97 protein-coding genes and 2 tRNA genes (1 of these 99 only partly in view) are annotated in these 89,748 nt (G+C 58.0%); 63 read left to right on the forward strand and 36 right to left on the reverse strand.

Features of this window, described 5'->3' with window-relative positions; all coding sequences use genetic code 11:
- The 9 genes from ftsH to QSK43_RS18605 form a co-directional block, all read left to right on the forward strand.
- A protein-coding gene (gene ftsH / locus QSK43_RS18565) for an ATP-dependent zinc metalloprotease FtsH (RefSeq protein WP_332304670.1) crosses the window boundary here: on the forward strand, positions 1-1,043 show its 3' portion. It extends 922 nt beyond the left edge of the window; the window shows 1,043 of its 1,965 coding nt (coding positions 923-1,965); the start codon falls outside the window, past its left edge; the stop codon is at positions 1,041-1,043.
- A 190-nt stretch (positions 1,044-1,233) separates the two neighbouring features.
- On the forward strand, positions 1,234-2,586 hold the full coding sequence (glmM, locus tag QSK43_RS18570) for a phosphoglucosamine mutase (RefSeq protein WP_332304671.1): 1,353 nt from the start codon (positions 1,234-1,236) through the stop codon (positions 2,584-2,586).
- Positions 2,587-2,777: 191 nt separating this feature from the next.
- Positions 2,778-3,623: an outer membrane protein gene (locus QSK43_RS18575; protein WP_332304672.1), complete on the forward strand. Its 846-nt coding sequence runs from the start codon at positions 2,778-2,780 to the stop codon at positions 3,621-3,623.
- Between the two features lie 216 nt (positions 3,624-3,839).
- Positions 3,840-5,018, forward strand: a complete 1,179-nt coding sequence (locus QSK43_RS18580) for a phosphoserine transaminase (protein WP_332304673.1) — start codon at positions 3,840-3,842, stop codon at positions 5,016-5,018.
- 83 nt (positions 5,019-5,101) lie between these two features.
- Positions 5,102-6,697, forward strand: coding sequence for a phosphoglycerate dehydrogenase (gene serA, locus QSK43_RS18585; RefSeq protein WP_045023265.1), 1,596 nt, complete (start codon positions 5,102-5,104; stop codon positions 6,695-6,697).
- A 225-nt stretch (positions 6,698-6,922) separates the two neighbouring features.
- Complete coding sequence (locus QSK43_RS18590) at positions 6,923-8,005, forward strand: Tim44 domain-containing protein (RefSeq protein WP_332304674.1); 1,083 nt, start codon at positions 6,923-6,925, stop codon at positions 8,003-8,005.
- Positions 8,006-8,517: 512 nt separating this feature from the next.
- A complete protein-coding gene (locus tag QSK43_RS18595; RefSeq protein ID WP_332304675.1) occupies positions 8,518-9,708 on the forward strand; it encodes an OpgC family protein in 1,191 nt (396 codons plus the stop codon).
- Positions 9,709-9,914: 206 nt separating this feature from the next.
- Positions 9,915-11,111 (forward strand): tRNA 2-thiouridine(34) synthase MnmA, encoded by a 1,197-nt coding sequence (gene mnmA / locus QSK43_RS18600; RefSeq protein WP_332304676.1) that lies wholly within the window; start codon positions 9,915-9,917, stop codon positions 11,109-11,111.
- Positions 11,112-11,246: 135 nt separating this feature from the next.
- Positions 11,247-11,323 (forward strand) — tRNA-Met (locus QSK43_RS18605).
- On the opposite strand, the gene QSK43_RS18610 is transcribed toward QSK43_RS18605, so the two are convergent.
- From QSK43_RS18610 to QSK43_RS18635, 6 genes are all read right to left on the reverse strand, one after another.
- Positions 11,280-12,881 (reverse strand): recombinase family protein, encoded by a 1,602-nt coding sequence (locus QSK43_RS18610; RefSeq protein WP_332304755.1) that lies wholly within the window; start codon positions 12,879-12,881, stop codon positions 11,280-11,282. The genes QSK43_RS18605 and QSK43_RS18610 overlap by 44 nt on opposite strands.
- A gap of 131 nt (positions 12,882-13,012) precedes the next feature.
- Entirely contained in the window at positions 13,013-13,567 is a 555-nt protein-coding gene (locus QSK43_RS18615; protein WP_332304677.1) for a hypothetical protein, read from the reverse strand.
- Entirely contained in the window at positions 13,564-13,791 is a 228-nt protein-coding gene (locus QSK43_RS18620) for a hypothetical protein (protein ID WP_332304678.1), read from the reverse strand. Before QSK43_RS18620 ends, QSK43_RS18615 begins: the two co-directional genes overlap by 4 nt.
- Entirely contained in the window at positions 13,788-14,291 is a 504-nt protein-coding gene (locus QSK43_RS18625; protein WP_332304679.1) for a hypothetical protein, read from the reverse strand. The genes QSK43_RS18620 and QSK43_RS18625 overlap by 4 nt, the downstream gene beginning before the upstream one ends.
- A gap of 55 nt (positions 14,292-14,346) precedes the next feature.
- On the reverse strand, positions 14,347-15,150 hold the full coding sequence (locus QSK43_RS18630) for an ORF6N domain-containing protein (RefSeq protein ID WP_332304680.1): 804 nt from the start codon (positions 15,148-15,150) through the stop codon (positions 14,347-14,349).
- A gap of 76 nt (positions 15,151-15,226) precedes the next feature.
- Positions 15,227-15,868: a helix-turn-helix domain-containing protein gene (locus QSK43_RS18635; RefSeq protein WP_332304681.1), complete on the reverse strand. Its 642-nt coding sequence runs from the start codon at positions 15,866-15,868 to the stop codon at positions 15,227-15,229.
- 92 nt (positions 15,869-15,960) lie between these two features.
- On the opposite strand from QSK43_RS18635, the gene QSK43_RS18640 reads away from it, so the two are divergent.
- From QSK43_RS18640 to QSK43_RS18665, 6 genes are read left to right on the forward strand one after another with little or no spacing between them, the layout of a single operon-like run.
- Positions 15,961-16,221, forward strand: a complete 261-nt coding sequence (locus QSK43_RS18640) for a helix-turn-helix domain-containing protein (RefSeq protein WP_332304682.1) — start codon at positions 15,961-15,963, stop codon at positions 16,219-16,221.
- On the forward strand, positions 16,218-16,391 hold the full coding sequence (locus QSK43_RS18645) for a hypothetical protein (RefSeq protein WP_332304683.1): 174 nt from the start codon (positions 16,218-16,220) through the stop codon (positions 16,389-16,391). The genes QSK43_RS18640 and QSK43_RS18645 overlap by 4 nt, the downstream gene beginning before the upstream one ends.
- The gene (locus QSK43_RS18650) at positions 16,388-16,942 is read left to right on the forward strand and encodes a hypothetical protein (RefSeq protein ID WP_332304684.1); all 555 of its coding nucleotides are present in this window, start codon (positions 16,388-16,390) and stop codon (positions 16,940-16,942) included. The genes QSK43_RS18645 and QSK43_RS18650 overlap by 4 nt, the downstream gene beginning before the upstream one ends.
- A complete protein-coding gene (locus tag QSK43_RS18655; protein ID WP_332304685.1) occupies positions 16,939-17,241 on the forward strand; it encodes a DUF6074 family protein in 303 nt (100 codons plus the stop codon). Before QSK43_RS18650 ends, QSK43_RS18655 begins: the two co-directional genes overlap by 4 nt.
- Positions 17,238-17,738, forward strand: coding sequence for a hypothetical protein (locus tag QSK43_RS18660; RefSeq protein ID WP_332304686.1), 501 nt, complete (start codon positions 17,238-17,240; stop codon positions 17,736-17,738). Before QSK43_RS18655 ends, QSK43_RS18660 begins: the two co-directional genes overlap by 4 nt.
- A 15-nt stretch (positions 17,739-17,753) precedes the next feature.
- Positions 17,754-18,215, forward strand: a complete 462-nt coding sequence (locus tag QSK43_RS18665) for a hypothetical protein (RefSeq protein WP_332304687.1) — start codon at positions 17,754-17,756, stop codon at positions 18,213-18,215.
- Positions 18,216-18,298: 83 nt separating this feature from the next.
- On the opposite strand, the gene QSK43_RS18670 is transcribed toward QSK43_RS18665, so the two are convergent.
- Entirely contained in the window at positions 18,299-19,276 is a 978-nt protein-coding gene (locus QSK43_RS18670) for a hypothetical protein (RefSeq protein ID WP_332304688.1), read from the reverse strand.
- Between the two features lie 74 nt (positions 19,277-19,350).
- On the opposite strand from QSK43_RS18670, the gene QSK43_RS18675 reads away from it, so the two are divergent.
- From QSK43_RS18675 to QSK43_RS18685, 3 genes are all read left to right on the forward strand, one after another.
- Positions 19,351-19,788 carry a hypothetical protein gene (locus QSK43_RS18675; RefSeq protein ID WP_332304689.1) on the forward strand — a complete coding sequence of 146 codons (438 nt, stop codon included), beginning with the start codon at positions 19,351-19,353 and terminating at the stop codon, positions 19,786-19,788.
- Entirely contained in the window at positions 19,785-20,399 is a 615-nt protein-coding gene (locus QSK43_RS18680) for a DUF6362 family protein (RefSeq protein WP_332304690.1), read from the forward strand. The genes QSK43_RS18675 and QSK43_RS18680 overlap by 4 nt, the downstream gene beginning before the upstream one ends.
- A gap of 215 nt (positions 20,400-20,614) precedes the next feature.
- Positions 20,615-21,235 (forward strand): hypothetical protein, encoded by a 621-nt coding sequence (locus tag QSK43_RS18685; RefSeq protein WP_332304691.1) that lies wholly within the window; start codon positions 20,615-20,617, stop codon positions 21,233-21,235.
- 458 nt (positions 21,236-21,693) lie between these two features.
- On the opposite strand, the gene QSK43_RS18690 is transcribed toward QSK43_RS18685, so the two are convergent.
- Both QSK43_RS18690 and QSK43_RS18695 read right to left on the reverse strand, forming a co-directional pair.
- Complete coding sequence (locus QSK43_RS18690) at positions 21,694-22,212, reverse strand: YfbU family protein (protein ID WP_332304692.1); 519 nt, start codon at positions 22,210-22,212, stop codon at positions 21,694-21,696.
- The gene (locus tag QSK43_RS18695) at positions 22,209-22,388 is read right to left on the reverse strand and encodes a hypothetical protein (protein ID WP_332304693.1); all 180 of its coding nucleotides are present in this window, start codon (positions 22,386-22,388) and stop codon (positions 22,209-22,211) included. The genes QSK43_RS18690 and QSK43_RS18695 overlap by 4 nt, the downstream gene beginning before the upstream one ends.
- Positions 22,389-22,649: 261 nt before the next feature.
- Here QSK43_RS18695 and QSK43_RS18700 point away from each other — a divergent pair, with 261 nt between their 5' ends.
- From QSK43_RS18700 to QSK43_RS18770, 15 genes are all read left to right on the forward strand, one after another.
- Positions 22,650-22,907 (forward strand): spike base protein, RCAP_Rcc01079 family, encoded by a 258-nt coding sequence (locus tag QSK43_RS18700; RefSeq protein WP_332304694.1) that lies wholly within the window; start codon positions 22,650-22,652, stop codon positions 22,905-22,907.
- Between the two features lie 5 nt (positions 22,908-22,912).
- Positions 22,913-23,158, forward strand: a complete 246-nt coding sequence (locus QSK43_RS18705) for a hypothetical protein (RefSeq protein ID WP_332304695.1) — start codon at positions 22,913-22,915, stop codon at positions 23,156-23,158.
- 3 nt (positions 23,159-23,161) lie between these two features.
- Entirely contained in the window at positions 23,162-23,620 is a 459-nt protein-coding gene (locus tag QSK43_RS18710) for a terminase small subunit protein (protein WP_332304696.1), read from the forward strand.
- Positions 23,598-25,121, forward strand: coding sequence for a terminase (locus QSK43_RS18715; protein ID WP_332304697.1), 1,524 nt, complete (start codon positions 23,598-23,600; stop codon positions 25,119-25,121). Before QSK43_RS18710 ends, QSK43_RS18715 begins: the two co-directional genes overlap by 23 nt.
- Positions 25,121-27,190, forward strand: a complete 2,070-nt coding sequence (locus QSK43_RS18720; protein ID WP_332304698.1) for a portal protein — start codon at positions 25,121-25,123, stop codon at positions 27,188-27,190. The genes QSK43_RS18715 and QSK43_RS18720 overlap by 1 nt, the downstream gene beginning before the upstream one ends.
- A 36-nt stretch (positions 27,191-27,226) precedes the next feature.
- Positions 27,227-28,171 (forward strand): hypothetical protein, encoded by a 945-nt coding sequence (locus tag QSK43_RS18725; protein ID WP_332304699.1) that lies wholly within the window; start codon positions 27,227-27,229, stop codon positions 28,169-28,171.
- Between the two features lie 43 nt (positions 28,172-28,214).
- Entirely contained in the window at positions 28,215-29,456 is a 1,242-nt protein-coding gene (locus tag QSK43_RS18730) for a P22 phage major capsid protein family protein (RefSeq protein WP_183229772.1), read from the forward strand.
- A 63-nt stretch (positions 29,457-29,519) separates the two neighbouring features.
- Positions 29,520-29,699 (forward strand): hypothetical protein, encoded by a 180-nt coding sequence (locus QSK43_RS18735; RefSeq protein ID WP_183229773.1) that lies wholly within the window; start codon positions 29,520-29,522, stop codon positions 29,697-29,699.
- Between the two features lie 3 nt (positions 29,700-29,702).
- Positions 29,703-30,368 (forward strand): phage adaptor protein, encoded by a 666-nt coding sequence (locus tag QSK43_RS18740; protein WP_332304700.1) that lies wholly within the window; start codon positions 29,703-29,705, stop codon positions 30,366-30,368.
- Positions 30,365-31,816: a hypothetical protein gene (locus QSK43_RS18745; protein ID WP_332304701.1), complete on the forward strand. Its 1,452-nt coding sequence runs from the start codon at positions 30,365-30,367 to the stop codon at positions 31,814-31,816. Before QSK43_RS18740 ends, QSK43_RS18745 begins: the two co-directional genes overlap by 4 nt.
- Positions 31,813-32,154, forward strand: coding sequence for a hypothetical protein (locus tag QSK43_RS18750; protein WP_332304702.1), 342 nt, complete (start codon positions 31,813-31,815; stop codon positions 32,152-32,154). Before QSK43_RS18745 ends, QSK43_RS18750 begins: the two co-directional genes overlap by 4 nt.
- Positions 32,151-32,555 carry a hypothetical protein gene (locus QSK43_RS18755; RefSeq protein ID WP_332304703.1) on the forward strand — a complete coding sequence of 135 codons (405 nt, stop codon included), beginning with the start codon at positions 32,151-32,153 and terminating at the stop codon, positions 32,553-32,555. The genes QSK43_RS18750 and QSK43_RS18755 overlap by 4 nt, the downstream gene beginning before the upstream one ends.
- Position 32,556: 1 nt before the next feature.
- Positions 32,557-33,399 carry a hypothetical protein gene (locus tag QSK43_RS18760; RefSeq protein ID WP_332304704.1) on the forward strand — a complete coding sequence of 281 codons (843 nt, stop codon included), beginning with the start codon at positions 32,557-32,559 and terminating at the stop codon, positions 33,397-33,399.
- Between the two features lie 12 nt (positions 33,400-33,411).
- A complete protein-coding gene (locus tag QSK43_RS18765) occupies positions 33,412-34,497 on the forward strand; it encodes a hypothetical protein (protein ID WP_332304705.1) in 1,086 nt (361 codons plus the stop codon).
- The gene (locus QSK43_RS18770) at positions 34,497-36,623 is read left to right on the forward strand and encodes a hypothetical protein (RefSeq protein ID WP_332304706.1); all 2,127 of its coding nucleotides are present in this window, start codon (positions 34,497-34,499) and stop codon (positions 36,621-36,623) included. Before QSK43_RS18765 ends, QSK43_RS18770 begins: the two co-directional genes overlap by 1 nt.
- On the opposite strand, the gene QSK43_RS18775 is transcribed toward QSK43_RS18770, so the two are convergent.
- Entirely contained in the window at positions 36,594-36,872 is a 279-nt protein-coding gene (locus QSK43_RS18775; RefSeq protein ID WP_332304707.1) for a hypothetical protein, read from the reverse strand. The genes QSK43_RS18770 and QSK43_RS18775 overlap by 30 nt on opposite strands.
- Positions 36,873-36,927: 55 nt before the next feature.
- Entirely contained in the window at positions 36,928-37,131 is a 204-nt protein-coding gene (locus QSK43_RS18780; protein ID WP_332304708.1) for a hypothetical protein, read from the reverse strand.
- A gap of 91 nt (positions 37,132-37,222) precedes the next feature.
- Here QSK43_RS18780 and QSK43_RS18785 point away from each other — a divergent pair, with 91 nt between their 5' ends.
- Genes QSK43_RS18785 through QSK43_RS18795 form a run of 3 tightly spaced genes read left to right on the forward strand, consistent with a single transcriptional unit; the run spans position 37,223 to position 39,936 of the window.
- A complete protein-coding gene (locus tag QSK43_RS18785; RefSeq protein ID WP_332304709.1) occupies positions 37,223-38,413 on the forward strand; it encodes a glycoside hydrolase family 24 protein in 1,191 nt (396 codons plus the stop codon).
- Positions 38,414-38,425: 12 nt separating this feature from the next.
- Entirely contained in the window at positions 38,426-39,571 is a 1,146-nt protein-coding gene (locus tag QSK43_RS18790) for a hypothetical protein (protein WP_332304710.1), read from the forward strand.
- Positions 39,572-39,573: 2 nt separating this feature from the next.
- Positions 39,574-39,936, forward strand: a complete 363-nt coding sequence (locus tag QSK43_RS18795; RefSeq protein ID WP_332304711.1) for a hypothetical protein — start codon at positions 39,574-39,576, stop codon at positions 39,934-39,936.
- A gap of 10 nt (positions 39,937-39,946) precedes the next feature.
- Here QSK43_RS18795 and QSK43_RS18800 read toward each other — a convergent pair whose 3' ends face one another.
- Positions 39,947-40,744: a hypothetical protein gene (locus QSK43_RS18800; protein ID WP_332304712.1), complete on the reverse strand. Its 798-nt coding sequence runs from the start codon at positions 40,742-40,744 to the stop codon at positions 39,947-39,949.
- A 304-nt stretch (positions 40,745-41,048) separates the two neighbouring features.
- Here QSK43_RS18800 and QSK43_RS18805 point away from each other — a divergent pair, with 304 nt between their 5' ends.
- From QSK43_RS18805 to QSK43_RS18820, 4 genes are all read left to right on the forward strand, one after another.
- On the forward strand, positions 41,049-41,732 hold the full coding sequence (locus tag QSK43_RS18805; protein WP_332304713.1) for a lysozyme: 684 nt from the start codon (positions 41,049-41,051) through the stop codon (positions 41,730-41,732).
- The gene (locus tag QSK43_RS18810) at positions 41,732-42,043 is read left to right on the forward strand and encodes a hypothetical protein (protein ID WP_332304714.1); all 312 of its coding nucleotides are present in this window, start codon (positions 41,732-41,734) and stop codon (positions 42,041-42,043) included. The genes QSK43_RS18805 and QSK43_RS18810 overlap by 1 nt, the downstream gene beginning before the upstream one ends.
- A gap of 123 nt (positions 42,044-42,166) precedes the next feature.
- Positions 42,167-42,580 (forward strand): hypothetical protein, encoded by a 414-nt coding sequence (locus QSK43_RS18815; RefSeq protein WP_332304715.1) that lies wholly within the window; start codon positions 42,167-42,169, stop codon positions 42,578-42,580.
- Between the two features lie 1,005 nt (positions 42,581-43,585).
- Positions 43,586-44,095 carry a hypothetical protein gene (locus QSK43_RS18820; protein ID WP_332304716.1) on the forward strand — a complete coding sequence of 170 codons (510 nt, stop codon included), beginning with the start codon at positions 43,586-43,588 and terminating at the stop codon, positions 44,093-44,095.
- 189 nt (positions 44,096-44,284) lie between these two features.
- On the opposite strand, the gene QSK43_RS18825 is transcribed toward QSK43_RS18820, so the two are convergent.
- The 5 genes from QSK43_RS18825 to QSK43_RS18845 all read right to left on the reverse strand — a co-directional run bounded on the left by QSK43_RS18825 (position 44,285) and on the right by QSK43_RS18845 (position 46,649).
- Complete coding sequence (locus QSK43_RS18825; protein WP_332304717.1) at positions 44,285-45,142, reverse strand: DUF3800 domain-containing protein; 858 nt, start codon at positions 45,140-45,142, stop codon at positions 44,285-44,287.
- 44 nt (positions 45,143-45,186) lie between these two features.
- Complete coding sequence (locus tag QSK43_RS18830) at positions 45,187-45,609, reverse strand: hypothetical protein (protein ID WP_332304718.1); 423 nt, start codon at positions 45,607-45,609, stop codon at positions 45,187-45,189.
- A gap of 83 nt (positions 45,610-45,692) precedes the next feature.
- On the reverse strand, positions 45,693-45,920 hold the full coding sequence (locus QSK43_RS18835) for a hypothetical protein (RefSeq protein ID WP_332304719.1): 228 nt from the start codon (positions 45,918-45,920) through the stop codon (positions 45,693-45,695).
- Positions 45,921-45,951: 31 nt separating this feature from the next.
- Positions 45,952-46,278, reverse strand: coding sequence for a hypothetical protein (locus QSK43_RS18840; protein WP_332304720.1), 327 nt, complete (start codon positions 46,276-46,278; stop codon positions 45,952-45,954).
- On the reverse strand, positions 46,275-46,649 hold the full coding sequence (locus QSK43_RS18845; protein ID WP_332304721.1) for a hypothetical protein: 375 nt from the start codon (positions 46,647-46,649) through the stop codon (positions 46,275-46,277). Before QSK43_RS18845 ends, QSK43_RS18840 begins: the two co-directional genes overlap by 4 nt.
- 458 nt (positions 46,650-47,107) lie before the next feature.
- On the opposite strand from QSK43_RS18845, the gene QSK43_RS18850 reads away from it, so the two are divergent.
- A complete protein-coding gene (locus QSK43_RS18850) occupies positions 47,108-47,362 on the forward strand; it encodes a hypothetical protein (RefSeq protein WP_332304722.1) in 255 nt (84 codons plus the stop codon).
- 395 nt (positions 47,363-47,757) lie between these two features.
- Here the strand turns inward: QSK43_RS18850 and QSK43_RS18855 are convergent, their stop codons facing one another.
- The 3 genes from QSK43_RS18855 to QSK43_RS18865 form a co-directional block, all read right to left on the reverse strand.
- Entirely contained in the window at positions 47,758-48,999 is a 1,242-nt protein-coding gene (locus QSK43_RS18855; RefSeq protein ID WP_332304723.1) for a hypothetical protein, read from the reverse strand.
- A 195-nt stretch (positions 49,000-49,194) separates the two neighbouring features.
- Positions 49,195-49,374, reverse strand: a complete 180-nt coding sequence (locus QSK43_RS18860; protein ID WP_332304724.1) for a hypothetical protein — start codon at positions 49,372-49,374, stop codon at positions 49,195-49,197.
- A 619-nt stretch (positions 49,375-49,993) separates the two neighbouring features.
- A tRNA-Gly gene (locus QSK43_RS18865) sits at positions 49,994-50,068 on the reverse strand.
- 256 nt (positions 50,069-50,324) lie between these two features.
- On the opposite strand from QSK43_RS18865, the gene QSK43_RS18870 reads away from it, so the two are divergent.
- From QSK43_RS18870 to pbpC, 6 genes are all read left to right on the forward strand, one after another.
- Entirely contained in the window at positions 50,325-50,834 is a 510-nt protein-coding gene (locus QSK43_RS18870) for a prolyl-tRNA synthetase associated domain-containing protein (RefSeq protein ID WP_332304725.1), read from the forward strand.
- Between the two features lie 53 nt (positions 50,835-50,887).
- A complete protein-coding gene (gene trxA / locus QSK43_RS18875) occupies positions 50,888-51,856 on the forward strand; it encodes a thioredoxin (protein ID WP_045023272.1) in 969 nt (322 codons plus the stop codon).
- A 68-nt stretch (positions 51,857-51,924) separates the two neighbouring features.
- Entirely contained in the window at positions 51,925-52,596 is a 672-nt protein-coding gene (locus tag QSK43_RS18880) for an LON peptidase substrate-binding domain-containing protein (RefSeq protein WP_045023274.1), read from the forward strand.
- 9 nt (positions 52,597-52,605) lie between these two features.
- Entirely contained in the window at positions 52,606-52,794 is a 189-nt protein-coding gene (locus tag QSK43_RS18885; protein WP_045023275.1) for a Trm112 family protein, read from the forward strand.
- A gap of 121 nt (positions 52,795-52,915) precedes the next feature.
- Positions 52,916-58,372: an alpha-2-macroglobulin family protein gene (locus QSK43_RS18890; protein ID WP_332304726.1), complete on the forward strand. Its 5,457-nt coding sequence runs from the start codon at positions 52,916-52,918 to the stop codon at positions 58,370-58,372.
- Positions 58,369-60,447: a penicillin-binding protein 1C gene (gene pbpC, locus QSK43_RS18895; RefSeq protein WP_332304727.1), complete on the forward strand. Its 2,079-nt coding sequence runs from the start codon at positions 58,369-58,371 to the stop codon at positions 60,445-60,447. The genes QSK43_RS18890 and pbpC overlap by 4 nt, the downstream gene beginning before the upstream one ends.
- 422 nt (positions 60,448-60,869) lie before the next feature.
- Here the strand turns inward: pbpC and QSK43_RS18900 are convergent, their stop codons facing one another.
- Entirely contained in the window at positions 60,870-62,033 is a 1,164-nt protein-coding gene (locus tag QSK43_RS18900; RefSeq protein ID WP_332304728.1) for a M20 aminoacylase family protein, read from the reverse strand.
- A gap of 224 nt (positions 62,034-62,257) precedes the next feature.
- Between QSK43_RS18900 and QSK43_RS18905 the strand changes: the two genes are divergently transcribed.
- Positions 62,258-63,316: a D-alanyl-D-alanine carboxypeptidase family protein gene (locus tag QSK43_RS18905; protein ID WP_045023281.1), complete on the forward strand. Its 1,059-nt coding sequence runs from the start codon at positions 62,258-62,260 to the stop codon at positions 63,314-63,316.
- 210 nt (positions 63,317-63,526) lie between these two features.
- The gene (locus QSK43_RS18910) at positions 63,527-64,669 is read left to right on the forward strand and encodes a CobW family GTP-binding protein (RefSeq protein WP_332304729.1); all 1,143 of its coding nucleotides are present in this window, start codon (positions 63,527-63,529) and stop codon (positions 64,667-64,669) included.
- Positions 64,670-64,893: 224 nt separating this feature from the next.
- Here QSK43_RS18910 and QSK43_RS18915 read toward each other — a convergent pair whose 3' ends face one another.
- The 5 genes from QSK43_RS18915 to QSK43_RS18935 form a co-directional block, all read right to left on the reverse strand.
- On the reverse strand, positions 64,894-65,130 hold the full coding sequence (locus tag QSK43_RS18915) for a sulfurtransferase TusA family protein (protein ID WP_332304730.1): 237 nt from the start codon (positions 65,128-65,130) through the stop codon (positions 64,894-64,896).
- Positions 65,127-66,428 (reverse strand): L,D-transpeptidase family protein, encoded by a 1,302-nt coding sequence (locus QSK43_RS18920; RefSeq protein ID WP_332304731.1) that lies wholly within the window; start codon positions 66,426-66,428, stop codon positions 65,127-65,129. The genes QSK43_RS18915 and QSK43_RS18920 overlap by 4 nt, the downstream gene beginning before the upstream one ends.
- A gap of 267 nt (positions 66,429-66,695) precedes the next feature.
- On the reverse strand, positions 66,696-67,649 hold the full coding sequence (locus tag QSK43_RS18925) for an acetyl-CoA carboxylase carboxyltransferase subunit alpha (RefSeq protein ID WP_332304732.1): 954 nt from the start codon (positions 67,647-67,649) through the stop codon (positions 66,696-66,698).
- A 63-nt stretch (positions 67,650-67,712) separates the two neighbouring features.
- Positions 67,713-68,708, reverse strand: a complete 996-nt coding sequence (gene xerD / locus QSK43_RS18930) for a site-specific tyrosine recombinase XerD (protein ID WP_332304733.1) — start codon at positions 68,706-68,708, stop codon at positions 67,713-67,715.
- Positions 68,705-68,878 (reverse strand): hypothetical protein, encoded by a 174-nt coding sequence (locus tag QSK43_RS18935; RefSeq protein WP_045024746.1) that lies wholly within the window; start codon positions 68,876-68,878, stop codon positions 68,705-68,707. The genes xerD and QSK43_RS18935 overlap by 4 nt, the downstream gene beginning before the upstream one ends.
- A gap of 189 nt (positions 68,879-69,067) precedes the next feature.
- Here QSK43_RS18935 and QSK43_RS18940 point away from each other — a divergent pair, with 189 nt between their 5' ends.
- Both QSK43_RS18940 and aroB read left to right on the forward strand, forming a co-directional pair.
- Positions 69,068-69,658, forward strand: coding sequence for a shikimate kinase (locus QSK43_RS18940; protein ID WP_332304734.1), 591 nt, complete (start codon positions 69,068-69,070; stop codon positions 69,656-69,658).
- Positions 69,655-70,788: a 3-dehydroquinate synthase gene (gene aroB, locus QSK43_RS18945; RefSeq protein WP_045024742.1), complete on the forward strand. Its 1,134-nt coding sequence runs from the start codon at positions 69,655-69,657 to the stop codon at positions 70,786-70,788. The genes QSK43_RS18940 and aroB overlap by 4 nt, the downstream gene beginning before the upstream one ends.
- Before the next feature lie 19 nt (positions 70,789-70,807).
- Here aroB and QSK43_RS18950 read toward each other — a convergent pair whose 3' ends face one another.
- Positions 70,808-71,089: a BolA family protein gene (locus tag QSK43_RS18950; protein WP_045024740.1), complete on the reverse strand. Its 282-nt coding sequence runs from the start codon at positions 71,087-71,089 to the stop codon at positions 70,808-70,810.
- Positions 71,090-71,195: 106 nt separating this feature from the next.
- Between QSK43_RS18950 and QSK43_RS18955 the strand changes: the two genes are divergently transcribed.
- From QSK43_RS18955 to QSK43_RS18970, 4 genes are all read left to right on the forward strand, one after another.
- Positions 71,196-71,831 (forward strand): J domain-containing protein, encoded by a 636-nt coding sequence (locus tag QSK43_RS18955; RefSeq protein WP_045024758.1) that lies wholly within the window; start codon positions 71,196-71,198, stop codon positions 71,829-71,831.
- A 68-nt stretch (positions 71,832-71,899) separates the two neighbouring features.
- The gene (gene cobS, locus QSK43_RS18960) at positions 71,900-72,889 is read left to right on the forward strand and encodes a cobaltochelatase subunit CobS (protein WP_045024738.1); all 990 of its coding nucleotides are present in this window, start codon (positions 71,900-71,902) and stop codon (positions 72,887-72,889) included.
- Positions 72,890-72,996: 107 nt separating this feature from the next.
- Positions 72,997-74,901: a cobaltochelatase subunit CobT gene (cobT, locus tag QSK43_RS18965; protein WP_332304735.1), complete on the forward strand. Its 1,905-nt coding sequence runs from the start codon at positions 72,997-72,999 to the stop codon at positions 74,899-74,901.
- A gap of 34 nt (positions 74,902-74,935) precedes the next feature.
- Positions 74,936-75,916: an esterase-like activity of phytase family protein gene (locus tag QSK43_RS18970; RefSeq protein ID WP_442967856.1), complete on the forward strand. Its 981-nt coding sequence runs from the start codon at positions 74,936-74,938 to the stop codon at positions 75,914-75,916.
- A 36-nt stretch (positions 75,917-75,952) separates the two neighbouring features.
- On the opposite strand, the gene QSK43_RS18975 is transcribed toward QSK43_RS18970, so the two are convergent.
- Together QSK43_RS18975 and rpmB are read right to left on the reverse strand one after the other, a co-directional pair.
- A complete protein-coding gene (locus tag QSK43_RS18975; protein ID WP_045024734.1) occupies positions 75,953-76,588 on the reverse strand; it encodes a queuosine precursor transporter in 636 nt (211 codons plus the stop codon).
- A 112-nt stretch (positions 76,589-76,700) separates the two neighbouring features.
- Entirely contained in the window at positions 76,701-76,991 is a 291-nt protein-coding gene (rpmB, locus tag QSK43_RS18980; RefSeq protein WP_003509888.1) for a 50S ribosomal protein L28, read from the reverse strand.
- A 253-nt stretch (positions 76,992-77,244) separates the two neighbouring features.
- Between rpmB and QSK43_RS18985 the strand changes: the two genes are divergently transcribed.
- A complete protein-coding gene (locus tag QSK43_RS18985) occupies positions 77,245-78,018 on the forward strand; it encodes a DUF3108 domain-containing protein (protein ID WP_332304737.1) in 774 nt (257 codons plus the stop codon).
- 5 nt (positions 78,019-78,023) lie between these two features.
- Here QSK43_RS18985 and QSK43_RS18990 read toward each other — a convergent pair whose 3' ends face one another.
- On the reverse strand, positions 78,024-78,464 hold the full coding sequence (locus tag QSK43_RS18990) for a cupin domain-containing protein (RefSeq protein ID WP_045024732.1): 441 nt from the start codon (positions 78,462-78,464) through the stop codon (positions 78,024-78,026).
- Positions 78,464-79,234, reverse strand: coding sequence for a hydroxyacylglutathione hydrolase (gloB, locus tag QSK43_RS18995; RefSeq protein ID WP_332304738.1), 771 nt, complete (start codon positions 79,232-79,234; stop codon positions 78,464-78,466). The genes QSK43_RS18990 and gloB overlap by 1 nt, the downstream gene beginning before the upstream one ends.
- Positions 79,235-79,340: 106 nt before the next feature.
- Between gloB and QSK43_RS19000 the strand changes: the two genes are divergently transcribed.
- From QSK43_RS19000 to QSK43_RS19010, 3 genes are all read left to right on the forward strand, one after another.
- A complete protein-coding gene (locus QSK43_RS19000; RefSeq protein WP_045024728.1) occupies positions 79,341-80,102 on the forward strand; it encodes a class I SAM-dependent methyltransferase in 762 nt (253 codons plus the stop codon).
- Positions 80,103-80,186: 84 nt separating this feature from the next.
- Complete coding sequence (gene hisC / locus QSK43_RS19005; protein ID WP_332304739.1) at positions 80,187-81,293, forward strand: histidinol-phosphate transaminase; 1,107 nt, start codon at positions 80,187-80,189, stop codon at positions 81,291-81,293.
- Positions 81,293-82,222, forward strand: coding sequence for a prephenate/arogenate dehydrogenase family protein (locus QSK43_RS19010; protein ID WP_332304740.1), 930 nt, complete (start codon positions 81,293-81,295; stop codon positions 82,220-82,222). Before hisC ends, QSK43_RS19010 begins: the two co-directional genes overlap by 1 nt.
- Positions 82,223-82,386: 164 nt before the next feature.
- On the opposite strand, the gene QSK43_RS19015 is transcribed toward QSK43_RS19010, so the two are convergent.
- Positions 82,387-83,388, reverse strand: a complete 1,002-nt coding sequence (locus QSK43_RS19015) for a DUF2125 domain-containing protein (RefSeq protein WP_332304741.1) — start codon at positions 83,386-83,388, stop codon at positions 82,387-82,389.
- A gap of 49 nt (positions 83,389-83,437) precedes the next feature.
- Here QSK43_RS19015 and QSK43_RS19020 point away from each other — a divergent pair, with 49 nt between their 5' ends.
- Positions 83,438-83,989 carry a gamma-glutamylcyclotransferase gene (locus QSK43_RS19020; RefSeq protein ID WP_332304742.1) on the forward strand — a complete coding sequence of 184 codons (552 nt, stop codon included), beginning with the start codon at positions 83,438-83,440 and terminating at the stop codon, positions 83,987-83,989.
- Here QSK43_RS19020 and QSK43_RS19025 read toward each other — a convergent pair.
- From QSK43_RS19025 to ftsE, 4 genes are all read right to left on the reverse strand, one after another.
- The gene (locus tag QSK43_RS19025) at positions 83,962-84,759 is read right to left on the reverse strand and encodes a lysophospholipid acyltransferase family protein (protein WP_332304743.1); all 798 of its coding nucleotides are present in this window, start codon (positions 84,757-84,759) and stop codon (positions 83,962-83,964) included. The genes QSK43_RS19020 and QSK43_RS19025 overlap by 28 nt on opposite strands.
- 115 nt (positions 84,760-84,874) lie before the next feature.
- Complete coding sequence (locus QSK43_RS19030) at positions 84,875-85,612, reverse strand: YdcF family protein (protein WP_332304744.1); 738 nt, start codon at positions 85,610-85,612, stop codon at positions 84,875-84,877.
- A 110-nt stretch (positions 85,613-85,722) separates the two neighbouring features.
- Positions 85,723-86,730 (reverse strand): cell division protein FtsX, encoded by a 1,008-nt coding sequence (locus QSK43_RS19035; protein WP_332304745.1) that lies wholly within the window; start codon positions 86,728-86,730, stop codon positions 85,723-85,725.
- Entirely contained in the window at positions 86,723-87,382 is a 660-nt protein-coding gene (ftsE, locus tag QSK43_RS19040) for a cell division ATP-binding protein FtsE (RefSeq protein WP_045024714.1), read from the reverse strand. The genes QSK43_RS19035 and ftsE overlap by 8 nt, the downstream gene beginning before the upstream one ends.
- A 200-nt stretch (positions 87,383-87,582) precedes the next feature.
- On the opposite strand from ftsE, the gene QSK43_RS19045 reads away from it, so the two are divergent.
- The 3 genes from QSK43_RS19045 (at position 87,583) to QSK43_RS19055 (ending at position 89,484) form a co-directional block, all read left to right on the forward strand.
- Positions 87,583-88,254, forward strand: coding sequence for a hypothetical protein (locus tag QSK43_RS19045; RefSeq protein WP_332304746.1), 672 nt, complete (start codon positions 87,583-87,585; stop codon positions 88,252-88,254).
- A gap of 69 nt (positions 88,255-88,323) precedes the next feature.
- Positions 88,324-88,866 (forward strand): hypoxanthine phosphoribosyltransferase, encoded by a 543-nt coding sequence (hpt, locus tag QSK43_RS19050; protein ID WP_045018973.1) that lies wholly within the window; start codon positions 88,324-88,326, stop codon positions 88,864-88,866.
- A 258-nt stretch (positions 88,867-89,124) separates the two neighbouring features.
- On the forward strand, positions 89,125-89,484 hold the full coding sequence (locus QSK43_RS19055) for a response regulator (protein WP_045024711.1): 360 nt from the start codon (positions 89,125-89,127) through the stop codon (positions 89,482-89,484).
- The last annotated feature ends 264 nt before the right edge of the window (positions 89,485-89,748 follow it).

Genomic DNA, 89,748 nt, shown 5'->3' on the forward strand with positions numbered 1-89,748 from the left:
TTCTCGACCCGGCGCTTCTGCGTCCCGGCCGTTTCGACCGTCAAGTGGTCGTGCCGAACCCGGATATCGTCGGCCGCGAGCGCATCCTCAAGGTTCACGTTCGCAACGTGCCGCTGGCGCCTAATGTCGATCTCAAGATTCTGGCCCGTGGCACGCCCGGTTTTTCGGGTGCAGACCTGATGAACCTCGTCAACGAAGCCGCTCTGATGGCCGCCCGCCGCAACAAGCGCGTGGTGACCATGCAGGAATTCGAGGACGCCAAGGACAAGATCATGATGGGTGCGGAACGCCGCTCCTCCGCCATGACCGAGGCTGAAAAGAAGTTGACAGCTTACCATGAGGCGGGACACGCGATTACCGCGCTGAAGGTCGCCATGGCCGATCCGTTGCACAAAGCGACGATCATACCGCGCGGCCGTGCCTTGGGCATGGTCATGCAGTTGCCGGAAGGCGACCGCTACTCCATGAGCTACAAATGGATGGTGTCGCGTCTGGTGATCATGATGGGTGGTCGCGTTGCCGAGGAATTGACCTTCGGCAAGGAAAACATCACCTCCGGTGCGTCTTCGGATATCGAGCAGGCCACCAAGCTTGCCCGCGCCATGGTGACGCAATGGGGCTTCTCCGATGCTCTAGGACAGGTATCCTATGGTGAGAACCAGCAGGAAGTGTTCCTTGGCCATTCCGTTTCGCAGTCCAAGAATGTCTCCGAGGCAACGGCCCAGACGATCGATACCGAAGTCCGCCGCCTGATCGACGAGGCCTATACTGAGGCACGGCGTATTCTGACGGACAACCACGACGGGTTTGTTGCGATTGCCGAGGGTCTTCTCGAATACGAGACCCTTACGGGTGACGAGATCAGGGCATTGCTGAGGGGCGAGAAGCCCGCGCGCGACCTGGGCGATGATTCTCCAGGCAGCCGTGGTTCGGCAGTGCCGAAAGCCGGCACCAAGAAGGACGGCCCGAGTGAAGCCAAGGGTGACGGCGAAGCCAAGGGCGACGGTGAGGCCGAAGGTGGCATGGAGCCGCAGCCGCACTGATCGCTTGAACAAAGCGACCTATTGTAAAATGGCCACCCGGTTTCCGGGTGGCCATTTCAGTTTGGTAACAAGATATAAGCCATTTTCGCGGTAATTTACGTGCTGTTTATCGTTGTTTGTGGCATCTAGCCAAAAACGCTTCCGGCTGTTTTCACCTTTTGCCGGAATGCCCGAAAGATTTGGAGTTCAAATGGCACGCCGTTATTTCGGAACCGATGGTATCCGCGGACAGTCGAACGTATTTCCCATGACGCCGGATCTGGCGATGCGTGTGGGCATTGCTGTCGGAACGATCTTCCGCCGGGGTCATCATCGCCACCGTGTCGTGATCGGCAAGGATACGCGGCTTTCGGGGTACATGCTGGAAAATGCACTGGTTGCCGGTTTTACCGCAGCCGGCCTCGATGTCTTTCTGCTCGGGCCTATTCCCACGCCCGCCGTCGCGATGCTGACCCGTTCGCTGCGTGCCGATATCGGCGTGATGATCTCGGCGTCGCACAACCCCTTTTCCGACAACGGCATCAAGCTTTTCGGACCGGATGGCTACAAACTCTCCGACGAACTGGAAATGGAAATTGAGGATATTCTCGACAAGGATATCTATGCCCAGCTTGCCAAGCCGAGTGAGATCGGTCGCGCCAAGCGCGTGGATGGCGATATTTACCGCTATATCGAATTCGTCAAACGCACCCTGCCGCGTGACGTGACGCTCAGCGGCCTCCGGATCGCCATCGACTGCGCCAACGGCGCTGCCTACAAGGTGGCCCCCGCAGCACTCTGGGAACTGGGGGCGGAAGTCGTCACCATCGGCAACGAGCCGAACGGTATCAATATCAACCTCGAATGCGGCTCCACCCATCCCGAAGCCCTGCAGAAGAAGGTGCATGAGGTGCGGGCTGATATCGGCATCGCGCTCGATGGCGATGCGGACCGTGTCATCATCGTCGACGAACGTGGTGAGATCGTCGACGGCGACCAGCTGATGGCGGTGATTGCCGATAGCTGGGCCGCCGACAACACGCTGCGCGGCGGCGGCATTGTCGCCACCGTGATGTCCAACCTCGGCCTGGAGCGCTTCCTTGGCGACAAGGGCCTCACCCTTGCCCGCACCAAGGTGGGCGACCGTTATGTCGTCGAGCATATGCGCAACCACAATTTCAACGTTGGCGGTGAGCAGTCCGGCCATATCGTGCTGTCGGATTACGGCACCACCGGTGATGGTCTCGTGGCGGCATTGCAGGTTCTCGCCAAGGTTAAACGCTCCGGCCTTACCGTCAGCGAGGTTTGCCGCAAGTTCGAGCCGGTGCCGCAACTCCTGAAAAACGTGCGTATTTCCGGCGGCAAGCCTTTGGAAAACCCGGTCGTGCTGCAGGCGATCGCTGATGCGGAAAGCGCGTTGGCCAATAATGGCCGCCTCGTCATCCGCCCTTCCGGCACGGAGCCGCTGATCCGTGTCATGGCGGAGGGCGACGACAGTGCGAAAGTGGAACAGATCGTCAACGACCTTGTCGGCGTGATATCCAACGCCCGTTCCGCCGCGTAAGCTGAGCCGGCGAAAGCAACGAAAAAGAAGCCGGCCTTCCAGCCGGCTTTTTCTTTTAGTGTTTCCTAATAAAAATAGTGAATCATCGTGGTTAATCGGGACTTAACCATTTTACGTCAATCTCCATGACTGAACAGTTCACTGGCATCTGCTGTCGCAACCGCGCACGTGCCTCTTCAGGAGTGGAAGTCATGAAAAACGCCCTGGCCGGATTTCTGGCCGTTCTGCTGACCGGCACGAGCGCCGTCGGCGCAGATCTTTACCAGGCCGAACCCGCCCCGGCTTACGTCGAGGCCCCCGAAGTCCAGATCACGCAGGCGAGCGGCTGGTATCTGCGCGGCGACGTCGGTTATTCCTTCAACAAGCTGCGCGGCGCCAATTATTATCAGGGCGGACCGGGCGGTTATCTCGCCAATTTCGACTCGGCGGAGATCAAGGACAGCTATGTCGTCGGTGCCGGTGTCGGTTATCAGTTCAACAACTATTTCCGCAGTGATGTGACCTTCGACTATATGGGTAAATCTGATTTCCGAGGTTCGACCAGCGGTTTTTGCGGATCGGTGCCGGGACGATGTGTTTCGGCCGACCTCAGCTCGCTTAGAGCCTATACGCTGATGGCGAACGCCTATGTCGATCTCGGCACCTATGGCCGTGTCACGCCTTATGTCGGTGGCGGTATCGGCGGCTCCTATGTCAAGTGGGATAAGTTGCGCAATACATCGTGCAGCGTCAGTGGCCTCGGCTGTGACCCGACCACCGAGCACGGCGGCGAGGGCAAGTGGCGTTTCGCTTATGCCCTGATGGCCGGCGCGTCCATTGATGTCACCTGTAACCTCAAGGCCGATATCGGCTACCGTTTCCGCCACATCAACAAGGGCGATATGTTCGCCTACGAGAATGGCGGCGGCCCGGGCCGCGACAAGGGTCTCTATTCGCATGAAGTGCGCGTCGGCGGCCGTTATGTCTTCAATGGCTGCGATACCGCGCAATATATGCCGCCTGCCGATATTCCGCTGCAGCCTGCCGTTTATAAATAAACGTCACGCCGGACTGGTAGCTTGAAACCGCCCGCATCCTCCTCGGATGCGGGCGGTTTTTTGTTTAGGGGTGTCTGACGCGGCGCATGACGCATATGGACTAAAATTTCCATGCGTAGCGACATATTCCGCTTGACGGAGGCCGGTGAGAGGAATAGCAACGGCGTCAGGACACTCCACCCTAACGTGGAGCGCCTATCTGGAAGGATAGTCAAAATGACAGATATCGTGAAGCCGGACATGCGTCCGGGCAATACGCATTTTTCCTCTGGTCCCTGCTCGAAGCGTCCCGGTTGGTCGCTAGACGCTCTTTCCGATGCGCCGCTCGGTCGCTCGCATCGCGCCAAGGTTGGCAAAGCCAAGCTGAAGCAGGCCATCGATCTCACCCGTGAAATTTTGAACGTTCCCGCCGATTATCGTATCGGTATCGTTCCTGCATCCGATACCGGTGCCGTTGAAATGGCGCTCTGGTCTCTGCTCGGCGAACGTGGCGTCGATATGGTCGCCTGGGAAAGCTTCGGTGCCGGCTGGGTCACCGACGTCGTCAAGCAGCTGAAGCTTAAGGACGTCCGCAAGTTCGAGGCCGATTACGGCCTGCTGCCGAACCTTGCCGAGGTCAATTTCGACCGTGACGTGGTTTTCACCTGGAACGGCACCACGTCAGGCGTTCGCGTTCCCAATGCCGATTTTATTCCTGATGACCGCAAGGGTCTGACGATCTGTGACGCCACCTCGGCGGCTTTTGCGCAGGACATGGACTTTACAAAGCTCGACGTCGTGACCTTCTCCTGGCAGAAGGTTCTGGGCGGCGAGGGTGGCCATGGCGTCATCATTCTTTCGCCCCGCGCTGTCGAGCGCCTCTTGAGCTACGCACCGGCATGGCCTCTGCCGAAAATCTTCCGCATGGTCTCCGGCGGCAAGCTCATCGAAGGCATTTTCACCGGTGAAACCATCAACACGCCGTCGATGCTTTGCGTTGAGGACTATATCGACGCGCTGCTGTGGGCGAAGAACCTCGGTGGCCTGAAGGCGCTGATCGGCCGTGCCGATGCCAATGCCAAGGTGATTTACGACTTCATCGAGAAGAATAACTGGATTGCCAATCTGGCCGTCAAGCCGGAAACCCGCTCCAATACCTCCGTCTGCCTGAAGATCGTCGATCCCGACGTGGCTGCGCTGGACGCCGCCGCGCAGGCGGATTTCGCCAAGGGCATCGTCGCCCTGCTCGAAAAGGAAAATGTCGCCCTCGATATCGGCGCTTACCGCGACGCACCGTCCGGTCTGCGCATCTGGGCCGGCGCGACCATCGAGACGGCCGATATGGAAGCCGTCATGCCTTGGCTCGCCTGGGCGTACCAGACGCAGAAGGCAACGCTCTCCAAGGCTGCCGCCTGATTTTGATACCGGCCCTGCGCTGATGCAGGGCCGTCGATTTCCCGCTTTTAAAACTGCACCGCTTTTCAAGGAGCCCGTAAACCATGGCACCTCGCGTACTCGTATCTGACGAACTGTCGGAAACCGCCGTCCAGATCTTCCGTGATCGTGGCGTCGAAGTCGATTTCCAGCCGAAGCTCGGCAAGGACAAGGACAAGCTGGCTGAAATCATCGGCAATTACGATGGTCTTGCCATTCGTTCCGCCACCAAGGCGACCGAAAAGCTGATCGAGGCGGCGACCAACCTCAAGGTCATCGGCCGCGCCGGCATCGGCGTTGACAATGTCGATATTCCGGCCGCATCGCGCCGTGGTATCATTGTCATGAACACGCCGTTCGGCAACTCCATCACCACCGCCGAACATGCGATTGCGCTGATGTTCGCCGTCGCGCGCCAGCTTCCGGCCGCCGATAGCTCCACGCAGGCGGGCAAGTGGGAAAAGTCGAAATTCATGGGTGTCGAAATCACCGGCAAGACGCTCGGCGTCATCGGTGCCGGCAATATCGGCTCCATCGTCTGCTCGCGCGCACTTGGTCTCAAGATGCATGTTCTGGCCTACGACCCCTTCCTGTCGCCGGAGCGCGCGCAGGAAATGGGCGTGACCAAGGTTGAACTGGACGAGCTTCTGGCGCAGGCTGATTTCATCACCCTGCATGTGCCGATGACCGACAAGACACGCGGCATTCTGGGTGCTGAAAACCTTGCCAAGACCAAGAAGGGCGTGCGCATCGTCAACTGCGCCCGTGGTGGTCTGGTGGATGAAGCAGCCCTTGCCGAAGCCATCAAGTCCGGCCATGTCGCAGGCGCCGGTTTCGACGTGTTCGAAGTCGAACCCGCCACCGAAAGCCCGCTGTTCGGCCTGCCGAACGTCGTCTGCACGCCGCATCTCGGCGCATCGACCACGGAAGCGCAGGAAAACGTTGCCCTTCAGGTTGCCGAGCAGATGTCGGATTATCTGGTCAAGGGTGCAGTCTCCAACGCCATCAACATGCCGTCGATCACGGCGGAGGAAGCCCCGCGCCTGAAGCCCTTCATCCGTCTGGCGGATGTTCTCGGTTCTTTCGTCGGCCAGGTGCAGGAAAGCGCAACGAAGGAAATCGAAATCCTTTATGACGGTGCAACCGCCAATATGAACACCAAGGCGCTGACCAGCGCGTTGCTGGCCGGCCTCATCCGCACTCAGGTTGCGGATGTGAACATGGTTTCCGCACCCGTCATGATCAAGGAAAAGGGTATCATCCTGTCCGAGGTCAAGCGCGACAAGACCGGCGTTTACGACGGTTACATCAAGCTGACGGTCAAGACGGAAAACCAGATCCGCTCTGTCGCCGGCACGGTGTTTTCGGATGGCAAACCGCGCTTCATCCAGATCAAGAACATCAACATGGATGCCGATGTCGGATCGCACATGATCTACATCACCAACACCGACGTTCCCGGCATGATCGGCTTCATGGGCACCACGCTCGGCGAGGCTGGCGTCAACATCGCCAACTTCCAGCTCGGCCGTGAAAAGGAAGCCGGCGACGCCATCGCGCTTCTTTATGTCGATGGTCCTGTCTCCGAAGATGTGCTGGACAAGCTGCGTGCCAACCCGGCAATCCGCCAGGTCCGGCCGCTGACCTTCAACATCGACTGATACCTATCGTTCCTCCCAAGGGGACAATAAGGCCCGGTGCAGGGGAAACCCTGTGCCGGGTTTTTTATCTCTGGAACCGCCGGTTTCAACGAAATACGCGCGCGTTTCCTCCACTGGTTGCATATCACGAAAAATTTAAGCCGCGCATACTAAAAATGATGATCATGAGTTGCTATATCGCCTGCTGACAGCTGCTCATGGGAGGGCGGCCAACAGGAGATAACGATGTTTGCTGCCTTTCGGCGCTTCAAGGGTTTGTTCGCAGTCGCCGCGCTTGGTATCGCGGTATCTTTCGTCGCCGTCGACATGGCGGAAGCACGCCGCGCCAGCGGCGGTTTTGGTAGCCGCGGCACAAGGACGTTTTCCGCGCCGCCATCGACCAGCACGGCACCCGGCCAGACAGCGCCGATCAACCGGAGCATGACGCCGAATACCCAGCAGAACCAGGCAACGCCCGGCGCGGCCCAGCCGGCCCGTCCCGGCGCACAGGCGCCGCAGCAGAGCCGTGGCCTGTTTGGCGGCATGATGGGTGGCCTTATGGGCGGCCTGTTGATGGGTGGCCTGTTCGGCATGCTGATGGGCGGCGGCTTCGGTGGCATGGCCGGTTTCTTCGGCATGTTGCTGCAGGCAGCGCTGATCGGCCTTCTGGTCATGTTCGCCATGCGCTTCTTCGCATCGCGCCGTCAGGGGCAGCCCGCTTTTGGCGCGGCAAACGGCTCGGCGCGCACGGATAATTCCGGCTCCTCCTTTAAGGGCGGTTCGCAGGCAGCACCTTCGACGTCCTCGTTCAAAATCCCGAAGATCGGCGCGCTTGCCGGTGCTGCGGGCGGCGCGGCCGTGGCTTCTGCCGCAACGGCGAAGCCGGTGGCGCATGCAAACGCCATTTCTGAAGGTGACGAGATCGGTGTTACGCAGGGCGACCTCGAAACTTTCCAGAAAATGCTGGAAGACGTTCAGTCTGCCTATTCGGCCGAGGATTACGGCACGTTGCGCAAGCTGACGACACCGGAAGCCATGTCTTATCTTGCCGAGGAACTGAGCGACAATGCCACGAGCGGCGTGAAAAACGACGTGCGCGACGTGAAGCTACTGCAGGGCGACGTTGCCGAAGCCTGGCACGAAGAGGGCCAGGATTATGCGACGGTGGCCATGCGCTACTCCGCCATCGACATCATGCGCGATCGCACCTCGGGCAAGGTAATCGAGGGTGATGAGCAGCATCCGTCCGAAGCGGTGGAAATGTGGACCTTCGTACGCCGTGGCGGCAACGACAACTGGCAGGTCGCCGCTATTCAGGCCGCTGCCTGAGGCGACACATATTCCCTAGCTGAATGAAATGGCCCGGAGGTTTTACGAACCTCCGGGCTTTCGTTTGTCATGATTGGCGATGTCCGGATATCATTCCCCTTCGCGGCTTCTCCAGTGATTCTGCCGGTCGCTTGGCAAAACCGATGGGAGGTCAAAACACTCCCGAAAAACGATGATAAATCTAACGGGTGATATCTGCAGGCCCGTAAGCCGGGTTGTTCGCTTTTGTCCCTGCCATGCAAGGGTTTACGCGCTCGTTGTCGAGGCATCTCGCCGGCGCATGGCTTGGAGGCTCCACGGAATCGCCATTTTTTATTCATCCGGTGTTCAGTCCCTGCATCCTAACCAGAATGCACACACGTCAATGTTACTTTTCGCACCGTTTCTAAACCGCTTTGGAAAGGAACCACAGGCGCAAAACAGCGTTGACAATCCAAACCCCGGCTCGCCCTCAGCAAGCCGGGCCGGGTGGCCGGGCGATGCACGGCCCGCGAGAATGGAGAGCTATCGAAATGAAACGCTTTGACCTGATCGACGGGATGCGCGGTTACTTCCTCGTCTTCATGCTGATCAACCATCTGGTGTTCGCCGGCGGTTTCTGGCTGGTGGAAATCAACCATCGGCAGTTTGCATTCGTTGAGGATGCACAGGGTTTCGTGTTTCTCTCCGGCCTGCTGATCGGCATGGTCTATGCCCGCAAGATGATGAAATACGGTTATGACGCCGGTAAACAGATGATCTGGAACCGTGCCCTGGAGCTTTACCGGTATGCGATGGGTCTCGTCATCGCCGTGCTGTTCTTCCGCATGGTCATTCCGCATGCGCCCTATATCTGGTACAACTGGCTCGGCATGACGACGTTCGACGATCCGCTGCGCCTTGCGGCCATCGCGACGTTCCTCTTCCAGCCGACCTTCATGGATATCCTGCCGCAATACATCGTCTACATGCTGTTTGCGCCGATCCTTGTTAAGCTCTGCCTTGATGGCAAGTGGGCCTATGTCATGGCCGGCTCGCTGCTCGTCTGGATGGCCGGTCAGCTCGGTCTCCAGCAGATTGTGACGACGCCGCTCAACGAACTCGTCAAGGGCACCGACGAACAGGGCATCCGTGTCAGCTTCAATCTGCTCGGCTGGCAGCTGGTGTTCTATTCGGCCCTGGTGATGGGCGCGATGACAGCGCAGAACCGCATCCCGTGGAAGGCGATCTTCTCGCCGCAGCACACCTGGTTGCCGAAGGCCGCCCTTGTCATCTGCCTGTTCTTCATGCCGCTTCGCATCGCCACCGCTTGGGGCCTGATGCCGGAATTCATGATGGGCAAGTTTTCGACCATGGAGATCCGCGCCGATTTCGGTCCGGTCTACCTCATCAACTTCCTTGCTGTCGGTGTCGGCCTGACCTGGCTGGTGATCGCGGGGCCCAATCACCACCGTCCGCTGGTCCGTTCCATCGCCGAGGGCGTCATCTGGGTGCTTTCGCTGAAGTTCCTGCAATTGCTCGGCCGCCATTCGCTTCAGGTCTATGTCTGGCATGTGGCGATCGTCTACGGCATCTATTATCTGGATGGCCGCACGGCGGAACTGTCGCAGGTCAGCAAGACGCTGATCGCCCTCACTGCAATCGGTTTGTTGGCCTTGCCGGCCCTGTGGAGGGAGCGCGACAAGTGGATTGGCAGCAGCGGCCAGAAAACGGCGGGCGCTTAACAGCCTGTGACGACCTGGATCTAATGCCTTTACGGGGCGGGTTTTCGCCCCGTACTTGCGTGCGCGGCCATTCCTTTCTATATGCAGCCCTTAAATCCGCATGACGGCGAGGCAGGACGGTCGGTTTTTCGACTGAAGCTCCCGCGGCGGATGACCGACAGGCGGCGGGGCCTTTACCCCCGTTATGACTGACGATGGGAAAAAACGTGAATACGCTCGATTTTGACAAGAGGCCGGAAGATACCCGGATCGTTGTCGCCATGTCCGGTGGCGTCGATTCTTCTGTTGTGGCCGGTATCCTCAAGCGCGAGGGTTATGATGTCCTCGGCATTACCCTCCAGCTTTATGATCACGGCGCTGCTGTACACCGGGCCGGCTCCTGCTGCGCCGGACAGGACATTGACGATGCGCGCAGGGTTTGCGAAACGCTCGGCATTCCCCACTATGTGCTGGATTACGAAGCGCGGTTCCGCGAAACCGTCATCAATCCCTTCGCCGAAGCCTATGCGATGGGGGAAACGCCGATCCCCTGCGTTGCCTGCAACCAGACAGTAAAATTCGCCGATCTCCTGGCCACGGCGCGGGAACTCGGTGCCGATGCGCTGGCGACCGGCCATTATATCCGCTCGCGCCCCAATCCCGGTGCCAGTCAGCCTGGGCGCCGCGCGCTCTATCGCCCGATCGATAGCGACCGTGACCAGAGCTGGTTCCTGTTTGCGACCACGCAGGAGCAGATCGATTATCTGCGGTTTCCGCTCGGCGGCCTTTCCAAGGCGGAAACGCGGGCGCTGGCGGAAGATATGGGGCTTGTGGTCGCCAAAAAGGCGGACAGCCAGGACATCTGTTTCGTGCCGCAGGGCAAATATACCGATATTATCAACAAGCTGAAGCCGAATGCGGCCTTGGTCGGCGATATCGTTCATCTGGATGGGCGCGTGCTCGGCCGTCATGATGGTATCGTGCATTATACGATTGGCCAGCGCCGGGGCATCGGTGTCGCGACGGGAGAGCCGCTCTATGTCGTGCATCTCGATGCGCGGGGACGCCGGGTCATCGTCGGCCCGCGCGAGGCGCTGGAAACGCGCCGTGTCTATCTGCGCGACATGAACTGGCTTGGCGATGGCGCGCTCGCAGACGAGGCGGGGCAGGGGTTTACCTGCTTCGCAAAGGTGCGCTCCACCCGCCCCCCAATGGAAGCGGTGCTCCACACCGATGAAAACGGCATTTATGTGGATCTGACGACCGGCGAGGCCGGTGTCGCTCCCGGTCAAGCCTGCGTGCTCTATTCCGCACCGGGAGCCGACGCCCGCGTTTACGGCGGCGGCTTCATCGAACGTTCGGAACGCTCAGTGGAAGCCGAGGCTTCGCTGAAGGCGCTTTTGGAAAAGCCAGTTGCCGCCTGAAACAATTCGCTTTTTGCGGTTACGCGGAAAGCGAATTTTTTGCGCATCTTGCGCTTGACACTTTGGGGAGCGGCACCTTATAAGCCGCTCATCCTGATGGAGCGGGCGGTCATATGACTGTCATGTTTCCACTGTGGCGGGGTAGCTCAGGTGGTTAGAGCAGCGGAATCATAATCCGCGTGTCGGGGGTTCAAGTCCCTCTCCCGCTACCAACTTTATCACCGACAGGTCGGAACTCATAAGGCTTGAGAGATAAGCCTTCAGGCTGACTGAGTAAGCCTCTCCGGCTGGCGTCGGCTCCACAACGACCGCGGCCACCAGTTGTCGGAACGTTTCCCCAAGCTCTATCGGCACGTTGCCATCGCTCGATCTCAAGATTTTAGCCAAGCTTTCGATGCTCGCTCGGAAACTGCGCAACGCTTTCGGCTGAAGCTCGATGACATTTACCGGCTCATCGACCGTCTCGAGAATTGCCTGGTACCTACTTCGCTCCTCGCGAAGGCCCGTCAGTAAAACCGCTGCTTCGTCGTCCTCGATCAAGCCCTTCACTATTTTCTCAATTATTTTCGTGATGCCATCTTTCGCATCATTCAAGCCGCGTTGCGCTGCCGCTCTGCTTTTGAAGGCATTTCCGCGCCGCCGCTTCAACTCCTCCTCGTATGTCTTCACGTAGGCCTCGATGACGCTCGTATCGGCAAATGCCATGCGCAAGCTGTCGATAACCTGTTCTTCGATCCGGTCGATATAAAACCGTCGGCGGTTGTCGCACGTTCCGGATTCGCGATAGGTGCTGCACTGGATGCGGTTGCCGCCCCGATCCGGGCCGACTATTACCATTCCCCCGCCGCACGCTCCACAGCGCAGCAGGCCCGAAAGCAGGCGCTTCGATCTTGGCTGCATCATCTTGTGCTCGCCACCGGTCGCGGCCTTTCTCTCCTGCACCTTCTGGAATAGCCATTCATCCACGATGCGCAGATGCGGAACGTCGATCGTCTCGTGTTCGCTGGCGTCGTTCGTGCGCGACACACGGCGGCCGGTGCTGGGATCTTTCACCATGCGAACCCGATTCCAAATCATACGGCCGTCGTAGATGGGATTGCGCAGGATGCCATATCCGCGCGTCCCGCTGCCGTTGATCGTTGAGGCATTCCACTTTCCGCCGCGGGGAGGGGCGATACCCTCTTCGTTCAATGCGCCGGCAATGGTCCGCGGCGATGTCCCGGCCGAATATTGCTTGAAAATTCGAACGATGATTTGGGCTTCATCTGGAACGATCCGAAGCTCTCCCGGCTGGCCCGGTACCGGCTCATAACCGTAAGCCCTACCGCCAGCGCTGCGGCCAGAGCGCACCACGCCCGCCATGCCACGCTTGACCTTCTTGGCGCCTTCCTCGCGCTGCATCTGCCCTACGACGCCATACATGCCAATCTGCATGGTATCCATCACGCCGCCGTTGACGCAGTTCATTTCGACGCCACGGAACTTGAGGGTTTTATGGATGTGCGCAAGGTCAGCAATGTCACGGGAAACTCGGTCGGGCGATTCCGATATCAGAACCTCGAAGGTTCCGGTTTCGGCGTCCTGCATAAGTTGAGACAGGCCAGCGCGCCCAAACATGGACGCGCCGGATTTTGCTCTATCGTGAAACGTCTTGACGATCTGCGCCCCGATGCGCTGCGCGTGGGCTTCGCAAAGCCTGATTTGATCTTCGACGGACTTGTCGTTTTGTAGGTCGGTCGAATACCGGGCGTAGATTGCTGCGCGTTTCATTTCGATCTCTTGGCGGGTGTGGCGGGTTTCGCGTCGTCATTGGACGGTCGCAAGCCTTCAGCGTCAGCCTTCGCCTGCCACCTTGCCAATGCCTTCACGAACTCGATCAAAGGATTTTCTTTCTCCATCGATCAGTTCTCCCCGTTATTCCCGTTATCCACAGGCCGGAAAGAAGCACTCAGAGCGTTTGTCTTTTCGCGAAGCTCTTCGATGTCAGCCATCAACTGGACTTCCGAGACCGCCTGCGACACAAGTTCATTCAGATATTCAGCCATCGGCTTGACGGAATCTGGTCCGTCGGTTTTGGCGAATGACTTGACGAAGGACGCCAACTCGCTTGCCTTCATGTCTTCGCATTCCGCCTCGTACTGCACGAGGATGCACATGCGGATATGTGCCTCGTCATCGTCTTTGGGCTTCTTGTGGTTCAGCGTCTCGATCAGCCTCGTCCGCTCGGAGTGCATGAACTCGAACATCGTGCTGAGGTACTTGCCTGCGGGGTTGAGACCTCTGTCAGATTTGCTTCTGGGCTGGTTCATGACGCCGGAAATTCCGGTTATCGCAAGCGACAGAGCATCGTAAACCGCGTTGAACTGACGGCCTTCGAACGCCGTCATATCCAGTTCGTTGAGCCAGTCCTGTTCCGGCCGAAGAAACTGAGCGGGGATTCCGTTGATGGTCTTCATACAACGCCCCCTTTCTTCGGTTCTACCGGGTCATTATCGCGGGCGCGGTTAAAGATGATGACGAAGTGATGTTCGTGGGCAATGTCTATTTTCCACTTTCCGCCGTGAATGCGGGCCATTGCATCCGCGAGATATTCCGCGGCTGCCTGGACTTCCATTTCCGCCGCCTTGGCTGCAAGGCTGGCCTTAACGATCGAGGGGTGAAGGGTTGGCGCGGTCTTCATGCTTTGGCCCTCAGATCGAACACGCCAATCTTGGTGAGCATGACCGTATGGCCAGCGGATGCGGACGGAAGAACCACGGCCTGAAACTGGCCGTGCTGGTAGCCATTTAGAGCCTCGGAAAGTTCCCATGACAGGCGCTCGATATGATCAATCGGCAGCTCATCCGGCTTCTGCCCCATGGGATAGGCACCGAAGGCGTTGAATACTGGCGGTCGCGGGGGCATGACGTGGGCAAACCACGTTGCATCGTCGCAATCGTCCAGCGTGGCCGAAAGCTCCTTCATCAACCGGCGCGCTTTGGTCCACGGATGTTCCTCGGTACCGGGAATCGTCAAACTGGTGTAAACGCCGTGCTTGTTAGCGGTTACGTGGTCTATCATCAGATCGGGAGTATCCCGGATGATTTTCGCTGCTTCTTCGAGAAGGGCATCGATCCGCATTTTCGGGGATTGCACTTCAACGGGCATAGCTTCGCCGGCGGCCGGAATCGAGTTCGGCATGATGGTATCTCCAAATTGTCAGGTAAATTGGGGTTGCTGAAAAGTCAGCAGGGCATCATTCGCGTTTTGGCAGGACCAGCTTGAACCGGCCGTCGATGTAGGGGTGAGTATGGAGCGCGCCAGCCGAGTGCCGGCATTCGCTTACGAAGCGCTTGAAGATTGCCGAGACTTCCTTGATCGCGAAGCCGGAGTTGTGTGCGCCTTCGGCATGTTGGTTGCGGACAAGAACGCGAACCGTCGGAGCGAAAGGGCTGTCGCGCATGACCTTGTCGACCACCGGGACAGACAGGCTGTATTCCTTGTTCATCCGCTTCCGGATGCGTTCGATGCCTTCGCAGTCGGTCGGCATGCGCTCAAGAACCGTGTGGGCCTGCTTGATTTCGGCAATGTCTGAAACGACCGCATCAAGCTTGGCGTCTTGTTCAGCCTGACGGCGTTCCATGTCGACAAGCGCCTGTGCGTTCTGCAGGGCCATTTCGGCCATCGTCATCGGGCGACGATCGGCACGGTTCGCGAAGTAAGCTTCTTCAAGCTCGCCGTAAACGTCCCATGCCATATCGGTGTCGAGGATCTTAGCGTGGCGGGATGCGCCGCGATCAGTCCAGAGCATAAGGCTGCGAGCGTTTTTACCAACAGACCCGATGAAATCTAGTCTGTTCTTCAAGGCCCGCAGCTCATTGCCTTCAACCTTGAAGAAGTGTTTCCCCAGTTCGAAGCGGTCGGCGTTGTTCAGGTAGTTTTGAGATATCGCGGTTTCGGGTGCGCCGAACACCTTTGCCAGACGTTCGGTCGTCAGCACGCGCACGCCGTTGAAGGCGGTTACCGGAAGTGCATTCCCATGGATTTCTACGGTATGCATGTTCGCTCCATCGAGTTGATGGAGTTAATAAGCCATAACGGCTAATATCATGTCAATCGAAAATAAGCCTATACGGCTAAGTTTTCTTTCCGAGGTCGGAGGTGTCGAAATGTGCGACGATCCCCCATGTCGACAGATACCCGCTTAGAAACCAGAAATATTCGAGCTCGACATTCTTCATGGTTCTTCCGTTCATTGTCTTGATGTCAAACACCTTTTTGGAATGGACTTTGTGTATAGTGCCTACAAATAAATCGGGTTCACCAGGCAAGTTGTACATGCAAAGTCGGCCTTGAAACTTGTGTATGACAGTCAATTCCCGGTCTGAAATTAATGTGAACTGAAGCAAATCACCTTCGCCAAAGAACGGCAACATCGCGTCGTCTTGGACATGTATCCACTTCGCATCAAAATCTCCTAACGGGTTGCGGAAGGCGCTGAAGCGGTTTTCTTGTGGGTCCACAACCTCTATTTTTTCTCCATCGTGGAGACGCGCGCTGGCGTCCATACTGAATAGTTGGAATCCGCCCCAGATATCCATTTGCGGAGCTTCCAGCGCTTCCGAGAGGCGCTCCAGCCAACTGCCGGTGAGCTGCATCACACCACGCTCAAGTTTGCTTACCGTTATGACATGGACGCCGAGTTTATCCGCCAGCTGCTGCTGGGTGATTTTCTTTTTGCGTCGGATTTCAGCGATGTTGTTTGTTTGCTTGCTCATGAAAGCCAATATGGCTTAGAACTTTTTAGAAATACATAACCGATATGGCTAACTTTGTATTGACACGAGCATAGCCGTTATGGCTTACTTTAATGATTATGAACACAATCACCCAATCCCCGAAGAGCTGGAGACAGCAACAAAAAATGACGATGGCGGGCGTTGCTTCTATGCTCGGCATCAAGGGAAAAAACCCTTCACGGACCTGGCAGCGATACGAAACTGGTGAGCGAGAGCCACCAGTGGCGGTAATGGCTAAGCTGGAGACAATCAGTGAAGGTCAGGTCACCACTACGGCTTGGATGTATGCGCGCAAAGCGTACCTTGCACGTAAGCAGGAGGCATTGCCATGACGGCAACACCTTCGATCACCGCCGCCGCTATCTGGCTATCCAACCTCCCCACATGGCCACCGGAACCCGCCCAGGAATTGGCGACACGGTTTGGCCTTTCCATGCCTCAAGCTCGTGAAGCCGTCGAGGAAGCCTGCAACATGAAGATGGTGCGGAGAGCTTTCGGATGAGCAACAAAGCCAAGCGTAAAGGCAAACAGAAGTTTGTGATGATCGAGGCCTACGTGAAGCGTAGCGCTGCGTGGAAGTCTCTCAACCCCGCAGAACGGGCATCCTATATCGAAGTGAAGTGGCGTTACGACGGCACGAACAACGGGCGGATTGCTCTCGGATGCCGTGATCTGGCTGACGACATCAATATGGGCCGTGACACAGCCAACCGATCGCTCGACGGCCTCTTGGAGAAGGGCTTCATCGTCAAAACAAAGGCAAGCGCTTTCCATGTAAAAAACAGGGCAGTTACCGAATGGCGCCTGACCGAGTACAAGTGCGACGTGACTGGCGAATTGCCGACCAAAGAGTTCATGAGATGGCAGGCTGCGAAAAAACCACAGTCGCACCCATCGGACACACAGTCGCACCCATCGGACAGCCCCCTGCCGAAAATGACCGATTTCATAGGTCACGGTCGCACCCATCGGACTGTAACGCCTGATTTGCCTAAACCACAGTCGCACCCATCGGACACATATAGATATACCATAGGGGGTGCGGGCAAATGAGTGGCTCCGAACTTCCTCTCTTCTCTTGGCGACCGCCTTGCAAGGTCATCGCCTTTCCCTTGAACAACCGTGTCGGCAAAGTCAGGAAGACCGCCAGCATTCTTTCGAAGAAGCATGGCGAAGACGCTGATCTGTACTGGAAGCAGATCGTCGCGGGCAATCGTAAGCATTTGCTCCGCATTGGCCTGTCGGAAGCGGCCATCGATGCCGAGCTTCTTTCCTTTCACCAAGCCGTTCACGCGGAAATGGTCCGTCAGGCCTATCGCGGTTCGACCGGAACCCCAGGGGGCGCCGCATGAAACACGCTTTGCCTACCCTGACCGAATACGAAGCTCATCGCCTCCTCGATTTCACGCAGCAGCGCGTCTTTGGCTGGACGATTGTCATTGGCATGAACAATGCCCGAGGACGAACTGATGGGCGCACCAAGGAAGCCAAGCTTTCCCATCGTCTGATGCGGGAGTGCTTCCTGCTTGGTCCTAGACCGGGCGCAGCGCTCGACCATCTGATGGCAGGAAAAGAGCCTGAACTTCTCTGGCCGGATTCGCACCGCGAGTTCATCCGGTTCTGCCTCTGGCATCGCGTGCCGCGAGATTTAAACGAGCCGTTGAATGAGGACGTGCCAGAAGATTGCGGCCCTCGGCGCGAATGGCCGGAATTCATCCACCAGTACGACAAGCCGGCGACGTTGGCCGACATGCCAGAACTGCCCCCGTATCGGAGGAATTCAAAGAGAGGTTTGGCGCATGATCCTGCTCGAAATCATCAAGATCAAGCTGCAACTGGTTTCCCGTAAATGGAGGGCCGCACGATGACCCAAATTCTCAACGTCGCCCGGAACGACGATGGCCAGTTCGAAATCGTCAACGCCGCCGGTAAGCTGTTGGAAGGCCCGTTCGAAACCAATGCCGCAGCATGGAGGGCGCTTGATCGGATCGACAACGACGACGCCAGCCGGCCGGATAAGTGGCGCAGCAACAAGAAGGTTCTCTGGGGCAAGCCTGAGACGAAATCGAAGAAGCAGCGCCGTCGGGAAAAGCGCCAGTCCGAACAGCAGCACGGCAAGATGACGCCGAAGCAGGAACACCAGATGAAGGTCAACGCCGCAAAGGCAGTCGGCTGGGTACGCACGGTGGCCGCTGCGAAATTCGATCCGGCCGCGAAGCGCGCGTATCGAGACCACAAGCTCGGCACGTTCGGCGCCGCGTCGGAAGTTCGCAAGATCGATCCAGCGCAGTATCTGGCCGAGAAGGCGGCAAGGGGCGAGATTTGAACCGATCACCTAAAATTCCCCGAGCGCTTTCAACCATGCAACGACCTTCCGCGGTCGGGCAATCTGGTTGTGATGCTATGATTTCAACTATGACCTTGAGGCTCAAGAAACACAGACCAATCGTCGATGCCCAATCCCGTAGGAGGGTTATTGATATCATAAAAGCAATTTATTTCTCCGAGTTGCTTCAGGCTCCTTTTGTAATTGTCTGGGAGGTTTTCGGAGAGGCTCGTAAACTTCGTTCCGCTGAAGTTGCAGGTGTCAAATACGTTGTTCTTTATGAGAACAATTCCGATAGTCTGAAAACTGCAGCCCAAAAATTCGCAATTTCTCGCTTTGGGCAACCTCTCAGTGAAATCACAGGCGTCAAATTTAACGTTTTCAAAGTTCACCCCGTATTCTCGATCAAGGGATTTAATATGGGCTTGGGATACCCACCCACCCATGTATTTGACCGCTTTGAAGCCGAGATACAAACTCGGAAAATCGTCGTCGTCGGAAACGATCTCGATGCGCCTATCCGTAATATACCCTGCGCGAGCGCCGTGGTTAACTGCCAATCGGGCTGCATTCAGAGCCGTCGGTTTTGTCTTATTAGCCAGGTTTTCGATAATGAAATCGCCAAGGACATCCATCGCGTGGGGTGCAAACTTCGAATCCGGCGTAACAACTACAGCCTGCAACGCGGAAATGCCGGCGAGAACGTGAGAGTCTTTATCTTCGCCGAGCATTTTTGCTCCGTCCAAGAGGAGCTTGGCAATATTCTCCTCGTCCTTTGCATCGTTTTGACGCTTTTGCTGTCGGATCTGTTCAGAATTGAGCTTTCCTCTCCAAATCGCCGCAAAGAAAGTCACTGTTGCAACTATTCCGACAAGGAATGGAGCGAATGCCTGGGACGTTTTCTGTTTGGTGTCGGGATCGGGTTGCGAGAGTACTGCCAGTCCGCTGAGGACAAAGAACAGAAATCCAATAGCCGCAGCCACAATCGTTATTTTAAACCAGCCTTGTGCAGAGATGTTGAAATCTTCTTCGCCCGATACTCCCAGAAACTTCCAGATCATTGCCTAACCCCCAAATACAGCCTTGGGTTGGATAGCATTTCACGCGTTAAAAATTTCTGTTTTGGGGAGGCGGCATGAAAGGTCGCGCCTACCGATGTGACACCTTCAAGGTGGCCCGAGAATGCGGCGTCATCCTTCGCGACTGGCGGCACCATAGCCCGACCAGCCGCAAGGGGCGGGAGTGCTTCTGTAAGCCCACGGTGCGCGAGATCGGCCAGCGCCATGGCGAGGAACATCTGCGCCTTGTTCTGATGTTGATCACCGGCAACCCGCGCAACTCCGGCGAACTCTATGCCGACGTTATCAAGGCGGTGTCCCGGCTGCTGGCCGCAAATCCAGACCTGATGCGCCGGCCGTCGCTGGTACCAGACTTCAATCAAATAGACCTGAGCGCCGTCCGGCGTGGCGCTCGATCGACGGCAACGAAATATGGAGTGGCTGCAAGCGACGAGATCCTTGGAGCACTGAGAATGCATTTCGGCCTGTGGCCATATCGAGGAGCGGCAGAATGACGGTATTTGTGGCATGGACATATGAACAGGTGCGGGCGCAGATCATTGAGGCGGCCCACACGCTGCGAGCGTCTCCTGCCGACGCTGGGCCGGGACTGAAGACTGGCGCCATGGCATCGGTGCTGCACGAGATGGTTGGCGCGTTCGGTGAGAGCGAACATAATGTGCGCCGAGCGCCGCCGTCGGCAGGTGCGATAAGCCGGATGCATCAGGTGTGGGACTGGATAAACGCCTATCTCGATGAGGAAGGGCGGAAGATGATTTACTCTTATTCGTTCATCAAAATCCGGAAAGGCATGTACCTTGAGGCATATCTACGGAAAATCGACATGTCGCGAAGTACTTTCGACCGCCGAATTCAATCGTATTGTCAACAGATTGCGGACAATCTCAACCAAAAGCATCAAATCCGGTTAACGGTGGCGCTGGACGGCGTGACGCAAACCGGCTTAGAACACGCATCAACAACGGTAAATTCAAAGAAATGCGCCACGGACTGGCGAGACGAAGAAGTCACCGGCCAGAAGGAAAAAGTGAGGGCCGATAACCTCGCTTATGCCCGATGGCGCAACGAACGCCGGCGGCAGCTTATTGAGCGTGCCGAACGGTAGGCCGCAATCGACCCTTCTCCCTCGTAGAGAATTCGAACACCGGGACACCGGGCGCGGCGTAATTCAGAGCAGGCAGGGCAAACGGTAAGCCGCGCGGCTCATAGACACGAAGCATCCAGTTCAATTCTGATTCCCGCGAAGAGAGCCGATAAACTTCTTGACGTCTCCAAGACACAATCCGAAAAGTGGTCTTTGTTTTTTGGGGGCGGGCGCATATGGAATGGAAGTTCTTTGAAATTTCGTGGGAGCTATTACTCACAGTTGCCTGTGGGTACGCTGGGTATTTTGTTGCAAACGTCGGAGCCCGTGCCCACCACAAGACGATTGACGTCACATTCTCCACCATAGTCTACGGCTTCTTCGGCACTGCGGTCTACTTAATCATCTTAGCATTTAACCTTCCTCTATGGCTCGCGACGATTGGCGCATTTCTGGGGTCAATGATATCGGCCGGTATATGGGCTGCTAAGCTACGGAATATATTCACGAAGGTGCTGAGAATAGTAGGGGTTTCCCATACCGATGATCTGCCTTCGGCTTTAGCTAGTATGTTTACTGATAAGACGTCGCATTCAACCCAGCTTTCAGTTCGCTTGACGAGCGGCGTATGGCTTATGTGTAATGACTTAGCCCGCTTCAAAGAAGCACCTAACGGCCCCTGTGTTCTAGGGAGCAGCGGCGATGTACTCATGTACGTCACGCACCACCGCGAGCCAGATGGCGATTACGAGGAATGCGAAGTGGATGTGGCTGGCTGGGGAATGGAACTGACCTACGTTCCAGCCAGCCAAGTTGCACGTATAGATCTACGCAAAAAAAAGCCTACTTCTTCTTAGGCATTGGGGGCGCGCTATCCACTCTTTCTGAAGTGTCAGGTGTGTAAGATTCATCAACCCTGTCGCGGGAAGATCGGTCATCGACTTCGGGCTTGTAACTCTTTTTCGAGTATTCGATTGGGTCGTTTTCTCGATCGTTTGTCATGATGCACCTACTCTTGGTTTGCGTGAGTCTGATGGTAGTTTTATTTTTCAAGCGCCGGCGATTTAGAGATCAGCAAACGTTGTGTCGTCCTTAGATCCCGTTTCGTTAGCGGGTTATTCGCCCATCACGATACACAGGCCGTACGAGAAGCAGTCAATCTTAGCTATGACCGCAAATCAAGATGAACATCGCTGAATTTTGCCTGCGACCGAGCGGGAGAGTGAAGAAACCGCAGTTGGTGGGCGATGGGCGTCAGCTAGGTGAAATAGAATCGTCGGAGCAGGAGAGGGCGCTGAGCTAGCGCCCAAACCTGTTACCCCTTAATGATCTTCTCGATACTTTCAGCCGTCAGGGACCGACCACCGAAACCAGCTTTTTGCACCTCTTCGTTATAAGCTGGGAGCATTCTACGGTAAGAGGGAAGGCTCATTTGCGAATGAGAGTTCAAAGACCGGCCCTTAAATTCTGAAAAGCGGTCCATGTTGTTTATCAGGAATGATGCCACGCTATGATGTTTGTCATGGTTACCATCGAAGCCTGAGAAGGTGAGATCATACGGGTGAGCATTTTTTGCCAACTGATCCTGTTCGGCAGAAGGCAATTTTTTAACGCTGTGCTCGATGTACGACCACATACCGAGAATATCGGCTGTTTCCTTTACTATAGATTCCTCAGTCTCTTCGGTGGCTATCCCAGGATATTGCCAAGAAAGAGCCCACGAGTGACCGTTGAAAATTGCGGAGCGGATAAAGTCGAGGTCAATCTCCTCCTTGCCGTCCTTTTGATCCGCCAATGCCAGTAGAATTAGTTTTTCGCCGTCTGAAAGTTTCATCGCTTTGCTTTCTCATTGGTGACATCGAATTTGTAGCGAGACAGGGAGATAATCCTGTCGAGCGCGCTATCTACCTTAGGTGGGATGCCGTCTTCACCCGCAGCCTCGGCGGCAATGTCGTGGATGAGGTCTAGCACACTGTTTAACTGCTCTGCGGTGGGGCGCTCAATACCCATGGCTCTCTCCTAGAGTTGTAGAGGATGAACAGTAAAACCACAGCGGCACAGATTCGCAAAGAGCGACCCTAACCAGTGGAGCATTCGGCATTTAACCAATCATGGGCGAGCGGACGATCCTAACCTCGTCAACCGGTACGAGGAACAAGGCCTTGCTTACGGTGTGAAACCAGCGCCGTCCGCTCGACGGGTGCCTTTCCCCGGCATATGGGGCGCAAAGCAAGACAAACCGGATCAACACCAATCTGGATAGGAAACGTTATGTCTTTTGAGAAAGTCCAGCCTGCCGGCTTTGCCTGGTCCGTTACTCCCAGCGATGCCAACGAACTCGCAAAGAGGACCAGGGCCGTTTTCATCGGTGGGGATGGCAATCTCTCTTGCGAGATGTTCGACCCTTCGACCAACAAGACCGCCACCGTTGTTTTCAATGGCCTCGTCGCGGGATCTGTGTTGCCGATCGAAACGAAGCGCATCCTGTCGACCGGGACCACCGCAACAAACATCGTCGCGCTGGCGTAACAAGCATGGCAGCAACTATCCGAGTGCTCGACACGAAGGCTGCAGCAAAGGCTGAAGTCGTAGAGGAAGCCAAGCGCGTTCTCGCAATGGCCGAACGGGGCGAGATTGTCGATCTCTCTTGGTCGGCGGCAAAGGTCGACGGGGCCGTCATCTCATCCTTCACGGCAACAGAGGACGCACATAGGCGCATCGCTTCGGTGTCACGCCTTCTGCATCGCCTACATATCCTCGCAGACGAGCAAGCAGAGTAAGACATGGGCAGGAAGACAGAGTTCAACCAGCGCACGGCTGACGCCATCTGTGAGCGCCTTGCCAACGGCCTGAGCTTGAGGGCGATCTGCCGTAACGATGCCATGCCGTCAAAGACGACGGTGTTCAAATGGCTGCTGCAAAATGCCGAGTTCGCGGACCAATACGCGCGTGCGCGCGAAGCCCAGGCTGACCACTTCGTAGACGAGATTGTCGAGATTGCCGACCGGCCGAAGCTTGGCAAGAAAACGAAGCGGACTTCGGACGGAAAGCTGGAAGAAACCACGTTCGACATGACCGAGCATCGCCGGTTGCAGATCGAGACGCGCAAATGGGTTGCGGCCCGGATGCGGCCGAAGAAATACGGCGACAAGATCGATGTCGAGCAGAAGACGACGCTTGAGGCTGGCGACAGCGTAATGGCGCTGATGAAGGCGATCGATGGGCGAACCCGCACTAAGTGAGGACATTGTTGCGCAGTGGTCTGACCGACGCTGGCGGCTGAATAACCTCTATTACATCAAGGACAGGCACGGGAATGTCGTGCTGTTCAAGATGAACCCGTCGCAGGAAAAGCTGCTGGATGATCTTCATTTTCTGAACATCATCCTCAAGGCGCGGCAGATGGGGTTTTCGACCTTCATTCTGCTGCTGGCGCTGGACTGCTGCATATTCAATTCGAACTTCGCGGCCGGTCTGATTGCTGACACGAAAAAGAACGCGCAAAACCTATTGGAGCGCATCAAATACGCTTACGAAAAGCTGCCGCTGCCGATCCAGCGCACGGTTCAAATCGTATCGGACAATTCGACGGAGATAGAGTTCAGCAATGGCTCGGGTGTCGAGGTCGGCGTTTCGCTGCGATCCGGAACGAAGAACTTCCTGCATATCTCCGAATACGGGAAGATTTGCGCAAAGACGCCTGACAAGGCCAAAGAAGTGAAGTCCGGTTCGCTCAACACTCTGGCGTCTGGTCAGCTTGGCTTCATCGAAAGCACGGCTGAAGGTCGCGGCGGCGACTTCTACGACAAGGTGCAGATTGCCCGGAAGATACTGGATGCGGGCCGCGAACCCGGCGAGATGGATTACCGGTTCCATTTCTTCGCATGGTGGGAAGATGCCTCATACCAGTTGAACGCGCCCACGCTGATCACCGAAGAGGATTCTGTCTACTTCGCAGGGCTTGAGGCCGAACACGGCATAACACTCACGATGCCCCAGAAGTGGTGGTACGTGGCCAAGAAGGCGGAACAGGGCGAGGATATGTGGAAAGAGTTTCCATCCACTCCTGACGAAGCTTTCCGGGCAGCAAAGGAAGGCGCGTATTTCGGCAAGGAGATGCGGACGTTGCGCCAGCTTGGCCGGATCGGTTCCTATCCGTTCGTGCCGAACATCGCCGTCAATACGTTCTGGGATTTCGGCCTGGGCGACAATCAGACGATATGGCTGCATCAAGAGGTGGCGGGAGAGCATAGGTTCCCCGGCTATTTCGAAGACAGCGGTATGGGGCTGGGCCACTATTTCAACTGGCTGGATAAATGGGCGGCACAGCGCGGCGCCCGGTGGGGAAAGCACTATGCCCCGCACGACGTGGACCATCGCCGCCAGACGACGACTGCGGGGCTGGCAGAGACCATCAAGACGATGTCGGCCAAGCAGGGCTTTATCTTTCAGACGGTCGAGCGCAACCCGGACAAGATCAACTCCATCATGGGGATTCGTGCAAAGCTGCCAAGCTGCTGCTTCGATGAAGTGGGGGCGGCGCAGGGCATCATCCACCTGGAAAACTACAGCCGCGATTGGGACGAAAAGCTCAGCGTTTGGCGAAGCTATCCACGGCACGACCTGCACAGCCATGGCGCTGACGGGTTCATGACATTCACGGACGGCTACGCGCCGCCCCGGAAAGCAACCGAAAAGCGGCCTGACCGCCGCAGCACTTCTTCACATGGATGGATGTCCTGATGGCCGATAAAAAGCAGAAATCCAGCGATCTGCTGACCGAAGGCCGCAAGGCATTCCAGCGAAGCAGCGACCACGAGAAGGACAATCGACAGACAGGGCTTGATGACATCAAGTTTTCTCGCCTGTCGGAACAGTGGCCGGATGAAATTGCCGAGCAGCGCCGTCGAGAAAGCCGACCTATCCTCACCGTCAACCGGATGAAGCCGTTTATTCGCCAGGTCGTGAACGATGCGCGCCAGAACAAGCCGCAGATCAAAGTTCACCCGGTCGATAGCGGTTCTGACCCGAAGACGGCCGATGTCATTAACGGCCTGATCCGCAACATCGAATATACGTCAAACTCCGATGTGGCTTATGACACTGGCGTTGAACAAAGCGTGTCCGGTGGTTTCGGCTATTGGCGTGTCGGCATGGATTACGCCTACGATGATACGTTCGACATGGACCTTTCCATTGATCGGATAGCGAACCAGTTCTCGGTCTATGGCGATCCTGACAGCATGTGCGCGGACTCTTCCGATTGGAACGTCGCGTTCATTGTCGAGCGGCTATCGAAACAGGCGTTTAAGGCGAAGTACAAGAAATCGAAGAACATCGACGGCAACGCCGTAACGACAGATTTCGATAAGGATTCCGTGCCTGTCGATTTTGACAGCGACTCCTGGGTCTCACTGCAGAACACATGGGTGGATGACGGCGGCGTTCTGGTCGCTGAATGGTGGACCCGCCGCGAAGAGGGAGAGGAGATTGTCAGGCTCTCCAACGGCCATATCTACCGCGTCAGCGATATTATGAGCGACGATGAAGGTGAGGACGACAAATATTCGAGCGCCGGCACTGACGACATGATGGAGGCCATTCGCTTCGGTCTCGACAACGGCCAGTTGACGATCGAGACGGATGCGAACGGCAAGGAACTGCGCCGCAAGCGAAAGGTGTGCAAGGTACGCCAGGTCATCATGACCGGTGCCGACGTGCTGGAAATCAACGAGTGGCCCGGCAAGTACATTCCTATCGTCCCGGTTTACGGCGATGAAATCATAGTTGAGGGCAAGCGGTATTTCCGCAGCCTGATCCACGACGCCAAAGACAGCCAGCGCCAGTTTAATTATTGGCAATCGACGGCTACCGAACTCGTAGCGCTAGCGCCGAAGGTTCCGTGGGTTGGCAAGGCTGGCACGTTTGACAGCGACCCGAATTGGGCAACCGCGAATACGCAGAGCCACGCCTATCTCGAATATGACGAGGAAGCCCCGATCCGTCAGCCTTTGGACGGTGGACAGGCTGTCGGCGCTATCTCGCAGGCCATGCAAAGCTCGGACAACATGAAGTCCATCATCGGCGTATATGACGCTTCGCTTGGCGCGCGGTCGAATGAGACCAGCGGTAAAGCCATTATGGCCCGCCAGCGCGAGGGCGATGTTTCGACGTTCCACTTCATCGACAATCTGTCGCGGGCCATTCGCCATACCGGGCGCATCCTGATTGATCTTATCCCGAAGGTTTACACGAGGGAGCGCATCATTCGTATCATTGGCGAGGATGGAACCGCGCAGTCGGTGACGGTCAACAGCCAGACGCCGCAGCCAGTCGTCGGGCCTGATGGTCAGCCGGTGAAGGATGAGAAGGGCCAGGTAATAGAGGCTATCCACGACCTCACCGCAGGCAAATATGATCTGACTGTGACGACGGGCCCGAGCTTCACAACAAGACGCGAGGAAGCCGCCGCGCAGATGACGGAACTGGTACGGGCATTCCCGCAGGCTGCTCCGTTCGTTGCCGACATCATGGCGAGAAACTTCGATTGGCCTGGTGCTGATGAGATTGCCAAGCGCTTCGAGGCGATGAACCCGGCCAAGCAGAACCAGATTCCGCCACAGGTCCAACAGCAATTGCAGGAAATGCAGCAGCAGCTTCAGAACTTGACCGGTGAAAATGCCGACCTGAAGCAGGGCCACGATATCAAGATGTTCGATGCGCAGACCAACCGGATGAAGGTTGAAGGCGATCAGCAGAACGATCATGCCGAACTCGGCCTGAAGATGATTGGCGCCGCCTCGGGCCAATAATTTCCACACGACCAACCTCCATGGAGTCGACCACAGATGACTGATGTAACGACGGAAGCAACCGGCGAAGGACTGGCTATGCCAGCAACCGAAGCACAACAGCCCGTTAACACCACGCAAGAGGTCGGGGAGCAGCCTCGTGACCTCGATGCGCCTGTCAGCCTTGATGCGGATGCACAGGCCCAGCCAAATGGTGGCGATGCCGGCGGAGACGACACCGCCAACGCTGAAGCCGTCCCGGCTGAACCTGAACATGTGGAAATCGAGTTTGATGGCAAGACGTACAACGTCCCCGCCGAACTCAAAGACAAGTTCATGATGCAGGCGGATTACACGCGGAAAACGCAGGAAACCGCTGTCGTCAAGAAAGAGGCTGAACAACTCAGGGAAGAGGCCACGCGCATCTTCCAGAGTTCGAAGGAATTCATTGAGGCAAACGCCGTGATGATGAACCTCGACAGTCAGCTGCAGCAATACCAGTCAATCGACTGGCAGCAGCTTGAGCAGGCCGACCCGGTAGCTGCCATGTCGCATTGGCGGCAGTTTCAACAGCTTCAGGGTCAGCATCAGCAGGTCTCACAGTACCTGCAAAACGCCGAAGGCGAACGTAGCGCTAAAGCGGAGCAAGAGATTGCCAACCGTCTGCGCCAAACGGCCGAATTCGCGCAGAAAGAAATCACCGGCTGGAACCAGCAGGTAGACGAGGAAGTCACGAAGTTTGCGACGGACTTCGGCTTTACCGCCGAACAACTCCGCGCCTCGATGACACCCCAGATCTACAAAGTCCTGCATCGTGCAATGTTGGGCGAAAAGCTACTCCAGCAACAGAAAGCCGCACCAAAGCCAGCCGCCCAGGTCGCAAAGCCTCTGTCTACCGTCACCGCCAAGGCATCGCCAGCGGTAACGAAGGACCCGGAGGATATGTCCATGGACGAGTACGTGGCTTTCCGCAAATCGCAGGACATCAAACTCCGCGGTTAATCTCATTCTGTGCGGCCCGAGCGCCGCGTAAGGTCATCACAACATGGCAAACACTGTAAAAACCGTCTCCATGATCGCGAAGGAAGCGGTCATGATCCTCGAAAACAACCTCGTCATGGCGAAGCAGGTTCACCGTGGCTATGACGAGGAATATGCGCAGAACCCGAACGGTTACAAGATCGGCACCACGATCACGATCCGCAAGCCGACGGATTTCACCGTCCGCGACGGCGCCGTGGCGTCCAATCAGGACGTGACGGAAGGCTCGACCACTCTGGTGGTCAACAAGCAAAAGGGCATCGACTTCCAGTTCACCTCTCAGGAACTGACCCTGTCGATGAACCAGCTTTCGGAGCGCGTCATTCAGCCGGCAATGGTGCAGCTTGCGAACCAGATCGACCGCGACTTGATGGGTCTCTATCAGAGCGTCCCGTCGTGGGTTGGCACACCTGGCAACGTCGTCAACTCCTATGCCGACTTTTCCAAGGCGCCCGAGCGTCTGGATGAATTCGCCGTTCCGATGGCAAACCGTTCTGCAGTCCTGTCCCCTTCAGATAACTGGGGCATGTTGGGTTCGCAGACCGGTCTGTTCATTACCGACGCGGCGAAGGGTGCCTATCGTTCCGGCTCGCTGGGTGAAATCGGCGGCGTCGATACCTTCCAGGCTCAGAACGTTCCCACGCACGTTGTCGGCGTTGCGACCGGTACTCCGCTGGTCAACGGCGCAAACCAGAACGTCACCTATGATACGGTGAAGGACACTGGCACGCAGTCTCTCATCACCGATGGCTGGACAAACTCCATTACCGGCATTCTGAAGGCTGGCGATGTGTTCACCATTGCCGGCGTCTTCGCCGTCAACCCCGTGACGAAAGCCACGCTTCCGTTCCTTCGTCAGTTCTCCGTCGTCGCAGACGTGGATTCCGGCGCATCGACTGGCCCGGCCACGCTCACCATCACGCCGCCCATCATAGCGTCCGGTGCACAGCAGACGGTTTCCGCCGCTCCTGCCGACAATGCCGCCATTACCGTTCTCGGTACGGGTGGCACGGGCTACCGCCAGAACCTCGTGTTCCACAAGAATGCGTTCGCTCTGGTGACTGTCCCGATGGAAAAGCCGGAAGGTGCCGTCAACGTGTCCCGTCAGACGTACAAGGGCATCAACGTGCGCCTTGTCCCGTACTACGACGGTACGAACGACATCAGCAAATGGCGTCTGGACGTGCTCTACGGCGTCAAGGCGATCGATCCCCGGCTTGCCACGCGCCTTTCCGGCACGCCGTAATCGTCTCGTGCTTGGGAAAATTGGGGGGCGACAATGGCCCCCTTTTTTCAGGAAGGACAGCAGATGAAAGCTGAACACCCGACATGGATGTATTCCGACAATGGCCCCCGCCTGTTTCAGGAAGGAGAGGACATACCGGATGGGTTTGTGGACAGCCCTGCAAAGCTCGATGGCCCCACAGGTGAGCCGTCCGGCAAGCCCACAGTCAAGCGCCAGCGCCGTCCGAGAGTCGCGAAGGAGTGATCGATGGCAATCAGCAATTACACAGAGCTTCAGGCGTCGATCTCCGACTATATGGCGCGCAATGACATTTCTGGCAAAGCTTCGGAGTTCATTGCGCTGGCCGAAGCGCGTTTGAACCGAAAGCTCGGAACGATTGCCTCGACAATCATTCTTTCGGGAGTGGCGGGACAAAACTTCATCGACATTACGGCCCTGAACATCGTGGAGCCGGTCTCCCTGTTTGTAGAAGGAACGACGCGCGAGTTCCTGATTTTACCGAGACCGCAGGGAACCTTCGCATATTCCGAGATAGCCGCCACGCCCACCAAGTGCGCCGTGGAACGGGTTCTGGAAGCCGGGGTGGAGAAGACATACCTCCGCTTCGACAGGGACATGGATGCTCCTTACACGTTCCGCTTTACCTATCAGGGCCGCTTCGCTCTTTCCGACGCCACTCCGACCAACGACTTCCTGACCAATTTCCCGGACGTCTACATGGCCGCTGCCATCGTGTGGGGCTGCATCTACACGAAGTCGGTCAAGGACGGAGCGATGTGGAAATCCGTTCTCGAAGAGGGCTTGCTTGAAGCGCGTAACACTTACGCAAAAAGCAAGCGCGCTGTTTTGACAGTCGATCCCATGCTTTCGGGCTGCCGGCGTCCCGGTCTTAATCTGGATATCGCAACATGAGAATTGCATTCGGCCCGTTCGAACCTGACAAGAGCGTGTACAACGCTGGGGTCAGCGGAAGCATCGTGAATGCGTTTCCGGTTGCCAACGGCTGGGGACCGATGCCGGGCCTTTCCGTGATCTCTGATGCGCTTCCCAGCGCTTGCCGGGGTGCGGTCTATGTCCGCGATAGTTCGGGCAATTACACGATCATCGCGGCGACGGCTACCAACATCTATAAACTGAACACAACCGCTTACTCGTGGGACGATATCTCCGGGCCGTCCGCTCCATATAGTCTCAATCTGGTTGATACGTGGTCGTTCACGGTCTTTGGCACAAAGCTTTTGATCCACAACATTGCCGATCCCATTCAGGTCTACGACATTGAAACAGCAGGCAACTGCGCGGATCTCGCCGGCTCACCTCCGCAGGCGAAATACTCGTGGGTGTCGGGCGACTTTCTTGTGCTTGGCTACCTGTCAGGCACGAATGGCGAAAAGAAAATCCGCTGGTCTGGCGTCAACGATATCGAATTCTGGACGATTGGCGAAAAGGGAGCCGACGAGCAGGTCTTGCCGGAAGGCGAAGAGGTCATGGGCGGCTTTGGCGAGCAGAACGGCTTTTATGTCGTCAATCGCAGCGCCATGCATTTCTTTGTTTTTTCCCCCTCGTCGGGATACACCTTCACGCGCCAGACGATGAACCCGAAGCAGGGCGCGGTATCGTCAGGCTCAATCGTGTCCATCGGGCCGGGAATGTTCTTTTACCTGTCCGAGGACGGTTTTTTCGCAGGCGCGGCACGCAAGCCGATCGGGGCTGAGCGCGTCGACAAGTGGTTCCTTTCGCAAGTCGATATGACCTATCTCGGCGAGGTGCAAGGATCGGCAGACCCCTACGAGAAAATCATCTGGTGGAAATACCGCAGGCCGGACGGGACGTTTCGCAGGCTGGGTTATGACTGGCAGCTTGACCGCTGGTGCACGACGGACCTGCAGGTGGGCGAGATGATGTCACTGGTCACGCCGGGCATCACATGGGACGGTCTATCGACGCTTTACGCTTCCATTGAAGAGGTGACTGAGCCGTTTGACAGCCGCGTATTCCTTGGCGGTCGCCCGACGATGGCAACGTTCACGCCTGATAACAGGTTAGCGTTTTTCTCTGGTCAAAATCAGTCGGCAACGCTCGATACTGCCATCGTGGAGACCGACCCGGTTATACGAACATTCTGCCGCGCAGCGCGCGTCATCAGTGATGCTATCGGCTTATCGGCGACGGACACCGTCTACAGCTACCACGGCGCGACAGGGGAGGTTTCTGCACCCCAGACGGTTAACCGCGCCGGTCTGCTTAATTTCCGTCAGGACGGACGATTACACAAGTTCTCCTGCTCCATTCCTTCCGGCTCTGACTGGTCGATTATCTCGGACATCGAGGCAGAATTCGGGGAGGCCGGCGAGCAATGAGCGTCAATGCAAATTATACTGGCAATATTCGAAAGCCAGAGAGCCGCGCACTGTCTGGCACTTCACTCGAATTGGTAGGCTCGGTGGCGGAAGACAGAACGCAGACCGTCGCCGCATGGTCATTTGTCAACACGACGGGCGGCGCAGTGACATGCAGCCTCTACTGGAACGACGGGACAGCAGATCGCTTGATCTGGCGTAAGTCCGTGGCCGCCAACGACACCCAGGTTGAAAGCAATCTCCCTGTCCGCCTGGAAACGGGAAATTCCATCAAGGCTGCAGCCTCATCTGGTGTCATTGTCAACCTCATTTACGCGCTGGCGTATCAGGTATCATGAACATCTACATCGCGAATGTTGCCGACGTTGACACCCTCTGGCAGACCGTCGGCCCGAAGATCAATGCCGCCATAGAGAAGTGCGGAGACGATCTGTCGACCGGTGAGCTATGGCAGATGTGCCGGTCTGGTCATGCCTTTCTTGTGGTTGCCCGAGACGATAACGGGTTGCTGATGGCTGCAATCGTCCGCTTTGAGCGCTGGAGCAATGGCGCTGTTCTTCGCGTCCTGTCTCTCGTCGGCGAACAGATAAGCGAATGGGCGGCCAAGGTTAAACGCTTCCTCTCGGAAATGGCCCTGTCCAATGGAGCCACGAGGATCGTGGCAGAAGGCCGCGAGGGGTGGGTGAAGATTTTTGATGAGCCGAAAAGAATTCGCTCAACTTACGTGATGGAGCTTTGACATGACCGGTGGCGGAAAACAGACGACCACGCAGTCTTCCTCTCCGTGGGAAGGCGCGCAGCCAGCACTGAAACAGGCAGTCGGCGGCGCAACGGACCTTTACAATTCCGGTCTTGGAACGGAGATTTACAAAGGATCGACCGTCACTCCATGGTCTTCGCAGACACAGCAGGCCATGGGGAACATCGAGCGCAACGCGAACACCAATACGGGTGGAGCGGGCCTTACCGGACAATACCAGGGCGTCATCAACACGGGCGGCTTTAATACGCCCCAGCTTGACGCAATGGGCAATACGCGCGCTCTGGCAAACTCGACCTATGCGGTTTCCCCTGAACTTCAGAAGGTGCTTGATGCTCAGGCTTCCAAAGTAGGCGATGCCGTCAATCTCAATGCTTCGGCGGCCGGTCGTTATGGTTCTGGCGCAAACCAGAGCCTGCTCGCGAAAAATGTAGGCGATCTGACAAACAGCACGATTTTCAGCGACTACAGCAACTGGCAGGGCCGCCGCGATGCCGCAAACACCAACCTGTTTAACATGGGGCAGCAGGGGTTTGGCAATCTCGGTGCGGCCTACACCGGCATGAATGCGCCCAATCAGGATTTGATGAACGTCGGTGCCATGAATGAGGATTTGGCAACCCGCAACAAGAACGACGAACTGCGCATCTTCAACGAGTGGCAGAGCAAGCCATGGGAGCAACTCGGGCGCCTCAATGCGATTGCTTCTGGCGCGGGGGCAATGGGCGGAACGCAAACGACGACCCAGCCGGGGCAGAATCCATTCCTCACGGCGGCAGGTTACGGCATGTCTGGTCTCGGCCTTCTCGGCGGCCTGTTTTAAGGGATAAACCACATGGCACTCTTCGATAATTTCGGCGCCAATCTTTTCCCCAGCATCCAGCGCAACAGCGATGCACTTCTTCAGTCCGGGCTTGGCCTTTTGGCAGGGAAGACAGGGAATGAGCAAGCAGCTCTCGGGCTGAAAGGCTTTTCCGATGCTCGCAAGCTGAACAAGACGGTTGAATTCCTGAAAAGCGCCAATCCTGAACTTGCGCAGGCTGTTGAAGCTGGATCGCTCGGCGCTGGTGATGCCTACAAGCTCTACTATCAGCAGAAACTTGAGGCTCAGAAGCCGAAGAACAACTTCATGGCGGTTGGCAAGAACCTGTACGACACAACGAATGGACAGTGGGTTTCGCCGCCGGCTGGTGTCGGTGGCGCCGATGATTCTGAATATGGATTGGCGCCGGTCTATGGCACGGATGCGCAGGGACGCACTGTGCTTGGCCAGCTTTCAAAGAACGGCACATTCCAGCAGACGAAATTGCCCGATGGCTTCACTCCGACGCCCGGAACCAGCACCAGCGATTTAGGGACGACCGTCGTAACCCGAAACAGCCGAACCGGCCGCATCATCGACACGCAGGAAAAAGACCTTGCCGGCGCCGAGCGAGACAAAGCCGTTGGCAAAAGCCAGGGTGATGCAGCGGCCACCTACAAAAGCATGGTCAGCAAGATGCCGGGCCTTGAGGGCGTCATTGGAAGGTTGGAAGGTCTTGCCGATGAGGCGACTTATACGCTTGCGGGCCGTGGCCTGGATTGGGGTCGCAGTCAGATCGGCATGGAGCCTCGTGACGCTGCTGTGGGGCGGGCGCAGTACAATGCCATGGTGGATAACCAGATCCTGCCGCTGCTGAAGGATACCTTTGGTGCGCAGTTCACGCAGAAGGAAGGCGAGACCCTGCGCGCGACCCTTGGCGATGACGGCAAGTCCCCGGCCGAAAAGAAGGCCGTTCTTCGGGCATTCATCGAGCAGAAACGGCGAGATGTGGAGGCGCTTGCCCTTCAGGGTCTTGATGATCCGGGCAACACCGCCGCCCCGGCGACACCGCGCGGCAGCCGCACCTCTGGCGGCGTTCAATGGAGCGTGGAACCCTAATGGCAACACTGAACATCAATGGCCGCAAGGTTAAAGTGGACGATTCGTTTCTGTCGCTCTCCCCGGAACAGCAGAACGCCGCGGTTGACGAAATCGCCGCCACCCTTGGCAAGGCACCAGCACCGGAACCTGCCAACGGCACGCCAAAGGCTGCCCGCAATGAGCCTGCACGGCCAAAGGATGCGCGCGACAGTTTCCTTGGCAAAGCCGACACGTTCGTGCGCGGCGCTGCCGACACGCTGTCTCTGGGTCTCGCTGATGAAATCGCGGCACAGGCAAAATCCGGCCCTCTGACGGTGCAGAAGCCCAGCGACGATTATTACAATCGCGGTATCTATGCCGGTTCACTCAATCCACTTGGCGCTCTTGCCCGGACGCTGAATGCACCGTTCGCATCCGAGACGAAGAACGCCGACTATGATCGGGCGCTGGCCGAACAACGGGCCATCGACAAATCGGATTCGGATAACCGTGGTGGCTACCGCATCGCGGGCCAGATTGCCGGTGGTGTCGGTCAGGGCGTGGGCTTGGCAAAGCAGGGGCTTTCGCTTGCGGGGAACGCAGTCAATCGTGGTGCGGGGCTTGCAAGGGTGGCCGGTGCGTCAGCCGCTGACGGCGCAATTCTCGGCACAGCACAAGGGTTCGGCAGTGGCGAGGGCCTGCAAGATCGGTTGACCAAGGCTGGAACGGGCTTCGCTCTCGGCGCCGGTATCGGTTTGGGTGCGCCTGTAGCCATTGCTGGCGTCTCTAAAGTCGCCAAGGGTGCCGTCGCTCCGTTGTTCGCGCCCTTCATGCCTGAGCCATACGCTCGTGAAGCAATTGCACAGTCTCTGCGCCGATCCGGCAAGACGCCGGAACAGATCGCCCGCATCATGCGCGTTGCTGCCGGTGAAGGTCAGCCAATGTACAACGTGGCCGATGCCATGGGCTACACGGGCGAACGTCTGATGTCCACCGCGGCACGCAACCCGAGCGAGGCACGACAGTCGATTGTGGAAACGCTCAGGAACCGGCAGGGTGGTCAGGGAGAGCGATTGGCGCAGTTTATGGCCGAAGGGCTGGAAGCGGGCGATACCGCCGCCCAGCGCGCCGCCACGCTTACGGCTGATCGGCAGAAGACAGCGAACGCGCTTTACAACTCAGCCCGCAAGGACGCTGGCCCGGTCAACGTCACTCCTGTTGTCGAGGCGATTGATGAAACTCTGTCACCTGGCGTCAACAGCCTTCTGAGCCCGCGTGACAAAATCGCAAACGACAGCATTGAGGGAGCTCTGCAGCGTGTCCGCAGTCTCCTGACCGACGGACGTTCGAACGTGACGGATTTCAACGTCCTGTTCCGCACCAAGCTCGATCTTGACGACATGATCCAGCGGGCTGAAGGACAGGGAGCCGGCAACCGTGCGCATTACCTGTCCCGCGTGCAGAACCTGATTGATGACGCTTTGGCCGACGCATCGCCGTCCTACACGCAGGCTCGGGACACGTTCGCACGGGATTCCCGTCGCATCGACGCAGTGGATACCGGGAAAGCCGCATTCCGCCCGTCGAGTCGGGCAGACGACAATATCGCGGGCTTCTCCCGCATGACGCCGGAAGAGAAGGCCTCATTCCGGGCGGGCTATGCCGATCCGGCGATTGCGCGTTTGGAGGCCGCATCCCTGTCTCCGACGACGAACAAGGCGCGGATTCTGCAATCTCCCAAGATCAGAGATGAACTGCAGGCGTTCGCGGTGCCGGACAATGCGCAGGTGCTTGGACGCAGGGTCGGTCGTGAGCAGAGGATGTTCGACACGGCTGCCGCTGCACTCGGGGGGTCCAAAACTGCCGACAATCTGGCGGACGCAGCGGATATGGCCAAGCTCGACCCAAGCGTAATGTCTAACCTGTTCCATGGAAACTATGTCGGCGCGTTGACAACGGCACTAGCCAAGGCTCTGACGACGGCAAAGGGAACGCCGCCGAAGGTGATCGAGAACATCGCCAAAACGCTGCTGGAAACCAACCCAGAGGCCGCTATGCGCATCCTTTCGCAGAGCACGCAGAAGCTTGCGGCGTCCGATCAGCTACGCGGGCGTATTTCTCAAGGAATTGTCAGTTCAGGAGCGGCCGGCGCCGGGCGGCTTTGATTTCCACCAGTCGGGAACCTTGTTGCCGGTGATGTCGATCGCCCAGGCGGTCAAAACTCCGCCGAGGCCAACGCCGAGCGAGATCGAAACCCAATCAACCTCGCGCGTTGAGACGAACAGAACGAATCCTGCGGCCATTACAGGAAGCACGATTTTCCACGGTCCGGGTCCGCGGTCGATTTTCGGTTCATGTGGGTCGTGGTCGATGTTCATGATGTCAGAATGGCTCAGGTGTCCATCTTTGTCCATAACCGGACCTAGTCCCGCCTCCGTACTCACAGGGAGTAAGAAGGCGGTTCACTAGTCAGAGGTGATAGCCTGGATTTGTAACAGCGTTCATAGCTTCGGCGTACGTCTTGAGGATCCATTCGCGATCGGCAGCTGAGTAGCCGTTGTTATTGTGACCGACCAAACTCTTCTTTTCGCAATCAGCAATATGGTGAAAGAGCTTGTAAGCGATTTGTTCAGCCGAATTTTCGCCAATGTGTACCGTGGCTTTGTCAGACATAAATACCCCCTTTGGTTGCGGTATCACCATTAAATCATTTCTAGGAAGAGTCGAGGCGGTTCACTGAGCCGCCTTTTTCTATGGAGCGGTCATGCAGCTTAGAGACAAGCGAGACCTTTACGAGCGACTACTTGACGAGCCTAACGTTCAGCGCGCACTCGGCACAATCCGGGCCGCGGAAGGCACGGCGAGGTTTACCAACCCGTATTCCGTTGGGTTCGGCGGTCGACCGGTGCAAAGCTTGGCGCAGCACCCGAACGTGTCAGCGTCGTTCAGGGACAATTCCGGCAAGCGCGGCAAGACGACGGCGGCCGGCGCTTATCAGTTCCTTGGTGGCACATGGGGAGACATTAGCAAGTCGCTTGGCCTTCCGGACTTCAGCAAGAAAAGCCAGGACATCGCTGCTGTTGGCCTTCTGGATCGAGCCGGCGCGCTCGGCCATGTCATGTCCGGCAACCTCAAGGGGTTCGTGAACTCCGCAAAAGACACATGGGCTTCCTTTCCGGGGTCTCCGTATAACCAGCCGACGAAATCCATGTCCTTCATGCAAGAGGCATGGGGTGCGCCTGTCGCAAGCGCCTTCGCCGAGATCCGCAACGTTCCAACGCCCACGGCTCGCCCTGAGCCAACCTACACTGCTCCACTATCGTCCGTTCAACGCGCCCCCTTGCAAGAGGTCTCCATGTCACCCTTCGATGCCAGCCGCTTCGGCCCGGCCACATCATCCCCTGTGTTTGACGCCACGCGCTTCGGCACACCAGATCCCGTAGCGCAGGGTAAAGCGGCGTTGCAGCGCGGGCTGCTCGATCAGCAGCTTTCCGTTGGCATCCTGCCAAACATTCCGCCGGCCGTCGAAGAGGTTCCGGCCTACGTTGACCCCAGGGTTTCGGCTCAGCCGTCTGTCGCCATCTCCCAACCGAACCCGGCCATGTCGATTTCCCAGATGGCCACTGGCTCCGTTGCCGCACCCCAGATTTCTGCCCGGCAACAGCAGATCGCAGACCAGACGACAAGGGACATGCGCAATCGCGGGATTCTCGGAACTCTCGGCGGCGCTGTTCTCGGTGGTGCGCTGCTTGGCCCGGTCGGCGGCCTCCTTGGCGGCTATCTCGGCAAGACCTTCTCGAACACTGGCTATCACCCCGCCGCGCCTGAGCGCCTCAATCCGAACGGGGTCGATGACAGGAGCTACGGGGGTCTGAATGACTACGGACAGAACGCTTACAACGAAAGCAAGGATTTCCGTGACGCCGTGGACAGCAAATCCCCAGGCCTTTGGTAAGGAGAGCCGCCTATGGCAAAGAATTCGGTCCTCGACTACAGCAACATTCCCGACAACAACACCGATATGGGAGGTATCGGCATTCAAGGAACGTCGGCGGTCAACAACTTTGACAATGCCTTTCGCACCTTCATGTCGCAGATCGCCAAATGGACAGACGGCAGCACCATTGCGTCCGGTACGACGACGGACCTGTCGACTGTTGAAGGCATGTACGTGTCCATTACTGGCGCCAGCACTATTACCTCGTTTGGAACCGCGAAAGCCGGGTGGATAAAATTCGTCCGTTTCACGGGCGCCGCAACCATCACGTATAACGCAACGTCGATGATCCTGCCCGGTGGCGCGCCCATCACGGCGGCTGCTGGAGATACCGCTGCGTTTGTATCTGAAGGATCGGGGAATTGGCGGTGCCTGTTTTACACGCCTGCCACGGCAATGTCGGTCACCGGGTATATTTCCCCTGGCTTCAACCTTGCCTATAACACCTCAGACCAGATTACCTTCCCTGCGGGCTCGGTTGCTGCCGGTGGAGCAAACCCTGTTCTGATGGTTCACCCTTCCGGCACGGTCTCGCTCGGAACAGCCTTTGGCACGGGCAGCGGCGGAAGATTTGATTCCGCGGTGTCAGACGGAACATGGCATTGCTACATCATCAGCAACGGCACACTGGTATCGCGCGGCTTTTCACAGTCGCTTAACCCGACGACACAGCCGAACTATCCGGCCGGGTTCCCGTTCTACCGTCGCGTTGGTTCGATCATCCGAAGCGGTGGGGCTATCCGGTCATTTGTACAGCGGGAAGATCATTTCGACTACACAACCGCACCGACGGAAAGAAGCAGCACTGCCGCGCAGGTCGCAACTCTCCTGGCGCTCGGTGTGCCATTCGGGATCGTCACCCAGCCCAAGCTCGCGTCTCAGCAGCAACAGGCAGTCGCCGGGAATGCTCAGACATTTTTCGGATCAGCCGGCGGCTCGACCTCGCCATACGTCATTACCACCGCAGCGGGCGATACTGATTCCGCGGTCATTCCTGGCGGCGTCTTTACGGACACCTCAAGTCGGATACACTTTGCGGTCGAAATCTTCAGCGGCTCATTGTCTTTGAACTCGCTCATCACCTTGGGCTGGATCGACACACGAGGGAGAGCATAGCCATGGGCTTTTACGTTCAACGTGACAAAGCAGGTATCATCATCGGGCTGTATGCAAGCTTTCAGGAAGGTTTTGCCGAAGCGTTTCTGGAGGAAGACAATGCCGAAATCGTCGCTTTCCTCAACCCTCCTGAATTACCAGTCGTGATCAAACTTTGGCCAACGGACCTTTGGCGACGAATGAGTGATGCAGAGGTTATAGCTGTCGAAAATATCATGGGATCGCAGACCGCTCGCATCCAGCGCATCTTCAACGCGGCTACCGAATATCGCAGCGATGATGAGCTTTGGTCGCTGCTCTTGCAGATTGCAACAACTCTCTTTGGCGAAGATCGAGCCGCCGAGATTTTGGCTCCTTCAGCTTAGCTCGATCTCTTCATTTTTGGGAGGGTAATCGAGATCCACGCTTCGGACGATCAACATTTTTACCGTCGGCTGCGGTGTTTTGTTCGCCGTTAAACTGCGCGGTCATAGCATCGAGTGACGCTTCAAGTGCTCTTTGAATGGCGGGCGCTTTATCGGATAGCCTGTCATAGAGGCTCCAAGTAGCGTCTACTCCGCCAGCCAAAAAAAACAGAATGCCGCATCCGGCCCAAGCATAGGTACCCCATTTGACAATGACATCTCTGAAAGTCGGGTGAATGGCGGCTGCTTCTTGCGCAGCCTCTTCGATCGAAATTTTGCCGAATGCCGCCTTTGAACCAATTTCTGCCAGCTGCCTGATCATGACACGCGTTATTTCTGGTGCACGTAGTACCTTGATCGTATCCAGCGAAAGGTCAAATACCCCTCTACTAAGTTCTGCTTTTTCGTTGCCGCACGACGGGCATTCTTCGGTGTTTCCCCAACAGAAGAAATACGGACCAGCAAAAACGTAATTACGGGACGGAAAGATAGTTTGGCACACACTACAGTAGCATGGGAGAGGGGGCGCAATTAGTGCTCTCCAGCCTGATGATGTTGTGTCTTCCGCCTTTCTGTGAGGAAATCGGAGCTTTGGATCGTCAAGGACTTTATTGTTTACAATTCTTCCGGTCGATCCATCCGCGATATTGAAAGGCTTTGAAACATTGGTGAAGGTATTGTCGCTCGCATCAATATCAACGGGACCAATAGTAGTTATACCGTTTGCCCCACCCGAAAAAGTGTTGCCGCTTATCACAACTTTAGCCATTTTCGCCTCCCTTTGAGACACAATGCGGCGATTCTTTGTAAAAAAATAGCCGGGACATCAGTGATGCCTGTCTCTGCTTACTTGCTTAACGAAAGAAAGGGGCCGATTTGTTTATGGGAATCGGAAGAGCCTCAGATGATCCCTGATCCTCCGCCGGTGAAGCGGCGGTTGCCGGAGAGGTTGCGTGACGCAGCCAAAGCCCTGTTTGGGTAAATGACCAAAACTTGACGACACAAAGGCTCGCTTCGGCGCGCCTTTTTTATTGCCGTTCAACCGGCCCCATAACCACAATCAGGAGAACACCATGGCACGACGCATCAACGCGGCGGGGCTTTCGCACATCATGCAGTGGGAAGGCAAACGGCTTGTGGCATATCAGGACGTAGCAGGCATATGGACTATTGGCTTTGGCCATACCACGGCGGCCGGTATCCCGCGTGTACGGGAAGGCATGCGCATCAACGACAAGGAAGCCGAAGATATCCTGCGTGCTGATCTTCGCAAGTTCGAGGATCGCGTTGAAAGGCTCGTCAGAGTCCCGCTGACCGATAACCAGCATGCCGTCCTTGTTTCCTTCGACTTCAATACCGGGAAACTCGACAAGTCCACGCTCCTGAAAAAGCTGAACGCAGGCGACTACGACGCCGTGCCGGCCGAACTCATGAAGTGGGTGAACGCTGGCGGCAAGCGCGTTCAGGGCCTTGTCAACCGCCGCGCCGCCGAAGCTGGACTTTGGGCCAAGGGCGAGTTTGTTTCCAGCAATACCGTCGAAGCCGTTCGCGCGGTTCCCAAGAAGGACGTGGCCGTTATCGGCGGCACTGGTCTTGCCGGCGCCAGCGCTGCGATCGGTCCCGCAATCCCCGATGTGGTGGATGCGGTCTCCAGCCAGCGTGACGAGCTTACAAGCGGGCAGTGGGCGCGCGTGGTCGTTGCTGTTCTGATCCTGACCCTCACGCTCTGGGGCATTTGGCAGAAGGTCAAGTCCTGATGTGGGCGCTCATCCCCGGATGGATCAAAATCGCTGCAGTTGGCCTCCTCTGTGCCTCTGCGCTGGGAACAGCATCCTATCTGGCTGGCAAGCGCGTTCAGCGTGCCGAGATGGCCACAGAGACGCTGACAAAGACGATCGAGGTTCTTCAATCAAGGAACGAAACCAATGTGGAAATCACTTCTTCCGCTGCTGCTGATCTGTGCAGTCACTTCGGGCTGCCAGATGATGAACGCGTCGAATGTTTGCGCCGGGTGGCAGAAGCTGACGCCGACGCTCGAAAGCGCGGTCAAGATCACGATGGACGATAGGCAGTTTGCCAATCAGGTTGCGTCCCATAACTCACACGGCACGAAGCAAGGCTGCTGGTAGCCTTCTCTCTTATATTTACTCGCATGGCAGGGGCAGGTTACCGGATGGCGGAGAACACGAACATGCAGATAAGTCGCGCTCCGAAACTGGAATGGAACCTCAACACAATCATCCAGCTTTTTACCCTCGTCGGCATGATTGTCGGCGGGGTGGCTATCTGGATCGACAAGAGCCGGGACATTGAGGATTTGCAGGACTGGCGAACGAGCCACGAGCAATTCCACAAGGAGAGGCTGGTCGAGGTGAAGTCGATCGAGGCCAGAGCCGACGAGCGGATCAAGAACATCGAATCCGATGTGCGCCGGCTATCCGGAAAAGCTGACAATCTCGATTACCGGATGACCAGCAGCGAGCAGGCGGTCGGCGGGGTGGTGCAGACCGTGAAAGATGTTCAGCAGGCCGTATCGGCTCAGTCTGGCGATCTGCGGGAAATCAAGGTCATCGTGCAGCGGATGGAGAAGGGACAGAGGCCCTAGCGTGGACCTTACAGCTACCGATCTGTTTCGGCTTTGTGCCAGTCTTCAATCGCTTTGCAGAATATCGGAAGGAACGGATGTGAAATCGTAGGCTGGGTCTCCCCGTCAGGCGTGAACCATGGATGATCCTCTGCATCATGGTAATATGTGCCGAGAAATTCCCCATCCTTTGTTATGACAGACCCGTCGGGCAATAGGTTGATATTGAATTTTAGTTCCATGCTGACCCCGATCCACGTCCGCTGACTAGCGTGCAGTCTAGTTGACTTTGCACGCAAAAAGAAACCCGCCGACGTGGAAACCTCCGAGTGCTCGCCCTCTTCGTCTCTACGATCTAAAGCCGACCTCTTTGGCTCTTAACGCAATTGATGCAGCACTGAATATTTGAATGAATGACTCGATCACGACCGTGTAAATCGCGGGAATCACGATTATAATTACTGGGGTCCTCAGGGAGCGGGACGCTATGGTGCCGCATGTGCTACATGTTACATCTGAAAAAAATAAAAATCTAAACGACAGGAATATAAAGACCGTAACTACACAAAGTGTAAGAATATTACTTTTGGTAAATTTAGCCGGGATACGTTCCTTAAACCTTATAAATCTGGATAAAGTGATTAAAAGCAGCGCTATGGTGCCCACCAGGAGGATGATATTGGCGACAACAAAGAACGCCCCTTTTCCGGGTCCAACAGATTCAAAATCTCGATATCTTTCGCGCATAAAAGAAAAAATGCTGGGAATCTCGTTCGTTGGCCCAATCATATTAAGAGCGACTGTTGATATGTCGGTAACGTATATGACGAACAGCGCGGGCATAAAGAATATATTAAAGTAGTTTATCAACCTGAAAACTTTTTCGTCAAAATACTTTGAGGCCCCTCTCGGTAGGATTGGGCTTATCCACTTTTTCATGCGCGGACTTTCTTTCTCTGGATGAGATCCACTTACGTCTCTGTCCTGCGGCTGAGGCGGGAACTTGGACGACGAATTCGACACACATTGTCTAACTCGGCGTTGTCTGCAATTCAATCGGAGCGGGATTTTATTATTGCTTTACACGCCAAATATGCCAGTCTCCCTGAAGATTTAGGGATGTCAGTTCGAATGCGCCTCGCAAAGGCAATAGCCAAGATTTATTTGGGATACACGCTGTCAGCAATGTTGGCTGGCCTCCTGAGCGCGATTGCCTTGTACTTTGTCTCGAGTGATGCGGGACCGAGCTCATGGGAGTTTACGCAGATGACGCTCATGACGGCAGCTGTCATCCTCTTTTTCGCACTGCCCGTAGCGATACCGAGTGTTGTTGTCTTGATGACCCTGGGAAGGAAAAGCTATTTGGAGTATGCCGCCCTTGGTGGCGTCTGTCCTATCCTCACCTTGGCGTGGTTCAACGGGCACTATGAAATATGGGAACTCTTCTCATTAGCCGGTCTGGTCTTATTCTTGATCGGAGCGGTTTCAGCGTACCCGATATGGGCGACATGCACGGGCCGTTGGCGTATATTGTGAGCAAAAAGAAACCCGCCGGAGCGGGGGTTCTATCGTTCCCGTTAACAAAAGTTCATTTGCAATCGAGAGATAAAATTCCTATCTCTAGTTCGTGGACAAGCGCTAGAATCGCCCCAAGTTGCCGAAAGGTAGCAGCACTCTTCGCGGTGTGGGACAGGGGCCTAGGGGTCCACGCAGGGCCCTGGGAGACTAGGGCCTTTTCTTTTGGGCTATTATCCAGTCGATGAAAGTCTTTTGCTCACCATTTAATGGGCATTTAGAATAGGGCGGGATAATCGTAAGCCCGGAATTCAAAGCATTGCCTCTGAATTTCAGAAACCTTGATGAAATCTCCCTAGCATATCGATCTTCGCAGCGACCGTACCCATTAGGTTCAAGGGCTTTCCACACCGCACTAGTGAACAAGTCTGCTATTTGGAGGCCAGCCCTAACCTTGTGGTTTTCGACCGCAATGTCGTCGGGGTTGAGAACAGTCCAATCGACGGATCGGACCGGCTTCATCTTCTCTTTCCCATCCCGCATAAACGAAAGATACTCGCGCATCTGTTCGTAGTCGGTTCCTTTTCTTCGCGAAAATACGACCTTCAGTCGAGCCTGAGCGCCATCAGATGAAGCTCGCCTTTTGCACGCTGCTGTAATTCTTTCGAGCAGAAACCTTGTGAGATAGTTGTAGAGGTGCTGTTTTCGCTTGAAGACATCAATCTCTTCAGCGTCCAGTATCGTCTCTTTGCAGGATGATATGACGCATGCGCCAATAGGCTTTTGCGCTATGATAGATGAAGCGTGCACCCGCTGATCGTGGCTCAAGTCCCGGAAATGAAGGTCTCGTGCTTTCTTGTTTTTGAAGGCGCTCATTATTTCGTCACGCCAGGATGGGAGAAGCTTGTCGTTGCTTTCGTTAACGACGCATGCGCCGATAGAAAACCATTTTGATTGGGCGCTCGGCACATCATCCCGAAGCTTGCCGAATCCCTCATCCCCGGCTTCATCAACGTAAGCGACAAACCGATTAATTTTGTTGGGCTCGTTCACCCTAAATGTGCTCAATACCGCCCCCAGGCCCGATCACTGCTTCGTCACCTCGTCCCGTTTCATCCTCGGTCACTCGCTAGCCGGCCAATCACATCCACGCGGTCGCACGTCCCAGTGGCTGGTACGACGTCTAGTTTTTCGCCCACCGTATATTTATCATTAGGCCTACCAAGTCTCACCGTCTGCTTACAGGAATGCGTAATGCCCTTTTGCTGGCGCTCGAAGACAATCGTACCGAAAGTGAAGGTCTCGTAGTGCGGCTCAAAGAACAGGTCCGCGATGACACCACCGCGGCGGGACTGCTTGACTTTTTCATCCCACACTTCCTGAATTGTTGCGATGGAGTGGGGGAAATTACTGAAACGCCACGCCCGCAGGCCCATCACTAGAGCACCGACGATAGCAAAGCAGCACACCATCAATATAGGCCACGCAAACCTGAATGCGTCGAGCTTCGGATCGTTGTGCTGTCGATGTAGCATGGTGGTAAAGCTCGCGTCTCATCTGCAGTTCGAACTTTGAAATAACACGGCGTTACCTCACGAAATCTCCGTCTGCGGATTGGCTATCGCTTTGGCACGCCCGCGTAGCGAAACATAATGTCGTCGTAGAACTGCTTCCTGACCAGCACTTCGCGGTCAAAACATTTCGAATACAGCTCCTTCCCCTTCACGTCGCGGCAGGCGCGCTTTGCACCAACTTCGAACGACCTCTGCGCTTTCCATTCCTCTGCTGTTTGTGTCTGGCAGGCAGTCAGCGCAAAGGCTGAAATAGCAAGCAATAAGTACTTCATTGTTACCCCCGATGTGAGACGCGCGACGGCTTTATCTGCCCTGAATCACACGGATGAAGTTGGGACTTTTGTTCACGTAATCCCTATAGGTGATACGCTTGCTGGCTACACCGTTGACGGCCCGCGTACAAAACGTCTTTTGCACATTCGCTTTCGGGCCAAGGTTCATGATTCTTCGCACGTTGGCTGTTTCCTGCGCTGGTGCCTTGATCGTTTTCCCGTAGCATTCGTTGATGACGTGCTGTCTTGCAGCAGGACTACCGTTCATAACCTCTTGCACTCTGTTGTATTCCGTTTCGGAAACGCATCCCGACAGCATCAAAACGGGCACGAGCAAGGCGATTTTTTTGATTCTCATTTGGATGTTCCTTTTTGTCCCGGTTTGCTGTTCGCGGGCGCGTTGCAGCCCTTCGCCTTCATGTTTGCCTCAATCGCATTGACCTTGCCCTTGGCAACGGCGACTTGGCCTTCCTTGTCGCCACCGAACGTGCTCGACATCGGCACGCCGACGAGGAAGACGCCGACGGCATCACCGGTAGCGGCATCGTGCTGTTGCTTCGAAATGGCAGAAAGGGATGCTTGTTCTTTCAGATACTCGCGAGCCAGCGCCTGACAATCGAGATTGCTGTACGCCGCCATTGGCACGTCCACCGGGACAATTGCGTCTGGTCTTTTTGCGCATGACGAAACGGCCAGCCCGCAGGCCAGCAAAGGTAAAATATATCTCATGTAGTCCCCAAATCCCCTGACGACGTAATGCATCGCCAAGGTCAAGCTTCACTACAACCCGAAAAGAGAGTCAATAACTCCCGGCAACTTGTAATGAATATTTGTGCGTCTGACTGGGGCGCGCCGGAAGGCTCGTGAATCGGAAAAATGCCCCCGGCGGGAGGGTTGCAAGTCGTACCGTTCTTACAGGGCTGCAAGGAGGAACGGACGATGCGGAATGGCCGTCGGCCGACCGCCTGTTCTCAGACGTGTTGCCATGTTCTGATAGTCCGGCTCTTGCAGTTTCAACTGACTTCTGGAGATATCCTGCTTTTGGGAAACGCAGGGGCAATTGACACATGATGCGGAATCTTTGGCAGCTTATCACATACCACCGTCATCGATGTGAGCTATGGGCGCTTCGTTTTAGTCGGAGCCTATCAGCTTTCATCCGACCACCCCCCATCATGTTGATGACAATGGTTCTTTACATTTTGGCTTGCCTGCCGCTCGTCTCGGTGTACTTTCTGTTGTTAGGTCTAGGGGTTGGCGAGGCAGTCGCCGTCATGCTCATGAGCCTGCCCGCCATCGCCTTTTTGTTTGTGGTCGCACCTTGGTTTTTTCAATGGTTTTGGATCGGCCTGAGCATGCAGTTCGGAAGCTTCAAAAGCGCCGATGCAAAAGAGAAACAATTAGTGGCTTGGACCGAGGCATACGAGGGCCGTCGTTCTTGATCCCCATCGAGTAAGAGAAAAGAAACCCTCCGGCGGGGAGGGTTCTAATCGTGCCAACTAAAGGGCACTAGGAGCAATGGGCGGAGGGGGGGAAGTTCCGCCCGGCCTTAAAAACTCGCGACGAGAAAAACGGTTCCAAAAAAATCAGCCGTCGAGGCCTGTCTTGTGAACGTCTTTGATGGCTTCGTTCAGGCAGAGTGGCGCGAATACGATGATTGAGGTTGAGTTCCAGACCTAGACGAAAACCCGCCGGCAGCCTCGTACTACCAGCGGGTTCCGTTGAACATGTGGACGATTGTCCCGAAGTTCTCGATCTCCGTAACGGAGATGCAGATCAATTGCACCAATCAATGCGCATATTAAAATCTGCCACCTGCTTTCCTTGGGGACTTACACTAATCGTCCCAGTAGTTGACCTTCACTGGCGGATCACCTTCGGGATCGTGAAGCGGATCCGGATCTGCGAAAAGCTGCTTGGCGTCTAGAGATGTCTGAATTGCCTCGACGCGGGTTTGCTCCTCAAGCTGCATCAGCCGCTTTTGAGCCCACTCAAGCATGCGTCGGTAGTCCGCTGGGAGATCCTCGCAATATGGGATGGTGGATATTGTATCACGCAAATCGTCCGCTTCACGGCGCGCATCGGCAATGCCTTGCAAAAAGGTAAGGCGGTCGCCTTCACGCTTCGTACGCTGCTCTGCCATTTTCCTACGGGATGCCATATGCGCTCGACGCGCAGCCTCCTGACGATTTCGCTCTTCATTTTCCCTCGCGGCGACGTGGGCTATTCGGAAGTTCTCTACAATTTTGGTGAAATGGTCCTCGATCGTCTTCGTCTCGGTATCATACCACTCCGTTTTGATCCCCGCTCCTGGACCGTAAAAGTGTAGTCTCAATCTACCCACGTGCGCGTAAGTGAAGCTCTTCCAGCCGCTCCGAGATATCTCGACTTGTCGCTTTCTGGGAGCATCAATACTGAACCCCAAGATAGTCCCGTCTTTCGCGAAGCCCAAGCGACTGGTCGTACCACCGAAGGTAAAACCATAAGGCTCGAGCTCCACGCAAAGGCTGTTTAAGATTGCGCCAACTCGGGGCGCATCATTCGGTGTAACTTTTACGTTTTTCAGTGAAACGTACCCGTCTCGATCGATCTCGCGACCTCGGAGTTCAGCCAAGAAAGATTGGACTTCATATCTAAGCTTTCCGGTTTGCATTTTGACAGGCTCCTCGGCCTTGTCTGCGGATACGGGAGGGAAGTTTTGTGGGTTGGGCTGCACAAGAGGAATGTTTTCATCCACAAAAGGCTGTCGCAGGCGCTTATTTTCGACCTCGATTTCGCGCAAAGCCGTCTCAAGAATTTGCTCTAGATACGGGCTGCGGGTGCTCACCGGCCTAGCGCCTATATGCACCGTATGGAGAGCCTTATTCTCGACCGCTCGTAGGGGCGTCCGCTTGACGGGTTGCCCTGCGTCGATTTTTGCCCAATATCCCCTGGACGGCACTGGGACGAGATATCGCTGACAAGTCTTAGCCAACCCTCGATCTGACAGTCCGTACTTTTCCGCCAGCTTATGCATTGGCGTGGACCACACCAGTTCGTAGAGCTCCTCTCGGCTCATTGATCGCTTTGGTTCTTCCATGAGCACCTCCATCCTGAATGAGAGGCCATAAGGTACCCCTCAACCTCTGTACGCCATCCGGAAGTAGCCATTTTGACAATCCGCCACGTCGGAGATTGATGTATTGGGCGCGCGCACTCCGGATGGTTAGGCTCGATAGCCCTCTGGGCCACAATGTAAAAAGGCGTTGCGATTTCTCGCAAGACCATATCGTTGTCAATGGTTGTTCCGCGAACGCGCTTCGCCTTCATTCAGATCGTTCGCTGACGGCGGCGGGGTGACTGTCGGCAAATATTCATTGATCGCTTTTTTCAAAGCAATTTGCCATGTGCCCACATCAATAAGCTCGGCGGCTTGCTGTAGGTGATAAAGGTTGAGACGGTCTCCCGCTACCATTTTCATCCAGAATTAAAAAATGTGTTGGTGTGTTTTCGGCGTCTGTCGAAGGCTGCAAAGCGGCCTCGATCCTGGTGCCAACCGGTGGCGGTCGCCAAAAAAAGGGAAACCCGCCCGCTGTCAAATGCAGCCGACGGGTCTCAACCTTTACCCCCTCCCACAAGGGCGGCTGAACAAAAGCACATCAAATGAATTATGGCAAGATCATGGCGACCATATTGTTGCCGTGGACGGCTCGGTGCGCCAATTTAACGGCGGATGGCAGAGCGTGACCACTTCGGTATGCCGTTCATAGGGCGATCGGTAGGATACGAGGTTGTCGGTGCAGCGCATTTCCGCAGGATTTGCATCGGCGCGTGGCTGATAGTGCGTTTTGTGTCCTGGGACCTGGTCGTGACCATAAAGGATCGTGTCGGCGGCGAAAGACGCGATCGGCGTTGCGAGGATCGCGAATGCGGTAATAAGGGCGCTGCTTCTGAGATTTAAGGGCATGGGTTATTCCCCCGGCGTTGATCAACGCAGGAGAACGCCTTGCGGGTGAAAGCTGTTCCGAGGCAGGCCGCTTATTTTTCGCGGCAGCACTTGGTGACTTCTGTCAAAACTCTGTCTGTGGGAAACTTGGAGCGGGCGAAGGGATTTGAACCCTCGACCCCAACCTTGGCAAGGTTGTGCTCTACCCCTGAGCTACACCCGCTCAAATCCACCGGTCCGGGGTAGTACGCTGAACCGTGGGTCACCGCAGTGCGGCGACGGGCGCTATATCGCTCAATCGATTTTGGAATGCAACAGGGAAATGACAAAAACGCGAAAATTTCTTTGAGAAATGCGACAAGCGGCGGAAATGATTGGGAATTTTCGTCCCGTTCCTTTTTCTCGCGTTGCCAAGCTCCGGTTGCCGCCTTAATCATGAGGGAGAAGATATCGGAACAGGCTAAGGCAGGCAGCAGGATATGGCGGAAAATTCTCCGAAGACGGCAGCGGACTTGTTCGCGTTTCTGGACGGGCTCGGCATCGAGCATAAGACGAAACAACATGAGCCGGTCTACACCGTTGCCGAATCCCAGTCGCTGCGCGACCTCATTCCCGGCGGCCATACGAAGAACCTTTTTGTGAAGGACAAGAAGGATCAATATTTCGTTCTGACCGTTGAGGAAAATGCGGTCGTCGATCTAAAGAGCGTTCACAAGACGATTGGTGCGGCAAGTCGCGTCTCCTTCGGCAGACCGGAAAAAATGCTCGAATATCTGGGCGTCGTGCCGGGATCGGTCACGGTTTTCGGCGCCATCAACGACACCGATGGGCAGGTGACCTTCGTGCTGGACAGCGATCTTCTGGAAAACGAGCTGATCAACGGTCATCCGCTTTCCAACGATCAGACGACGACGATAGGAAACAAGGATCTCATTCGCTTTCTCGAGGCGACCGGCCACACGCCGCTTGTCTTGAAAGTCAGCGAGTGAGATACGATCTTTGCTTCAACTAAGATGTACGACAGAGATTACGGGAGACCGGCATGAGCGGCACGAACAATCCTTACGGCAGTTCCTATGGCGGACAGATGTCTGGCAACGCGCAATATAACGGGGACCTCAACGGTGCGTCCTCCGGCCACATCAAAGACACCACGACGGCGGCCTTCTCCAAGGATGTTCTTGAGGAATCTCGCCACCAGCCGGTTCTGGTGGATTTCTGGGCGCCGTGGTGCGGCCCCTGCAAACAGCTGACGCCGGTGCTCGAAAAGGCCGTGAACGAGGCGAATGGCCGCGTGAAGCTCGTGAAGCTGAACATCGACGATCACCCGTCTATTCCGGGCCAGCTCGGCATCCAGTCCATTCCCGCCATCGTCGCATTTGCGGATGGCAGGCCGGTGGACGGCTTCATGGGCGCCGTGCCGGAAAGTCAGATCAAGCAGTTCATCGACAAGATCGCCGGACCCGATGCGGGTGACCCGAAGGCTGAGATCGAAGCTGTTCTCGCCGAGGCGAAGCAGCTTCTGGCCGATGGCGATCATAATGGTGCGGCGCAGCTGTTCGGCGCCGTCATGCAGGCCGATCCGGAAAACCCAGCCGCGATCGCCGGTATCGCCGAATGCATGATTGCCGTCGGGCAATATGAACGGGCAAGCGAACTCCTCTCGTCCCTGCCGGCGGAAGTCGCCGAGGATGCGGGCATTCAGCTCGTCACGAAAAAGATCGCCCAATATGAGGAAGCCCGCAAGATCGGTGATCCGGTGGCGCTGGAACGTGATCTCGCGCTCGATCCCGATAATTACGAGGCGCGGGTGAAGCTTGCCAAGGTTCTGAACGCCCAGGGGCGACGCGACGAGGCGGCAGACCATCTGCTCTACGTCATGCGCAAGGACAGGACCTTCGATGATGACGGCGCGCGCCGCCAGCTTCTGGAATTTTTCGAAGCCTGGGGCTTCAAGGACCCGGCAAGTGTCGCGGGCCGCAGGAAGCTTTCGGCGATATTGTTTTCGTAATGCGGGCATATCCCGGCCATGGCGGTTGATCTGCCAGCCGGGCAGCAGTGAACAGGGGGCTTGATCCCATGCATGTCGGAAATGCGAGATATGTGAAGAACGACGATCTGCCGGAAACCGTGCCGGTATTTCCGTTGCCGGGCGCGCTGCTTTTGCCGGAAGGCCATCTTCCGCTCAATGTCTTCGAGCCGAGATATCTTGCGATGATCGACATGGCACTGGCGGGCCACCGGCTCATCGGCATGGTGCAGCCGGCCCTTCATGTCATGGAGGCGGGGCTTGAGGGCGGTCCTCTGAGTGCCGTCGGATGTCTCGGCCGCATTACTTCCTTTTCCGAAACGGGAGACGGGCGTTACGTCATCTCGCTTACCGGCGTCTGCCGCTTCCGCCTGCTGGAAGAGGTGGATGCGGCCAAGCCTTACCGCAGTTTCCGGCACGCACCCTTCCTCGCCGATCTTTCCGGCGAAATTGACGAGGATGCGGTGGATCGCGAGAACCTGCTGCGGGTGTTCCGCGCGTTTCTGGATGCCAACCAGCTCGAAGCGGATTGGGAAAGCGTAGAGAGGGCGGGCAATCGCGTTCTCGTCAACTCGCTTTCCATGATGTCTCCCTTCGGCCCGGCTGAAAAGCAGGCGTTGCTGGAGGCTCCCGACCTGAGGACGCGTGCCGAAACATTGATCGCCATCACCGAGATCGTTCTTGCCCAGGGGTCGGGCGAGGGCGGTACGGTTCTGCAATAGGATCGCGCCATGGACGACAGGATGAGCAATGCCGATCCCAAGCTGCTGGAGCTGCTGGTCTGCCCCTTGACGAAGGGGCGTCTTTCCTATGATCGCGCCCGCAACGAGCTGGTTTCCGAGAGCGGCAGGCTCGCTTACCCGATCCGCGACGGCGTGCCGATCATGCTGATTTCCGAAGCGCGCAAGATCGAAGACTAACCTTCCCCCCGCCATCAGCCTCAGCTCATTGTCGTGTCGAGAATTGTCGATGACGCGTTGACAACCGTGCGTGGATTTGACCAGAGTCCCGCCCGGCACGTCTGTTGCGGGGAGAAAACTGATGTCGTTGCGCGCTCTCGTTCGGATCTCGTTGGTTGCGGTCTCAACCGCCATCATTTTTGTTCCAGCCATGGCGGCGGAGCCTTCCCGCAAGGTTGTCACCACCAAAAATGGCGACTATTTCGGTTTCGATCTCAGAACCGAACAGAATGTCTCGCTGGAGCAATGCGGCGAGATTTGTGTCGGCGATACCGCCTGCAAGGCCTTCACCTACAATCCCAAGGTGCAGTGGTGCTTCCTAAAATCGGATTTCAATCAGCTCAACGCCTTTCCCGGTGCCGTTGCCGGCAAGATCGTGGAGGTTGTCGCTGAAGCCGATATCGGCGCGCCGCAGCGCCTGTCCTTTGTGACGGATAGCCTGCAGCAGGAAGCGCGCCGGCTGAAATCCGGCCTTGCCGCAAGCGAGGAACAGCAGGGCCAGGGGCTGGAAAGTCTGGTGCAGACGGCCCGGCAGCAGGCGGCTGCGGGCAATATTGCCGAAGCGGTTGCGACTTACAAAGCAGCGCTTGCGATCACGCCTGACGACGGTGCGCTCTGGGCGGAGTTTTCAGAAAAAGCGGCGCAGGTCACCAACAATTATGCGATTGCGGGACAGGCCGCCTCCGCCGCCATCAATGCCTATCAGTTAAGCCGAACGGTGAGCGCCCGCACAGAGGCGCTGAACCGGCTGGCGCAGGCTTTCGAAAAGACCCAGAATTATCGCGCAGCGCTCAATACCTACAAGGAAAGTCTCACGCTTTCCGACAATGCGCAGACCAAGGCGGCCTATGCCGATCTGCGCACGCGTCAGGGCTTCCGCGTCATCAACAATACGATCGACACGGATAGCGTCAGCCCGCGTGCCTGCGTGCAATTTTCCGAGCCGTTGGTGAAGAACGGCGTCGATTATTCCTCTTTCGTCACGCTGGATGGCGCAGCGCCGAAGGCTATCGAGGCGAAGGGCAGCGAGATCTGCGTCGAAGGGCTGTCGCACGGCCAGCGTTACAAGATCGCCATGCGCGCCGGCCTGCCATCCTCGGTGGAGGAGCCGCTGGAAAAGCAGGTCGATCTCGATATTTATGTGCGTGATCGCACCGCCAGCGTGCGCTTCACGGGCGAGAACTTCGTGCTGCCGGGCACGGCGCGGCGCGGCATTCCGATTGTTTCGGTCAATGCCGACAAGGCCGATCTGAAGCTTTATCGCGTCGGAGATCGCAACATCACCGCGCTGCTCACCAACTCGCAGTTTCTGACGCAGATGGACGGCTACAACGCCGACCGCATCGAAAACGAGATCGGCGAACTGGTCTGGCAAGGCGCGATCGACATTCAGCCTGATCTCAACAAGGATGTGGTGACGAGCTTTCCGGTGGACGAAGCCCTGCCGGAGCGCAAGCCGGGCATCTATGTGTTGACCGCCGTGCCGCCCGGCACCGCGCCGGAGACATGGGATTCGCGCGCCACGCAATGGTTCCTCGTCTCCGATACGGGCATCACCACCTATGCCGGAACCGATGGTCTGAATGTCTTCGTCCGCGCCCTTGGCAGCGCCGAACCGCTTGCAGACGTGGATTTGCAGCTGCTCGCCAAGAATAACGAAGTGCTTGGAACCGCAAAGACCGATGCGGACGGCAGGGCGGTGTTTTCAGCCGGGCTGATGCGCGGCACGGCGGCGCAGGCGCCCGCCATCCTCACGGCGCGCAACGGCGACAAGGATTACGTCTTTCTGGACATGACACGCGCCGGCTTCGATCTCTCCGACCGTGGTGTGACGGGCCGCGCGGCCCCCGGCGCCATCGACGTGTTCAGCTGGACAGAGCGTGGCATCTACCGCGCCGGCGAGACCGTGCATGCGGCAGCCCTTGCGCGGGATGTCGACGGCAAGGCAATCGAGGATTTGCCGCTGACCTTCATCTTCTCACGCCCCGATGGCGTTGAGGACCGGCGTTTCGTCAGTGATGGCAAGGCTCTGGGCGGACATGCGGTTGATCTGCCGTTGCAGGCAAACGCCATGCGCGGCACCTGGACGCTGCGCATCCACACAGATCCGAAAACACCCGCGATCAGCGAAAAAAGCTTTCTGGTCGATGATTTCGTGCCCGATCGTACGGAATTCGACCTTTCCAGCAAGGTAAAACAGATCGAACCGGGTGCGGAAGCGGCGATCGACGTGGATGGCCGTTATCTCTACGGTGCGCCCGCCGCAGGCCTGACGCTGGAAGGCGAGGTCGCCATCAAGCCCACCCGCACGAGCGCCGATTTCGAGGGTTATTTCTTCGGTCTGGCCGATGAGGAAAGCGAAGAGGAAAACCGCACCTCGCTTGCCGATCTGCCGGCATTGGACGAGGAAGGCAAGGCAAGCTTCAATGTCGATGTGACTGATCTGCCCTCCACCACGCAGCTCCTTTCTGCCAACATCACCGTGCGCATGCAAGAGGCAGGTGGCCGTGCGGTGGAGCGGTCGCTGACGCTGCCGATCAGGTCGGAAGCGCCGGTGATTGGCATAAAGCCGCAGTTTTCGGGTGATCTCGCCCAGAACTCCGTCGGACGGTTCCACATTATCGGCGTTTCAGCCGATGGCGCGAAACAGGCGATGAGCGGTCTCAACTGGAAACTCATCAAGGTCGAGCGGAACTATCAATGGTACCGCCAGGGCAACTCCTGGCGTTACGAGCCGGTGGAATATACCAAGCAGGCGGAAGCAGGCACCGTTTCCGTCGATGCCAATGGCGGCGAGATTTCAGTGCCCGTCACCTGGGGCCGCTACCGGCTGGAAGTGGAAGGGGCGGGCAATGGCGCCCCGGTTTCCAGCGTCGAATTCGACGCCGGTTTCTATGTCGAGGCAAGCTCGACGGAAACGCCGGATGCGCTGGAAATTGCTCTGGACAAACAAAGCTACAAGATCGGTGATACGGCCAAACTCAAGGTGTCGTCGCGTTTTGCCGGTCAGCTGATGGTTACCTCCGGTTCCGAAAAGCTGATTTCCGTTGAGAATACCGAAATCGGTGAGGATGGCGGCGAGATCGATATTCCGGTCACCGAGGAATGGGGCGCGGGCGCTTATGTCACGGCGACGCTTTTCCGCCCCGGTGATGCGCAGGAAAGCCGCATGCCGATGCGCGCCATCGGCATCAAATGGCTTGCCGTCGATCCGGCCGAGCGCAAGCTTGCCGTTACGCTCGGCGCGCCGAAAAAGACGCTGCCGCGTCAGCCGCTCGAAATCCCGATCAGCGTTGCCGGCGCGGGCGTGGGCGAAAAGGCCTATGCCATCGTTGCGGCGGTCGATGTCGGCATATTGAACCTCACCCGCTACGAGCCGCCGAAGCCGGATGAATGGTATTTCGGTCAGCGCCGGCTGGGGCTGGAAATCCGCGATCTCTATGGTCGCCTGATCGACGGTTCGCTTGGCGCCACCGGCCGTCTGCGCACCGGCGGCGATGGCGGAGGGGCAGCACTTCAGGGCAGCCCGCCCACCGAAAAGCTCGTAGCCTTCTTCTCCGGCCCGGTTGAGCTGGATGCTGATGGTAAGGCGACGGTCAGCTTCGATATTCCGCAGTTCAACGGCACGGCCCGCATCATGGCTGTCGCCTGGACGAAGACCGGCGTGGGGCACGCGGTCTCCGACGCCGTCATTCGTGATCCAATCGTGGTAACGGCCAGTGCGCCAAAATTCCTCGCACCCGGTGATGTCTCGCAATTGCGGCTCGATATCGCCAATACTGATGGCGATGCTGGCGACTATCGGCTGGATGTCACTAGCAACACAGTGCTGACGGTCGATCAGGGCGAGATGTCGCAGACATTGGCGCTTCAAAAAGGTGCCAAGTCTTCGTTGACCGTTCCGCTGACGGGCGAACAGCCCGGCAATGGCGCGATCACCATCAAGGTTTCCAATGCTGCCGGTCTTTCGCTGGAACAGGTTCTGAACGTTCCGGTGCGCCCGGCGGTTCTGCCGGTCACGACGCGGCGTGAAATCAAGATCGCGCCCAATAGCAGCCTGACGATCAATGGCGACCTTCTGGCCGACAGCATGCTTCTCGGTTCGTCGGTTGCCGTCAACGTCACGCGTTCGCCCGCCTTCGATATTCCGGCACTGGTGATGATGCTGGACAAATATCCTTACGGCTGCGCCGAACAGACGACGAGCCGCGCCTTGCCGCTGCTCTATCTTTCGGAAATGACGAAGGATAGTGGCATGGCCGAGGACCCCGATACACGCCGTCGCGTGCAGGAGGCGATCTACCGGGTGCTGTCGTTCCAGTCGAGTTCGGGCAGTTTCGGCCTCTGGTCGCCCGGTTACGGTGATCTGTGGCTCGATGCCTATATCAGCGACTTCCTGACAAGGGCGCGCGAGCAGAGCTACGACGTTCCCGAGCAGGCCATGGTGCAGGCGCTGAACAACCTGCAAAACGGCCTTTCTTACGACAGCAATGTCAAGGATCGCGGCAACGAGATCGCCTATTCGCTTTACGTGCTGGCGCGCAATCGCAAGGCGGCGATCAACGATCTCAGATATTATGCGGATACGGCGCTTGCCGATTTCCCGACGCCGCTCGCCAAGGCGCAGGTTGCCGCAGCCCTCTCGCTTTATGGCGATCAGGCCCGCTCGAAGGCCGTGTTCGGCGCGTCGCTCGATATGGCGAGCCGCGCCACCAATGTCAGCTTCGCACGGGCGGATTACGGTTCTGCGCTGCGCGATAGTGCGGCGACGCTGGCACTTGCGGCGGAAAGCCGTCCGGTTCCGGCTGTCGTGCCGCAGCTTGCCGGTGCGGTGGCGAAGGAATGGGAAAAGAAACCCTATACCAGCACCCAAGAACAGGCATGGATGCTGCTTGCCGCCCGCGCCGTCAAAGGTGAGGACAAGGATATCCGTCTCGATGTGAACGGCGATTTGCAGACCGGCGGTTTCGGCAAGCGGATGAGCGGCGACGAGTTGCTGGCGGCTCCCTTGAAGATCGCCAATGCCTCGGCCGATCCGGTTACGGCTGTCGTCACCACGGTTGCGCCACCGGCACAACCGCTTGCCGCCGGCGGCGAGGGCTTCACCATCACCCGTACCTATTATTCGATGGATGGCGAAGAGGTGAACCCTAGCGAGGTGATGCAGAACGAGCGTTATGTGGCGGTGCTGAACGTCGTCCCGAAAAACGATTGGCAGGCGCGCATTCTGGTGACCGACCTCCTGCCTTCGGGTTTCGAGATCGACAATCCAAGCCTCGTCAATTCGGCAGCCCTTTCGAATTTCGACTGGTTGCCGGAAACGGAAGCCGCACATACCGAATTCCGCTACGACCGTTTCGTTGCGGCCTTCGACCGCACGGCTGGCGACAGTTCGGAAATCACGCTGGCCTATGTGGTGCGCGCCGTCACCCCCGGCACCTATGACCATCCCGCAGCGTCGGTCGAGGATATGTACCGGCCGCAATTTTCCGCCCGCACGGCAACGGGCCGCATGGAGGTGCGTTCGGCAACCCCATGAGGCGGAAAAAGTCGATCATCGTCGGCATCGTAGCGGCCGCGCTGCTTTTAGGCGGTGCGGCCTTCGGTCTCGATGCGCTGGACAAGGCCTATCCGCCGCCGCTGGACGTCGCGCGGCAAAGGTCGTTCGAGGTGCTGGACCGCGATGGCCGGCTGCTGCGCGCCTTTGCGACACCGGACGGCCGCTGGCGGCTCAAAACCACGGCTGCCGAAGTCGATCCGCAATTCCTGCGCATGCTGGTCGCTTATGAGGATCAGCGTTTCTACGACCATCACGGTGTCGACCCCTGGGCGCTGTTGCGCTCAGCCTGGCAACTGGCGAGCAACGGCCGGATCGTCTCCGGCGCATCGACGCTTTCCATGCAGGTGGCGCGGCTGATCGAGCCGCGCGCCGACCGGTCGTTTTCGGCGAAATTCTTGCAGGCCGCGCGTGCGCTCCAGATCGAAAGGCGGCTCAGCAAGGCGGAAATCCTCGATCTCTATCTGAATATCGCGCCCTATGGCGGCAATCTCGAAGGCATTCGCGCCGCAAGCCTCGCATGGTTTGGCAAGGAGCCCGGCCGGCTCGACACGGCGGAGGCGGCCCTTCTGGTGGCGCTGCCGCAATTGCCGGAAAAGCGCCGCCCGGACCGTTTTCCGGATGCCGCAAGGCAGGCGCGGGAACGGGTTTTGCAGCGCCTTGCCGTAGAACGCGTGGTGGGTGAAGGGGAGGCGGAGCGGGCGACCCTTGCAGCCGTTCCCGCCAACCGGCGTGATTTGCCGGCCTTCGCGCCGCATATGGCCGCCGCCGCACGCGCGAAGTTTCCCAATGCCACAGAGGCGCGCTCCACGCTGAGATTACCGATCCAGCGGGAACTGGAAGCCGTTGCCCGCCATGCCGTGGAAAAGTTGACGGACAAGGTCTCCGTCGCCATCGTCATGGCCGACGCGCAGACGGGCGATATTCTGGCCGAAGTCGGTTCGGCGGATTATCTCGATACGGCAAGGCGCGGTTTCGTGGAGATGAGCCGCGCCGTGCGTTCGCCGGGCTCTACTCTCAAGCCATTCATCTATGGCCTCGCCTTCGAAAACGGTCTCGTCGGGCAGGAAACCATCATCGAGGATCGTCCGGCCGATTTTTCCGGTTACCGCCCGCGCAATTTCGACATGCATTACCAGGGCGATGTCAGCATCCGACAAGCGCTTCAACTGTCCCTCAACGTGCCCGCCGTCAAACTTCTGGAGGCGGTCAGCCCGTCTGCGTTGATGGTGCGTTTCCGGCGGATGGGCGTGAGACTGGTGCTTCCCACCAGCGAGGCGCCGGGGCTTGCCATCGCACTCGGCGGTGCGGGCATTTCGCTGGTTGATCTGGTGCAGCTTTATGCGGGGCTTTCCGGCGGCGGCGATCCCCTACGGCTGGGAGACGGCGTCCGTTCAGTGCCGGAACGGCTCGGTGGCGACAGGCTATTTTCCGACGCCGCGATCTGGAACATCTCCGACATCCTCTCCGGCGTGCTGCCGCCGCTCGGCATGAAGCAGCGCGGCATCGCCTACAAGACCGGCACCAGCTACGGTTACCGCGATGCCTGGTCGGTGGGTTATGACGGGCGGCATGTGATCGGCATCTGGGTCGGCCGCGCCGATAATGGCGCGGTGCCGGGCATTGCCGGTTACGCGACGGCAGCCCCGATCCTGTTTGAGGCTTTCGCAAAATCCGGCGTGGCGATCACGCCGATGCCGGCCGCACCATCAGGCGTCGCGCGGGTCGCCGTCAGCGACCTTCCCGCCAACCAGCGGCGTTTCACCCTCACCGCAGGCGGCCTGCTTTCCGCCTCGAGACGGGAAAGCGCCCCGCGCATCGTCTATCCGCCCGAAGGCGCACGGGTTGAGCTCTCCAGCCAGTCGGGCATTTCGCCGTTGGTGCTGAAGCTGCAGGGCGGGCGCGCGCCGTTCCGCTGGCTCGCCAACGGCATGCCCCTGCCGGATGCCTCCCATCGCCGCAACAGCGAATGGCGGCCGGAAGGGCAGGGGTTCTCAACGTTGACGGTGATCGACGCCGATGGCCGCGCTTCGAGCGTGCGCGTTTTCATCGAGTAATTTTGCAGGAAATTTGGTGTCCACGAGAGGATTCGAACCTCCGACCCCAGGATTCATACCACTTCGGCTTTAGCCGCCGTCCATCTCCATCGGATAGGACGTTCGTGGTCTGGACTGTCCCTTCACCATGAGCCTTTCGGCTTTTAGGTGCTGCCCATCCAGTCTCTACACCTTCACCGGATTTCTCCGGAGCTTGGCTCGGGATTGGCATGCTGGAAGACCAGCGAAGCTTTCCCCGACTTTGAGCAGATCGATTGCGTCGTTTCCGGGCGCAACCCCCAATTTGCTTTAGGAATCCTGTGCTCTATCCTGCTGAGCTACGTGGACACTGAACTGCTCTTTAACCTGCCGTAGCCGGCGGATCAACCGCGTTCTTTATCGCGGTCGATCTGTTCCTCGGCTTTCTTTGCGTTAGCCGGCAATCAGTTCGCCAGACGCTGCTCGGCCAGTTTCACCCAGTAGGAAATGCCGTAGGCGATGGCGTCATCGTTGAAATCATAACCGGGATTGTGAAGTCCGGCCGAATCGCCATTGCCAATGAAGATGAAGGCGCCCGGCCTTTCCTTCAGCATGAAGGAAAAATCCTCGCCCGCCATGGAAGGATCGACATCGGGATCGACGTTCTTTTCACCAGCCACATCGCGGGCAACCTGGATTGCGTGGTCGGTCTCGTCCGCATGGTTGAAGGTCACCGGGCAATAACGCTCGTAAACGACCTCGGCTTCCGCTCCGTTTGCAAGCGCTATGCCTTCCGCCATCTGCTTGATGCGATCCTGCGCGAGATCGCGCACCGTTTCGTCCAGGCTGCGCACCGTGCCGGCAATCAGCGCGTCATTGGGGATGATGTTGTGACTGGAGCCGGCGTGAAAGCGGGTGACGGATACAACGACCGAACGGATCGGATCGGCGTTGCGCGAGGCGATCATCTGCAGATTGCCGACGATCTGCGCGCCGATGGTGATCGGGTCGATGGTGCGGTGCGGCTGGGCCGCATGGCCGCCCCGGCCCTTGACCGTGATCGAAAACTTGTCCGGTGCCGCCATGATGCCGCCCTTGCGGATGGCGAATGCACCGAGCGGAATTCCCGGCATGTTGTGCATGCCGTAGACCTCATCGATGCCGAAGCGTTCCATCAGGCCGTCCTCGACCATGGCAAGCGCGCCAGCGCCGCCTTCTTCGGCGGGCTGGAAGATGACGGCAATCTTGCCCGCGAAATTACGTGTCTCGGCAAGGTATTTGGCGGCGCCCAGCAGCATGGCGGTGTGGCCGTCATGGCCGCAGGCATGCATTGCACCCGCCGTTTTTGAGGCCCAGGGCTTGCCGGTTTCTTCAAGGATGGGAAGAGCGTCCATGTCCGCCCGGAAGCCGATGGTGCGGTTGCCGGGAGCATTGCCGCTGATGATGCCGACCACGCCCGTGCGGCCAAGACCGGTCACGATTTCGTCAACGCCAAACGATTTCAGCTTGTCCGCGACGAAGGCCGCAGTGTTGTCGACATCATACAAAATCTCGGGGTTTTCGTGCAGGTGATGCCGCCATTCGCTGACTTCCTGCTGGAGTTCGGCGGCTCTGTTCAAAATCGGCATACGTTCATTCCTGGGTTCATCGGCGCGGCATCTGGTAAAAGCCTATCCTCCGTGGTGGATAGTGCGCCGCATAATTGACGTAATCAATGTACTTTGCCATTGCTAGGACATATATGGTGAATATTGCCATTCCCTGACCGAAGACGGGAATTCGAGGATAAGCCTTGCCACAGAATTTTAAATCGCCAAACGCCGCCCGGCGGCTCTCCGCAGCTGTTGCCATCATGACCGCGGGCCTTGTTGCCGCAGCGCCGGTGGCGCATGCCAACCCGAAAATGGTAGTCGATGTCAAAACCGGCAAGGTGATTTCCCATCAGGAAGCGTTCCGCAAGTGGTATCCCGCTTCGCTGACCAAGCTGATGACCGCCTATATCGCGTTTTCGCAGATGAGGGCCGGCAAGCTCAGCCCGCAGACGGAAGTGGTGATGAGCAAGAAGGCCGCCGACCAGCCGGCCTCGAAAATGTATTTCAAGCCCGGCCAGAGGCTGACGATGGACAGCGCGCTGAAGCTGCTGCTCATCAAATCCGCCAATGATATCGCCGTGGCGATTGCCGAAACCATCGGCGGCACCAGCGACAATTTCGTGGCGCAGATGAACGCGCAGGCGCAGCGGCTGGGCATGAGCTCGACCCATTACATCAATGCCAACGGCCTGCCCGGCAAGGGGCAATATACGACGGCGCGTGACCTTGCCCTTCTGGCACTGATCATCAAACGGGAATTCCCGGAATACGCCCATTATTTCTCGCTGGAAGGTGTCACCACCGGCAAGAAGGACTACGCCAACTTCAATATGCTCGTTGGCCGTTTCGATGGCGCAGACGGCATGAAGACCGGCTTCATCTGTGCTTCCGGTTTCAACCAGGTGTCGTCCGCCGTGCGCAACGGCCGTTCGGTCATTACCGTCGTTCTGGGCGCCGATAGCCTTGCCGGGCGAACCGACCAGTCCGCCGACCTGTTGCAGATGGGACTGACCGCGCCCTCGGGCCAGGGCGTTTCGCTCGCCTCGCTGGCGCCCTATGGCGATACCGGCGAGGTAAACGACGTCAGCGCCGAAATCTGCAATCCGAAGGCGGCCAAGGTGCGCAGCGAAAGCCGCGATGACACCGGCCGCATGGTTATCCATTCGCCCTACGTCACGGAAATGACGCGCCCACCGGAATATTCCTTCGCGGGTCTCATTCCGGGCAGCGAAACGGTGGCGGTCAATACCCCCAAGGGTGCCAGCGCCAAGGGACAAGTGGCCAACGTGCCGATCCCGATCCCGCGCCCGACGTTCTAATGGCGTGTGGCCGCTCTCTTCACGCATGAGGGTGGGGGGCTGCGCCTGAAAAGCTTTGCGGATTGTGTATTCGCAGCTCCAGTTTGTTATGATATTACAGTGTCGCTCGTGGCCCTCAGGTCTCGGGCGATTTTTTGTCATTATCGCGCGGCTCCGGGTCAAATATCGTCCAACGATCCGCCGGAGCGGCCGTCAACTTACGGGCAAGGCATGTCTCGCGATCGCATACCGGTTTCCATCATCACCGGATTTCTCGGCGCCGGAAAATCGACGCTGCTCAACCGGCTTCTCAAAGACCCCGTAATGAGCGACGCCGCTATCATCATCAATGAATTCGGCGATGTCAGCATCGATCATATGCTGGTTGAAAGCGCTGGTGAGGGTATTATCGAGCTGGCGGAAGGCTGCCTGTGCTGCACCGTTCGTGGCGAACTGGTGGATACGCTGGCGGAACTGATTGATGGTATCCAGACCGGCAAGCTGAAGCCGGTGAAGCGGGTCGTGATCGAGACCACTGGTTTGGCCGATCCCGCCCCCGTCATGCAATCGGTCATGGGCAATCCGGTGATCGCGCAGAATTTCGTGCTGAACGGCATGGTGACGGTGGTGGACGCCGTGAACGGTCTTTCCACGCTCGACAATCACGAAGAAGCCGTGAAACAGGCGGCGGTGGCCGACCGGCTGGTGATGACGAAGCGCGCGCTTGCCGACGCTTCCGCCATTTCCGCACTGACGGCCCGACTTCAGGCGCTCAATCCGCGCGCGACGATCGAGGATGGTGACCGGGTCGACTGGAGTGCTGCGGCGTTGCTGGACAATGGTCTTTACGATCCCGGCAGCAAAAATGCCGATGTCGGCCGCTGGCTGGGCGAAGAGGCGGGACACGATCATCACGATCACGGGCATGACCACCACCACCACCATCATGGGGACCAGGACGACGACCACCATCACCATCACGATGTGAACCGGCACGATGCGTCGATCCGCTCCTTCTCGATTATTCATGACAAGCCGATAGCCCCGATGGCGATCGACATGTTCGTGGATTTGCTGCGTTCGGCGCATGGGGAAAAGCTGCTGCGTATGAAGGCCGTGGTCAAGCTGTCGGATAATCCCGACCGGCCGCTGGTGCTGCATGGGGTACAGAATATTTTCCACACGCCGGAGCGCCTTGCTGCGTGGCCGGATCCTTCCGACCAGCGCACACGCATGGTGCTGATCACCAGGGATTTGCCGGAAGCTTTCGTGCAGGACCTGTTTGCCGCCTTCACCGGGGCGCCGGGCATCGACCGGCCGGACAGGCAGGCGATGACGGACAATCCGCTGGCGGTTTCGGGGCTGCGGTTTTAAGGGGTAGGCAAAGTTTGCGGCAGCGGGGCACCCCCCTCTGTCCTGCCGGACATCTCCCCCACAAGGGGGGAGATCGACAAGCGGCTTGTTCCGGAGATTTTTATAGGCGGCTGAGACCGCAGTGTCCGACGTTGCAATGGAACGAGTGGCTGCCTCAATTGATCTCCCCCCTTGTGGGGGAGATGTCCGGCAGGACAGAGGGGGTATCCCCGGTGGTGAGCGGACTACGCGCCCTTCACGATCCTGAACCGATGCCCCTTATCCACAGCAACAGTCTCAACCAAACTATGCCCATCCTCATTGCACATATGGGCAATATCGATGACCGCCAGCGGATCGGTCGTCTCAACGGTCAGGATGTCGCCCGCCTTCAGGGCGGCGAGCTTTTTGCGGCTTCTTAAAACCGGAAGGGGGCATTTAAGCCCCCTCAAATCGAAAATTATCTCGGCCGTATCGTTCATTCCTTGGCCCAGAACTTCCAGAACGGCTTCTTTTCCGGTGCTTCCGGTGGCGGCGCGGCGGAAAAGGCGAGCGGGTTCATGGTCGGGACAGGGGTACCCTCGGCGGCAACTCCGCTCTTTCCGGAGACGGCAGGCGCGGGGGTGGCGGCGGCAACCATTGTCGGGGCTGCCGGGGCAGGGTTGGATTGCGGGGCGGCGGGCGGGGTCGCAGAAGGACGCGGGGTCCGCAGAGACGAGGCTGTTGCAGCTGTCGCCGGCGAGGACGAGGTGACCTGCTGCGCCTTCTTCTCCATCAGCGCGGCATATTCCGTTTCCTTCATCAGCTTGCCGGCTTTCAGTGCCGAGCCGGTCGGCGCATAGGCGGGTTCGCGGCCCTTGCGTTTTTCGGCAACCAGCGCCTTGCGCTCGGCTTCGCTGGGGTCGTACCAGGCCATGCCGTCATACTTCTTCATCGCCGTTTCATAGGCGAGATCGTAGGTCTTCTCATAGCTCGAAAGCGCGCTTGCCAGTGCGGGCGGTGTGCTCATGGCCGGGCACTGGCCGGAACCATTGAAGCTGCCGCCTTCAGTCTGCTGATTAAAGACGTATTTCTTCTCGCAGACATTCACTTCCGGCGGACGTTTGGTGACTTCGAAATTGTCGTAACCGACCTTCAGCATCTTCCAGAATTCGAGATGTTCGCTTTTGCGGTGGCGGGCCATGTTTTCCGCCGTCATGCGGAAGGGAAAGGCCTGCAACTGAACGGTCTTCTGGCCGCCCTTGAAGCCGTCGCGCGCGAAACCGTAGATTTCCAGGATCTGCGCGTCCGTCATCGAATAGCAGCCGGAGGACGAGCAGGCGCCATGGATCATCAGGTTGGTGCCGTTGCGGCCATTGGCCTGATCGAAACGGTTCGGGAAGCCGGTATTGATGGCGAGGTAATATTTCGAGTTCGGATTGAGGTGTGCCGGTGTCAGGTTGTAGAAACCTTCCGGCGCCTGCCGGTCGCCCTCTTTCACCTTGGGGCCGAGTTTGCCGGACCATGCGCAAATCTGATATTCGGCAATCTTGTCGAAGCGGTTGTCGCGCTTGGCCTTCCAGATTTCCAGCGCGCCTTCTTCCTTGAAGATGCGGATCATAATCGGCGAGGTGCGATCCATGTTCTTTTTGTCGATCTCGGCAAGGATCGCCGGAGACAGAGGATAATCGACCTTGTTCTTGACGTGGGATACGTCGCGTTCGACGGTTTCCAGCGTGTCGTTACAGCCGGCGAGAACGAGCGCGGTAAGGCCAAGAAGTGCAAAATGAGTCAAACGCATGATCTGATCCGAAAGACGATGGCACGGGCGGCAGAGTTCTACATCGGCCCGCGTGTATTTTAAATACGGTATTAACCGTTTACATCTTCTTAACTCAAATCGGGATCCGCCCCGCGGCCGCCGATACATCTGTTGATGTGACCGGACTATGGCCGAGTTGGGGCGATATTCAAGGAAAATAAGGCCGGAGCTAGATTGTTTTGGCTTTTCTTCGAACCGTCAAAAAAATCTAAGTCTTTCTTTTTGCGCACTTTTACTGGAAATGCTCTAAAGGTTTCTGCCGATATCTAGGAACTTCTGGCGGCGTTCGGCGCGCAGCTGCGTGCCCGAACGCTGCGAAAGATCGGCCAGCGACTTGGCGATCACGTCGCCCGTGGCTGCGATCACGCGCGCCGGATCGCGGTGCGCGCCGCCCATCGGCTCGGCAATGATGCCATCGATAACGCCAAGCGACTTCAGATCTTCCGAGGTGATCTTCATGTTGGTTGCAGCTTCCTTGGCGCGGGTCGAATCGCGCCAGAGAATGGAAGCGGCGCCTTCCGGCGAGATCACCGAATAGATCGCATGTTCGAGCATGTAGACACGGTTGCCGGTGGCGATCGCGATCGCGCCGCCCGAGCCGCCTTCGCCGATGACGACGGAGACGATCGGCACCTTGACGTTGAGGCACATTTCCGTCGAGCGGGCGATGGCTTCGGCCTGGCCGCGTTCTTCCGCGCCAACGCCGGGATAGGCGCCAGCGGTATCGATGAGGGTGACGACCGGCAGCGAGAAGCGGTCGGCCAGTTCCAGCACACGGATCGCCTTGCGGTAACCTTCCGGGCGCGGGCTGCCGAAATTGTGCTTCAGGCGGCTTTTGGTGTCGTTGCCTTTTTCCTGGCCGATGATGGCGACGGGCTGGCCGTTGAAGCGGGCAAGGCCCGCCTGAATGGCGGCGTCTTCGGAAAATTTGCGGTCGCCGGCAAGCGGCGTGAAATCCGTGAACAGCGCCTTGGCGTAATCGACGAAATGCGGGCGCTGCGGGTGGCGCGCGACCTGCGTTTTCTGCCAGGCGTTCAGCTTGGAATAGATGTCCTGCATCGCATCGTTGACGCGCGATTCCAGGCGGTTGATCTCCTCCGAGGTGTCTATGCTCTCGTCTTCATCGGCAAGCTTCTTCAGCTCGATGATCTTGCCCTCAAGGTCCGAGATAGGTTTTTCGAAGTCGAGATAATTGTGCATGAGATCCGTTTCCGATCGTTTTGCGCAAGGTTTAAGCCGGATTATCCGGCGGTTCCGGTCGCTCTAATCAAGGTTTTTGCCCTGTTTGGCAAGGGGGTGATGTGTTTGTACCAGCTCTTGCAGGCGTTCTTCCAGCACATGTGTATAGATTTGTGTCGTGGAAATGTCGGAATGGCCGAGCAGTTCCTGCACGGCGCGCAGGTCCGCACCGTTCTGGAGAAGGTGGCTGGCAAAGGCATGGCGCAGGACGTGCGGCGATACCCCCGAGGGGTTGAGACCCGCGCGGATGGCAATATCCTTCAGATCGCGGGCAAAGACCTGTCGCGGCAGATGCCCTTCCTTGCTGTTCGAAGGAAACAGCCAGGGGCTTTCCGGACTGTCTGCTTTCTTCTGCTGTGTGGGCGTCTTGCTTTTCTCCGGCACGAGCGCTTTCCTGGCGGCGTCGTATTTTTCCATCGCCTCGATGGCCGCGCGTGACAGAAGAACCATGCGGTCCTTGTTGCCCTTGCCACGGATCATCAGGAAGCGGCCCTCCTGGCGCAAAACCTTGACCGGCAGGGAAACGAGTTCGCTGACGCGCATGCCGGTCGCATAGAGAAGTTCGAGCAGCAGATGCATGCGGATGCGGGCAAGCTGGCCGGGACCGGTTAAGGTGGCCTCCTCAGCGGCGATACCAAGAAGTTTCGTCACCTCGGCGACGCTCATCGTCTTCGGCAGGGTGAGACCCTTTTTGGGTGCATCGATGATGCCGGTCGGGTCGTCGCTACGAAGTCCTTCCGAATAGAGGAACCGGTAGAATTGTCGCATGGAGGACAGGCGTCTCGCCTGCGAGGTGGCGGCAAAGCCCTGAGCGGAAAGATGGGTCAGATAGGCGGAAAGATCGGCTGTGGCGGCTTCCATCAAAGACTGGCTGCGACGGCTGAGAAACTCCCGCAGATCGGAAAGGTCGTGCTCATAAGAAGAGAGCGTGTTGGTGGCGGCACCCCGTTCGGCGCTCATCATCTCCAGAAAACTTTCAAGCCGCGCGCCGTCTCGCCCGCTCATCTCCTTACCGCTCATGGGGTGCGCCTTGCCGGCTCCGCCGATGGCGGGTTCAGCCGCTCGGACGGAATGCGCACCGTCACCTCGCGGTCGTGCGGTTTGACGAACAGGACGAGCAGCACCATGCCGCCATAGATCAGCCCCGCGATGGTCGCCAGTATCATCGTGAAGCGGAAAAGGGTTGGCATGGCGGCTCCGTGAATATGGCGGTGTAGATGTATATGCGGTGCAGCGAAAGCGGCGACAAGATCAAAAAGCAGCAGCCCGCCCCATGCCGCACGCGGCGATGATTGTGATTCAACGCAATTCAGTCAGCAATTTGGCTTGACGCTTCGTAAACATTTGCAGATATCCATGCCAAACGGGCTTTCAATTTTATGAATGAAAAGAATTTATCCGTCCCGGCCACACTCGGGGAGCAAGCGCGGACCAGGCTCGCCGGGCGTAACGTCGTCTTTGTGGGACTGATGGGGGCTGGAAAATCCGCGATAGGCCGCATGGTCGCCCAGCAGCTCAAGGTTTCTTTCATCGACACGGATGTCGAAATCGAGCGTGTTTCGCGCATGACGATAGCCGAGCTTTTCGCGACCTATGGCGAGGAAGAGTTCCGGGCACTGGAAACGCGGGTCATCAAGCGGCTGCTGCGCGGCGGTCCCAAGGTCATCTCCACCGGCGGTGGCGCCTTCATCAACGACAATACCCGCCGGCACATCACGCGCGGCGGTATTTCGCTGTGGTTGAAGGCCGATCTCGAAGTTTTGTGGGAAAGGGTCAACAAGCGCGATCATCGTCCGCTTCTCAAGACCGAAAACCCCAAGGCCACGCTGGCGGCCCTGATGGAGAAACGTTATCCGATCTATGCGGAAGCGGATCTGACCATCGAATCCCGCGATGTCCGCAAGGAGATCATCGTGACCGAAGTGCTGGCCGCCATCGCCGGCATCGAACAGAAAGACCGAACATCATGACGCCTTCCGAAATCCACGCCGACGAACGTCTTGTGCATGTGCCGCTCGGTGAGCGCGCTTATGACATTCTGATCGGACCGGGCCTGATCGGCAGGGCGGGCGGCGAGATTTCGTCGCGGTTGAAGGGCAAGCGCGCGGCGATCATCACCGATGAGCATGTTGCGCCGCTTTACCTCGAAGGACTAATGGACGGCCTGCAGACGGATGGCATCGAAGCGGTTTCGCTGACCTTGCCGGCGGGCGAGAAGACCAAGAGTTTCGAGCATCTGGTCACCGTCTGCGATGCGGTTCTCTCCGCGCGTGTGGAACGCAACGATGCGGTGATCGCGCTTGGCGGCGGTGTCATCGGCGATCTGGCCGGTTTCGCGGCGGGCATCGTGCGTCGCGGCGTCCGCTTCGTTCAGATACCGACCTCGCTTCTGTCGCAGGTGGATTCTTCCGTCGGCGGCAAGACCGGCATCAACACCCGCCACGGCAAGAACCTTGTCGGCGTTTTCCACCAGCCCGATCTGGTGCTGGCGGACACGGCGGTTCTCGATACGCTGAGCGAGCGCGAATTCCGCGCCGGTTACGCCGAGGTGGTGAAATACGGACTGATCGACAAGCCGGATTTCTTCTTCTGGCTGGAAAAGAACTGGGATGAAATCCGCACCGGCGGTCCCGCCCGCATTCAGGCGATTGCGACCAGCTGCCAGGCGAAGGCCGATGTGGTGGTGGCCGACGAGAAGGAAAACGGCGTGCGCGCCCTTCTGAACCTCGGCCATACCTTCGGCCATGCGCTGGAGGCGGCGACCAATTACGACAGCAAGCGGCTGGTGCATGGCGAAGGCGTTGCCATCGGCATGGTGCTGGCGCACCAGTTCTCCGCCCGCCTCAACCTTGCAAGCCCTGACGATGCCGGGCGCGTCGAGGCGCATCTGAAGGCGGTCGGCCTGCCGACGACGATGAAGGATATTCCCGGCGAGTTGCCGCCGGTCGAAACGCTGATGGCGGCGATTTCGCAGGACAAGAAAGTCAAGGGCGGCAAGCTCACCTTCATCCTCACCCACGGCATCGGCCAGTCCTTCGTGGCCGACGATGTCGCGGCTTCGGAAGTGCAGTCCTTCCTTTCGGAGAAGCATCCAGGGTGAGGGATAAGGAAGCCTTGTTTTAAAACCTCACCGGCTCCCCCGGTGCTGCCACTTCAATCGCCAGCGCGTGCAGCCCGGCATCGAGTTCCGGTTTCAAAACTGCGTTGATCGCCCGGTGGCGTTCGACGCGCGACTTGCCGGAGAAGCTTTCCGATACTATCTGAACACGCATATGCGTCTCGCCCGTACCGGTCATGTCCGGCTGATGGCCCGCATGCATATGGCTTTCATCGATCACCGCCAGACGTTCCGGCGAAAAGCTCTCCTGCAGCTTCGTTTCTATGCGTTCTCGCAAGGACATGCGAAGAGCTCCAATCCTGTTGTAAAAGGGGCTACCTAAAAGCCTGCAACATTCCGTTTTGTCAATTCTTGTTGTGCGCCTTTTCGCACCCCATAATCAGGGCATCATGAAACTGGATTCGAAATATTTCGACCGTATCCGTACACGCAGAAAAAGGGACAAGGAACCTGAGGTTCACGCCCCAAACTGCCAGTGGGATGGATGCGACAAGTCGGGCGTTCACCGCGCACCCGTCGGCCGTAATGCCGAGGGGCAATTCTTCCTGTTCTGTTTCGAGCATGTGAAGGAATACAACAAGGGCTATAATTATTTCTCCGGCCTGTCGGACGGCGAGATCGCCCGTTACCAGAAGGAGGCGATTACCGGCCATCGCCCAACATGGACGGTTGGCGTCAACAAGACGGCGCGCGACAGCCCTTTGCACTCCACGCTGCGTTCGGGAACGGCCGGGGCGAATGCCCGTATCCGTGATCCCTTCAATTTTACCAATGGTTTTGCGGGTGGTGCCAGGGCTGGCGGACAGCGCGTGCAGCAGGACCGCAAACTGAAGACGCTGGAAGCGAAAGCATTCGATACGCTCGGTCTTTCCGCCAATACGCCACAGGAAGAGATAAAAAGGCGCTACAAGGAGCTTGTCAAAAAGCACCATCCTGATGCTAATGGTGGCGATCGTGGTTCGGAAGAACGTTTTCGGGCTGTTGTTCAAGCATATCAATTGTTAAAGCAGTCAGGTTTCTGCTAAGCCAACGTATGTGTTTACCGCCTGATTGATGATGTGGCCGGGTGGCTGCCGCCCGCCTTGGAGACGTGATGAGCAAAATCGACCTTGATATTTCCAACCTGCCCGACACGACAGTGTCCGTGCGGGAGGTTTTCGGCATTGATTCGGATCTGCGGGTTCCCGCCTATTCGCAGGGCGACGCCTATGTGCCTGACCTTGATCCCGACTATCTTTTCGACCGCGATACGACGCTTGCGATCCTTGCCGGTTTTGCTCACAACCGACGCGTCATGGTTTCCGGCTTTCACGGCACGGGCAAGTCGACCCATATCGAGCAGGTGGCCGCTCGCCTGAAGTGGCCCTGCGTTCGCGTCAACCTCGACAGCCATGTCAGCCGTATCGACCTCGTCGGCAAGGACGCCATCGTCCTGAAAGACGGCAAGCAGATCACCGAATTCAAGGACGGCATTCTGCCCTGGGCCTACCAGCATAATGTTGCGCTGGTCTTCGACGAATACGATGCCGGCCGCCCGGACGTGATGTTCGTCATCCAGCGCGTACTGGAATCCTCAGGCCGTTTGACCCTGCTCGACCAGAGCCGCGTCATCCGTCCCCATCCCGCCTTCCGCATTTTTGCGACCGCCAACACGGTTGGCCTTGGCGATACGACGGGTCTTTACCATGGCACGCAGCAGATCAACCAGGCGCAGATGGACCGCTGGTCCATCGTCACCACGCTGAACTATCTGCCGCATGAGCAGGAAGTGAACATCATTGCCGCCAAGGTGAAGAGCCTCGACAATCCGAAGGGCCGCGAAACCGTCTCCAAGATGGTACGTGTGGCCGATCTTACCCGTTCGGCCTTCATCAACGGCGACCTTTCGACCGTCATGAGCCCGCGTACCGTCATCACCTGGGCGGAAAATGCGGATATCTTCGGCGATCTCGCCTTTGCGTTCCGCGTGACCTTCCTCAACAAGTGCGACGAGCTGGAGCGCACGCTGGTTGCCGAACAATATCAGCGGGCTTTCGGCGTCGAGCTGAAGGAAAGTGCTGCGAACATCGTTCTCAGCGCCTGATAGTCCCCGGCCCGTCCGGAGAACATCACCGATGACTTGAAGACGCAGGCGGGCCGCGCATCCATGGATGGGCGGCTCCCACGCGTCGACAAATGACAGGAAAGACAATGGCAGCGCGCGGCGACAATTCCAGAGCAAAACCGGGTACGGCGATCGATACGGAGCCGTTGCGTCAGGCGATTGCCGGATGTGTGCGATCCGTCGCTGGCGATGCCGAGGTCGAGGTCGTTTTCGCCAATGAGCGGCCCGGCCTTGCCGGAGAGCGCATGCGTCTGCCGGAAATTTCCAAGAAACCCACCGCACAGGAAATCGCCATCACCCGCGGTCTTGGCGATTCCATGGCGCTTCGCCTTGCCTGTCATGACGCCGATACCCATGCGCTGATGTCGCCGCAGGGTGCCGAGGCGCGGCTGATCTTCGACGCCGTGGAACAGGCGCGGGTGGAATCCATCGGCGCGCTGCGCATGCCGGGCATGGCCTCCAACATCCAGGCCATGAACACGGAAAAATACGCCAAGGCGAATTTTTCGGGCGTCAACAACAAGGACGATGCGCCGCTTGCCGAAGCCATGGCTCTTTTGGTGCGCGAAAAACTGACCGGCGAAAAACCGCCGGCGAGTGCGGGCAAGGTTCTCGACCTGTGGCGCGATTTCATCGAGGACAAGGCGTCCGGTGACCTTGGCGATCTTTCCAGAGTCATTAGTGACCAGAAGGCGTTTTCGCGACTGGTGCGCAAGATGCTGACCTCGATGCAGATGGCGGAGGAGTTCGGCGACGACGATAACGAGCCGGAGAGCCAGGAGGCGGAGACCGACGAGGATCAGCCGCGCACCAACGAGACCGAGGAAGAGCAGGTCGAGGAAGAGGCCGGTTCCGATGCGACACCCGCCGATGAAAACGAGGCCTCGCAGGAGGAGATGGAAGAAGGCGAGATGGACGGCGCCGAGATGTCGGACGAGGAAATGTCCGACGACCTCGACGAGGATTCCGAGACGCCCGGCGAGACCCGCCGCCCGAACAGCCCCTTCGACGATTTCAACGAGAAGGTCGACTACCGCATCTTCACCCAGGAGTTCGACGAGGAAATCCGCGCCGAGGAGCTGTGCGACGATGCCGAGCTTGATCGTCTGCGCGCCTTTCTCGATAAGCAGCTCGCCCATCTTCAGGGCGCCGTCGGGCGTCTGGCGAACAGGCTCCAGCGCCGGCTGATGGCGCAGCAGAACCGTTCGTGGGATTTCGATCTGGAAGAGGGTTATCTCGATCCGGCTCGCCTCGTGCGGCTCATCATTGATCCCATGCAGCCGCTCTCCTTCAAGAAGGAGCGCGACACCAAGTTCCGCGACACGGTGGTTTCGCTCGTCATCGACAATTCCGGTTCGATGCGCGGCCGACCGATCACGGTTGCCGCCACCTGCGCCGATATTCTGGCGCGCACGCTGGAACGGTCGGGCGTGAAGGTGGAAATTCTGGGCTTCACCACCAAGGCGTGGAAGGGCGGACAGTCGCGCGAGCAATGGCTGGCCAATGGCAAGCCCGCCTCGCCGGGACGCCTCAACGATTTGCGCCACATCATCTACAAGTCGGCGGATGCCCCCTGGCGGCGTTCGCGGCGCAATCTCGGCCTGATGATGCGCGAAGGCCTGCTGAAGGAAAACATCGACGGCGAAGCGCTGATGTGGGCGCATAACCGTCTGATCAGCCGGCCCGAGCAGCGCAAGATCATGATGATGATCTCGGACGGTGCGCCGGTGGACGATTCGACGCTGTCGGTCAATCCGGGCAATTATCTGGAACGGCACCTGCGCGCCGTCATCGAGCAGATCGAGACGCGTTCGCCGGTGGAACTTCTGGCGATCGGTATCGGCCACGACGTGACGCGTTATTACCGCCGCGCCGTGACCATCGTAGATGCGGACGAGCTGGCCGGCGCGATGACCGAGCAGCTCGCGGCTCTCTTCGAGGATACGAGCAACGCCTCCGGTTCGTCCCGCAGGGTTCGCCGTGCGGGATAAGCGGGGTCGAGCTTCCTTCTCCGGTAAATTGCTGATGGTGGCCGCTGCTCTGGCAGTCGGGTCATTTATTCCAGTTCCGATCGGCGCCTCGACCATCGATGTGCCGGTGAGCGCCCGCCTGCTGTCCGGCTTTGAGGTCGGCACCAGTGCCAGACGTTTCGGCAAGCTGGAATTTATCGGCGGCATGGTGATGAGCGCACCGGAAAAACTGTTCGGAGCGATATCTTCCATCCGCTTCCGTCCGAACGGGCAGGAATTCGTTGCTGTGCTGGATACGGGCCATTGGCTCACGGGCAGGGTCACGCGCGATGCGGCGGGTGTGCTGTCCGGGCTGGGCGACGTCCGTATCACCCCCATGCTGGACATGAGCGGGCGCGAGCCGCCGCGCAAGATGGAGATGGATGCTGAAGGGCTGGCGCTGCGTGACGGCAAGGTGTTTGTCAGCTACGAGCAGCGGCACAGGATCGATATCTATCCCGATCCGGGCTTCGAGACGTCAAAGCCGCTCGATCGCCTGCCGCATCTCATCCCGAACAACGAGCTGCGCCACAATGGCGGCATGGAGGCCTTGGCGGTATCGCCCGCCGATTCGCCACTTGGCGGCGCCTTGGTCGTGGTGGCTGAAAAAAGCATCGATGCGGAGGGCAATCTTCTCGCGGCCATTCTCGAAGGCCCGCTGAAAGGCACATTCGCTGTCACCCACCATCCGTCATTCGATGTGACGGACGGCGATTTTCTTCCCAACGGCGATCTGCTGCTTCTGGAACGTCGGTTCAACTTCGCCGAAGGTGTAGGCATGCGCATCCGTCGCATCCGCGGTGCCGATATCAGGCCGGGCGCGGTGGTGGATGGCGAAATCCTGCTGGAGGCGGGCATGGCCTACCAGATCGACAATATGGAAGGCATGGACGTGGTGAAAGGGCCTGATGGTTCCACGCGTCTCATCATCGTTTCCGATGACAACCACTCGTTTCTCCAGCGCAACCTGATGCTTGAGTTCAGGCTGGTGGAATAAAGAACCCGCTTGCGCGGGCTTTTTAAATCGTAGTCGCTACAGCGTTTTGGCGGGCGGCATTGGCTTCAGCGTGTTCATCAGCGCGCCGTAAGGCAGGAGCATGACGAGGCCGACGATAATTTTCACCGAGAGATCGCCCAGCGCCCAGGAGATCCAGCGAGGGGCTTCCAGAGCGAAGACGCCGAGCACAGGCGCGTTTTCGATGGCGAAGGCATCGTTGGGGCCGACGAAGGCGAAACTTGCTGCAAAGGCGATGGAGAAGAACAGGGCCGTATCCAGCACCGAACCCAGCATCGAGCCGGCCAGCGGTGCATGCCACCAGCTCTGGCGGCGCAGGCGATTGAATACGGAGATATCGAGCAACTGGCCGATCAGGTAGGCGGTGCCGGAAGCGACCGCGATACGCGGGATGGATGTCCAGAAGGACAACGTGACCCCGACGACGAAGCCCGCAAGCACGACGCGGCGCGCGACCGAGGGGCCGAACTGGCGGTTCGTGAGGTCCGTGATGAGGAAGGCTACCGGATAGGTAAAGGCGCCCCAGGTCAGAAGATCGCCGAGATTGACGCCGAATAACGACCCCGCGAGCGGGTATTGCACCAGAATATTGGACGCGACGACCACCAGTGTCATCAGCAGAACGTAGATAAGCGTAAAGCGCAGGTAAGGCATTTTTTTATCCTGGGTGATGCCACCAGTTGGAGCCGAATTTAAAATACACAAAAGGCTTGAGCGGCAAAAGCCATTCAAGCCCTCTGAATATCGATGATGTCGAAACCGCTAATTAAGCAGCTTCAGCCGTCTTTTTGGCGATCTGGCGGCGCAGGAGACGAGCGCGCATGCTCAGTTCGTTTTCGCCGGACTTCAGAAGGAAGGCATCGAGGCCGCCACGGTGTTCAACGGAACGCAGAGCTGCTGCAGAAACACGCAGGCGGAAGCGCTGGCCGAGAGCATCGGAGATCAACGTGACCTGGCAAAGGTTCGGAAGGAACCGGCGCTTGGTCTTGTTGTTGGCGTGGCTGACGTTGTTGCCCGTCTGGACGCCCTTGCCGGTCAATTCGCATACACGGGACATGGGTACACCTATTTCGTTTTGTCTGTTTCGCCACTGGCTCGCCACCGGCAAAAACCGTGGTGGCAATCCAACTGGCCATGATTGGAAAGTTGCGGTTCTATAGTCAGACGGGACTTAACAGTCAAGCCGCTCGCGAGCAAATGAAAGGAAATTCCGGCGTTTTCAACCGGCATCCGCTTTTTTATTGCCACAAGTCGGCGTATATGATCGCCCGATAAGGCCGCTTCCGCGCCTCTTTTAAGGTGATATCGAAATGATTGCCAGAGGAAAAAGCATTTTCTTGGCTGCTACCATGGCGTTTACGGGCGTATCTCCCTCGCTCGCCGCTGAAGCCCGCCATACAAGCGAATACAGCATCAATCTGGGCATTTTGCCGATCGCCAAAGCGAGTTTTTCGACTCGCATGGACGGCCCGAACTATTCGATCTCCGGTTCCTTCAGCTCCGCCGGGCTCGCAAGCATTCTCAAGGATATTTCCGGAAAGACGACGATATCCGGCGCCAAACGCGGCCATCGGCTGCAGGCAAACACATATTCGCTGGTCTACAAGGACGGCAAGCGGGTGCGCACCTATGACGTGGTCTATCGCAACGGCAACGTCACATCGACGACCGTGAAACCTGAGCCGAAGGCCCGGCCGGACAATTGGGTGGATGTGAAGGATCGTGACCTGCGCTCCGTCCTCGACCCGATCTCCGGCCTCATCATTCCCGCCGGCGGCCGCATCTGCCCCTCCCGCCTGCCGATTTATGACGGCGAATCACGGCTGGATCTGGTTTTGAGCCCCAGCGGCACCAAGCCGTTCAAGACCGATGGTTTCAGCGGCGATGCCGTGGTCTGCAAGGCGCGTTATGTGCCGAAATCGGGTTATCGGCAGGGGCGCAAGGATATCGAATACCTGAAATCCATCTCCATGGAGATCTGGTTCGCCAAATCGAACAATATGGATGTCTACGCGCCGGTCTATGCCATCATCCCGACGCGGGTGGGTCAGGTCTACATCACCGCCACCAAATATGGCGGCTGATGCAGTTAAGGCTTATCACCCGGCGACCAGCCGGGTTCGGCCATGACGAAGCTTGAAAAGGCGAAGCCGGGCGAAACGGTGCAGCCAACGAGGGTGAAATCGCCGAGGCTTTCGGCCGATTGCCAACAATTGGCCGGCACGATCACCTGCGGGCGCTCGCCTTCCAGAATGGCGGGGCCGAGCGTGAAGGTCTGCACTTCCCGGCCGTCTTCCGAAAGATGCAGCGCGATCGGAGCGCCGGCGTAATAGTGCCAGACCTCCACCGCGTCGGTGACGCGATGCCAGTGCGAGCGCTCACCCTTTTCCAGAAGATAATAGATCGCCGTCGAATGGCCGCGCTCGCCACCCGCCTTGTCGCGAAATGTCTGGTGGTAAAAACCACCCTCGGGATGCCGTTCCAGCCCCAGTTCGCGAATGATCGCTTCCGCAGACAGATCGGCGCCCATCAGAAGTTATCCTTGCGCGTGCGGATTTCCGCGAAGACTTCGGCGTCGGTGGCGCCTTCAAGGCCAAGATGCCCGCGTATGCCGGCATCGGCCACCCGCATATAGGGGTTGGTCTGTTTTTCGAGCCCGATGGTGGTGGGAATGGTGAATTCATTGGCCTGCCGCGCCTCTTCGACGCGTGCCGCGCGTTCACTCAGAACCGCATTGTCAGGATCGACGGTCAGCGCGAAACGGGCATTCGTGAGCGTATATTCGTGGCCGAAATAAACTCTTGTATCGTCCGGCAGCGCCATCAGCTTCTGGAAGGAATGCCACATATCCGCCGCCGGGCGTTCGAACAGGCGGCCGCAACCCATGGCGAACAGCGTATCGGCGGCAAACAGCAGGCCGTCATCGGGAAGATAATAGCATATGTGCCCCGCCGTATGGCCGGGCGTGGCGATGACCTGAACGCGGCGCCCGGCAAATTCGAATTCGTCGCCATCGGCCTGCGAACGGTCGAGACCGGGTATCGCAATCGCCTCGTCATAGGGGCCGTGGATTTCGCAGCCGAACTTGTCCTTCAGCGCCAGATTGGCGTCCACATGGTCCTGATGGTGATGGGTGGTGAAGATATGCGTGAGCTTCCAGCCGTGGCCATTGAGCGCCTGCAGGATCGGACCTTCTTCCGGTGCATCGATGGCGACTGTGGCGCCGCTTTCGGGATCGTGCAGGAGAACGCCAAAATTGTCGCTGCGGCAAAGAAAGACGTCTATTTCCAACGGTTTCATCGTGTCCTCTCCATTTGCCGGCCGAAACCGGCGCATTTGTCCGCCTGAAATTCAATGTAGGGGCAGACGCCTTGAAGTCCAACCGCCTGATGCTACATTCTCGCCCATGAACACCGATATTGTCGATCTGCGCGAATTCTATCATTCCCCGCTTGGCCGTGCGGCCGAGCAGGCGGTCACCATGGCGCTTTCGACGCTTTGGCCGCCTTTACCGGAAGAACGGCTGGTCGGCCTCGGTTATGCGGTGCCGTTTCTGGAGCGGTTCCGTCACGACACGGAGCGCACCTTTGCCTTCATGCCGGCCGGGCAGGGGGCGGTGAACTGGCCGGCGGGCGAGCTTTCCTCAACCGCGCTGGTATTTGACGAGGAATTGCCGCTGCCCGATTCGTCGATAGACCGGGTGCTGATGGTGCATGCCCTGGAATTTGCCGAAAATCCGCGCGAAACTCTGAAAGAACTCTGGCGGGTGCTGGCGCCCGGCGGGCGTCTGGTTATCGTGGTGCCGAACAGGCGCGGAGTGTGGGCGCGTATGGAACACACGCCTTTCGGTTCCGGCCGGCCCTATTCGCGCGGGCAGCTGACGGCGCTTCTGCGCGAGACCAATTTCACGCCGGGGGCAAGCGCCGAGGCGTTGTTCTTCCCCCCCACCACCAGCCGTCCGGTGCTGAAATTCCGCCGATATCTCGAGCATACCGGCCGCAGGCTGTGGCCGCTGTTTTCCGGCGTTATCGTGGTCGAGGCGCAAAAACGTCTCTATCAGGGATTGCCCGTCACCCAGCGCGCCTCACGCCGGGTTTTCGTGCCGGTTCTGGGGCCGCAGGGGGTGCCCACCACCCGCAGCGCCCTGAGGCATGGAAACCCGCGCTGACCCTCGACAAAACGACCATTCCGGTCTAATGCCTCCGGCATTGCTTTTGCCGGGTTCTCCGGCGCATTTCCGAAGGTCGATCAAATGAGTGCAGAGCTTAGCCAACCTCTTCCGCGTCCGGGTATTCTGGATATCGCTGCTTATGTTCCCGGCAAGGAACATGTGGACGGCGTTGCGAAGGTTTATAAGCTCTCCTCCAACGAAACGCCGCTCGGGCCAAGCCCGAAGGCCATCGAAGCCTTCGCCGCTGCCGCCAGCCATCTGGAAATCTATCCGGACGGTCAGGCGATTGCGCTGCGTCAGGCGATTGCCGACGTGCACGGCCTTAACATCGCGAATATCATGTGCGGCAACGGCTCGGACGAGCTACTCGGCCTGCTCTGCCATGTCTATCTGGGCGTGGGCGATGAGGCGATCATCACCGAGCACGGTTTCCTCGTCTACAAGATCCAGATCATGGGTGCGGGCGCGACCCCGGTGACGGTGAAGGAAAACGATTGCGCCATCGATGTGGACGCCATCCTTGCTGCCGTTACGCCGAGGACGAAGATGGTTTTCATCGCCAATCCCGGCAATCCGACCGGCACTTACGTTCCGGTTGCGGAAATCCGCCGCCTTCAGGCCGGTCTGCCGAAACATGTCGTGCTGGTGCTGGATGCCGCCTATGCCGAATATGTGCGCAAGAACGACTACGAGGCCGGGCTTGAACTGGTGTCCGGCAACCGCAACGTGGTGATGACCCGCACTTTCTCCAAGGTCTACGGTCTTGCGGCGCTGCGCGTCGGCTGGATGTATGGTCCTGCCGCCGTCGTCGATGCGCTGAACCGGGTGCGCGGGCCGTTCAACATGAGCGCGCCGGCAATCGCGGCCGGAGCAGCTGCGATCCGCGATCAGGCATTCGTCGAAAAGGCTGTGGCGCATAATGCTCTGTGGATGGAAAAGCTGGTGACAGCCTTCACCGGCCTCGGCCTCAAGATCACGCCTTCCGTCGCCAATTTCGTGCTCATCCATTTCCCCGACCAGGACGGCAAGCGCGCGGCGGATGCGGATGAGTTCCTGAGCCGTCGCGGTTATATTCTGCGTGCCGTGCGCGGTTATGGTTTCCCCAATGCCCTGCGTATGACCGTCGGTTCGGAAGAGGCCAATCTCGGCGTCATCGCCGCACTCACCGAGTTTATGGGGCAGGCGTAATGGGCGAGATCATGTTTGAACGCATCGCGCTGATCGGTATCGGCCTTATCGGCTCGTCGATTGCCCGCGACATCAATGAATTGGGACTTGCAAAGCATGTCACGATTTCCACCCGCAGCGAGGAAACGCTGAAACGGGCGGAGGAACTGGCGCTCGGCACGGACTATACCGTCTCGGCTGCGGAAGCCGTTAAGGATGCCGATCTCGTCGTCGTTTCGGTCCCGGTCGGCGCGTCGGAAAGTGTCGCGCAGCAGATCGCGCCGCATCTGAAGCCGGGTGCCATCGTCACCGATGTCGGCTCCACCAAGGCCTCGGTCATCGCTCAGATGGCCCCGCATATGCCTGACAATGTGCATTTCATTCCGGGGCATCCGCTGGCGGGCACGGAAAAATCCGGTCCGGATGCCGGTTTTCCCGGTCTTTTCCGCGAACGCTGGTGCATCTTCACACCGCTGCCGGGCACAGACCTGGAAGCGCTGGAAAGACTGAAAGATTTCTGGCGTGCGCTTGGCTCGCGTGTGGATGAAATGGATGCCGAACACCACGACAAGGTTCTGGCGATCGTCTCGCATCTGCCGCATATCATCGCCTACAACATCGTCGGCACGGCGGATGATCTGGAGACGGTGACCGAATCGGAAGTCATCAAATATTCGGCTTCCGGTTTTCGCGATTTCACCCGTCTCGCTGCCTCCGATCCGACAATGTGGCGTGATGTCTGCCTTCACAACAAGGATGCCATCCTTGAGATGCTGGCGCGGTTTTCCGAAGACCTTGCCTCGCTGCAAAGGGCGATCCGCTGGGGGGAGGGCGACAAGCTGTTCGAGCTGTTCTCGCGCACCCGCGCCATCCGCCGCTCCATCGTGCAAGCGGGTCAGGATGTGGACGCGCCGGACTTCGGGCGTCATGCGCTGGATCAGAAGAAGTAAGGCGCTGTGTAAGGTAAGGCGCGATTTTCCCCTATTCGTCATGCCGGACTAGGTCCCGCATCCGCCACGGCGCGTCTGCGCCGTGAGGAGAGTCTACGCGATCAAAGACTCGATCGCGCTCAACCCCGGAACTAGTCCGGGGTGACGGAGCGGGATGCTATAGCTCAGATCGGCGGGATTTTCCCGAGCGGGATGAAGCCGCTGATGGTGGCGCGGCCGCGGTCCACCACCAGATCGACGGACGCTCTGTCACCGCCGCCGGCGAGAGCGCGGAGCATCTTGCGGGCGGTATCGATAGTGGATTGCAGCTGCGGAAACGCCTGTTTGGCATTGTCCGACCACGCGCCGAGCTTTTCGATTTCCAGCTTGAACTGGCCGGAGAGATATCCTTCATTGTCGAAGGAAAAGGGGCCGCTGATGCGCATGGTGCGACCCTCGCCGATATCGGCAACCAGCCGGCGAAGCTCGCCGCTTGCGCCATAAAGCCCGGACCTGTCGCTGCCATCGACCATGCCCGCCTTGCCGGCGAGGGTGACATCGGCGATGGCGTTGAGGCGGGGAAGAATCTGCGGCCAGTCCTTGATGACGGTCGCCGAGTCGGTCACGGTTATCGCGCCGTCGAGATCGGCGCCGTTCTGGCGCAGGTGCATTTCCGTCTTGGCGGCATCGAAATCGATCGTCTGGCCGGTCACAGGGGAGACCGCCTGCGCCTTCAGGCCGTCGATGACCAGCGACGTGCGGTCGATACCCCTAAGTTTGGTGACGATACTCGACTGCATGTTCTGCCATGCGGCCGAAATCGTCAGGCCGTTTGCGGTGTGGATTTCAGCCGGCGCATCCAGTTCCCAGACGATATGGCCGGGATTGTAGACCTGCGCTGCGGAACGCAATTCACCAAAGGAAGCGGAAACGCCGTTCTGCTTGTCGTCCACCGTCACCTTGGAGCAGAAGAGGCCGATGCGGAACGGATAACCCCTAAAGGCGATATCGCCGCATTCGCCACTGACATTACTGGCCTGCGAGGGGGCGATGACATTCAGAACCGTCTGCTTCAGCCTGTCGGCGGCGTAAAACCACCCGGCCGTATACATTCCGATGACCAGCACGACGGCGATACCAAGCCAGAGGATTTTTTTGGCCGTGCCGGATTGGCTTGACGATGCCATATTGATCTCCGATGAACAGACTTCAGATAGATTCGATTTGGCTTGGGATATGGACGATTTTTGGGTCTTTGGCTACGGTTCGTTGATGTGGAACCCGGGCTTTGCCTTTGAGGAAAGGCAGCAGGCGCGGCTGCACGGCTATCGGCGCTCCCTCTGCATCAGTTCCAATGTCTATCGCGGTACGGAGGAAAAGCCCGGCCTGGTGCTGGGTCTGGAGCGCGGTGGCTCCTGCCTTGGCGTCGCCTTTCGTGTGCGGGGAGCGGATCGAGATCCGGTCATGGCCTATCTGCGCGAGCGCGAACTGGTGACGAATGTCTACAAGGAACGCGTCGTCGCGATAGCACTTGCCGATGGCAGGCGCGGCAGTGCCGTGACCTATGTGGCAGATCCCGCCCATGAGCAATATATCGGCGGTCTGGGCGTTGCGGAGGCTGCGGTGATCGTAGCTGCCGCATCTGGCCGGTCTGGTCCGAACACTGATTACGTCTTCAACACGGTGCAGCATCTGCAGGATATGGGCATTCGCGATTCGCTTCTGGAAAGCATCGCCGCGAGTGTCGATACGGTCGCGGGTCAGCCGGCGGCGGTATCTTTTCCCTGAAGTTCGGCGATACGCTTTACGGCGGTCGGCGGCAGCGGCAGGTGCGGATTGTTGCGGGCGGTCTCCAGCAGCAGTTCGTCGCTCGCCTTTTCCGTCACCTCGATCAATCTCTTGAAAAAGACGTCGGGGTCGAGCCCCGGCTCGATGGCCGGCAAAATCCGCACCTTGAAATGGCCGGGATAACGCATGGTCGAGCGGCGCGGCCAGAAGAGGCCGGGATGCATGGCGACGGGAATAACGGGAACCTTGAGGTCGCGATAAAGGCGGGCGATGCCGTAACGATATTCGGGTTCGGCACCCGGCGGTCGGCGCGTGCCTTCGGGATAGATGATGAGTTCACGGCCTGCCGCCATTTCCTCCTGCGCCCGCTCCATGACCTTCAGCATCACCTTGCCGCGCGCGGCGCGGTTGACCGGGATCATGCGCTGCTTCATCGCATACCAACCGAATAGCGGGATCCATAGAAGCTCGCGCTTCAGAATATAGACCGGATCGGGAAGGTTGGGCAAAAGCGCGTAGGTGTCCCAGAAGGACTGGTGTTTGGGTGCGAAGATGCAGCCGGTTTCGGGAATGTTTTCCAACCCTTCGATCTCAAAGGTGGTGCCGACAATCGTCTTCATCAGCCAATGGTTGGACCGCGCCCAGTTCTTGGGGATTTCATAGGCGATCCTGCGCGGCAGGATGAAATATATCGGCGTCAGCACGATCATGCGGACAATCAGATTGAGATAAAACAGCGTATTGAAAAGAACAGAGCGCAGCTTGAGCATCGACAGACTTCCCGGGTTGCAGCCGTTCCGAAGCCTTGGGCGCGCCTCGATGCCGGATGCCGATGCCAGACGCCTACACGAAAACAAGGCCTCGCAGCAAGCGTGATCTCACCGTTTACGGGGAAGCGGCTGACGCCTTGATCGTGGGATGATCGGCGGCGGCCTTGCGCAGGCCGTCACCTTTGCCGAGGCCGGTCAGATCGCGCCCCGCCGCAATCACGAATTTCATATATTCGTAGAGCATGGTTCTGACCACATCCGGTTCCGCGAACCAGTTGGTGCGGGCAAGGTCCGCGCTGATGACGGGATAGGCGATAAACTCCGTCTGCGGGCTGGCATTGCGCAATTCATGCAGGCTGCGGTGCATATGATAGTTGTTGGTGACGACGATGATGGCGGAATAACCGTGATCGCGTATCCAGCTTGCTGCCTCGTTGGCGTTGCCTATCGTGTCAATGGCCTTGTAGCCCATATCCACACAGCAGGAAAACATGTCCGAAGAACCCTGGGTCATCTTGCGGATTTGCGAACGGGTGGTGGCTGGGTTGACGCCGGAGATCAGCAGGCGCTTGCCCACACCGTCCCGCAGCAGGCCGACAGCCTGTTCGATGCGTTGATAGCCGCCGGTCAGAACGATGATCGCGTCTCCCTTCGCGCCCTCGGGAGGGCGCATGGACGCGACGGAGTCGGCGAACCATAAAAAACCGCCCAAAAAACCGCCCAGCGCGATGACACAAATCAGGATAAGTCCGCGAATAAAACGGCGCAGGCGACTTCGCCGCGACAACAGGCCGTTTTTTGCCAGTTGCGTGGTTGTCTGATCCTGATCATGGTCCGTCCGACTCACAAACATTCCTCCTGAATACTCGCCGATTAAGGCAAGGAACAGGCATTTTTGTCCACCGTCCGCAGGTTACATCCGGCTTGTGAAGGTTTCAGGTTCCCGTGGAATTTCGGGAAGTGTCACGATGCAAGGCCGTCGCTTTTCGACGGGTCGGAGCGGACGCGATCGATATCGTCAATCGTGCGGATGACGGTCACACGCGCGGTGATGGTGGTGAGAAGCGCGATGACGATCATTGTCGTGGCGATGCCGATATAACCGCTGAGGCCAACGGAAAAGGAACCGAAAAGCGCACTTGCCTGATCGCTCTGTGGCGTGGCGACCGTGTTCGATTGCCAGAAACCGGCAGCAAGGAAAACCATTGCGGCAAGGGCGCTGCCCGCCGCCGCTCCCTTGAGGCTGATCTTGAGGAAGTGTTTCTCGAACTCCCGCGCCACGAAGCTGCTTTCGGCGCCGACGAAATGCAGCACCTCGACGATGTGCCGGTTACCGGAAAGCGCCCCGCGCGTCGCAAACACCACCGTCAGCACCATGGCGGTGAAGACGAGGATCAGGACCCCGACGCCGATCATGACCGTGGTTCTGGCCATGGAGACGAGCCTGTCGACCCATGTACGGTGATCGTCCAGAAACGCCTGCGGAATTTCAGCCTTCAACATGTCCCGCATCGCCTGGAAATCGGGCGGGTTGTTTTCGTCGATGGTGATGACGACGAGGCGTGGGATCGGCAGTTCGGAAAGGTCGAGGCCGCTGCCGAGCCATGGTTCCAGAAGGCGCGAGGTGGCGGCATCGTCGAGGATGGTTCCATCCCGCGTGCCGACGAAGGTGAGGGCCAGATTGCGTGCCTTCGAGAGCGCCGCATTCATGTCCAGCCCGTCCTCGGGCTTGATCTGGATGGTGATCTCACGGGAAATCTGGCTCTGCCAAGTGGAGGCGGTGGCGCGCACCATGGAGACCGCGCCGAGCGTCAGGCAGGCGAGAAAGGCCATGATGGCGATCACCACCATCAGCGCGTTGCCCTGAATGTTGGAGGGCGGCAGAATGGACGCCATCGGGCGGATGCGCATTGCCGGACGTTTGTCGGCGGCGGCATCCGGCTTCAGCTGTTTGCGGTTGATCTCATTCATAGATATCGAGCCGCCCTTCGGTGAGGATCATGCGACGGGCATTGATCTGGTCCATCAGGGCAAAATCATGGGTGGCGATGACCACTGCGGTCCCCAGCCTGTTGAGTTCCAGAAAGAGGTTGAGAAGGCGCTTGGCCATCGGCGGATCGACGTTGCCGGTCGGCTCGTCGGCCAGCAATATTTCCGGCTGGTCCATGAGGGCGCGGGCGATGGCGGCGCGCTGCTTTTCTCCGCCCGAAAGGATGGCCGGAAGCACATTGACGCGTTCGCCAAGCCCGACCCACTTCAGAAGCTCGATCACGTCGTTGCGGTAGGCGCTCTCTTCCTTGCCGCGCACGCGCAGCGGCAGGGCGACATTCTCATAGGTCGTCAGATGATCCAGCAGGCGGAAATCCTGAAACACGATACCGACGCGGCGGCGCAGCATCGGCAGCTCGCTGCGCGGTATGCGCGACACATCGCGGTTGAACATGCGTATATGGCCGCGCGTCGGCTGCAGCGACATCAAAAGCAGGCGCAGAAGTGTCGTCTTGCCGGCGCCCGAAGGGCCAGTCAGAAACTGGAACGAACCTTTGGGAATGTCGAAGGTCATGTCCCGCAGGATCTCGGGTCCCATGCCGTAACGCAACCCGACATTTTCGAAATGGATCAACGGACTTCCAGTCTCTTCGTTTCGTGGTGGTTCGCAAGCCGACGGCGCGTGAGGCCCGGATATCGCCGTTTAACCCGGTTCCGGTGGCCTGCGCGAGCCGTTTTTGCGAAGCATTAACCAATTAAATTTAAAACTTGGCAGGATTCGTTGCAATGCCCAGTTTTGCGGGCCGGAAAACCTGACCGGGGAATTCTATGGCTATGTTCCGTTCATCTCGCCGGCAAGCGGCATTCGATTTTGACCTCCTGATGCCGGAAACGCCGGTACGCCGAACGGCGCGGGCGGCCAACCCTATCCTTGACGTGGTAGACGCGGAATTTGTCACCATCAAGGAAAACCGTTCACGTCAGCCCGGAAATGACAATCGCGGCGCAACGCGCCGGCAGATGGAAAAACCATCCGTCACCGTCGGTGTACTCGGTTACGCATTCATCGGCTGGGTGGACCGCAAATTGTCCCGTCTGTCGGTCGATGCCTATTCGGCGCTGGTCGCGGGGCTCGCCATTTTGGTTTTCGTCTGCTCGGGTGGCCTATCCGTGGTCGTGTCGGAAAAGTCGACCATCGCCGCATCGGTGAACCCGCTCGCCATTTCGCATGTCACCGTGACGCCGCAGGAGGCGGGTGGCATGGACGTCCTGCTCATCAACGGCATCGTGGAAAATAACGGCACTGCTTTGGAAGAAGTGCCGGCAATTCGCGCCGATCTCTTCGTTGCCAGGGGGCAGCTGGTTGCCAGCATGGTCATCGAACCGCCGGTCAGGCAGATGCAGCCCGGTTTCAGCCATGGATTTTCGGCAAAGTTGCGCCATCCCGGTGGAAAAACGCCTGATATCAAGCTTTCCTTCGTCGAGGCGGATGCGTCCGAACGTTGATTGTGCTAACGCGTGATCTTGTATTTTTACTGAAAGGTAAAATCAGCGAGGCGCAGCACAGGAGAAAGAATGCCCGTCGTCCGTGGAAAAAACATCGAGCCGCTTTACACCGCCGAGCAGATTGCCGAGCGCAATCGCGACATGGCCAAGCATATAGCCGGCGGCCCGACCAAGGATTTGCTGGTCATCGCCGTGCTCAAGGGATCGTTCATTTTCGCGGCCGATCTTATCCGCGCGCTGCACGATAGCGGCCTTGCCCCCGAAGTTGAATTCATCACGCTTTCGAGCTACGGCGCCGGCACGGTTTCGCAAGGGGTGAAGATCGTCAAGGACATCGACAGCGACGTGAAGGATCGCGATGTTCTTCTGATCGACGATATTCTCGAATCCGGCCGCACGCTGCGTTTCGCCAAGGAGCTGCTTTACGAGCGCGGCGCCCGCCACGTCACCATCGCGGTGCTGCTCGACAAGAAGGTCAAGCGCAAGGAAGATCTGGAGGCCGATTATGTCGGTTTCGAATGTCCCGATTATTTCGTCGTCGGTTACGGCATGGATGTGGCTTATGCCTTCCGCGAATTGCCTTTTGTCGGCGTTGTCACCGGCGACGCCTGAGCATTTTCTCGCCGTGCCGGGATGAGACATCCCGGAGACGCCTCATTAACCATTCAAATAGATCATGATGATTTCCAGGCCGTATCGGTCCGAGATCTGAATCTTGATCTAAATCAAAGAATTAGAGCGGTATTTCAGGCGAAAACCGCTTGCACTTTTCGCTATCCCGCTCCCACGAAAGCCTGGGTGTTTACCTCTTGAAAAGAGGAGCCTGCGATGTTGCTCATGGCTGGAAATGATGCCCAGGAGCAATGATTAATGGCAAAAATTCTGATTACCGAAGACGAGGATGCATTGCGGGCTTTCGTTGCCCGTGCGCTGCGTCTCGACGGTCACGAGACCCATGAGGCGGCCGACGGCGAGCAGGGACTGGAAAAGCTCCAGGAGACCACCTTTGATCTTCTTCTTTCGGATATCCGCATGCCGGTCATGGATGGCATCGAGCTGGCGCACCGCGCCGCCGAACGCTTCCCGGCCATGCGCATCCTGTTGATGACGGGTTATGCCGAACAGCGCGAACGTGCCGACGATCTGGCCGAAAAGATCGTAGACGTCGTTTCCAAACCCTTCGCGCTTCCGGATATCCGCAAGGCGGTTGCGCGTGCGCTGGCGGCCTGAGCGATAACGTTACGCAGATTTGAGAAAGGCGGCCTCCAAGGTCGCCTTTTTTGTTGCGGAGTAATCAACTCTCTGCGTCATGCTCGGGCCTGTCCCGAGCATCTGCGACGTATCGGTTTCACGAGAGGTTGGCAGATCCTCGGCACAAGGCCACTACTGTCCGGTTTAAATCGGCTCCCAGTTGAACTGCATCTGGCGGAGGTCTTTTGTTGTTTCGGGCGGTGGTTTTGCGAGTTGGTCGGTTCTTCTGCGGAGCATGAGATT

Origin of the sequence: Rhizobium sp. GR12 (assembly GCF_036596185.1) — a bacterium.
In the GTDB taxonomy this organism is placed as follows: Bacteria; Pseudomonadota; Alphaproteobacteria; order Rhizobiales; family Rhizobiaceae; genus Agrobacterium; species Agrobacterium nepotum.

What these genes read in the sequence shown, in the direction of transcription:
- glmM (WP_332304671.1), top strand. Translation starts at nt 1,234, where the DNA reads ATGGCACGCCGTTATTTCGGAACCGATGGTATCCGCGGACAGTCGAAC.
- QSK43_RS18575 (WP_332304672.1), top strand. Translation starts at nt 2,778, where the DNA reads ATGAAAAACGCCCTGGCCGGATTTCTGGCCGTTCTGCTGACCGGCACG.
- QSK43_RS18580 (WP_332304673.1), top strand. Translation starts at nt 3,840, where the DNA reads ATGACAGATATCGTGAAGCCGGACATGCGTCCGGGCAATACGCATTTT.
- serA (WP_045023265.1), top strand. Translation starts at nt 5,102, where the DNA reads ATGGCACCTCGCGTACTCGTATCTGACGAACTGTCGGAAACCGCCGTC.
- QSK43_RS18590 (WP_332304674.1), top strand. Translation starts at nt 6,923, where the DNA reads ATGTTTGCTGCCTTTCGGCGCTTCAAGGGTTTGTTCGCAGTCGCCGCG.
- QSK43_RS18595 (WP_332304675.1), top strand. Translation starts at nt 8,518, where the DNA reads ATGAAACGCTTTGACCTGATCGACGGGATGCGCGGTTACTTCCTCGTC.
- QSK43_RS18610 (WP_332304755.1), bottom strand. Translation starts at nt 12,881, where the DNA reads ATGAAACGCGCAGCAATCTACGCCCGGTATTCGACCGACCTACAAAAC.
- QSK43_RS18615 (WP_332304677.1), bottom strand. Translation starts at nt 13,567, where the DNA reads ATGAAGACCATCAACGGAATCCCCGCTCAGTTTCTTCGGCCGGAACAG.
- QSK43_RS18620 (WP_332304678.1), bottom strand. Translation starts at nt 13,791, where the DNA reads ATGAAGACCGCGCCAACCCTTCACCCCTCGATCGTTAAGGCCAGCCTT.
- QSK43_RS18625 (WP_332304679.1), bottom strand. Translation starts at nt 14,291, where the DNA reads ATGCCGAACTCGATTCCGGCCGCCGGCGAAGCTATGCCCGTTGAAGTG.
- QSK43_RS18630 (WP_332304680.1), bottom strand. Translation starts at nt 15,150, where the DNA reads ATGCATACCGTAGAAATCCATGGGAATGCACTTCCGGTAACCGCCTTC.
- QSK43_RS18635 (WP_332304681.1), bottom strand. Translation starts at nt 15,868, where the DNA reads ATGAGCAAGCAAACAAACAACATCGCTGAAATCCGACGCAAAAAGAAA.
- QSK43_RS18640 (WP_332304682.1), top strand. Translation starts at nt 15,961, where the DNA reads ATGATTATGAACACAATCACCCAATCCCCGAAGAGCTGGAGACAGCAA.
- QSK43_RS18645 (WP_332304683.1), top strand. Translation starts at nt 16,218, where the DNA reads ATGACGGCAACACCTTCGATCACCGCCGCCGCTATCTGGCTATCCAAC.
- QSK43_RS18650 (WP_332304684.1), top strand. Translation starts at nt 16,388, where the DNA reads ATGAGCAACAAAGCCAAGCGTAAAGGCAAACAGAAGTTTGTGATGATC.
- QSK43_RS18655 (WP_332304685.1), top strand. Translation starts at nt 16,939, where the DNA reads ATGAGTGGCTCCGAACTTCCTCTCTTCTCTTGGCGACCGCCTTGCAAG.
- QSK43_RS18660 (WP_332304686.1), top strand. Translation starts at nt 17,238, where the DNA reads ATGAAACACGCTTTGCCTACCCTGACCGAATACGAAGCTCATCGCCTC.
- QSK43_RS18665 (WP_332304687.1), top strand. Translation starts at nt 17,754, where the DNA reads ATGACCCAAATTCTCAACGTCGCCCGGAACGACGATGGCCAGTTCGAA.
- QSK43_RS18670 (WP_332304688.1), bottom strand. Translation starts at nt 19,276, where the DNA reads ATGATCTGGAAGTTTCTGGGAGTATCGGGCGAAGAAGATTTCAACATC.
- QSK43_RS18675 (WP_332304689.1), top strand. Translation starts at nt 19,351, where the DNA reads ATGAAAGGTCGCGCCTACCGATGTGACACCTTCAAGGTGGCCCGAGAA.
- QSK43_RS18680 (WP_332304690.1), top strand. Translation starts at nt 19,785, where the DNA reads ATGACGGTATTTGTGGCATGGACATATGAACAGGTGCGGGCGCAGATC.
- QSK43_RS18685 (WP_332304691.1), top strand. Translation starts at nt 20,615, where the DNA reads ATGGAATGGAAGTTCTTTGAAATTTCGTGGGAGCTATTACTCACAGTT.
- QSK43_RS18690 (WP_332304692.1), bottom strand. Translation starts at nt 22,212, where the DNA reads ATGAAACTTTCAGACGGCGAAAAACTAATTCTACTGGCATTGGCGGAT.
- QSK43_RS18695 (WP_332304693.1), bottom strand. Translation starts at nt 22,388, where the DNA reads ATGGGTATTGAGCGCCCCACCGCAGAGCAGTTAAACAGTGTGCTAGAC.
- QSK43_RS18700 (WP_332304694.1), top strand. Translation starts at nt 22,650, where the DNA reads ATGTCTTTTGAGAAAGTCCAGCCTGCCGGCTTTGCCTGGTCCGTTACT.
- QSK43_RS18705 (WP_332304695.1), top strand. Translation starts at nt 22,913, where the DNA reads ATGGCAGCAACTATCCGAGTGCTCGACACGAAGGCTGCAGCAAAGGCT.
- QSK43_RS18710 (WP_332304696.1), top strand. Translation starts at nt 23,162, where the DNA reads ATGGGCAGGAAGACAGAGTTCAACCAGCGCACGGCTGACGCCATCTGT.
- QSK43_RS18715 (WP_332304697.1), top strand. Translation starts at nt 23,598, where the DNA reads ATGGGCGAACCCGCACTAAGTGAGGACATTGTTGCGCAGTGGTCTGAC.
- QSK43_RS18720 (WP_332304698.1), top strand. Translation starts at nt 25,121, where the DNA reads ATGGCCGATAAAAAGCAGAAATCCAGCGATCTGCTGACCGAAGGCCGC.
- QSK43_RS18725 (WP_332304699.1), top strand. Translation starts at nt 27,227, where the DNA reads ATGACTGATGTAACGACGGAAGCAACCGGCGAAGGACTGGCTATGCCA.
- QSK43_RS18730 (WP_183229772.1), top strand. Translation starts at nt 28,215, where the DNA reads ATGGCAAACACTGTAAAAACCGTCTCCATGATCGCGAAGGAAGCGGTC.
- QSK43_RS18735 (WP_183229773.1), top strand. Translation starts at nt 29,520, where the DNA reads ATGAAAGCTGAACACCCGACATGGATGTATTCCGACAATGGCCCCCGC.
- QSK43_RS18740 (WP_332304700.1), top strand. Translation starts at nt 29,703, where the DNA reads ATGGCAATCAGCAATTACACAGAGCTTCAGGCGTCGATCTCCGACTAT.
- QSK43_RS18745 (WP_332304701.1), top strand. Translation starts at nt 30,365, where the DNA reads ATGAGAATTGCATTCGGCCCGTTCGAACCTGACAAGAGCGTGTACAAC.
- QSK43_RS18750 (WP_332304702.1), top strand. Translation starts at nt 31,813, where the DNA reads ATGAGCGTCAATGCAAATTATACTGGCAATATTCGAAAGCCAGAGAGC.
- QSK43_RS18755 (WP_332304703.1), top strand. Translation starts at nt 32,151, where the DNA reads ATGAACATCTACATCGCGAATGTTGCCGACGTTGACACCCTCTGGCAG.
- QSK43_RS18760 (WP_332304704.1), top strand. Translation starts at nt 32,557, where the DNA reads ATGACCGGTGGCGGAAAACAGACGACCACGCAGTCTTCCTCTCCGTGG.
- QSK43_RS18765 (WP_332304705.1), top strand. Translation starts at nt 33,412, where the DNA reads ATGGCACTCTTCGATAATTTCGGCGCCAATCTTTTCCCCAGCATCCAG.
- QSK43_RS18770 (WP_332304706.1), top strand. Translation starts at nt 34,497, where the DNA reads ATGGCAACACTGAACATCAATGGCCGCAAGGTTAAAGTGGACGATTCG.
- QSK43_RS18775 (WP_332304707.1), bottom strand. Translation starts at nt 36,872, where the DNA reads ATGGACAAAGATGGACACCTGAGCCATTCTGACATCATGAACATCGAC.
- QSK43_RS18780 (WP_332304708.1), bottom strand. Translation starts at nt 37,131, where the DNA reads ATGTCTGACAAAGCCACGGTACACATTGGCGAAAATTCGGCTGAACAA.
- QSK43_RS18785 (WP_332304709.1), top strand. Translation starts at nt 37,223, where the DNA reads ATGCAGCTTAGAGACAAGCGAGACCTTTACGAGCGACTACTTGACGAG.
- QSK43_RS18790 (WP_332304710.1), top strand. Translation starts at nt 38,426, where the DNA reads ATGGCAAAGAATTCGGTCCTCGACTACAGCAACATTCCCGACAACAAC.
- QSK43_RS18795 (WP_332304711.1), top strand. Translation starts at nt 39,574, where the DNA reads ATGGGCTTTTACGTTCAACGTGACAAAGCAGGTATCATCATCGGGCTG.
- QSK43_RS18800 (WP_332304712.1), bottom strand. Translation starts at nt 40,744, where the DNA reads ATGGCTAAAGTTGTGATAAGCGGCAACACTTTTTCGGGTGGGGCAAAC.
- QSK43_RS18805 (WP_332304713.1), top strand. Translation starts at nt 41,049, where the DNA reads ATGGCACGACGCATCAACGCGGCGGGGCTTTCGCACATCATGCAGTGG.
- QSK43_RS18810 (WP_332304714.1), top strand. Translation starts at nt 41,732, where the DNA reads ATGTGGGCGCTCATCCCCGGATGGATCAAAATCGCTGCAGTTGGCCTC.
- QSK43_RS18815 (WP_332304715.1), top strand. Translation starts at nt 42,167, where the DNA reads ATGCAGATAAGTCGCGCTCCGAAACTGGAATGGAACCTCAACACAATC.
- QSK43_RS18830 (WP_332304718.1), bottom strand. Translation starts at nt 45,609, where the DNA reads ATGCTACATCGACAGCACAACGATCCGAAGCTCGACGCATTCAGGTTT.
- QSK43_RS18835 (WP_332304719.1), bottom strand. Translation starts at nt 45,920, where the DNA reads ATGAAGTACTTATTGCTTGCTATTTCAGCCTTTGCGCTGACTGCCTGC.
- QSK43_RS18840 (WP_332304720.1), bottom strand. Translation starts at nt 46,278, where the DNA reads ATGAGAATCAAAAAAATCGCCTTGCTCGTGCCCGTTTTGATGCTGTCG.
- QSK43_RS18845 (WP_332304721.1), bottom strand. Translation starts at nt 46,649, where the DNA reads ATGAGATATATTTTACCTTTGCTGGCCTGCGGGCTGGCCGTTTCGTCA.
- QSK43_RS18850 (WP_332304722.1), top strand. Translation starts at nt 47,108, where the DNA reads ATGGTTCTTTACATTTTGGCTTGCCTGCCGCTCGTCTCGGTGTACTTT.
- QSK43_RS18855 (WP_332304723.1), bottom strand. Translation starts at nt 48,999, where the DNA reads ATGGAAGAACCAAAGCGATCAATGAGCCGAGAGGAGCTCTACGAACTG.
- QSK43_RS18860 (WP_332304724.1), bottom strand. Translation starts at nt 49,374, where the DNA reads ATGGTAGCGGGAGACCGTCTCAACCTTTATCACCTACAGCAAGCCGCC.
- QSK43_RS18870 (WP_332304725.1), top strand. Translation starts at nt 50,325, where the DNA reads ATGGCGGAAAATTCTCCGAAGACGGCAGCGGACTTGTTCGCGTTTCTG.
- trxA (WP_045023272.1), top strand. Translation starts at nt 50,888, where the DNA reads ATGAGCGGCACGAACAATCCTTACGGCAGTTCCTATGGCGGACAGATG.
- QSK43_RS18880 (WP_045023274.1), top strand. Translation starts at nt 51,925, where the DNA reads ATGCATGTCGGAAATGCGAGATATGTGAAGAACGACGATCTGCCGGAA.
- QSK43_RS18885 (WP_045023275.1), top strand. Translation starts at nt 52,606, where the DNA reads ATGGACGACAGGATGAGCAATGCCGATCCCAAGCTGCTGGAGCTGCTG.
- QSK43_RS18890 (WP_332304726.1), top strand. Translation starts at nt 52,916, where the DNA reads ATGTCGTTGCGCGCTCTCGTTCGGATCTCGTTGGTTGCGGTCTCAACC.
- pbpC (WP_332304727.1), top strand. Translation starts at nt 58,369, where the DNA reads ATGAGGCGGAAAAAGTCGATCATCGTCGGCATCGTAGCGGCCGCGCTG.
- QSK43_RS18900 (WP_332304728.1), bottom strand. Translation starts at nt 62,033, where the DNA reads ATGCCGATTTTGAACAGAGCCGCCGAACTCCAGCAGGAAGTCAGCGAA.
- QSK43_RS18905 (WP_045023281.1), top strand. Translation starts at nt 62,258, where the DNA reads ATGACCGCGGGCCTTGTTGCCGCAGCGCCGGTGGCGCATGCCAACCCG.
- QSK43_RS18910 (WP_332304729.1), top strand. Translation starts at nt 63,527, where the DNA reads ATGTCTCGCGATCGCATACCGGTTTCCATCATCACCGGATTTCTCGGC.
- QSK43_RS18915 (WP_332304730.1), bottom strand. Translation starts at nt 65,130, where the DNA reads ATGAACGATACGGCCGAGATAATTTTCGATTTGAGGGGGCTTAAATGC.
- QSK43_RS18920 (WP_332304731.1), bottom strand. Translation starts at nt 66,428, where the DNA reads ATGCGTTTGACTCATTTTGCACTTCTTGGCCTTACCGCGCTCGTTCTC.
- QSK43_RS18925 (WP_332304732.1), bottom strand. Translation starts at nt 67,649, where the DNA reads ATGCACAATTATCTCGACTTCGAAAAACCTATCTCGGACCTTGAGGGC.
- xerD (WP_332304733.1), bottom strand. Translation starts at nt 68,708, where the DNA reads ATGAGCGGTAAGGAGATGAGCGGGCGAGACGGCGCGCGGCTTGAAAGT.
- QSK43_RS18935 (WP_045024746.1), bottom strand. Translation starts at nt 68,878, where the DNA reads ATGCCAACCCTTTTCCGCTTCACGATGATACTGGCGACCATCGCGGGG.
- QSK43_RS18940 (WP_332304734.1), top strand. Translation starts at nt 69,068, where the DNA reads ATGAATGAAAAGAATTTATCCGTCCCGGCCACACTCGGGGAGCAAGCG.
- aroB (WP_045024742.1), top strand. Translation starts at nt 69,655, where the DNA reads ATGACGCCTTCCGAAATCCACGCCGACGAACGTCTTGTGCATGTGCCG.
- QSK43_RS18950 (WP_045024740.1), bottom strand. Translation starts at nt 71,089, where the DNA reads ATGTCCTTGCGAGAACGCATAGAAACGAAGCTGCAGGAGAGCTTTTCG.
- QSK43_RS18955 (WP_045024758.1), top strand. Translation starts at nt 71,196, where the DNA reads ATGAAACTGGATTCGAAATATTTCGACCGTATCCGTACACGCAGAAAA.
- cobS (WP_045024738.1), top strand. Translation starts at nt 71,900, where the DNA reads ATGAGCAAAATCGACCTTGATATTTCCAACCTGCCCGACACGACAGTG.
- cobT (WP_332304735.1), top strand. Translation starts at nt 72,997, where the DNA reads ATGGCAGCGCGCGGCGACAATTCCAGAGCAAAACCGGGTACGGCGATC.
- QSK43_RS18970 (WP_442967856.1), top strand. Translation starts at nt 74,936, where the DNA reads ATGGTGGCCGCTGCTCTGGCAGTCGGGTCATTTATTCCAGTTCCGATC.
- QSK43_RS18975 (WP_045024734.1), bottom strand. Translation starts at nt 76,588, where the DNA reads ATGCCTTACCTGCGCTTTACGCTTATCTACGTTCTGCTGATGACACTG.
- rpmB (WP_003509888.1), bottom strand. Translation starts at nt 76,991, where the DNA reads ATGTCCCGTGTATGCGAATTGACCGGCAAGGGCGTCCAGACGGGCAAC.
- QSK43_RS18985 (WP_332304737.1), top strand. Translation starts at nt 77,245, where the DNA reads ATGATTGCCAGAGGAAAAAGCATTTTCTTGGCTGCTACCATGGCGTTT.
- QSK43_RS18990 (WP_045024732.1), bottom strand. Translation starts at nt 78,464, where the DNA reads ATGGGCGCCGATCTGTCTGCGGAAGCGATCATTCGCGAACTGGGGCTG.
- gloB (WP_332304738.1), bottom strand. Translation starts at nt 79,234, where the DNA reads ATGAAACCGTTGGAAATAGACGTCTTTCTTTGCCGCAGCGACAATTTT.
- QSK43_RS19000 (WP_045024728.1), top strand. Translation starts at nt 79,341, where the DNA reads ATGAACACCGATATTGTCGATCTGCGCGAATTCTATCATTCCCCGCTT.
- hisC (WP_332304739.1), top strand. Translation starts at nt 80,187, where the DNA reads ATGAGTGCAGAGCTTAGCCAACCTCTTCCGCGTCCGGGTATTCTGGAT.
- QSK43_RS19010 (WP_332304740.1), top strand. Translation starts at nt 81,293, where the DNA reads ATGGGCGAGATCATGTTTGAACGCATCGCGCTGATCGGTATCGGCCTT.
- QSK43_RS19015 (WP_332304741.1), bottom strand. Translation starts at nt 83,388, where the DNA reads ATGGCATCGTCAAGCCAATCCGGCACGGCCAAAAAAATCCTCTGGCTT.
- QSK43_RS19020 (WP_332304742.1), top strand. Translation starts at nt 83,438, where the DNA reads ATGGACGATTTTTGGGTCTTTGGCTACGGTTCGTTGATGTGGAACCCG.
- QSK43_RS19025 (WP_332304743.1), bottom strand. Translation starts at nt 84,759, where the DNA reads ATGCTCAAGCTGCGCTCTGTTCTTTTCAATACGCTGTTTTATCTCAAT.
- QSK43_RS19030 (WP_332304744.1), bottom strand. Translation starts at nt 85,612, where the DNA reads ATGTTTGTGAGTCGGACGGACCATGATCAGGATCAGACAACCACGCAA.
- QSK43_RS19035 (WP_332304745.1), bottom strand. Translation starts at nt 86,730, where the DNA reads ATGAATGAGATCAACCGCAAACAGCTGAAGCCGGATGCCGCCGCCGAC.
- QSK43_RS19045 (WP_332304746.1), top strand. Translation starts at nt 87,583, where the DNA reads ATGTTCCGTTCATCTCGCCGGCAAGCGGCATTCGATTTTGACCTCCTG.
- hpt (WP_045018973.1), top strand. Translation starts at nt 88,324, where the DNA reads ATGCCCGTCGTCCGTGGAAAAAACATCGAGCCGCTTTACACCGCCGAG.
- QSK43_RS19055 (WP_045024711.1), top strand. Translation starts at nt 89,125, where the DNA reads ATGGCAAAAATTCTGATTACCGAAGACGAGGATGCATTGCGGGCTTTC.